Origin of the sequence: Klebsiella sp. RC2, from assembly GCF_014192815.1 — a bacterium.
In the GTDB taxonomy this organism is placed as follows: Bacteria; Pseudomonadota; Gammaproteobacteria; order Enterobacterales; family Enterobacteriaceae; genus Klebsiella; species Klebsiella variicola.
Genome location: NZ_JACHYL010000003.1, coordinates 56,872 through 169,473, shown reverse-complemented (window position 1 = coordinate 169,473; position 112,602 = coordinate 56,872). Strand labels below are relative to the sequence as shown.

Sequence of the window (112,602 nt, the reverse complement as noted above, 5' to 3'; positions counted from 1 at the left end):
GCCAGATGGGTGAACAGCTCGACGATTTCGGCCTGGCTCAGGCCATTTTGATAGCCGAGAGCGATATGCCACGGCAGCTGCTGGGTTTTACCCAGCGCCGTCAGGGCTGAAAGGGTGATCAGGCTCCGTTCGCGGGGCGACAGATCGCGGCGTGCCCAGATATCACCAAACAGTACCGTTTCGGTCAGTTCGGCCAGTTTTGGCGCAATGGCGGCCAGGGTGTTGCGATTAACAGCGCTATTTTCCACAGTGACTCCCGTTATTGGGTGTTGAGATGGCAATCACTGTCGCATGCCGGGAAAAAGGTTGAATATCGCAATGTTCAGGATATTTCGTCCTGATAAACAGGATGATTTTTCACCCTGTTCTCCTTATTCATTGCCACGCTTAAGCGCTCATTCCGGTTAGACGTCGATTTTTCGCGCCACGATAAACAACCTGGGGAATCGCAGGAGCACCTTTCCGTTACACTGTAACGGATAGTGTTCGGCCAGTAGTTCGACATAGCGTGTCAGAAATGCGTTTCTGGACTGCTCGTCCAGGCCGGCCAGATAGGGACGCAATCCGGTCCCCTGCAACCAGTCGCTTATCGCCTGATGGGAAGCGAGGGGATGAAAATAGGTGGTGCGCCAGATATCAACTTCACAACCCTGACGGGTTAGCATGTCATACCAGGCGTCCGGCGGGAGTAAGGGCTGGCGCCCGCGGTCCGGTAATCCCTGCTCGTCGGCGACCTGGCGCATCAGAGTATGCGAAGGTTCCTGCCAGTTATCCGGCATTTGCACGGCCAGCGTCCCGTTGACTGCCAGCTGCGCCACCAGATGTGGAAACAGCATCTCATGATCCGCCAGCCACTGCAGAGAGGCGTTCGCATAGATCACGTCTACCGGTTGCGCAGGCCGCCAGCGGGCAATATCGGCGTCGATGAACTCACAGTCGGGTAAGGCCTGTGCCGCCTGAGCCAGCATGGCCGGGGAGTTATCGATACCGGTGATTGCCGCCAGCGGCCAGGCGGCGCGCAGCAGGCGGGTGCTGTTTCCCGGCCCGCAGCCAAGGTCGACAACGTGCTCAACCTGCAGATGGGCAATACGCGAGAGCAGGTCGGCCGCGGGGCGGGTACGTTCAGCGTCAAATTGCAGATACAAAGAAGGGTTCCAGTCAGCCATAGCGCGGTCCAGTGTGAGGGAAGACTGGGCAAAGCATAGAACGCCACAGGCCGACTGTCAGCCGCCGAATGTTACCAGCGGTAACCCACTTCGTGACAGTGTCACTAAAAGAATAAACATCAGTGGGGTTTTCGCGTCTGGTCGGTACGCTCAGGGAGGCGGTGGGATGGACAGTCACTGCGCCCGTTGCGGGCGCAGTGACTTATTCGGCGTTCTTGAGCGCTTCAGCGCGGCTGGCGGTGGCGTAAACAAAATCCAGCATCGGTTCGAGATCGGTGTCGTAACCGGCCTGAATGATTTTACCTCGCAGCCATTCAATTTCGCTGGTGATATCGGGCGGGAAGATGTTGTTATCCTGCGCCCGGCGCAGCCATTTCAGCAGAAAGTTATTCTTTCCTCTGATACCGCCCGATTTTTTCGACTTTCCGTGCATCTTCAGCGCGACCAGGACGCAGTAATAGAAATGAACGCGCTGATTAAAACTTTGGTGCATGTCTGTGTTTCCCGCCAGAATCAGGAATTCACCGTGTGGGTCAGTGATTCGGATTGGACTACGGCGCCGGGCTGGATCGTTGTGCGATCTCTGTTGTTCTCCGCTACCGTCCTTGCATCTGTTGTCAGACGCTGAGGAGGATGTTGGCATGGAAGCCGAATCGTCGTCAATTGCCGATTCGTTTTTTGCCCGCGGCGATCCGCGGGCCAGGGCTGACTACGTTCCTGAGACGGCTCGCTGTTGTCGCTGGACGCGTAAAATGAGCAGGAAAGCGAACACCACGACAATCGCCGCCAACAGATATAGCGTGGCGAGGTCGTAGAAGCCGGCGACCCATCCGGCCAGCGGCCCGGTGAGTCCCAGCGCCAGGTCAAGAAACGCCGAGTAGGTGCCGAGGGCGGTCCCCTGGTTTTGCTCTTCCACCTGTTTGACTGCCTCGACCCCTAGCGCCGGGAAGACCAGGGAAAAACCCGAGCCGGTGAGAAAGGCGCCGACGCCGGCCACCCAGGCTGACGGCGCCAGCCAGATCAGCAGCAGGCCGAGACACTCGATCACAAAGCAGACCAGCGAGACCGGGACCCCGCCATAGCGGGTAATGGTATTTCCCAGCACCAGGCGGACGCAGATAAAGCCGACGCTGAACAGGGAGAGGGTAAACGCCGCGCCCTGCCAGCTGTGCGCCGCAAAATAGAGGGTGATGAAGGTGGCGATAACGCCGAAGCCAACGGTACCAAAGGCCAGCCCCAGGCCATAAGGCCAAATTTTTCGTACCACTGCGTGAAAGGGCGCTCTGACACCGGCAGTCACGCTGACATCCTGGCGGGTGCGGGCGAACAGCAGGCCGATGGCGGCCACCACCACCACCACCGTGGCAAATCCGCTAATGCCGAAATAGTGGTTAAGGGTGACCCCCAGCGGCGCCCCGATTGCCATGGCGATATAGGTCGCCACGCCATTCCAGGAGATCACCCGCGAGGTATGGATCGCGCCGACGGTTTTGATCCCCCAGAGCGTGGCGCCGGTCGCGGTAAAGCTCTCGCCGACACCAAGAAACACCCGGCCCGCCAGCAGCGCGGCGATGGCCAGCATCGGCGTCGCCTGCAAAAGCACCGCCAGCAGGGTGAATGCTCCGCTCAGCAGACAGCAGATGATCCCGAGACTGACCACTTTTTTCGGGCCCCAGATATCGGTATAGCGCCCGGCGTGCGGTCGACTGATCAGCGTTGAGATGTATTGCAGGCTGATCACAATCCCGGCGACAAAGGTGCTGTAGCCCAGCTGATAGTGAATGTATCCCGGCAGTACGGCCAGCGGCAGGCCGATGGAGAGATAGCAGATACAGGTGAAGACAACGATCGAAATGATGCGCAAATTGAGTTGCGTGGTGCTGACGGAAGTGCTCATAGGGATAAGTGATTAATACAAGGGATGTTTAGCATAGCGCGCCGCGAGGACGCTGGCGAGTCGCGAGGGCGTTTTATCTGTCACCGATGAAGTCGCCGTCTGTCCGAAGGGGCGCAACGGTCTGTACCGTCGATGATGTTGTGAATGCGCCCGCCATTAATCGGGTTTGCCGCTGGCGCCTGCGTACGGGCATGATGGCGTTATCTTACCGCCGCGTTCAGGAGAGAACATGTCCCACGATTTCGCTGATATTGACGTTTTGTTCATTGCGGGCTTCGGTCCCATCACCCGCAGCACGTCGCAAAGCCGTGACTTCTATTGTCAGGCGTTGGGTTTGCCGCTAAAGCCGATGACGGGTAACGAGGCGTATCTCCTCAGCGAGCAGGATGCCATCGGCGGGGTGAAACATTTCGCGCTGTGGCCGCTGGCGCAGGCGGCGCAGTCCTGTTTTGGTCAGGACCAGTGGCCGGAGACGGAGCCGGTGCCGCAGGCATGGATTGAGTTTGAGGTCCGCGACCTGGCTGCGGCGACGGCGCGGCTGCAGCAGCAAGGATACCGCCTGCTCGTCGCGGCGCGCGACGAACCGTGGGGACAGACGGTCACCCGATTGCTCAGTCCGGAAGGGCTGCTGGCCGGGCTCACGGTGACGCCGTGGCTGCGGGCGGAAGAGCCATAGCGCCCGCGCCGGACGCGGCGCAGGGCATATAGGGGAGGTTATTGATTCTCCTCTTGATGGGAAGCGCTTCGTACTTCTCCCCAGGCGCGGTTTTGCAACACGGTGCGATAGCCGTCGCGGTCGACGAAAGTGACGCCATTGACCTCCCAGTAAGGGTTAAACGCCGTGACCCGCAGAAACCCGGCGGCGTCCATGGCGGCGCACTGTGCTTGCCATTCCGCCTGCTGTGGGTAATACAGCACCAGCAAATCTTCATCTCCTGGCGAGGGAGTGACGGGATGGTGGCGACAGTGGGTGAATTCCAGATGCCAGCCCGCGTCGGGCGCGCCGAGCATAATCCCGCTGAATCCTTCATGATCGGTAAAGCTGCCGAGTTGTTGAAGCCCCAGCCCGGCGCAATACATGCTGGCGGTGGCGTCCAGTTCACTGACCGGTCTGGCAATACGCATATGGCTGAACAACATAATGGCTCCCGTAAGCAAAAGCTCAAGTTGATACTGTACCGGTAAATCGGCCCGGCGTGTGTTAAGACGTGCCCGGGCGCCATTTTCTCTCTGTCAATACCATAGCGGATTAACGTCCGCCTTGCGCCGACATTCTCTCTTAATCATAATAAAAAAAGAATTATAAAATACTATTGTTCTTAATGTGAGAATCATTGTGAGGTGGTGGATGAATAACAGATCGCGCCAGGCCATATGGCTGGCACTGGCTGGGTCGATAGTACTGATGATCGGCATGGGCTACGGGCGCTTTGCCTTCACCGGCGTGCTGCCGCTGATGCTTAATGAAGGTCTGTTGACCCTGCACCAGGGCAATCTCGCCGCGTCGGCCAATTACGCTGGTTATCTGGTCGGCGCGTTGCTGCTGGCGCGGGTACAGCCTGGGGCCGCCAGCCGACTGAGCATTATCTCCGCCGGGTTGACCATCGCCAGCCTGGCGCTGCTGGCCTGGGTGAGCTCGCCGTGGACCATTATTGCGCTGCGCGCCGTCGCCGGCGCGCTGAGCGCGATAACGCTGATTGCCGGTTCGCTGTGGCTGCTGGAACATATGGGCCATCATCACGGGGCGCCGTTGCTGTATGCCGGGGTGGGGCTGGGGATATTTATCTCTGCGGAGGGGATCGCCCTTGGACATGCCCTGAGCCTCACCAGCCAGCAGATCTGGCTGCTCTGCGCATTATGCGCCGGTCTGCTGCTGGCGCTGGCGATCCGTTGGCTGCTGACTCCGCCGGCTGCACTGGTGAGGGTTTCCCATGTTGAGACCTCCTTGCCTGAGACCGGGAGCGATACGCGTCGCGCGGCGTGGCGACTATTGATGGTTTACGGCCTGGCGGGCTTCGGCTATATCATCACCGCCACTTATCTGCCGTTGTTTCTGTCTGGTTCGCTGCAGAGCGTTGACCCGGTCCATCTGTGGGCGCTGTTTGGTCTGGCGGCCGCGCCGTCCTGCCTTATCTGGCATAAGCTGGTGCTAAAGTGGGGGTACCGGCAGGCGCTGACCCGCAACCTGATCGTCCAGGCGCTTGGCGTGATCCTTCCAGCCTGCAGCGCTTCACTGCTGTTTTGCGTGCTAAGCGCGCTATTGGTGGGCTTTACCTTTATGGGCACCGTCACCATTGCGCTACCGAAGGCGAAAAGTCTCAGCCATCAGGTGAGCTTCAATATGATTGCCGCGATGACTGCACTGTACGGCGTGGGACAGATTGCCGGGCCGCTTATCGCCGGCGCGCTGTATCAGATCGCGGCTTCATTTAACCCGGCGCTCTATGCTGCGGCGCTGGCGCTGCTGATTGCCGCAGGGCTGGTCTTTACCGAACGCCGGGCTTAGCCAATCGCCACGCTTTGCAGCAGCTTGCGCCACTCGCTCAGAGCGGGGGCGTTCAAGCCGCTGCGCCAGATAAGCTGGGTGGTCGCCTCGCACAGCGGTTCGCTAAGGCAGTTTTCGGGAAGCGTCATCTGCGACAGCACGCTCTGCGGCAGCAGGCAGGCGTAGCGTCCGGAAGCCACGCAGGCGAGCATGCTGTGATAGGAGTTGACCTCATGCACCTCGACGGCCGCCTGCTGCTCCGCCAGCCAGCGTTCGCCCAGCGCGCGGTAGCTGCAGCCGCTGGCGAATGCCGCGAACCGCAGCGGGCCCGGGGTCTGCGGACGGACCAGCATCAGCGTTTCATAAAACACCGGGGTGCATGCCAGCTCGGCGGGACAGGCCGGTTGACCATCGGCCCCAGGCGGCAGGCAGACCAGCGCGGCATCGAGGGCGGCGGTTAACACTCCCTCGGTTAACTGGCGGGTCGGTTGGGTGAGGAGGGTGATATCCACCTGCGGGCACCGTTGTTGAAAGCGGGTTAGCAGCGGCGGCAGCCGGCTGGCGGCGGTCGCCTCCATCGCGCCCAGACGCAGACTGCCGCCTGGGGTTGTCGGATGCAGAGCCTGCTTTGCCTCTTCCGCCAGGCTCAGGATCCGCCGGGCATAGCTGAGAAACTGTACGCCTGCCGGGGACAACACCATTTTTTTGTTGCCGCGAACGAAGAGCTCAACGGCAAGCTCCTCTTCCAGCTGCTGAATGCGGGTCGTGATATTGGACTGTGCGCGGCCCAGCCGTTTTGCTGCCTGGGTGACGCTCTGCGTTTCTGCCACCTGAATGAAGATCTCTAGTGTGCTGTGGTTCATATTTTTCTTCTCAATACGATAATGATGTTGATCTTACCATCTTTAAAGGAGATGGTAAGCCTCCGGCACCGCTAATGCATGAGGAAACCATGAGCAACCCGCTGCTTTCGCTTATTGATATTGATTATCCCCTGATTCAGGCCCCGATGGCGGGCGTCTCCACCCCCGCGCTGGCTGCCGCGGTAAGTCATGCCGGCGCGCTGGGCTCGCTGGGGCTGGGTGCTTCAACCGTTGCCCAGGCGGAAGCGATGATAGTCGCCACCCGCCAGCTGACGGACCGTCCGTTCAATGTCAATCTGTTCTGCCATGCGCCGCCCCGGCGCGACGCCCGGCGGGAAGCCGACTGGGCAACAACTTTACGACCCCATTTTGCCCGCTATGGCAGTACGCCACCGGATTCGTTAAGCGAGATCTACCAGACATTTATCGGTCATGCGCCGATGCTGGAGCTGCTTCTCGACCTGTCGCCGGCGGTGGTGAGTTTTCATTTTGGTCTTCCTGAACGTGAGACGATCCAGCGTCTGCGACAGCAGCGGATTGTCACCCTGGCGACGGCAACCTCGCTCCAGGAGGCGCTGCTGATTGAACAGCAGGGGATCGACGTAGTGGTCGCTCAGGGCTATGAGGCGGGCGGGCACCGGGGGATCTTTGCTCCGCAGGAGCCTGATGCCCAACTGAGCACCTTCACCCTGGTGCAACTTCTGCGGCGTCGGCTAACCATCCCGGTGGTAGCCGCCGGGGGCATCATGGACGGGGCGGGGATCACCAGCGTAATGCAGTTGGGGGCGCAGGGCGTTCAGCTCGGTACGGCGTTTTTACTGTGTCCGGAATCGGCCGCCGACGCCGGTTATCGCGCGGCGATCAACAACAGCATTGACGGACGTACGGTGCTGACCTCCGCGATATCCGGGCGTCCGGCACGCTGTCTGGCGAATGCCTTCTGTGCGCTGGGGGAAGCCTGTCCGGCGAGCGCCGTGCCGGATTATCCGCTGGCGTATGATATCGGCAAAGCGCTGGCCGCCGCCGCGAAAGCCCAGGGCGTTCATGAGTATGGCGCCCACTGGGCCGGGCAGGGTGTGGGGTTGATCCGCGAGTGTGACGCCGCCAGTCTGGTTCGTCAGCTGGCGGCAGAGTGCGGCTGGAACTAATGTCTGACGGTTAGCGACGGTGGGCCAGGCTGCGCACCAGCCGATCGCCGGCCATTTGCACGCCCTGGACCATCGCCACCAGGATCAGCACCGTGCCAAACATGACTTCATTATTAAACCGCTGATAGCCGTAGCGGATGGCGAGGTCGCCGAGTCCACCGCCGCCGATCACACCGGCCATGGAGGAGAAACCAATCAGCATCACGATGGTCAGCGTGATCCCGGCCAGCAGCGTTGGCAGGGCTTCCGGCAGCAGGGATTTAAAAATCACGTGCCAGACGTTACCGCCCATCGACAGAATGGCTTCGATTCTCCCGTAGTCCACCTCGTCGAGCGCGTTTTCCGTCAGACGGGCAAAGAACGGAAAGGCGCCGATGGTCACCGGCACGATGGCGGCGGTGCTGCCCAGCGTGGTGCCGACGATCAGGCGGGTAAAGGGGATCAGGGCGATCAGCAGCACGATAAACGGCAGCGACCTGCCGATGTTGATCACCGCGCCTAACAGCGCGTTCAGTTTCGGCATCGGCGCCAGCCCGTTGGCGCGGGAAATAAATAACAGCACGCCGGTGGGCAGCCCGATCAGCACGGTAAACAGGGCCGCCAGGCCCACCATATAAAGCGTATCCAGCGTGCCGTCGAGTAATAACGGCCACAAATCTTCCCAGCTCATGCTACTCCGCATAATGGCCTCCCCTGAACGCCGTGACGGGTAAGAAAATCTTGTTCAGCCTGCGGGTCGTGCAGCAGCGACTGGCGCAGCCGCGACCATGGAGTCACCAGCAGGTCGGCGAGTTTACCGCTCTCGACAATCTCGCCCTGTTCCAGCAGCGCCGCGTGGTCACAAATGGTTTTCACCACCTCCAGCTGGTGCGTAATCAACACGATGGTCAGATTGAGGCGCTGGTTAATATCCGCCAGCAGGGCCAGCACCGAGGCGGTGGTCTCGGGATCCAGCGCACTGGTCGCCTCATCGCACAGCAACACTTCCGGCCGGGCGGCCAGCGCCCGGGCGATGCCGACGCGCTGTTTTTGCCCACCGGAAAGCTGCGACGGGAAGGCGGCGGCCTTTTCGCTGAGATCCACCAGCTCCAGCAGTTCGCGCACCCTGGCCTCGCGAGCGGCCCTCGGCACTCCGGCAATCTCCAGCGGCACCGCGATGTTGTCAGCGACGGTGCGGGCATGCAGCAGATTGAAGTGCTGGAAAATCATCCCGGTGCGCAGGCGATAATCCCGCAGCGCCGCCTTGTTCAACTGGGTAATATCCTGTCCGTTCACCAGAATGCGGCCCGAGGTGGGCCGCTCCAGTAAATTGAGACAGCGGATGAGCGTACTTTTGCCGGCGCCACTGCGCCCGAGAATGCCGTATATTGCCCCTTTCGGTATCTGCAACGCGATATCGTTCAGCGCCGGTCGGCCGGTTCCGGCGTAGGTTTTGCTCAGCCCTTCGATGGTTATCATGACTGAGGGGCCACCGGGATCACCGAGCCGTTGTAGGTTTTACGGATAAACTCCGCCACCTGCGGTGACGTCAGATCTTTCGCCAGCGCCTTAATGCGCGGGTCATTCGCCAGGGCTGGGGTGGTCACCAGAATATTGGCGTACGGATTATGCTCGGCGCTTTCCAGCCCCAGGGCATCTTTCGCTGGCACCAGGCCGGCTTCCAGCGCGTAGTTACCGTTAATCACCGCCAGGTCGACATCGTCGAGGGAACGCGGGATCTGCGGTGATTCAATCTCCAGAATCTTCAGGTGTTTCGGGTTCTCGACAATATCCTTCGGCGTCGCCAGGGTGGTGGCCGGGTCGGTAAATTTGGGATCCAGCTTAATAAGCTTCTGCGCCTGCAGCAGGAACAGCGCCCGGCTCAGGTTGGTGGTGTTATTCGGCACCGCCACGGTGGCGTTTTCCGGCAGTGATGAGAAATCTTTATGCTTATGCGAGTAAATTCCCAGCGGCTCAATATGCACGGTGGCCGCGACGGCAAAGGTTTTACCCAGCGCTTTTTCCTGATCCTTCAGATAGGGAACATGCTGGAAGTAGTTGGCATCCACATCGCCACTGGCCAGCAGTTCATTGGCGTTGACCCCGCTGGTCAGCTCCACCACCTTCAGATCGAGGCTGGGATCGATTTTTTTGATGTAGTTGAGGATCTCCGCGTGGGGAACCGGGTCCGCGGCGACGCGCAGCGCGGCAGCCTGGGCAGACGTCCATGCCAGAGAAAGAGACAGTGCGACCCCTGCCAGTTTAAAAGCGGCATATTTCATGGTGTGTTCCTTTATTAGTTATGGTTAAACGATCAATTGCTCGGCGCGTTCGCGAAACACGTCCTGATAGTAGCGTTCCGCCACGTCCGGATGGGAACGCAGACGGCCCTTGAGATAATTCCAGCCGACATCGCGTAGCAGCGGATTGTGCGGGTCGCTGTCCGGACCTCGCGCTTCACGCGCCAGTTCGGGCGGCAGGGTGTAAACCGGCACCACCGCGTCAAGCTGGGCGCCGAGGAAGAAAGCGATGGAGAGGCGCTGCTGCTGCGCCGGCGGCGACACCACGCGATGGACGGTGGCGCGCAAATACCCGTTGGTCGCCAGCTCCAGCAGTTCGCCAATATTGACCACAAAGCTGCCGGCCAGCGGCACGGCGTCGATCCATTGTCCAGGCGCGACCTCTACCTGCAGTCCTTTCTGTTCGTCCTGCAGCAGGAAGCTGAGGAAACCGGAATCTTTATGGGCGCCGACGCCCTGGCTGCTTTGGGTCTCCTGCTGGCCGGGATAGCGGATCAGTTTGATATGCTCGTTGGGTTTCTCGCCGTAGAGCCGGTCAAAGGCATTCTCCGGGAGCTGCAGGGCTTCGGCAAAAGCGCGCAGCAGGCGGATGCCCACCTGGGTCATCTGCTGTTGCCAGTGAAGTAACACCGGTTTAAGCGACGGCAGGGCGGCAGGCCACAGATTCGGACCCTGCAGGCGCTGCCAGCGCGGGGCATCGTCGCTGAGGGTCAGCGCCGGGCGTTCGGCGCCGATATCAAACTGCTCTCGCCAGTCAGGCTGGCCGCGCGTCAGCTCTGAGGCCGCGCGGTTATAGCCGCGAAAATGGGGGGAGTGGATCATCGCTACCTGCTGTTTTTGCGCTTCATCGAGGGCAAAAAAGCGTTGGGACTGGCGCTGAACTTCATACTGAAGCGCGTCGTCCACACCGTGGTTGATCAAATAGAAGAAGCCGATGTCGCGGGCGGCGTGACGCAGGTCGGCCAGGAAGGCCGCTTTATCCGCGGGGTCCGCGTAGCGGGCCAGGTCGAGAATCGGCAGGGTGGTCGCGTTCATTGTGTTCTCCGAAAACGGGGTAATAAGTTATGGGTTGATTCAGGTTCAGGGTTCGGGCACAACAGCAGCGCATGGTGATTTCCTCTGTCCGGGGCTGAACACAGCTTGCCTCAAGGCCAAATAAGCAACCAATAACGTTATTTTCTAATTTATGACCGCGCGGGGTTCAGTGCTTTTGCGTTAAATAGATATAGGCGCAAAGCGCGTAATGAAGCCGGTTGCGCCCGTCGGTCAGAGCCAGTAAGGTAGGCGCACTTTTTTAATGCGGAACGGACGTATCGTAATGCACAGCTCGAAAGATCCCCTGCACGGCGTGACGCTGGAAGCGCTGCTCAATGCCCTGGTGGCGCGCTATGGCTGGGCGGAAATGGCCCGCCAGGTCAACATTAACTGCTTTAAAAGCGATCCCAGCATTAAGTCCAGCCTCAAATTTCTCCGCCGGACGCCGTGGGCGCGCAAAGAGGTTGAGGCCATGTATCTCGCCTCCCTTGATGATGACGCGCCGGTGGAGAAAGCGGATCCCTGGGCAAACTGGCAGAAAAAATAACCCTTACCACAGGACACCATCATGCAGAGCTGGAGCAGCAAAGATTTCATCGCCGACCGCCCGTGGGGCGCGCTGGATATCGCCAATTTTTCCGGGACCACCGTGCGTCTGCACTGGACCGACCAACCCTATATCTGGCACATCAACGATGGTCAGGAGGTGTTTGCCGTGATGGATGGTCAGGTGGCGATGCATGTGAAAGTCGACGGCGAGGAGCAAGTCATCATGCTGAACGCCGGCGATATCTTCTACGCCGAAGTGGGATGCGAGCATGTCGCCCATCCGCAGGGGGCGGCGCGTATTCTGGTGATCGAGAAAGAAGGGTCGGTCTGATCCCTCCGGCGGGCGGTTCTTAGCCCGCCGTTTCATCACCGGTTAGACTCAACATACCGCGTTGATATAAATCACTTATCCAGCTTTCGATATATTTAATTCTTGTTTGCCATTCCCTTCACCCCAGCACTATCTTTTGCCGCAGGCGCCTGAACAGGCACAATCGCGGGAGAGATCATGGCAACCTTGCAGTGGGACCACGCAGTACAGTTTGTGAATCAGCCGGAAGCGGCCATTCAGACCTTTGCCGACCAGCAGCTGCGGGCGGTGGCCGGAGGGCGACATCCGGGGTGGGGAACCCGCAATGCGCTGAGCTATTTTGGCCTGACCTATATCGAATTCCTCGCCATTTCCGACCCGGACGAACTGCGCGCCGCGACGGACAGGTTCCTGCTTTCGCGGGATGCCGAGCGGTTGCTGCCGGAGAACGAAGCGCTGTTTCGGGTGGCGCTGCGCAGCGACGACATCGAGGCCACTCATGACCAGTTGCGTCGCAAGGGGTTGGCGGTATCACCGATTGTCGATGGTCAGCGCAACGATCCGCAGGGCAATATCATCCGCTGGCGGATCTTCACCATCGATGGCGACACTGACGGGCTGGTCTATCCATTTGTGCTGCAGTGGGGAGAAGACGATACCACCCGGCTGGCGCGGCTGCGCGCTCAGGAACTGGACGTGCCGCACCCGCTGGGCGACATTGCGCTTGAGCAGGCGGTGTTCGAGGTGGTCAATCCGCAGGCGGTACGCGATCGCTGGCAGGCGCTGCTGGGCTTCCCGCCACAGGGGGAGCAGGGACTGGACGTGGGCGGCCAGTGGTTTACTTTCCGCGAAGGACCCGCTAACCAGCTGACCGAACTGGTGTTTCGCGTCGCCAACCCGGCGCTTAAGGGGCAGCGCTTTCGCGTCGGCAACGGCGTGTATCGCTTTACATAAAAGCTGAATCTAGCGTGCTGTGGCGCGCAGGGCCCCCGGCGGCTGGCCGGTGATGCGTTTGAAGGCCCGGCTGAAGGCCGCCAGCGATTGATACCCGAGGCTGAAGGCGACCGTTTCCAGCGCCTGGCCTTCGTGGGTGATGTACTGCACCGCCAGCCGCATACGCAGCTCGGTCAGATAGCGGGCGGGGGTGGTGTCTGTCGCGGCGAGAAAACGTTCCGCGAACAGCGAGCGTGAAAGCCCCGCCTCCCGCGCCAGATCTTCCACTTTCCAGTTGACCCCCGGGCGCTGATGCATGGCATAGATCGCTTTTGCCAGCCGGGGATCGCGCAGGACCTGTACCCAACCGGTGGCGTTGCCACATCCGCACTCTACCCAGCCGCGGACAATCAGCGCGGCCACCACGTCCGCCAGCCGGGCGAGGATCCCGGCATAGCCTACCTGGCGGGTGAGGGATTCCCGCTCCATCGCTACCAACAGCGGCTGGATCTCCGGCCAGGTGTTTAGCAGGCTGCTGACCCGCATCACCTCGGGCATGGCCTTCACCAGCGGCTGCATGCCGCCGAGCTCAAAATCCATACAACCGCTGAAAATGACGGCGCGCTCCGGGCAGTCCGGGCGGCCGCCGGCGTTGATACAGCTTACCGTGCTGCACACCGTTTCGCTGGGCAGCTGGGCCACATTGACCACCGTGGCCTGCGGATCAGAAAGCAGGGCGTGCCCGTCGCCGTTGGGAATAAACAGTGCATCGCCGCTCTCGAGGGTGAACTGTTCTCCGCTGGCCATGCGCAGCAGTACCGGCCCGCGGCTGATGAAATGGAACTGGGCTTTACCCGCCACGGCGCTAAAGCCGACGCCGAACGGGCGTGCGGTTTCGATGCGCCGGTAGTTAACGCCGGAGAGGCGCATCCCGCGCAACAGTTCGCTGGTCAGGTCGATGCCAGGCTGGCTCATGGTAATTCCGGACGAATAATCAATAACTGAAGAGTATGCATCATATATCGTCCAAAGGTAAGTCCCTAAGATGACCAGGATGTTAATAAAACTGGAGAGATGTATATGAGTTCCTGCATAGCTGCTGACGCGAGCCTGTCACCCGCCAAACCTGCCTGGCGCGCCGTCTATGCCCTGGCCCTCGGGGTGTTCGGCCTGATCGTGGCCGAGTTTCTGCCCGCCAGCCTGTTAACGCCGATGGCCAGCAGCCTCGGGGTCAGTGAAGGGATGGCCGGACAGGCGGTCACCGCGACGGCGCTGGTGGCGTTAGTCACCGGCCTGCTGATCGCCACCGCCACCCGCAATATCGATCGCCGCTGGGTGCTGATGTTCTTTTCCGTGCTGCAGATAGTCTCCAGCCTGATGGTCGCTTTTGCCGATTCGCTGGCGTTTCTCCTGCTGGGCCGTCTGCTGCTGGGGGTCGCCATCGGCGGCTTCTGGGCGATGTCCACTGCCACGGCGATGCGTCTGGTGCCGGCGGCCCATGTGCCGAAGGCGCTGGCGATCATCTTTTCCGCGGTGTCTGTCGCTACGGTGGTAGCCGCGCCGCTCGGCAGCTATCTTGGCGAGCTGATCGGCTGGCGCAACGTATTTATTCTCTGTGCGATACCCAGCCTGCTGGCGCTGCTCTGGCAACTGTGGGTGCTGCCCTCCATGCGTCCGGAGAGCGTCGGGACCTTCTCCACGCTGTTCAGGGTGCTGCGCCGTCCCGGTATGCTGGGCGGCATGCTGGCGACAATCCTGATTTTTAGCGGCCATTTCGCCTTCTTTACCTACCTGCGGCCGTTCCTTGAGACCGTTGCGCAGGCCAGTGTCGAAGGGGTCTCGCTGATATTGCTCGGCTTCGGTATCGCTAACTTTATCGGCACCTCGGTGGCGAGCTATCTGCTGAGCCGTAGCCTGCGCCTGACCCTGGCGCTGGTGCCGTTGATGATGAGCGTTCTGGCGCTGCTGATGGTGACGTTTGGCCATCTGACCATGCTGGACGGGCTGCTGGTCGCCCTGTGGGGATTTGCCTTCGGTCTGGTGCCGGTGGCCTGGTCCACCTGGCTTGCCACCACCGTGCCGGATGAAGCAGAAAGCGCGGGCGGTCTGCTGGTCGCCTCTATTCAGCTGGCCATCAGCGCCGGGGCCGCCGGCGGCGGGGCGGTGTTTGATTTGCACGGCGCCAGCGGCGTCTTCACCGGCAGCGGTCTGCTGCTGTTGAGCGCGATGGTGATTGTTTTCGCCGCCGTGCGGGTGAAACCGGTCGCCAGCGCTGACCAGCCGGAGACGGGCCGCTTATCCCGCGAGATCGATAACTAAATTGGCCGACAGGCTGCGGGAGCAGCACAGCGCAATATGCTGCTCTGCGGCCTGTTTTTCCGCCTCCGACTGCACGGTATCCCGGTGGTCGACGGTTCCCTCCCGCACCGGCGTCAGGCAGGCGCCGCAGATCCCCATCTCGCAGGAGAGCGGCACCGCGACGCCATGCTCCTGTAGCACCTGGGCGATGGTTTTGTTCCCCGGGACCGGCCAGCGTTCCCCGGTGGAGGCGAGGGTGATGGTGAAGGTTCCGTCCGCCGCCGACGCTGCCGTCGGGGCGGGCGGCTGGAACGCTTCGCTGTGCAATTGCGCCTCCTCCCATCCGGCCGCCCGCGCGGTATCGCGAACCCGGGCCATAAATCCGGGCGGACCGCAGAAGTAGACCCGGGTGTCGGCGTCCGGAGCCCCCAGATCCTGCGCCAGCCGCTGGCGCGGACTCTGCCCCTCGTCTGAGCAGTGGATCTGGCAGATTCCACCGGTTAGCTGGCGGGCGATCTCGGTGGCGAAGGCGGCCTCCTGCGCACGGCTAACGTAATAGTGCAGCGTAACGCTGGCGCCGGACGCCGCCCGGGCGTGGGCCATCGCCAGCAGTGGCGTAATGCCGATCCCGGCGGCGAGAAGCACCACATGGCCGCCCTCGTGCAGCGGAAAGTGGTTGCGCGGGGCAGAGATCATCAGCGGTTGTCCCGGGCGCAGGGTGTCGTGGACATAGCCTGAGCCACCGCGGGACTGCGCCTCGCGGGCGATGCAGAGCAGATAGTGATCCCGTTCGGCCGGGCTGCCGGTCAGGGAGTACTGGCGGATCAGCCCGCAGGGAAGATGGAGATCGATATGGGCGCCGGGTGTCCACGCCGGCAGCGGTTGCCCCTCGGCGCTCACCAGACGAACGGCCAGATTTTTCGCGCCCTGACGCCACAGGCCATCGACCACCACGGGGAATATGTCGCGCATATGACCTCCACTCATACCAGAAAGAAATCGCCAAAACCCATCTTCTTCAGCCCGCGCCGGTAGGCGATGGAGCTACGGTCTGCCGGAATATGCGCCTCAAGGGTCAGATCCAGCGGCAGCCGCTCCGGACGCTGGGTTTCTACCATCAGGCGGTCCTCTTCGAACACTCGCAGGTTGAACGCATGTACGTCTTCCACCGGCACGTGCAGGTCGAAATTGCGGGCAATAGGGGCAAACATCCGCGTCACCCGTGACGACACCGGCGAGGCGGCGTTCATGATCACCAGCCTGGCGTCGGCGGGAAAATGGATGGTCAGCGTAGCGGTGAACGGCAGATGCATTTCAAAGTGACGCAGCCACTGGAACCCTTCCGGCGCGCGGAAATCGGAGCTGGCCGGGTAATTGCCCACCGAGCTCCAGTAGTCGGCAACAAAGCCGAACGGCGTATCCTGCGGGGTGTAGTCCGGCACCTGCTGGTTGTCCGGATCGGCGAAGGTGTCGGTGTGGATCCACGCGAAGTGGGCGACATCGAGAAAGCCTTCGACCTGGCGGCCGGCAAATCCCTTCACCTCGAAGGCCGGGCAGTTGATTTGCTGAAATCCCGCGTCGTCCCAGTGCGGCATGGTCGGTAACGGCGGCGGATTGTCCGGATCGCAGGCCAGGCAGGTCCAGATCAGCCCGTAGCGCTCCTCCACGGCGAAGCTGGTGAGATGCAGTTTGGCCGGAATGAGTTGCCCCGGGCTGGAGGGGATACGGTTGCAGCGGCCATCCTCACCAAAGCGCAGGCCATGATAGGGGCAGACGATGCCTTCCTCTTCATGAAACCCCAGGGTCAGCGGCACCCCGCGGTGCGGGCAGACGTCGCGGGCGACCACCACCTGGCCTTTAATACGGTAGATAACCAGCTGTTCGTCCAGCAGGGTGGCTTTCACCGGGGCGCCGGTAATATCGCAGGCGCGGGCCACCGGGTGCCAGCAGCGGGCCAGCCGCAGCCAGTCCTCTGGATCAAAGGTGCAATGGGCGGGGGGCGTGGGGGTGATTGTCTTCATGATTTCTCTTCCTGCTCACATCGGTGATTGTTTTATTGTTGTGAGATTATTGTTGTCATATTAGGGTGTTCACATCCATCACCATTAATTCACTCTGCTGTTGCAAAAAAGAGTACAGGGGTGCCATGAGTCCTTTTTCCCGTTTCGCCCACTATTTTATCGCCGTGGCCCGCTGCGGCAGCTTGCGCCGGGCCGCCGAGCAGCTGCATATCTCCGCCTCGGCAATTAACCGCCAGATCCTGCAGGCCGAGGAGGCCTTCGGCACCCCGCTGTTCGAGCGCCTGCCGGAGGGACTGCGGATGACCACCGCCGGTGAACTGCTGTATGACAATCTGCTGCGCTGGCAAAAGGAGTTTCGCCAGACCCGGCAGAAATTTGATGAGCTGCAGGGGATGAAGCGCGGGAGCGTCAGCGTTGGGATGGTGCAGGCGCTGGCGGAAGGGGGCTTCGCCGCCGCGCTGGCGGAGATCATCGCCAGCTGGCCGTGGCTGGAACTGGATCTGCAGGTGGCCGACAGCCACACCGTCAGCCAGAAAGTGCGTCAGGCGGACCTGGACGTCGGCCTGATCCTCGATCCGCAGGGGCAGGCCGGACTCAGCGTGCTGGCCTTTGCCGAACTGGAGGTGGGGATTGTGATGCGCCCGGACCACCCCCTGGCGGGGGCGAAAGCGCTGTCATTGGGCGAGCTCAGCCTGGAGCGGCATATCGTGCCCGGCGCGCCGCTGATCGTCCATGAGCGGGTGGCGCTCCTCTATCGCCACCATGACTTTGCGCCGGAGAATACCATCAGCTGCAATGATATCCGGCTCATCAAGTCGCTGGTGCTGCGCGGCAGCGGCGTGACGCTCCTCAGCCTGCTCGACGTGCTGGACGAAGTCCAGCGCGGACAGCTGGCCTTTATCCCGCTGCGCAGTACGCTGCTGCGACCGCTGACCCTGGCGCTGTGCACCGCGCCCTCGCGTCAGCTTTCGCGGCCCGCGCAAATGGCCATTCAGACGCTGAGTGCGGTGATTGAATCCATGGCGACGGTCAGCCCAGCGGCCCGCTGAGGATGGTGTCGCACATGCCGTTGATAATGCGCTCCCCGGTCTCCTCACGCAGCTCCTGGTACCAGGCTTCGGTGAGCTGCATATCCTTCCCGTGGGTAATATCGCAGCGCTTGCGCGCCTTCAGCACCAGGTCACGAACCCGGTCGCAGCGCTGGGCCTCGTACTCGCGCAGGGCGGCCGCAATATCGTGGGTCTGGCGGAAAACGGCGCCCAGCACCACCGCATCTTCCATCGCCGCGCAGCCTCCCTGGCCAATATCCGGGGTGGTGCTATGTCCGGCGTCGCCGAGCAGCGCGACGCGGCCGCGCACCAGGCGGCTGAACGGCTCGATATCATGGATTTCAATACGGTTGGTGGTCTGCGGGTCGAGGGTGGCGATAAGCTGCTGCACCGGCGGCGCCCAGCCGGCAAAATAGCGGCTGAGGTCGGCGCGCAGAGTGTCGCGATCCTCCGCCAGACCCGCCGGCAGCGGCACATCAAAGAAAAAATAGAACCGGCCGGCGGAGACCGGCATCAGCGAGACGCGCTTGCCTTCGCCGACAAAGGTGGTCCACTGGTCGCCGGGCGCCAGCGCTTCATCTATTTCCACCAGACCGTTCCAGTTGACGTAGCCGGCGTAGCGGCGCTGCGGGGTAAAGCCCAGCACCCACGGACGCAGTGCGGAATGGCTGCCGTCGGCGGCAATCAGCAGATCGCCGCTGGCGCTGCTGCCATCGGTAAACCACACCGTCACGCCGTCGGCATCTTCCTCACAGCGGGTGACGCGTTTGCCGAACTGCACGCTTTCCCGTCCCCAGAAATCCAGCATTTCCCGCTGCAGCTCTGCCCGGGAGACCGGGCAGGGGCGGCTGCCGGTGCGTTCGATCAGCGGGGCGAGACTGAACTGGGTCATGTTCTCGCCGCTGCGGAAATCACGATACGCCATCCGGCGCAGCGGCCCGCCGAAGGTCTCCATGATGTCGCCCATGCCGAGGTGGGCCATGCACTTCACGCCGTTGGGCCACACGGAAATCGCCGCGCCGACCGGTTTGATCTCTTTCACCGCTTCATAGACGTCGCAGTCGATCCCCGACTGTTTGAGCGCCACTGCCGCACTTAAGCCGCCGATGCCGGCGCCAATCACGATTGCTTTCATTTTATTCTCCTTATCCAGATGTCGTGACTGACTCCAGCAATTTACGTACCAGTTCGCCGGAGGGAGGAAAACCGCCTGCTCAAAGCACAGCGATGGCTCACGGCGCACCGCATTGGTGCAATGTGACGTATTGGTTGCCTTTTTATGAATCAAAAGTTTCTTAATATTGCATCAGGAATCTATCGTTTCAGCGTGCTGATTTTGCAGCGGTGCGGGGGTATACGTTAACAGAGTAATGTAAGCTAATGATTTTTCAGCATTAATGAAATTTTCTGGTCGCTTTTGTCGTCTCTGGCCTGCTTTGTGCACTAGCCCATGCACTTCTCTTTGCTATGGGATTACACCATGTCTGACGAACATTACAGTGGCTTGCTTTACGGCCTTGAACAGCGGATCCCACCGCTTCCGGCCTTTTTCAGCGCTCTCCAGCATGTGCTGGCGGGCCTGGTGGGGATCATCACGCCGCCGCTGATCATCGGCGCTACCCTCGGGCTTGGCGACTGGCTGCCGTATCTCATCAGTATGTCGCTGCTGGCCTCGGGCATTGGCACCTTTCTGCAGTCCAATCGGGTATGGGGCGTTGGCGCCGGGATGATCTGCATGCAGGGCACCAGCTTCGCCTTCCTCGGCGTGACGGTGGCCGGAGGGATGTGGGTAAAAGCGCAGGGCGGCGGGCCGCAGGATATGATGGCGATGCTGTTTGGCGTTAACTTTGTCGCCGCTCTGGTGCCGGTGATTGTCAGCCGTTTTATTGAGCCGCTGAAAAAAATCTTTACCCCCATTATCACCGGCAGCGTGATTGCGCTGATCGGCATCAGTCTGATCAAAGTCAGCGTCATCAACTGGTGCGGTGGGGAAAAGGCCGAGGATTTCGCCAGCATGAGCAACATCGCACTCGGGGCGGGCACCCTCGGGGTTATCGTCCTGCTGAGCTGCGCCAAAAACCGCTGGCTGCGTCTCTCCTCGGTGGTGGTGGGCATTGCCGTGGGCTGCGTCGCGGCAGGGCTGAGCGGTCAGTTCCATCTTCACAGCCTGGGCGACACTCTGTTTCGCCTGCCGACGCTGTTTCCGTTCGGCTTTCAGTTTAACAGCGCGATATTTCTGCCGGTCGCCCTGGTGTCGCTGGTTTGTATTCTGGAGGCGGTGGGCGATCTGACGGCCAACTCGCTGATTTCGCAACAGTCTATTGATGATCACGCTTTTCGTAACCGGCTGAAGGGCGGTATCCTGGCGGACGGTGTCAGCTGTATGGTGGCCGCCATGCTCTGTGCTTTTCCGAACACCACCTTCGCGCAGAACAACGGCGTGATCCAGATGACCGGGGTGGCCAGCCGCTATGTCGGACGCTACATTGGCGTGATTCTGATCCTGCTTGGACTGTTTCCCCCGGTGGGCGAACTGCTGCGGCAGATCCCGGCGCCGGTGCTGGGGGGCGCCACGATGGTGATGTTTGGCTGTGTAGTGGCGGCCGGGATCCGGATTATTACCCAGACCCCGCTGAGCCGTCGCGATGTGCTGATTGTGGGGCTGGCGTTTGGTGCTGGCCTTGGCGTGGAGTCAGTGCCGGCGTTTCTCAGCCATTTTCCGCCGATGGTCGGCGATCTGTTCGGTTCGGCGGCCACCAGCGGTGGGCTGGTAGCGATAGCGCTGAACCTTATTCTGCCGCAGGAGCAGGCGGCGACGAAAACGATAAGGAGTCAGGATGATCGCGCTGAGTCAGTTTAACGGCCTGAGTAAAGATGAGGCAGTGGGGCTGCTGGCCCCCTGCGTGGCGATCCCGGCCTGGGGCGAGACGCTGGTGAACTTGCGACCTTTTGCCAGCCGTCATGCGCTACTGCAGACCGCCCGTGAGGCGATGGATTACTGGGGAGAGGACGAGCTGAACGCGGCGCTCAGCGCCCATCCGCGGATCGGTGAAAAGCCGACCGGCGGCCAGGCGCACGCGGCGCTGTCGCGCCAGGAGCAGTCGGCGGTGGACAGCGAGAATGAGCGGCTCGCGCAGGCCCTGCAGGAGGGCAATGCCCGCTACGAGGCCCGTTTTGGCCGGGTGTTTTTAATCCGCGCCAAAGGGCGCAGCGGCGAAGCGATTTTACAGGCGCTGACGCGCCGACTGCAGCATACCGCCGACGAAGAAGTGACTGAGGCGCTTGCCCAGCTGCGAGAGATTACGATGTTAAGACTGGAAGGAGTGATTGGCGAATGAGTACCCTGAGCACCCATATTCTGGATATTTCCACCGGCAGGCCGGCGGAAGGCGTGACGGTCAGCCTGAGTCGGGAGGGCGAGACGCTGGTGACCCTGGTGACCAACGCCCAGGGGCGTATCGCCACCTTTAGCGCCGCACCGCTGCCGGCGGGGAGCTATTGCTTAACGGCGGAAACCGGGGCGTGGTTTGCCCGCGCCGGGCGGGAGAGCGTCTTTACCCGGGCGCAGATTGATTTTGTTATCGGCGAGGCGGCAGATGACCATTTCCATCTGCCGTTTCTCATCGCCCCGGGCGGGTGGTCGACCTACCGCGGCAGCTAAACCCGGCTGCCCGATGCCGGGCGGCGCTGCGTTTGCCCGGCCTGGATCGTTACGGCGCGGGCAGAGACAGCTCGTAGGCCCGGTAAGGCGCAGCCGTCACCGGGCATGTAAAGGTGTCTCTGGCCACCATCCTTCCTGTTTTATCCCCACTCAAGGATAATCACCCACCTATCCCCACCAGGGTATAATCTTGACATTATCCCCTGCGGGGTATAAAACCAAATTTATCCCGATAGGGGGATAAATGATGGTGAGGAACAAGGCGATGAATTCCCCGCAGATATACAGTCCCGTGCAGCTGGCCAATTATCTGAAGCTGCTGCGCCAGCAGAACCACTGGACCCAGGATGCGCTGGCCAGGCGGATCGGCATTAAGCAGGCCACACTGTCCAATTTTGAAAATCACCCCGACAAAACCACCTTAACCACGCTGTTTAAGATCCTCCAGTCGCTAGGGGTGGTGATGACGCTGAACGCCAAAGCCACAGAGACGGCGCCGGCTCCCGATAACAACACGGACCTTGACTGGTAATGGCGACGCTTACCACCTGGATGAACAATGTGCGCGTGGGCACCTTAACCCGCCAGGCTAACGGGGCGCACAGTTTTCGCTATGACGAAGAGTGGCTGCGCAGCCCGCGCGCCAGACCGCTCTCCCTCTCGCTGCCGCTGCAGTATGGCAATATCACCGCCGACGCGGTGTATCACTATTTTGATAACCTGCTACCCGACAGCCCGCAGGTCCGCGATCGGATCGTCAGGCGCTATCAGGCGCGCTCGAAGCAGCCGTTCGATCTGCTGGCCGAAGTGGGACGGGATAGCGTAGGGGCGGTGACTCTGCTACCGCCGGGGGAAGAGGCGCACCTCGAGGGGTTGCGCTGGCAGACGCTGGACGAGGCGCAGCTCACCGCTTTGCTGACCGCCTACCAGTCGGATATCCCTCTCGGGATGATTACCGGCCAGGATGATTTCCGTATCTCGGTGGCCGGCGCCCAGGAGAAAACGGCGCTGCTGCGGATGGGCGGGCACTGGTGTATTCCGCAGGGCACCACGCCGACCACGCATATCATTAAACTGCCCATCGGCGAGATAAAGCAGCCTAATGCGACGCTGGATCTGCGTGAAAGCGTGGATAACGAGTTTCTGTGCCTGGCGCTGGCCAGGGAACTGGGCCTGGCGGTGCCGGAGGCAGAGATTATCACCACGCCGCGGATCCGCGCGCTGGCGGTGACCCGCTTTGACCGGCGCTGGGCGCAGGAGGGACGGGTGCTGCTGCGTCTGCCGCAGGAGGATCTGTGTCAGGCCTTTGGCATCCCGTCGTCGATGAAATATGAATCTGACGGCGGGCCGGGTATTGCGGCAATCATGGCCTTTCTGCTGGGCTCCAGTGAAGCCCTGAAAGATCGCGCAGACTTTATGAAATTCATGGTTTTTCAGTGGCTGGTTGGGGCAACGGACGGGCATGCGAAGAACTTCTCGCTCTTTTTGCTGCCCGGTGGCAGCTACCGTCTAACGCCGTTCTACGACATCATTTCGGCGTTTCCGGTGCTAGGAGGCACGGGACTGCATCTGCGCGACCTGAAGCTGTCGATGGGGCTCAATGCCACAAAAGGGCGGAAAACAGAGATTAACGCTATCTATCCGCGTCATTTTCTGGCAACCGCCAAAGCGGTGAACTTTCCTGGGGAGCAGATGCTGGCGATCCTCCAGGAGTTTGCCGGGCATGTGCCGCAGGCAATCGAAAGCGCTCGCCGGACGCTGCCGGCGGACTTTTCCACCCACGTCTGGCGGGCCATTACGGAAAATATGCTGAAGCTGCACGCCCGCCTGCAGCAAGGGCTGCAGGCGTTATAGCGAAGCCGGCTGGCGGTTAGCTCTGCGGTTGCCCCCAGCGGCTGCGCAGATAGTTGACCGCCTGCCGGGTTTGCGGCTGATTGAGGTTATTTTCGCGGAACAGGATCGTGCCCTGGATCTGCGGCAGAGTTTCATTGAGGTCGAGCTGCTTTTTCAGCTCCGGCACGCCGCCATCCACCGTCCAGTCAGGCTCATTTTTGGACGGCTCACCCACTTTGTACAGCGCCACGCCGATATACAGCCGGGTATGCGTCGGCTTAACCACCTCGGCCCACCAGTTGGCCAGCACATCATAGCGCGCGGCATCGCGGGCAAACGGCCAGTAGATCTGCGGCGCGATGTAGTCGAGCAGTCCCTGCTGCACCCAGCTGCGGGTATCGGCATAGGACTCATCATAGGCGGCCGCGCCACGGGTATCGGACCCCGCCGGATCGTGCGAGCGGTTGCGCCACACCCCGGCCGGGCTCACGCCAAACTCGACGTTCGGATTGAGCTTTTTGATAGTAGTGGAAACCTGGGCTATGAGCTGCTGGGTGTTATGCCGGCGCCAGTCGCCCTTCGAGGCGTAACCCTGTCCGTAACGGCGGAAGGTTTCATTGTCGTTAAGCGGGGAAGAGGTGGTTTCGGTGTAGAAATAGTCGTCGAACTGCACGCCGTCAATCGGGTAGTTCTGCACCACTTCAGCGACGATGCTAGTGATCCAGTCCCGTGCTTCGGGAATGCCCGGGTCGAGGACAAAGCGATCGCTGGCGGTGCGGATCCAGTTACGGTGCAGGACGAACACGCTGGCCGGCACCTGCGTGAGGGTGTTATTCAGCTCGGCAACGGTCGACGGTTTGGTGTTAACTGAGACACGATAGGGGTTAAACCATGCGTGAACCTTCATACCGCGCTTGTGCGCTTCATCCAGCATAAACTGCAGCGGATCGTAGCCGGGGTATTCGCCGATTTTGCCGGTCAGCATATCGGACCACGGCAGAATGTCCGACCGCCAGAGCGCCGTGCCGTCGGGTTTCACCTGGAAAAAGACGGTGTTGATACCCAGGCGCTGCAGGTTATCGAGTTTGGCGATCAGCGCCAGCTTCTGCTGCGTGATGCGGCTTTCCGGCGTGCTGGCGATAATCGACCCGACCGGCGGCCAGTCAAGGCGCGACACGGTGGTGAGCCACACGCCGCGTACCGGCTCCCGGTGCGTCTGGCTGGCTTTGACGGCGGTAGTGTTCGGTGTCGTGACAAGGGATTTAGGGGCCTTACTGGTGCAGCTGAACAGCATGCCCACGGCAATGACGGCCGCACCGGCCAGCGCCACTTTGCTGGCTAAGGGGAATCGACGAGAATGGCTGATGATGAACTCCCGTGTAATCAGATCGTCGCGTGTAGCGGCTATTCTCTTACGATTCGTGGGTCAGAGCAATTCCTTCATCCGTCGGTTCGCCATCGCCTAGTCATAATGTAAGGTATAGGTCGCGACGGCCGACACCTGACCGGCGGTGATCCGGGGACGGGTCTGGTAGTAGCGGGCCGTGAGCGGCAGGATAAACCGGCCCGCACTCGCGCTGCCCAGCGTCATCTCATGATTCAGGGAAACCGGCTGGCGATGGTAAAGCAGTTGCACACCAATACCCTGCGCCCGATCGTCCGTGGCGTCATTGCGCAGAACGCCATGCCCCCGGGCGGTGAGGGGCTCCGCGCCGTCAACACGCAGGGAAATAGTCACAGCGCTGTTGCAATCCAGTTGCAGCGCGAAAGGCGTGTCGCCGGTGGTTTTGCCGACGCCGCCGAAGTGGTCAAGCATCGCGGCGGGCAGCTTAATCAGCGCTGGCGTGGCGTCATTCACGGAACATCCCGCGGTGTTGACCCTGCCGCTTAAGTCTAACGCGGCCAGCGGGGTATGCTCTGCCATTAAAAAGTGCTCGCTGTGATACTCAAGCTCGCCCGGTGTCGCCGCGGGACCGGTTTTAATAAGCTCAATCGTCAGGCGGAAATAGCCCAGTTTCCACACCGCATCAGGCAATATGGCCGGATTGTTCACCCGTTGGCTAAACGGCGAGGGCGTCGGCCGGTCAGGAAAACCGCCATAGCCGCCGATAGCGCGCAGCGATACGCGAACGCCAATGCCGGCGAGATTGGTTTGATAAACCGTCGGTCGCGTCGCTCCCCCGGACAGCAAACTGTTCAGCTGTAGCGGCGACAGCCCATGCGGGTCGTCCGCGCAGCGGATCCACTGTTCGCCGCCGTCGCTAAGGTGGTTCCAGGCGAAACTTTTGTGATACAGCGGGGTGCCCGGTCTGGCGTCAGCCGGCACGGTGAGTTGCCCTACGTTCAGTCGAAGGGTGGTGGCCTGGCCGCGGACAAACACCGGCGTACAGGCCCATCCGCTGGCGGGGGGTAACAGGGCGAGTAACAGCGTCAGGGTGGCCCGACGCAGGAGAGTTAAAAAGGACATGTTAACGTCTGCTGTAAAATGAGTGGATGGGGTGTCTGCGCCAGCGTCGGGGTGAGATCGTAGCGGGCAGTACAGTGCTGCTGAGGGCCTGGCCCCCATTGTGCATACAGGGTGCCTTTCGGCGCCAGGCCGGCGAGGTACACCTGACCCTCGCTGGCAACGATGCTGCTGGTGTCTTTGGCGCGCACTTCGCTGCCAAAGGGCAGCGGTTGTCCCTGCGACTGCAGCGTAAACAGCGCCTTATAACCAACGTGGGTGTGAAAACGCGCCAGCACCACCGCGTCCTTAGTGGGCACCCGCGTCACGGTGCTGTTGGCCAGATCCACATTCTCCGGCAGCGAGTGGCTGTCGAGGGCGACGTCGTTGCGGTGATAGGCGGTAGCGAAGGGCAGCACGGCATATCCATCGCGATTGGTGGCGATGGTTCTCTGGTTGGCGAGGGTCACACCGCCTGCGCCACCGGCGTCAATCAGGACGACAGCGCCATTCATTTCCGGCGTAAAGACCACCCCGTGGCGGTGAATCAGGATACCCCCGCTGGCGCCGTAGTTCAGGCGAGTGGCCTGCGAGTCACGGCTGTAGCCGATATTCAGATCGCCTCTTCCACTGCTGTAGCCGGCCGTCAGGCTGCCGCTGTGCCCGTTTTGCTGATCGAGGGTTTGGCTGACGGCGTAGCTGAGCGCGTGATTATCCAGCATGGTGCCATTGAGACTGACCATCTGACTGTCGGCGCTGTGGCGGGAGGAGGTCAGGGTATAGCCGGCATAGCTCCCCGGTAGCAGGTGGTTCAGCGCTACTGAAAGTGACAATGTCACCACTTTATCGGAGTGCGGCTCGTCATTCTCCTCGTCACCGTCGCTACTGTGTGCATCGCTGTAGCTGAGCGACCACGCGATACCGTGAACCTGGCTGCTGATCCCCATATTGGCGGTACGCTGTGGGGCGCCCTCTGACCAGTAGCTGTCCTGGTCGAGGCTCAGATAGAGGGTGATATCGTACGGCAGGCTCTGGCTGGCAGTGATTTGCAGGGTCGTTTTTTTGTTGTCGTTATCCCGCGAGTCGGCGTCGGGATCCGGGCTGGAATACGCCTCGCTCAGCGTGGCATAGCGCTGATGCGAATAACGCCAGCCGGTGAAGGTGAACTGCGTGCCAAGACGATCAAAACCTTTGCTGTACTGGAGCTGCCAGGCCCGGCCATCGATCGGATCCTGCTGGTGCCGGTCGCGGGCGTTTAACAGCTGCAGCGAGAGCGCCCCGGCATCACCCAGCCCCTGTCCCACGCCGAGCGAGAGGTTGTGGTATTGCGCCGCGCTCTGCAGTCCGCCAAACAGTGTCAGGTTGTGGGCGAACCCGCGCATCAGCGACAACTGCATCATCAACGGCCGCTGGCTGGCATCGTCGCTATGATAGCGCCCGGCGACCAGGTTGTATTTCAGGCTGCCTTCGCGTTGCATGCTGGTGACCGATGCATACGGCTGGGTGAAGCGGCGGATTTCGCCATCCGACTCTTTGACGGCAACCTCAAGATTGCCGCTACTGGCGGTGGGATAAAGATCGTCAATCACGAACGCGCCAGGGGTGACGTAGGTTTGATACAGCACGTAGCCATTTTGCCGAACCGTGACCTGGGCGTTGGTTCTGGCTATCCCACGGATGGTCGGGGCAAAACCTTTCTGCGAGTCCGGGAGCATCGCATCACTGGAGGCGAGGGCAATTCCCTGAAACTGTACCGCGTCGAACACATCGCCCGACGTGAAGGTATCCCCGAGCGTCAGTTCACTCCGCCAGCGCGTCAGATCGCGCTCAAGCCAGGCGCCGCTGGTGGTCCAGTGGGGCTTATCGTCGCTGTTGGCGGTCAGGCTGTTGCTGGCGCGCAGGCGCCAGGCGCCGGCGTTCACGCCACTTTTCAACATCAGATAGTTATCGCGCTCAGTGTTGCCCTCGCGGGTACGCTGGCTGGCGCCTGAATAGCGGTAATTGCTCTGAAAGGCGCTGATACCTTCATCCCACAGCGCAGAAGGAACATTATCCCTCGCCTGGCGCGTCATCAGCGCCTGGGGAAGGGTCATTGCCAGCCGCTGATGGGCAAAATCGAAATTGACCGTACTGCCCGGCAACAGCGTGGCGAGTTCGGGACATGAGCGGGAGGTTGCGCCGGACGCCTGGGACAGCACGGCCGGATTAACACCGGCCTGCAGCAGATCTTCCGGCTTAAGGCAGGGCGTCAGCTGCCCGCGGTCATTCTGGCGAAACGTGATGATCTTACGGGCATCCAGGGTGACGCCGTTGACCTGCCAGCTGACCGGATAGTCGCCAGGCGGCTGGCTCGTTTGCTGATTGAAGCGCTGCAGATCCACCGCCGGCAAATGGTCGTTTTTTTCCAGCAGATCCATATTAAAGGTCGCCTGGGCGTGCAAGGGCGCGCTCTGTCCGCCCAGCAGGATGGAGAGGCTGACGACGGTAACGGTATGAGCCGGGCCGTGGCGCATCGCGACATCAGGCGCTTAGTGCGCCGAAACGGGAGCGCTAAACGTCTGCACAGCGCCAAAATCATCCAAAATGCGCCAGCTCACCTGGCGGGTGCAGGCCTCGCCGGGCAGGGCGTACTCTTCACGGCTGTGAGGGACAATCACGCTGTGCTCAAGCGGTGTTTTCTGGTTCTGGCCCGCGCAGGTGAGCGTGGTGATAGTCACATAATAGGGGGAGGTATTCTCCGCCTGCAGGTGGTTGCCACTGACGTGCCAGCGCAGGTGCTGCGCCGCGTCGAGCGCCGAGCCGGGGAGTCCTGCCGGGCGATAAATGAGCTTAAGTTGATTCTTAATAGCAAATTGCAGAATGTTCTCGCCAGCCGGCGCGGTATTGGCAGGAATCACTTTGATATTCAGGGTGAACAAACTTTCCCGATCGTTTGGCAGTTGCGCCGAGGTTAATAACACGCGCAGATCGTTGCTGTCTCCGGCGTCCAGACGGAACAATGGCGGGGTGACGATAAACGGTGATTTATTATTACCAGCCAGATCGTCTACCCAGCTCTGAATAAGTACCGGATCGTGAGGATTGGTGTTTTTTACCGTGATGTCGGCCTCATGACTTTGTTCATTATAAATGACACGCGTGCCGGCAATGGCAACCCCGGCAGCAGACGCCAGGAGCGGACAAAAGAGAAGGCTCAGGAAAAAAGCCATTTTATAACACTGCATAATTGTGGATCCGGTCACGAGGAATGAAAATAAGGGCAGGGGATGCTGCCCTCGGTAAAAGCGGCAATCAGCACATTCTATTCATATACAATATCAATATTGGCCGTGGCATTAATATTGCCGGCGGTGACATCCAGGGAGGAATCGCTCTTGAGATCGGCAATAAAATTAAAGGCAATATCACCGTTTTCGTCGGCTTGCGAAACCGCCGTTTTGCTCTGCTTGTCAAAGGTCAACTGAGTGCCTTCCGTTGAGCCGTCAGGGGAAGAGAAGACTTCAATGCCCACGCCTTTGGCGGTATCCGCGGCGTCGGAGAGCGCCAGCACGGCGGCGCTGGTGCCGTTAGCATTGGTGTCCGGGGTACCCTCCAGGCTAATACTGATATTCTGCGCCAGCGGGCAGCCGGTCAGGTTGATGGTAAACGGTGTTTCTGCGGTTTTCGCTTCATGTGATTTCAGCGCCGACATATCGACGTTGCCAAAATCGACATTCACATCGCCACCGTTGTTGGCGATCTGGCACGACTCGTTAATAATTTTACCGGTGAAATTCAGTGTGCCCGCCGCGCGGGCGGGGGTCACAGTAGCCAGACTGAAGGCCAGCAGTGAACCCACAACCAGCAGGGTGCCTTTTTCTTTCATACTCAAACCTTATTAAATAATCACAAGTTAATTAAATCGCTTAACATTTTTAAAGCATGTTTTTTATTTCTGTTCACAAAAAACGGTAAGCATCACTAATGTATACTGCCGTCGGGGGCGGGATTATACGGAGAACGTCGTAAAGGCCCATGGATAAGGTGTGTTAAGCTGTAACAATCTTTATTTTTTGGTGTAAGTATAATCTCATTTAATATTGTAATTGGATTCTATATACAGAATGTATTATTTCCCGGGGACGCCTGTTTTGGCAAAGTCCTGGCAAAAAGTTGCTGTTATTCCCGGCAGTTGACCGGAGAGGGCAGAATAATCGTTTACGCTGCCGCTATTTTGCCGTAGCGTGAAGATCGCGGCAGGAAGCCGCAGGTTGGATGGCACAGAACGATTCTGTGCCGCGCAGTGTCACTCGCTATCAAGGAAGATTGCTATGTCTCCGCTCCGTCTCGCTCTAATATGTCTGTGTCTGGCACCGCTGGCGTCGTCTGCTGCGCTCTCCGGTCAGGTTCATTTTTCGGGACGTGTCATCAATCCGGCCTGTCTTATCGCGCCGCAGCGCAATCGTATCGATGTTTCGTGCCAGCACCGTTCACCGGAACAGGTCGCCTTGACAGACAACCCCCCTCGCTATGCCATGCCGGATGATCGCGGTGAGGTCAGTCTCCACTGGCGAAATGCACAGCACAGTGAAGCGGATGTCATTATTCGCTATCGCTAAGGTAAGAAAAACGCGGTGAAGGGTAAGCGGATGCAGGACGTAAAGGGTAACGCGGTGGGCGGTTTCAGCGCGCGTCAGCAGTGACTACTGGGGTGACGCGCACGTAGAGTACATTTCATGAAAACAATCCTTGCCGTCGTCCGACAGCAGAGTATCGCCTCAGTCGGGTTCCCAGGCGAGGATATCACCGGGCTGACATTCCAGCGCCTCGCAGATGCGGGACAGGGTATCAAAACGGATGCCTTTGACTTTTCCCGACTTGAGCAGCGACAGGTTCTGTTCGGTAATGCCTACAAAGGCCGCCAGCGCCCTGGACGTCATCTTTTTTTCCACCAGCAGTTTGTCCAGATTCACCACCACAGCCATCGTTAAATAAACTCCTTATTCTCTTCTTCAGCACGGATCCCGTGGAGCATGGCGTGAAATGTCACAAACAGCAAGCTTCCTGTCAGAAGCAGCACCCCGTCGCTGAGCAGAAACACCACCTGATAATAAGGCTGCGGCCACCAGGCGAGCAGCGGGATCAGAAAGCGGCACACCGGCAACAGGATCCCCATGCCCACCATGGCCAGAGCGATGTAACGAACGCTGTGCGCCAGGGAGAGGCTGAGCACGCTGCGCTGGCGGACGCTACGGGTTACCTTCATGCCCTGCCAGATAGCGAACGCGAACAGCCCGGCCGGAAGATACAGCAGGGCCAGCAGCAGCAAACGTCTCGCCATCCCCGGCGCCTGGGCCGGGTTGTCGGTTAACGGCACTTCAGCAAAGTGCAGCAGGGTGGAAAGAAAATATCGTTCGCCGGTAAAGAAAATCCACAGCGGCACGATCAGGGCGAGCATAAAAAAGAGGGGCAGTATGCCGCTAATAATAGCCAGACTCAGCCGGGTTCTGGATTGCTTCACAATTTACCTTCCTGATTGATGAGAATAATTAAAGCACCAGCCGCGCCAAGCATGACATAAGGGCCACGGCGAAGACAACGCTCATCGCCCGGACGCCGCGACGACGGCTGGCAAACCACGGACGGGTCCAGACGCGGTAGAGGCTGAGGGTGATGACCGACGACTGGATGGTCCAGGTCAGCATCCGAAACAGGTAGCCCATTTTGCCGAGATTCTGCAGGGTCTGGAAAACCTCGGCGAGATAAATAACCCCGGTCGCCAGCAAAACATAATTGAGCAGGCGTATTTTTCGCTGCGCCAGCCAGTCGCCGGAAATAAACAGGATCACCGACAACAGCGTTAACAGCGCCCAGAGGATGTCAATTCCGTTCATTACGCGCCTCCTGTTCATCAGGGGTGGCAGCCAGTAAGAGCTTGATGGCAGGTCCGATCACCGGCCAGGCGGTATCGGAGAGGATCACTACCGCGGTCTGTCGCTGTCGGTCGAAGGCCATCATTGCCGCAAAGCCGCCACTCTGCCCGTCATGCCAGACGATCTCCCGTCCGCGGACGCGGGTAGTGAACCAGGCATAACCCACCCGGGAATCGGGATCATCGGTGGCGAACAGGGAGTGCATGCCTTCACTGCCCGCCAGGTTTCCTGCCAGCAGCGCCTGGGCATATTTCGCCATATCGACAATCGTGGCGCGGACGCCGCCGGCGGGGGCGAAGGCGTCCATCACCCATGGCTGCTGAGGGAAACCAGAGGCTGACCAGCCCATGGTAAACGTCGGCGAGGCTGGAGTATTGTGCCGGGCCACTTCCGCGCCCTGCATTCCGGTGGGGGCAAAGACCCGTTGCGCCATCAGTGTGGCAAAATCGCGATGGGACGCCCGCTCCAGCGCCAGTCCGAGCAGGGCAAACCCGGCGTTGGAATAATCAAACCATTTCGTCGGCTGCAGGGTGGCCTGGTTCATCATCGCGATCAGCGCGGGTCGATCGTAGCGCCAGGGATTCTGCCGCCGGGCAATATCGCTCAGAATAGCCAGCCGCTGCCCAACCGACGCGGTGAGCGGTGGCAGTCCTGAACGGTGAGAAACCAGTTGCTCCAGGGTAACATCCCGCACCGGGCTGACAATCTCCGGGACCAGCGCCGACACCGGCGTCTGCGCGGTGACTTCGCCGCGGCGAATAGCCTCCAGCAGCAGGCTGGCGGTCATGGTTTTGCTCAGGCTGGCGATCTCATACTGTGTCGTATACTCGCTCCCCCACAGACCGTAGCGCACCCCCTGAGGCGTAATCAGCGCTGCGGCGACCTGTCCGCGGGCGCCATTAAGCAGGGGCGTTAATATCGAGACCAGCTGTTTATCCCCCGTCGTCCGGGAGCTGGGGGGATGAAAGCCGGGCTGCAGGGCGATCCCCGCCGCCACGATGACGGTAAAAACCAGCACGGCGGCAATGATCTGTCTGTCCCGGCGATAGCGGTTCCAGCGCATGTTTTCTCCTTAACGCGGTACGACATCCAGGTGAGGGAATACCGCTTCTCCCTGGTGTTAAAGTGAGCGCAGGTTAGCCTGGTGTTTATCGTTTTACAATAAATATTTATCGTTTTATGATTAACTTTATGAGGAGTAAAGCAGACACTCCCGGCGCGGTGTGGAGAACGCGGGGGGCAATAGAGGCCAGGGAATAAAGTGCGCTGACGAAGAGAGGTACTCGCCAGCGAGAAATGTCGGCTATGCCGGGAGAAGAAAACTTAGCGGATCCGCGACTGCTCGTCGTCGCGTAGCGTCAGCACCTCAAATCCGTTGGCGGTGACGGCCACGGTGTGCTCCCATTGCGCGGAGAGTTTTTTATCGCGGGTGACGACAGTCCAGCCATCTTTTTTGGTTTTGATGCGGCTGTCGCCCTGGTTCACCATCGGCTCAATGGTGAACACCATTCCTTCGCGCAACACGGCGCCTTCCCCGGGGCGGCCGTAATGCAGCACCTGCGGTTCCTCATGCATTTCCTGGCCGACGCCGTGACCGCAATATTCTCTGACCACGCTGTAGCCATGGTCCTCGACCCAGCGCTGAATAGCGTGGCCAATATCGCCCAGCGTCGCGCCAGGTTTCACCACCTCAATGCCTTTCCACATCGCTTCATAGGTGGTCTTTACCAGCCGGCGGGCCAGCGGGGAGACGTCGCCTATCAGGTACATCTTGCTGGAGTCGGCAATCATGCCCGCTTTCTCCAGGGTGATATCGACGTTAACAATCATCCCGGCGCGCAGATGTTCGGTCGCTTTGGGGATCCCGTGGCACACCACATCGTTAATGGAGGTGTTCAACACATAGGGAAAATCGTATTGCCCCTTGCTGGCCGGGCGGGCATGCAGTTGGTTGACGATAAAATCTTCCACTCGATCGTTAATCGCCATCGTCGTTACGCCGGGAACGATAAAGGTATCCAGCATATCAAACACCGACGCCAGCAGCTGGCCGGCATGGCGCTGACGTGCGAGTTCATCGGCGGTTTTAATGATTATTGATGGCATTGATTACCTCCAGCAGACGGTCAGAGCCGGATTTCAGCATCAGCAGTTTGATCTGCTGGTGGTTAAGCTCGGGGTAGAGCTCGCTCATCATGCCCAGACGGATCCAGTATTCCGCCTGGGCATTGACGGAGCGGGACATAGCTTTGCTGGCATCACGAATATCATCGTGCAATAGATCGGAGATTTTGACGATTCCCATAGAGACAGTCCATATATGATTCGTATATGCATCGTATACAGACCGGCACGGGATGTCATGGGCATTTTGTGTCGTGACCGGGGGGGAGGCGAGAGGCCCACGCAAAAAAGCCCGACCAGCGGGCTTATTTTCAGCATTTTTTTCGGGTTAATCATTCGCGCCATTCACCATGGCGAAAATACCCATTAGATTATCGGTATGCAGAATGAAAATAACATGACGGCGGCGAAGCGCGGCGCATCAATATATTTAATGCAGGTGTTAATTTTGCGTATGAATATTCTCCCGTCAGGCCGGGAATCCGGGGGAGTTACAGCGCGTCAGTGAGTTTATCCACCACCACTTTACCCGCATTATCGAACTGCGTAATGCGAAAGCTGTCGCTCCAGGAGCGGCGGGTGGTGAAACGGTCGAACAGGGATACCCGACCTTTACGCTGACCATCTTTACTCAAAATAACCCATTCAGTCACCGCAGAATAATGCTGGCTATTGTCATGACGGCTCTGTTGTTCAACAAGCTGGTCTTCTTTTTCCACTTTTAAATAATCACGCAACATATTTAACCTCCATAGAAAGTATTATTAACATTACTCCTTTTATTTATTCTTTCAATCAAACTTTTTAATCAATAAAAGTAACTATTAGTGGGCGACCTAAGTGCAAAAATCGTCAGATTGTCATTACCCGGCGCAGTGGATTCCACTACGCTTAACAGAGCTGTCTGGTGCGCTATCTGCGGTTGCCAGGGCCAGAAAGGCGGCAACAAAACGTCTTAACCTTGTATTCATCATGGGCGTTGTTCTGCTATATCTAGTGCGTTTTGCCACGACCGAGCCACAGAGAGCGCTGTACCATGAGTAACGATCACCTGACGGATATCGCCTATCGTCACTTTATTGAAAGTGTTAAAGATTATGCCATATACATGCTGAGCACTGACGGTACGGTCATCAGCTGGAACGAAGGTGCCCGCCGGGCAAAAGGGTACCTGAGCGACGAGATCATCGGTTGCTACTTCGGTCTCTTCTATAGCGAAGCTGAGCAACTCTCCGGTGTACCGGCGAAAAACCTGGAAATCGCCCTGCGTAGCGGGCAGTTCGAAGGGGAAGGCTGGCGTTACCGCAAAGACGGCTCCCGATTCTGGGCGCATGTCATGATCGATACCATCCGCGATGAGCAGAACACCCTGCTGGGTTTTGCCAAAATCACCCGCGATATCAGTGAACAAAAAGCGATTAATGACCGCATCGCATGGATGGCGCGCTACGATGCGCTGACTGGTTTACCTAACCGGGTGGAGTTCTTTGAGCGGGTGGAAAAGCTGATCACCGGTAATGATGCCCGCCGCTTTGCCATTTTCACCATCGATTTAGACAAGTTTAAAGAGATTAATGACCTGCAGGGCCATCTGATTGGTGACCAGCTGCTGCAGCGTGTGGCAGGCGCCGTGCTGAAAACGCTGCAGAAGGAGGAGATGGTCGCGCGCTTTGGCGGCGATGAGTTTGTGGCCGTTAAACCTTTTGCCGATGAGGGTGAAGTGGATGCCTTTGCTGCGCGCCTCTGGCACTGCTTCAGCGGTAAGCAGACGTTTGCCGCGACGGAAGTGGTTCTCTCCGCCAGCATTGGCATCTCGGTCTACCCGGAGGACGGTACGGATATTAACACGGTACTGAGCAATTCCGATCTGGCCATGTATCGGGCAAAGAGCAGTCTCGACCACAAGATTTGCTGGTACGAACGTGAAATGGATGACAAGACGCGGCAGCGCAATATGATGGCCGCCGACATCCGGCGCGGTATTCACGCAGGAGAATTTTCGCTCCACTATCAGGCTATCCGCAACATCAAAGATCGCCGGATCACCGGTTACGAGGCGCTGCTGCGCTGGCAGCATCCGCAGCTGGGGCCGATCCCGCCTGACGTGTTTATTCCCATCGCCGAAGAGAGCGGCGCCATCGTGCCCTTAGGTTACTGGGTGCTCGAGCAGGTGTGTAACGAATCGCTGGAAAAGGGTCTCAACAGAAAAGTTTCGGTCAATATCTCGCCGGTGCAGTTGCGTCACCGCAGCTTTATTGAAAAAGTCCGCGAGATCCTGATGCGTACCGCCTATCCGGTCAGCCTGCTTGAGTTTGAAGTGACGGAGACGGCGTTCATCATCAATAAGCAGCTGGCCTTTAGCGTCCTGCATCATCTGCAAAAAATGGGGATCAGCATCGCACTCGATGACTTCGGTACCGGCTACTCCTCCCTGAGCATGCTGCGCGATTTCCATTTCGACGTGATTAAACTCGACCGAAGTTTTATGCTTGATGTGGAGAGTAATCCCCAGGTACGCTCATTCGTGCGGGCCATCATTTCGCTGGGAAATTCAATTAATACGCCGCTTATCGCCGAGGGTGTGGAAACCGCCGGGCAACTGCAGATCCTCGAAGAGGAAGGGTGTGACGAGATGCAAGGCTTTCTGTTCGGCGAGCCGGTGGATATTAAACACCTGCCTCCGTCGTCCTGATACGCCCACCGGCTGCGGGTGGGCGCTGCGTCATTACTGATGCGCCAGCGGAGCCTGCCCGGAAAGATGCAGCAGAGCCGACTGCAGCGAGACGTCAAACATCTGACCGTGCGTCATACCAGGGTAGCGCCAGAAAGCCACCGTCAGGCCTTTGTCGGCCAGCTGCTGCTGGGTTTGTCGCAAAACACTCAGGGAAGCCACGTGGCCGGTCGGTTCCCGGGCAGCTTTGCCATCACCTTCCAGCAGATACAGCGATTTCCCGATGAAGGCGGTGGCGCTTAAAGCTTCGCTGCCCTTCAGCGGAGATTCCTGCGCCTGGCCCAGCGACGGGCTGGCCGAATAATAGAGATGAAACAGCGAGGTCTTCCGCCACGCGTCGAGCACAAACAGCCCGCCGTAGGAGTGGCCCCAGATCGCGCGCTGGTGGGGATCTATTTTCAGGTGAGCTTCCGTTTGCGGCACCATTGTTTCGGTCAGCAACTGACGAAACAGGTCATTACCTCCGGTTTTTCGCGGCGGCAGCGCGGGTTTCCCGACTTGCGGTTTGAAGGCCTTTAGCGGAGGAGTGTAATCCCAGGCCCGGGCGGCGGTATCGAAGGGCAGCGTTGTCTGGTAACCGATAGCGACGATCACCGGCGGGGAGCCGGCGGAGAGCTGCTGCAGAAGGGCGTCGTTAAGCTTATCCATCACCGCGTTACCATCCAGCATATACAGCACAGGATAGCCGGCGGCGGGCGGGGCTTTGTCCGGCACGGCAGTCCACACCCGGTAGTGGCGTTCGCCATCGGCGGAGTCATACTGACGTTGCGTAAAATGATAGTACGCTGACCCTTTATCGGCGATGTTTGGCCCCAGCGGCTGAAGATCCGGTCGGGCGGTGCTACCGCTACTGTAGAAGAGCACGCCAACCGCCAGCGTCAGCAGCCCGCGCGCCCGGATGCTCCCTGAATTCCGCTTCACCTTGTCTAACCCCCTGTATTCTTTGAGCTGTCATTTTGTTGGGCTGACACGGTAACACAGCTTGTTTGATAATGGTTCTCATTTCTTTTGTGCGCTTTGGATCTGCGTGGGATACCGGACGGGGCTGGTGGGGGGGGGCGAAGCGAAAACGCAGGATACATGGCCGCCTGTCGGCGGCCATCAGGACACGGTCAGGGATCGCCGTTGATGCTACGCAACAGCCTTTTTACCAGCGGGATGAGCGCAATAAGCACCAGCGCAATAACCACGATCAGTAACAGCGTCAGCCCTTTATGATGACTGATAAGCACCCACAGCATCGCCAGCGTCATGAGATGATCCTTGCATTAACAGCGTTAACCACCGCCAAGGTGAATGAAATTTAACAGAATGGTGATGACCACCCAGGCCAGCAGCAGAAAGCGTCGTTTATCGCGTCGAGCTTCCAGCGCAGCGAAATAATTAGCGCTGTACCAGGTTGATATAATAATAGCCAGCGTGATGATGACCTGCCAGACCACTTCGCTAAAGCCCGTCACGATGCTTATCGCGCGAAAGCAAAGCACAATCGCGATGCCGTTAAGCGCGTTACACATCAACCATCCCCACAGGCTTGAGGGACGGCTAAAGAAATATCCAAGTCGTAAAACCAATGTCGTATACACCTTGCCAAAATAATCGCGCTGTAAAATGCAGTTTAATGCCCGACGAGGTATTGATATAAATCAAAATTAATGGAATAGCGCAGTAATCACTGGCATGCAGCGATCGCAGCATGGCAATGGAAAGGCGTAGAGAATGGTGGGTAAAAAAAACGAAATCACTTGTTTTTATAGGTGTTTTTTAAAATTTATTGTGGCAGTGAAATATTCTCCATGGCCCATTTAACAATATGACGGTAATTTCCATTGTTATTATTTTATGTGGCTCTATCACCAGCTAAATTAAAACCTATTCACTATTCACCGCTGGCCGCTTGCGGGAGTGGTCTGAAACAGCCGGAGCCAAGGCTCCGGCTGGCGTCATACCTAATGAGGCAAGGCATTATGTTGCAGAATTTTCAGGAAGTCATTTTTGTCTGAAATTAATGACAGCGCGTTAGCGATCAGTTCATCGCTAAATATCGAGGCAATTTCTTTGAGCACATCAATATGCTCTTTTTCTTTCGCGATGACGCCGATGGCAATAAACATCACGTTGCTGCGATCCCAGATAACGCCATCAGGGAACTGAAAGATCTCAATGCCGGTTTTGAGAATGATATCCGTCGCGGATTTCGGCAAATGTGGCAAGGTGATGCCATTCCCCAAAAAAGTGGAAACCTGATGTTCACGCTCCAGCAGAAAGTGAACGCACTCCTGATTCACATATCCTTTGGCTTTACACTCCGCGCCAATCATAGCGATCACTTCCGCTTTATTACTGGCCTTGCAGCCGATATGCAGATTATCCAGCGTGATGTTATCGATCATAGCCAACCTCCCTGGTGAGACGCGTAGATTTTTTACCCTCATGATTCGCTGACAGCTCTTCTTCTAACTGCTCGAGCGATTTATTGGAGGTCTCCGGTAGGGCGAAGACCACGAACAGAATCGCTAAGTAGTTGATGGCTGCGAAGATGAAGAAGACCGGCCCAAGGCCCAGTTTCGCCTGCAGCAGCGGGAACAGGTAGCTGACCACCGCGTTCATGATCCACATGAAAAATACCGAGATCCCCATCGACAGCCCGCGGAATTTCAACGGGAACAGCTCAGCTAATACCACCCAGGTAATAAAGCCCATGGAACCCTGCATCACACCGACGAACAGCGCGCCCAGCAGCCAGATGGCGGTGGCTTTCAGATCGCCCACCAGGGTGTAATCGACAGCGGCGATAATCAGGTGCAGCGTGGCCATAATGGCAAAGCCGTAGATAATGATCGTCTTACGTTTGAAACGGTCGACAAGGAACAGCACGCCAATGAGCATACCGCCGACGGAGAAGACACCGTTCAGCACGTTACAGATCAGCGAGGTACGTTCTGAGAAGCCGGCGGCACTCAGAATTTCCGTGCCGTAGTACATAATGACGTTAACCCCAGTAGTTTGCTGCAACGCGGCCCAGGTAATACCGACCAGCAAAATTTTGAGGATCCATGGCGTTTTGAGGATAGTCGTGAAGGTGCCCTGAGCGCTGTACTTATTGCCGGCTTCAATTTTGATCAGGGTGGAGATGTCGTCATACTCCTTCTGCGCGCGTTCCGCCGGGCGGATCTGTTTGAGAATATGCAGCGCTTCCTCGTGGCGATTTTTGCTGATCAGCCAGCGCGGGCTTTCCGGCGCGCGCCACATGCCAACAAACAGGCAGACAGCGGGAATGGCCTGTACCAGCAGCATATAGCGCCAGACGTCCGGCAGATGGCCCCAGATGATGCCAATGATCGCGTTGATGGCAAACGCCGCCAACTGGCCAATGACGATGGCGACTTCATTCAGGCCGGTCAGCTTACCGCGCATCTCGGTAGGCGCCACTTCCGAAATAAAAGTGGGGGCAGTGACCGACGCGCCGCCAACGGCGTAGCCCAGCAGGGCACGAGCAATCAGCAGGGTAGTGATATCGGGGGCTGCGGCGGAAAGCAGGGCGCCGATAAGAAAAATAAAGGAGAGGAAGAGTAAATATTTTCGCCGGCCGAAGAAGTCGGCAAACTTGCCGCCAAACACGCTGCCCAGCGCGGCGCCGATCAGCAGGACGCTCATCACCAGCCCTTCGGTAGTCGGGGTCAGCGCCATATACTGCTTCAGTGAGGAAAAGGCGCCGTTGATAACGCCGGTGTCGTAACCGAAAAGCAGGCCGCCGAAGGTGGCCACTAAGGTGATCTGATGAAGTCGTTTTCTCTGTTGCTGGTTCAGGTTTGTTATAAATGACATGGTAGTCCCTTTATTTTATTGAACGACACAAGATAAAAATACATCTCCCCAGTCAGGATTTATTACGCCTGTGTTGTCGTATCTAACTGAACTAAATGATTTTTCTTCTTTGTGTAATTGCTCAGCACATGGCAGGGTACGCTCAGCAATGGCGGTCAAAGAGGTTTACGGCTTGGTGTTGACATGGATGTAGTCGATATCCGTTCTCCTTTTCGGGTTAGCGGTCTTCAGTGCGTCGGCAGCGCCGACGTCTGCCGGTGGACAGCGCCCTGGTGTGGCACGTTGCTGTCGTTGCGGCGATTTATCGTGATAAGAATATGGCACAAAGAAATGGAATGAGCATGCTACAAGATCACATTATGAAAATTTAATTTCAAATTGGTGTTGCAGAATGGTAAATGCATGAAGCCAATCACAAAGGATGGAGGGAGCATATCCCCATGAAAACCAGGTTAAATTTACAGGCCGGTAATAATGATGTTGTTTTCAGTAGGTTAATGTAAATCAAAGAATACAACGCAGATCACATTTTTACGCCATAATATCCTGGAATAGAATTTATATTTCATTACTGTGATCAGGGTAAAACGAGGATGACGGCCTTCTGGCAACGGTCTGGAGGGGAAGAAAGCCCGTGGGGGAGGTTATAGGATGAATGTGTGGCCGGCGGGAACGCTGGGTAAAAATGCAGAGAAGGGGGATCCTCTGCATTTTACCCATCACGAAAAAGATCAGTGCAGTGCGGGCCAGTAGCCTTCGTTGGCGACGATCAGTTCATCGAGGATGGCTTTCGCCACCGCGGCGCTGGGCACCGTTTTCGATAGCGTGATGGCCTGCCACAGTTTCTGGTAACTACCCTCAACCCAGGCGTCAACCACCAGCTTTTCGACCGCCACCTGCTGCTCCATCAACCCTTTCTGGAACGACGGGATTTTCCCCATCGCCAGCGGCTCCGGGCCATTGACGCCCACCAGGCAGGGGACTTCCACCATCGCCGTCTCATCAAAGTTGGCGATCGCCCCGTTGTTCTCAACGATCAACAGCATCCGCTCCTGGGTGTTAAAAGCGATGGCGCAGGCGAGGTCGACGATAAAGGTGGCATGGGCCCCGGCATGAAAATGCGCGCCTTCCGCCGTGCCCCGACGGGTAATCTCCCGGGCCATATCGAAGACCTCTTTTTCACGTCCGGCCATCACCTCGTTCGCCCGCGTAAAGTCTGGATCGGCGTGCGCCACCTCATAGTCAGGATAGAGGTAGTATTTCAGATAGGTGTTAGGCAGTGTCGACGGATCGAGGGCAAACACATCCTTCACCTTTTTAAAGGTTTCGATCCAGCTTGGCGCTTTATGCTGAAAATCTTCTTTTGGACTGCTGTATCCCTGTTCCGCCACGTGACGCTTCAGCGCCGGCATCAGATCGTTACCGGCTTTATCGGTGATACGGGTCCACCAGCCGAAATGGTTCAGGCCATAGTAGCGGACGTTCAGCGCCTTGCGCGACGGCAGGCCGAGGATGTCGGCAAACAGCCCCTCGATAGCCACCGGCATATCGCAGATGTTGATGATGCGCGCGTCGGGTCGCAGGCGACGGGTGGCTTCCGCGACGATGGCCGCCGGATTGGAATAGTTGAGCATCCAGGCGTTCGGAGCGTATTGCTGCATATAATCGACCAGCTCCAGCACCCCGGCAATGGAGCGCATGCCGTAGGCAATCCCACCCGGACCGCAGGTCTCCTGTCCCGGCACGCCATATTTTAACGGGATCTTTTCATCCTTTTCCCGCATTTCATACAGACCGACGCGAATATGCGCCATCACAAAATCGACGTCAGTGAAGGCCGCCTGCGGATCGGTGGTATAGCTGAACTGCACCTGCGGGAAGCGTTCTGCCACCAGAATAGCGCAGGCGTCGCCGATCGTTTTCTGACGCTGGTGATGGTTGTCGTACAGACGGATCTCCCGCAGGGGAAAGCGCGACATATTTTCCAGCAACATCATCACAATCCCAGGGGTATAAGTACTGCCGCCGCCGGCAATCGTGACCACAAAGTTATCTTTCATTTACCACCTCGTTATTCAGTAACACCCAGACTGGCGTTGACCGCCGTTCGAATTTTGTTAACCCCCAGGCCATAGATCACCTGGACATGGTTGCCTTTAATCAGCACGCTGCTCCCGCCGCTCTCTTTCAACAGCGACTGCTGGATGAGGGCGGGGTCGCGCACATCGACCCGCAGACGGGTAAAACAGTTTTCCACTACGCAGACATTCTCTTTTCCGCCCAGTCCCGCAATCACCAGCGTACCTTTATCGGCAATCTCGCTTGCCTGGCCCGTCTGCTCGGAAGGCTCCGCATCGGCAGCCGCTTCACGGCCCGGGGTGAGCATCCGCAGACGGGTAATACAGAAGGTGCCGACCAGGTACATAGTGGCGGTCTCCAGCAGGCCGAGGGCGACAAATACCGGCCAGCGCGTCACGCTGGCGCCGGCGGGCAGGTTATAGACGACAAAATCGATAAGACCGTTGGTGGCGCAGACCCGCACGTGAAGCAGCCAGGCCAGCATCTGGAACAAACCGTCCAGCAGGGAGTAGATAAGCCACAGCAGCGGGGCGGTGAAGATAAAGAGAAACTCAAAAGGTTCGGTGATCCCCACCAGAACGGAGGTCACAATTAAGGGGATCAGCGTGACTTTAAGCCGCTGCTTATTCTCCGGTTTCGCCGTACGGTAGAAGGCGAGCGCCATGCCGGCGGTGCCGAAGATCTTCACCATCCCGTAGGTTAAAAACCGGGCGGAATCACTCAGCGCCCCGATGGGATGACGGGCGATTTCGGCAAGGAAAATAGGCTTGGCGCCAATAACCGTTTGACCATCAATCAGCAGCTGTCCGCCGATCGAGGTAAAGACAAACGGCGACCAGATAAGATGATGCAACCCGGTCGGGATCAGGAACCGGTTGAGAAAACCGTACAGGAAGACCCCGATGGCGCCAAAGGATTTCATAAAGCCGGTCAGCGCCGAAATGCCCAGCTCAACCACCGGCCAGAGATAGACGGTGGCGATAGCAAACAGGCCAACCAGCGGTAGCATCACGATCAGCACCAGCTTACTGTTGCCGTAGATCGACAGCGCGCCGCGAAACTCAATGCCGACCACGCGGTTGTGGACAAAGGCGACGGCGCAGCCAAGGATAATCCCAAGGAACACGCCCATATCAATGACCTGAAAGCCAAAGATAAAGGTTTGTCCACTGCCGTACAGTTGCGCGTTGGTGGCACCGGACGCCAGGCGATGGGTCAGGGTCAGCCAGCTATTGTTCGCCGCCAGATACACCAGCCAGGTCATCGCCGCCACGAAGGCCGCTTCGGCTTTGCGGGTTTTCGCCAGGCCGCTGGCCAGCCCAAGGCAGAACAGAAACCCGAGATGGTTCATCAGCGCCCAGAGCATGCTGGAGACGAATTTCCCCAACAGGTAGAGCGCGCTGCTTTCATCCACCCACAGCCGGTTGGTGGTCATGCTGAACAGGGCGATCAACAGGCCGATAGCCGGCAGATATAGCACCGGCCCGATCATTGCTTTGGAAAAGTCCTGAAGCTTTTTCACGCCAATCATGGTTGTCCTCTCGTCTTCGCAGACCTGATGAATAGGCTTATCAGACTAGGAGCAGACCACCGGGATCCCGAGCAGGAAAAGGGCCATCTGTGATGAAAGTCATATATATTGTTGCTGGACAGATATATAAATATGGCGAGATTTATAGATGAGTTAGTGTTGAAATTTTCGCTGAAATTTAAAAATAATCTTTTATTTACATTAAGTTATTCGCTTATTTGTTTGACGAGCGCCACCTTATCGAGACATCTAAAAGTGATTTATAAAAAGATTGCCATTGAACTGAGGACCCGCATCAACAGCGACGACTATGCCGTCGGCGATATGCTGCCCAGCGAAAAAGCGCTCGCTGCGGAGCTGCAGGTCTCGGTGATGACGCTGCGCAAAGCGCTGGCGCTACTGGAGGAGGAAAAGCTGATCGCGCGGCGGCACGGCAGTGGAACCTGCATTGTGCGTAAAAGTAACTATCACGGGGGAGAACTGGAGGGCTTTAACTACCAGATGCAGGTGGTAGGCGTCACCAACTACCGTAACAAAGTCATTGAATTCACGCTGCTTGATGCTCCTCCGGCCATCGCCCAGCAGTTAAAGATCCAGCCGGGGGAAAAAGTTTACTACGTCAGGCGGCTGCGGCTGATTGATGAGGTCCCGATCCTCGTGGAAAACAGCTATATTCCATTCGCCACCTTTCCCTGGCTCAGCGTGGGTAACCTCGAGCAGTCTAAATTCAACTATTTCAAAAAAGAGTGTCATATCACCATCATCGAGAGCCACCGCAGCTATACGCCGGTGCTGGCGACCCGCGAGCAGGCCGAGCTGCTGCAGGTAGCGCCAAACAGCCTCCTGCTGCGGGTGCAATCGGTGAGTTATGCGCAAAACCGGGCGATCGTCGATTTCTCAGAGATCTACCAGAACACCAGTAAGTACAACGTGAAGCACATTACTCGCCGCTAGCGGATTCAGGTCAGCCATCCCCTGGCGATCAGCTCCATTCCCAGCGCCAGCAGGAACAGCAGAAAGCCCTGACGAAAGCGTCGCGGGCTGAGACGCGAGCGGATCCACTGTCCCAGCCACATGCCGAGTAGCGCGGGCAACAGCGCCAGCCCCGACAGCAGCAGCGAATCAGCATGCCAGCCATCGTGCAGGGAGAGGCCGGCCGCCATCGCCAGGGTGGAGAGGGTGAACGACAACCCCAGAGCCTGCACCAGTTCGTCTCGACGAAAGCCCAGCGTCTGCAGCCAGGGAACGGCCGGAATAACAAATACCCCGGTCGCCCCGGTGATAACGCCGGTCAGACCGCCCATGAGCGGCGACAGCCACTTCTCCACGCGGGCGGAAACCTGCAACGCCGGGCCACAGAGCGCATACCCGGCATAGGCTATCAACACGGTGCCAAGCGCCAGCGCTGAGCACCGAGGATTGAGGCTGATCAGCAGTGACGACCCCGCCAGCGTTCCCATAATAATCCCGGTCATCATAAGCCAGAGGCGGCGCACAATCTGCGCCAGCGCGGGGCCAGCCAGCAACTGCCAGAGATTGGTTAACAGCGAGGGAAGTACCAGCAGCGCCGCTGCGGCCTGCGGCGGCATCAGCAGACCAAGCAGGCCCATCGCCACGGTGGGTAATCCCATGCCGGTCACCCCTTTGACCAGTCCGGCGGCGATAAAGATCAGCAGTAAATAAAAGATGTGGAGATCGAACATCACGGCTCACTTTTCAGGATAGAAAGGGACATTGAAACCACTGGTCGCTAAAGCCACAATGCGGTATGTTGCCCTAAGACTACGGGAAAACCGAAGGGTGGGGAGGGTGTGATGCGGATGGATCTGGCCGATCTGCGACTGTTTATCGCCATCGTGGATAGCGGCAGTATTACCGGTGGGGCCGCCATGGCCCATCTCGCCCTGGCCTCCGCCAGCGAAAGAGTGCGCAAGCTGGAGGCAGAGGTCGGTGTTCCCCTGTTGCAGCGTCATGCTCGCGGCGTGACGCTGACTGAGGCCGGGGAGGTACTGGCGCGCCATGCACGCCCGCTTCTTGCGCAGCAGCAGCGTCTGCGCCAGGCGATGAGCGCCTTCGCCCGCGGTCAGCAGGGGACGCTGCGGCTGTTCGCCAACACCTCGGCGATGTCGGCTTTTCTGCCGGGCAAGCTCGCCGCCTGGATGGCAGCGCATCCGGCGGTGCAGATCGACACCGAAGAGCGCACCAGCGCGGATATCGTCAGCAGCATTCTGGCGGGTGTGGCGCAGGCTGGAGTGGTGTCCGATGCGGTCGACCCCGGGCCGCTGCATCTGGATCCTGTCGCCGATGATCCCCTGGTGCTGATTGTGCCGCCGACTCACCCTCTGGCCGGCGCGAATGAAGTGGCGTTTGCGGCGGTCATCAACGAGCCGCTGGTCGCCCTCTACCAGACCAGCGCACTGCAGCAGCATATTGAACAACATGCCGCCGGGCTCGGCCAGGCGCTAAACGTCCGGGTCCGGATGAGCCATTTTGAAGGGCTTTGCGAGATGGTGGCTCACGGCGCCGGCGGGGCGATCCTGCCCCGCGTCATTGCCGAACGCTACCAGCAGCGCTACCGGTTTGCCGTCATCGCGCTGCAGGATCGCTGGGCACAGCGCCGCCTGTGTCTGTGTTATCAGGATGATGCCCGGCTGACGCCAGCGATGCGCCGTTTGCTGGCGTGGCTCCGACAGCCGTGAGACCATGAGTGACAGCGTCACTTTTTATGGCGGTTATTGCTACTGACATCCGTGTCAGAGATGCGATAGTAGACGTCCGACATTTATTAACACGCGAATCAGGACAGACAAGATGAGTACATTACCAAAGGTCGCGGTGCTGGGACTCGGCGCCATGGGACATGCTTTTGCCAGCAATCTGCTGAAGAAAGGCTTTACCGTCGCTGGCTGGAACCGTTCGCCAGCACGCGGCGAAGATTTACAGGCGCAGGGATTATCCCTGCATACCACGCCGCAGCAGGCGGTCGCTGATGCCGAGGTGATCATCAGTATGCTCGCCGACGGTCAGGCTACCCTCGAGGTACTGGCGCAAATAGCGCCTGCCTGTCAGCCGCAGGCGATCTATTGTCAGATGGGCACCATTGGCCTGCCGGAGACGCAGGAGGCTATCGCCTTGCTGCGGGCGCTTCAGCCGGCGATGACCTTCGTCGATGCCCCGGTTTCAGGGACCAAAGCCCCGGCGGAGAAGGCGCAGATCCTGGTGCTCGCCAGCGGAGATCGTGAAAAGTGTGCCGCTGCCGAACAGGTGTTTGCGGCTATCTCCCGCGGGACGCAGTGGTTTGGCGAGGCCGGCAACAGCCAGAAAATGAAGCTGGTCCTCAATGCCTGGCTGATTTCGATGATGCAGGGCATCGCGGAAAGCGCCCAGCTGGCGAAGACGCTGGGCTTTACCCCCGACCAGCTCTGGAGCGCTCTGGAAGGCGGCCCGCTGGCCGCACCGTATGTCAAAGTGAAACTGGATGCCATCGCCAGCGAGCAATTCGCGCCGCAGATGCAACTGGCGCATGCGCTGAAAGATGCCCGGCTGGCGCTATCCCTGGCCGAGCCGCACACCATGCCGGGGCTGGATAACATTGCCGAACTGTGGCAGCAGGCGGCGGACGCGGGATATGCCGGCCAGGATTTGTCAGCGGTGTATCAGTGGCTGTCGACGTCGTCAAAAGCGTAGTTTTTACGCACTCGTATGTGCAAAAAAGTGGCCATTACGGCCACTTATCCTGAGGAGCTACTTCCCGGAGACAGCCTGGCGAGTGTCGATCCCTTCGTCAATTCGTTTAATCATATAGGGAAAGAACGGATTGGAAGACTGACGCATCAGCGAGTCCAGACCCACAACCAGCACCGAACGCTCGCCGCGAGCAGCAAACGTGCCGAGGCTGATCCCATATTGATTCAGCGGATGGGGATAGCGCCCGTACAGCGAATCGCTTAACGGGAAGGGGAGCGCGACATGAGAAAGGGAGTATACGTCCGGCAGGTAGCGCATTCCCTGCAGCTTTTCCACTGTGGTGTCTGTTTTCCCGGCAGGTGTTGTGCGGATTTCCATATCGGTACTGGCTGAATTCGCGTTAGTGATGATCGTGGTCTGATAAGCGCGTGGCGGCGCGGTCAGCAACCGCGCCAGCGCGGTGTAAGACGTCCGGCGTAATAATGAATTAAACCTGACGGCATGATTCAAATCGAAGAGGACAATTTCACTGCCATTTTCCGGCAAACGGTTATACAGCGCCGTCACGATCGCCCGCGTACTGACCGTTGAATCCACAACGGACTGAAAGGTCAATACCGGCGGTAAGCTGTTAAGTCTGTGATTTCTCGAGTCAGTCACTATCTGCTTTTGCAGCGCTTTGGTCAGCAGGAAGGACTGCCGGGCGGCGTTCGTCGGGAAGGAGTTATATTTGAACGGATTAAACTCGGGCATGATGTTTAACCATGCGGCTTTCGAGAAGGCGGGAAGAAACGCGGGCCAGCCAGCGAGGCCGGAAAAACGCGCGAAGCTGGTAATACCGATCATCGGAGAAATCAGGATCACCCGCTGGGGTTTTGCCAGTTCGGCATTATCCAGCGCGTCCAGCGAATATTTCATTGCCAGCGCGCCGCCGTTGGAAAATCCGACGATATGCAGGGGCACATCATTACCCGTCAGTCGTTTCGCTTCTCTCACCGCAAGGCGCGTGGCGGCAAGCCAGTCCTGCCAGTCCACATCGGTCAGCCCGGCGGGAACCGTCCCATGGCCCGGTAATCTGATACCGATGGCGACATACCCCTGTTGCCGGTAATTTTCAGCGATATGCCGCAGGCTGTAGGGGGTATCTGTCAGACCATGCAGCAACACCACGGCGCCTTTCGGTTTGCCATCCGGCATCATGATATATGACCGATTCCAGTTGGTTGGAAACGAGTCCGGATAGATGGGGCTGTGACTATAGTAACGATTCAGTTCGGTTTGCTGCTCAGCGTCCAGCTTATCGGTAACCTGGCGTTTTACCTCACTGAAGAGCGCATTCTCTTTGTTGATGTAATCGTTCCAGTCAGCATTGTCGATTTCATCCGCGTCCATCTCATGCGGAACCCAGGTATGCCAGAGCTGCAGCTCGGGTCCGCGCTGAATGTCATAAAGGCGTAGTCCCAGAGCGCCAACGATCAACAGCAGCAGGGACAACACGATACGTTTTAACCAGGTTACCCATTTCAACGCGTAGCTTCCTTTCTTAATGACATGTTTTCTGAGTATAAATAAACATGGTCAGGGAGATTTACTTTTTTACGCAGGACGGGGCGTGAAGCGCGCTGAGCGGTTCTATGGCATTGGGTTTAGCGATGCAAGACCAGTGGACGGATCCATCAATGGCCAAAGGCGCTTACTGGCGATTGCTTCAACGGGCCACAGTCATATACAAAAAATACAAAAGTCGTCACGACAAAAGAAGAAACTTCCAATACTCGGAGGCTAATAGTCAACGATTATATTTAAATGAGTCGGTCTTTACCGGCATGCTATGCAAAATAGGCCTGTACCAACGTAACGACAAGTGGTCACTTGCCTCACGCTCTTTGGGTTACGGACTCGTGAACACAGTCAGGCAGGTCAGCTATCTGGCAAAGCGCAATGTATCGGCTATCTAGTGCATAATTATTAAAAGCCATACAAACTATGGCTTTTAATAATAAGGGTATTCGTTCCTGTTAATTATAAAAGAACAGCGTCAATGACTTTAAAATTATATTTAAGCAACAAAAAACAAAATGAAAACAATGCGATCTCTTCCCTGAGAACAGTGCCCGGCTAAACTGAAGTCTCCGGTCTTTCTTCCATCTCACAGAGAGACACATCGCCATGAAAAAGACCGGCTATACCGAAGCCAAAGAACCGATCGCATTTGTCCTGAAGCAGGCTTAGACATAATCAGGAGCAGACAGGGCAGCTCTATTCAGGATAATTGCAAATCTTATAGATTAACCGTCAACGCTGTGTTTACCGCCTCTACAACATGCTTAACGGACTGGTACGAAGCCAGTCCCCAGGGCCCAAGCTCCCGGCCAATACCGCTTCCCTTAGTTCCACCCCAGGATGTTTCAACAAACACAGATTGCATAGAATTAATCCAGACATGGCCGACCGCCAGAGCGTCAGCAACTCGCTGGGCGCGCATGCTATCTGCAGTGACAATGGTCGCAACTAATCCAAAATCGGAATTATTGGCCAGCCGAATAGCTTCAGCCTCATCTGTAAAGCGGTGACCGCACAGTACCGGTCCAAATATCTCTTCCTGCCAAAGTCTGCTGGATAACGGTACATCAGTATATAAAGTCGGGGTAACAAACCACCCTACAGAAGATAGCGACTGCCCTCCTGCCGGACATGAGAGCTGTTCATCACGAGCTACTGCAAAGTACGACTGAACTTTTTGCCATTGGGCTTCACTCGTCAGCGGCCCCATAGCGACTCCCGGCTCTCCGGGAGCACCAATCCTTATTTCCTGCATGGCAGTGGCTAACCGGGAGTAAAGCGCCTCCGCAATATTCTCCTGAACTAACAGGCGAGATGTGGCGGAACACATTTGTCCCGCATTCCAGGTAATGCCAGATATGACCCATTCAACCGCCCGGTCCAAATCACAGTCGTCAAATACAATGATGGGGGATTTTCCTCCTAGCTCCAGCGTTATCGGTAGACACCGTTTCGCCGCTGCCATCATGACCAGACTTCCAACTGCAGTACTTCCCGTAAAGGAAAGCTTGTCTATATCGGGGTGCTGACTCAATGTACGCCCACTTTCACTCTCGCCACTCAGAATATTTATTACGCCGGGAGGTAGACCCAGAACATCTGCAATCAATCCATATTCAAGCTCTGCAAGTGGGGTGATTTCTGAGGTTTTAAGGACAACAGTACAACCCGCCGCGAGGGCTGGCGCAATTTTCCATGCGCTGGTCACTAATGGAAAGTTCCAGGGAACAATCAGAGCAACAACCCCTAATGGATCATGATGCAAACGGGCAGAATATCCTGGGGAAGGTAATTCGACGTTGCTTCCCTGCAGGGCATCGAGTCGATCAGCCTGGTCTGCGTAATACAAAAATGTGGCTATCGCATCATTGAGGTCGACCTCGGCCTCGTGGCGAGGTTTTCCATTATTGCGGCTCTGTAGCTCCAGTATCTCTGCGCGGCGGCATTCCATCTGCTGAGCAAAGCCCCTGAGTAGGTTGGCGCGATCCTGCGATGAGGTATTACTCCATCCAGGAAACGCGGCGCGAGCAGCAGATACTGCGTCATCAATATCTTCCGCAGAAGCCGTAGATACGCATGCAAAAGGCTCTGCAGTCGAAGGGTCGAATACCATGATGGGCTTTCCTTTCCCTTGAACCCACTGACCATTGATATAGAGAGGTCTGATGCATGTAATTTCTTTTTCGTTCATTGAACACCGCCTTGTGTTTTTGCCGTGTATATCTTAGACGATGAGCCTGTCAAAACAGATTGCTCAGGGAATATACGCAACAACACGAGGTAGAGCAGGGCTGCCAACCCCAGGGTCGCCGGAAGGCTGACATCAATACCATCTGCCAATTCGCCTAGTGGACCAACAAACTGTCCTGGAATATTAACCAGGCAGAGGCCCGCTATTGCGCTGGGGATCCAGGCCCCCAGCCCCCGCCAGTTCCAGCCATGGTGAAACCAGTACCGTCCCCCTCGCTGACCGCGGGAAAACACGTGGAGATCATCACTATGGTAGGTTCCCCGACACGCAATCATTCCGATAATCATAATGACCATCCACGGTGATGTGCATGTCACAATCAGTACGGCAAAAGTCGATACACTTTGCACCAGGTTGAAAGCAAAACGCCCGATAAAGATAAAAGCAATCGCGATAATTCCAATCAGGAGCGTTGCTTGCACGCGACTAAGCAGGCGAGGAAATATACTGGACATATCCAGACCGGTACCGTAAAGCGCCGTGGTTCCCGTAGATAAACCGCCGACGATGGCAATCACGCATACCGGGAGAAAGAACCAGCCCGGTGTTACTGCCAATAATCCACCCACGTAGTTGTTGCTGGCGATATATTGAGATGCATGGGCCGCGACGATTGTTGCGGTGCATAAGCCAAAGACAAATGGTACTAGCGTCGCCACTTGAGCGGCAAATACAGCCCACATGATACGCAGGCGGGAGGTTTCTTTTGGAATATAACGCGACCAGTCGCCGAGGAAAGCGCCGAAGGAGATCGGGTTGCTCATGGTCAACAGCGTTGAGCCAACAAAGGCTCCCCAGAAGCCCGTCTGTCCCAGTTGTAAACTTCCGCGATAACCTGGATCAAACACACCGTAAAATGCAAAAATCCCCAGCAGAAACATGATGCTGGATGCAAAAACAGCGATTTTATTTATCCAGAGCATGAAACGAAAGCCATAGATGCAAACAACCAAAACCAGAACAGCGAAAAGACCGTAAGCAATACCTAAAACACCATCATTTTCCGAAAGTCCGAATAAATGATGCGTTCCGCCAATAAGCGCATCACCCGAACTCCACACGGAGAGAGAGAAAAAAGCGACTGCGGTGAGTAATGATAAAAAAGAGCCGACAATCCTTCCATGAACACCAAAATGCGCACCAGAGGATACTGAGTTATTGGTTCCATTTATGGCTCCAAAAAGCCCCATTGGCGCCAGTATTATCCCTCCGATAACAACCCCTGAAAGAATAGCCAGTAAACCCGCCTGGAAAGAAAGGCCAAAAAGCACCGGGAAACTCCCCAGCACAGCCGTGGCAAAAGTATTGGCCCCACCAAAAGTAAGACGGAAGAGATCCAATGCTGTCGCATCACGACCCTCATCCGGAATTTGCTCAATGCCGAAAGTTTCAATTTTGCTTTTTGACTGTGTCATAGTGACTCCAAAATGATGTCATAAACGCATTCACCGTGTTTCAAAGGCGTGCGGATAAATGCTCATGGCAAGCTAACCAGCCTTGCTGAGTTCGGCGAAAAATTATGGTTTCCCGTTCCGCGAGTCGACTCTGTTGCCCGTTACGCTGAACAAGCGTGTCAACATCATGAAAAAATACGGCCATATCGCCGTCGATCTGCACGTGCGCACGGCTTGAAATGCACTCAACGATGGAAAATCCTGCCTTCTGCCAGTCAGTCCATTGTGTAAACCAGGCATGGAGGGAGAGTAATGGTTGTTCCTGGTTGTAAAAAACAAAGGTGGCATCCTCCGTAAATGATGCAAAATAAGCCGATGCATTATTTCGAGAAAAAGCATCCACTAACCGATGCGCAGCTAACTGTACCTGGGCTATATCATTCATGATTGGACTCCCCGGAAAGCAATGCCGCCCAATTGGAATGCAGGTTGGTCCATTTTCAGCGCACTTTCCCTATCTTTCAGCTCCATTCCCCACGCCGGGTAAATCTGCTTTGCCATATTTCCCTCTATTAATGATGTGCATACCGTCTTTTTGTTATCAGAGGTAACGAGAGTGCGATAGAAAAAAAATGAGTAAAATAGCGTGCTACAAAAAATCACTTCACTAGATCAATAAGTAACTTTTTCTTATGACGCGTGTACGACTGCCGGGTCCCTGACATCCGGCGCAATGACCTGAAGGTGGAGGGGATCTCACTGGATGACATTAGCCGGGCAGCAGCACATCTTAGACACAGTCCGGATAAAGTATGAGAGCGATTTGGCGAAGAGTAAGTAAGGAGTATGACGCGGCGCAGGCCGTAATGGCGCTCCTGTGTCATGAAAAAAACCTCGGCAGGGACAAATCGTTCAGGGAGGTGCTGCACGTGTTTTATCTATCAGCTTTCATTGTCTCATCAGTCATCCGCTATTTCTTGCTTCAGTTTCGGGATAATCACAGCAACATGAAAAGAAGCGAGAAACTGAAGAATTACATACAAAAAGAAATTTCTGGTATCAAGGTGTCAGTGCGGACGGAAGGGGAGTGACTTGGTTATACCCTCCGGAATATTCAGGATGAAACTTTCGCCTACCGTGCCTCATACTCACCTGTACCAAACACTGCCAGTAATTATCACTTTTATGGAATAAAGTATTTCTTGCACAGGATGTTATTCACTTGATGGCCTTAGCCTTCATGTATCAAATTTGACACAAAGATGTGAGGGCGTGTCTTGCTGTTAAATAATATTTTTTTTATGTTGCTATTTACTTTAAAATCCACCAACACAAAAAAACTGTATAAAAATCAATGGCTAAATCAACAACATACAATTGAGTATGATTTTCATTTTCAATTGAAGGATTGTTTTTTTGTGATATCTTATCGCTCGCATTAATTAACAGGTCTGGCGCGATTTACGCTTAATAGCTCACCAGAAAACGTTGTTTTATATCCTTTACGGTTTGAGGATAGGTGACTATTTCTGCTTACCTGTTAATAACCACATCTTATTAACGTATAAAGATAAACGCGAAAAAATCATGGAAAAGAAGAAAAAATCTGTTTTTTTAATGAAAACACTGCCAGTCATGTTAGCAATGCTAATTTCCCATCAGGCTATTGCTGACTTACCCCAGCCCGCTAATGAACCCAATAGCCAGTCTCATGATGGCGGCAAAGAAAATCAGCATAAAAGGGCTCATCCGCCAAAGCCATATGAAGTCTTGCCTGATAACAGAGTGGTCTTTTCCATTCGCGCACCTGAAGCCAAAAAAGTAGAACTGCAGGGTGGCTGGCCAGGTGGCGTTAAAGGCGATACGCACCTATCTCTGACCAGGGGTAAGGATGGCAACTGGGCGACCACCGTGGGCCCACTGTCTTCTGGCATCTGGAATTATCAGTTTATTGTAGATGGTGTCAAAGCCATGCCTGAGTTTGGTCGTAAGGGGCCTCAAACGGGTCTGGCTGAGAATGAATTCGCCATACCGGGTGCAGTAACGAACGATTTCCTTCCGCAGTCCACTCCAAAAGGTAGCGTAACCTATACCTCTGTTCCTTTCATGCAGGGTGAAAAACGCTTCACTATTTATACCCCACCAGGCTACTTTAACTCATCTGAGCGTTATCCTGTGCTCTACCTGACGTTAGGTGGTGCGCATGATGGCTCCCGTGCTAATGAAGACAGCTTTATCTTCAATCTCATGAATAACATGATTGCGGATAAGCGCATCAAACCGATGATTGTTGTAGTGCTTGACCCTGACGCGCCAGGTGGCAGCTCACTTGGTAACTCCAGCTTCCACGGTGGTGGTAATGAAACTGCACCTAGTTATGTTGAAGCGGCACAAGCAATCGTTGATAACGTTGTACCTTTCGTCGATAAGTCGTTCAGGACTCTGGCGGATCGTGAGCACCGTGCAATTGGCGGCTTCTCATCCCCGGGCGCACAGGGCTTTATGGCTGGTGCCCGCAACACGAATGTTTTTGCTTCGATTGGTACGTTCAGCGGCGGTTTCCCAACCTGGCCTGGGGTGGGTGTGCAGATCGAGAGCAAATTGCATTACCCACGTTATACCGGTCCCGATCTGAACCGTGTGCCGGACATGAAAAAGCTGGGCGACTTTATTCCACAACTTAATGCTGAAGCAAATATGAAGTTAGTCTTCATGAGTGTGGGAAGTGATGAACCGCTGATCCAGACCTTTGAATTGATGAAAACTTTTCTGGAACAACGTGGCGTCAAGTATCAGGCAATTGTGGAACAGGGAGAAATCCACGATGGTCACAATATCCGTGTCTCTCTGCGTAATTTCTTACCGCTGTTATTTAAATAAGTTAACACCTTCAGTTATCTTCATTCAAAACAATGAGCCTGCGTAAGTGGGCTCCCTATTATAAATAATGGTTGCATTTGAGCTGATTATTAACAAGAAAGATAATGTGTTTTAATTACAGGCGAGTGTTTGTTATGCATATTAAATCTGCACAGGGATGGCCACGTCTTTCCACTCTGTCTCTGGCGTTATCAATTTGTTTTTTATCCGCAGCGGCACAGGCAGCTGATGAGCAACAAGACGCTTATTCCAGCCAGGCAGAAGGCGCAAACGAGGAGACAATGACGGTAACCGCATCCGGCTTTAATGAGGATGTGACAAATGCGGCCGCCTCGGTGACCGTGATAAGCAATAAGACCATCCATTCCCGCCCCTATTATACCGTGCTGGATGTGCTGAGAGATGTGCCCGGTGTGTACGTCACCGGCGGAGTCGGTTCAGAAGAAATTACGATGCGTGGTATGGCCAGCGACTACACGCTGCTGTTGGTGGATGGTAAGAAAGTTGATGTACGTGAAAGCCAGGCAGAAACCACCACAACCGGCTATCAGTTCTTACCAGGCATCGAGGCCATTGATCACATCGAAGTCATCCGCGGTCCCGCATCGTCTCTGTATGGTTCAGACGCCATTGGTGGCGTGATCAACATAATCACGAAGAGGGCCAACCGCCGCAACTGGCATGGCTCTGTCACGGCGGGAACAACCATTCAGGAGCACAGCCGTTCTGGTGATACTCACCAGGTTAGCACCCATGTCGCTGGTCCGTTAATTCCTGAAGTGCTCAGCATGAAAGCGGACGGCACCTTCCAGCAACGTAACGAAGATAACTACGATGGCGGAGCCGCAAAAAGTAAACTTGAGAATGGCTCAGTGGGGTTTAGCTGGACGCCTGATTTGGAAAACATCTTTGATTTCGATGTGTCGCGCGCGGTACAGGAAAAACTGGCCACAGAAAAAACCTCTGGGGGCATCACAAACCACACCTATACGCGTAATAACTATACCCTAAGCCATAAGGGTTATTATGGTATTCTTGAAACCAGTTCTTATGCGCAAATTGAATACTCAACCAATTCCAGCAGTAATATTACCGGACGAAATACCACACTGAATACCATTGAGAAGCTTTACCTTGGTGACAGACACACTTTCTCATTTGGTGGCTCGTTCCTCAATGAATCAATCAAAGACTCCAACAACGCCATTAAAGTTGATAGCGGCGATGCCGCCTCTAAACTCACCCGTAACAGCTGGGCACTCACTGCTGAAGATCGCTGGAATGTTGTCGATCCGTTTGATTTGATCCCATCTCTTCGCCTGGATGAAAATGAGAAGTATGGTTCTCATGTGACGCCGAAACTATATGGTGTATGGACGCTGAATCCGGAGTGGACCGTGAAAGGTGGCGTGTCTGGTGGTTATAAAAACCCAACGCTGCGTCAATCGGCATCAAACTGGGCTGATTCCGCAGGGTCAGGACATCGTGACGGTATCAGCATTGGTAATCCTGATCTGAAACCAGAAACCAGTACCAACTATGAGCTGTCACTCAACTGGCAAGGCACAGGCATGAAAGCTGGTGTCACTGGATTCTACAGTAAATTCAAAAACAAGATCGAACTTGAGACGTTATGTACCGGTGATGCAGGCTCTTATGCCTGTAGTTATAATGGTGAGCAGTACGACTTTGTTTCCTCCTATTACAACGTAAGCAAAGCCATGATGCGTGGCATTGAAACCACGTTTGCATGGGACATTCAGAAAAATCTGCATCTTAATACCTCTTACACTTACACCGAAACCAAGCAGCTTTCGGGTGAATATGCCGGGCATCCACTTAATCAGCAGCCTAAACATCTTATCAGTGCAAGACTGGATTACGATTATTCAGAAGATATCAGCCCGTGGCTGCGCGTGTATTATCGCGGTAAAACCTCTGAACACTATGCCGGTAACTCTGTTTCAATGATGACCGAGGGATATCCCGCCTACACACTGGTTGACTTTGGTGTGAATTTCAAGTTGAACAAGAAAGTTAACCTGAATACCAGTATCTCTAACTTGTTTGATAAATATATTGATAGCGATACCTATGGCAGTAATATCGATGGTCGACGCTATAACGTCAGCCTGACTTATAATTTCTGATTTTTATGGTTATCTTCTTTAAGAAAATAACTTTTCACTAATTATATGCGTGCATGCGAGCACGCATAATTTCGCTTTCCAAGAGGGTCCAAATGAGTAAACAAATCTATGGCCGTTTCCCGGTGAAATTATTACTGGCCACCCTGTTAATGAGTTCCGCCGCGAGCAGTTATGCTGATACGGATGTGTTAAGAAAACCCGTTGGCGTTGGGGCTTATGAATTGGTATTTAACGCCAGCCATCCGTCGCTACTGGTGGCCACCACGCAGAACAGAAATGATCAGGGCGGAGTGGTTTACGAGCTGGACGCAAAAACCCTTGCAGTCATGCACGCGATTAAAACCGGAAAGAAACCTTTCGGAGCCGCGATCAACAATCGCACCCATACCGCTTATTTTGGCGGGAGCATTGAGGGCTGCCTGATCGCTGTAGATACTGAAACCGGTCAGGTAAAAGGCATTCTGACGCTGGCATCGCAGTCGCATACGGCGGGTAAACCGGAAAACCAGGAAGGGAAGAAATCAGAAGGTAAAGAGCAGAAACCTGCAAATGGAAACCATAGAGGCAATGATAATCGTCCGCCTGCTCCCCGCGAGTTAACTGTCGATGAACAAACCAACACCGTATATGTGAGTGGCGTAAACCGTAATGACAGCCTGATTTGGGTCGTCGATGGCGCAACCCTCACGCTTAAAGATACCTTACACGGTTTTGGTATAATGAATACCGGATTAGCAATCGACAGTGAAAATCATCGCCTTTACACCAGTAATGCCAGCGGCGAATTTATCACGCTGGATACCGCATCGAATAAAATCGTCGCGCGTAAAACGATCACGACAGACGGGCAAGCGCATCTGTTGATGAATATTAGTCTGGACAGAAAAGGTCATCGCGCGTTTATTGCTGATAATAAGGCGGATACGATCCTCGTGGTTGATACTAACAGCAGCGATGTCATTGGCCGTATCAATGTACCCGAGTCATTGAGTGTTTTGTACAATCCACAGCGAAATGAAATTTATGCGGCGCACCGTAACAATGGCACTGTCAGCATTATCAACGGCACGACTTACGCGGTTGCAAAAACCATTAGACTACCTGTACATCCTAACAGTCTGGCCCTCAATCCTCAGGGCGACGCTTTATACGTCACCGTTAAGCAGGAGTCGAATCGTGATAACCCGACGACGGCACCTGATGATGTTGTGCGAATTGATTTGAAATAAGCCTGCAGCCCCTCGCCGCCCCATCAGGAGCGGCGGGTATTGAGTGATTTAGGCAATGAAATTTTCGCACTGAGGCCATGAGGAGCTCGATTGACCAGTTCAAAGGCACCACCGTGCAATGAAACTATCTCTCTGACTATGGATAATCCCAGACCCGCGCTGCCTTTACGTTCGTTACGCGCCGTATCCATCCGATAGAAGGGTTCCTGTACTCTTTCAAGCATCATTTCAGGGATCCCTGGTCCGTTATCATTCACCTCAATCAGGATTTCACAGTCGGTTTGAGATGCCCGGATGCTAACTATTTCAGCATGGGCAGCCGCGTTATCTATCAGGTTGGTCATCACCCGCTGAATGGCATCTGGCTTGCACAGCAATAGCATCGCGGCTGGGCCGCTATAGCTAATCGCGATACCCGCATCTTCATATTCATCACAGAGCGTTAACATTAACGCATCAAGATCAACCCATTCGCTTGTCTCCCCATCCGAGCCGGTGCGGATGAAAGTCAACGCGGAACCAATAAGCTTATTCATCAGGTCAATATCCCTGATTAATTTATCCCGGGTGGCTTCAGAGGGATTGCTCTCAAGGCTGAGCCGCATACGCGTCAGGGGTGAGCGCAAATCGTGGCTGATTGCGGCCAGCATCTGGCTGCGGCTTTTCATGTGCTGAGCAACACGTTCTTGCATGAGATTGAAAGTGGTGGCGACCCTGCGGATCTCAGAAGGACCGCCTTCTTTTACAGGCACTACGGTTACATCCCGGCTAAAAGCATCAGCCTTTTCAGCCAGCTCACGCAGTGGACTAATAATGCGTGAAATCGCCCAGAGAGACATGATGGCGATGCCCGTCAGCAGGAATAAAATGGCGCAAAAGGTTGGGAAAGTGAATCGCGTTGGCTCTCTACCGATATTGGCTACCCGCGCCTCCAGATATCGATTACCAATCCGAATCAGTACCTGAATATCTTTGCGATTTTCACTGGCGTTGCACGAGGCCACAGTGACCGGCATGGTATTACCCAGCTCGTACGTCAGGGTTTTCGTCAGGTCCCAGGTATTAAATGTTTTATGGCTACAGGGGGTTGGGGTGTCAATCAGTTTGTACTTCAACCCGCTGTCATATTGTGCGGAACGTAACACTATTTCCTGTAACCCTGGCCGCGTGGATTGTAATAACTTAATGGTACTGGCCAGACGGTAAGTTGTTTGCCATGGCCAGGGCGGGCCAGGAGGCCCCTTGGGAAAGAAAAGCAGAGTACTCAGGAGTAAAAATGTAAACAGCGTTGATCCGGTAATAATGACCAGGATTTGACCCAGCAAGGTTTTAAAAAACTGCCGCATCAGATTCTCCGGACTTCCGGTTTGAACATGTAACCGTTGTTTCTGAAGGTCTGAATGAATTCTACATTGTTAGCATCACTGATAAGCTTTCTGCGCAGGCGACTCACCAACAGATCAACTGAGCGGGTCGATGTCACATCGGAACGACTTCGCGTAAGTTCAAGCAGGTCTTCACGCGAGAGCACTTTATCAACGTGCTGGCAGAACACCATAAGCAAATCTGTTTCACCGGCAGTAAGCGGCTTGCGGATATCCGCTGGTGTACGCAAATAGCGACGCAGCGGGTAAAAGGTGAAATCGCCAAATGCCAGAACGGGCTCACCTGTGTGGATTTCAGGTTGGGTCCTGGTGCTGTTATAGCGTCTAATCACTGCGCGGATACGTGCTAATAACACATTCAGGTCAAAGGGTTTTGCCACATAATCATCCGCTCCCAACTCCAGTCCCACTATGTTATCTATCGGATCACCAAGTGCGGTCACCATTATCATGGGGGGGCCATCTGCTGCTCTTACCTTTTGGAAAAATTCCAGACCACTTTCCCCGGGTAACATCAGGTCCAGTAGAATGAGATCGGGTCTCTTTTTTTTCAACCACTGATGGGCTGCTTCGGCAGAGTCACACAAAGCGGTTTCATACCCTTTAGTGATTAAAAAGTTAGAGAGTGGTGAGCTGATATCGGCATCATCCTCAATGATTAAAATACAGGCTTCAGACATGTTGTTACCGTGATGAGAGTAGGATCATGAGTCGCTCGCTAAAATAACACGTATGAGAATGATTGTAATTATCATTTAAGGTCAGGGCTGTAATTCCTGTATCAGGTTGCCAGTCCATTCGTGCTTTCATGACTGAAAAGCAGCGCTATTGATGCAGTCAGGAAGCAACTCAAACTGAGCTGAAATACCGTTGACGGCATTATGACTTGCGCGGTGAAACGAGGTATTGCACGGATAAAAAGCTGTCAGCAGCCCGGCATATGAATGTGGGCGAGGTCGCCTTTAAAAAAGACATGGTTATATAATGGTGATCTTCGATCGTGGCAGGCGGGCGCAGGACTTAGCGGATGATCGACGTAAGGAAAGTCCGCCCGTTACCTGAAAATCCTGACTGTCGGGCAACTGGAACGCACAAATGAAGGTCGGCAGGACGCCAAATAGAGAGGGACAGGACTAAGCCGCAAGCGTTCGGTGAACAGGAAGAGCGAGTTAGAACTCTACCAGAAAGGCTCAGGAGCAACGGAAATTGCCTGGCTACTTAGTATTGCCCGCTCCACAATGTCTAACATACTGGAGGATGAGAAAGCCGCGTGATAGCAGCGTTCTCCACGGTTAAGACACCTTCAGTCAGCAACCGATACCGCGTAAGAATATAGCCAGTCGTTGCCGGATGTGCTCTGTTCGTTGTTCCCGCTCAGTATCTGTGTGTAACGCCCGTCGGGGTATCAGCGCACCAAAAACGATGTCCATTAACATCCCGGCATAAACCAACACATCACCTGACGGAAGTCTTCCTCGCGAGATTTCATACAGCAACCACTCAATCAGTGCTTCCCGGGAACGCAATATTTCCTTCTGGTACAGGTACTCAGACAGTTCTGGAAAAAGAACAGACTCCCGGGTGAGCAGACGAAGAATAGCTTCCCGTGCAGCCTGAGCGTCACTATCAATGTCCAGTCGAAAAATTTGAGTCAGCGTCTCAAGAACGGATAGTTCCTCAGCCTCAGGGCGAGGAAGATCGAGAAGCAGATGTCGGTGTTCATGAATGACAGCCGTGAACAACTCCGTCTTGTTGGAGAAAACGTCATAAATCGCTCGCTTCGAAATTCCCGCTCGCGCAGCGATGTCAGCCGTTGTGGTCCGGGCAAAACCATATTCGATAAATGCGTGATAAGCCGCATCAAGAACGGCCTGACGCCGTGTAGCGCTATCCTGAGTTCGGGGACGTCCAACCCGTTTTTCTGACTGATTATTGTCGTTCATGCTATCTCTCCTGCATAATTCCTTCATTATGGTACTGTATAAGTACCATAATGAATATTAGAACTCAGTCAGAGGAGCCCTGATGTATTCACGACGACATTTCATACTGACCGGTCTGGGGCTCGGCGCGGCAACCCTGCTTAACCCTGAGTTATCGTTCGCGAGCAATCCCGGCACTCTGCGGGCAGGATCAGGCCGTGCGCACGTTAAACTTTCGGGTCTGTATCCATTGGGCGATTTTGTGTCAGAGCACGACCCACTGTGTGTCCGTGTGCTGCTGATGGACAATGCGGTTCAGCGCCAGGCAATTGCCGTGGTTGACCTGACCTCACTTACTGAAGAAGTTATTGTGCGTATGAAAGTCATTTTGGCGGGTATTGCAAATGTCACCACCATGAATACCACAATCATCGCCAGCCACTCATTTTCCACGCCACATATTTCCATTGCTCCGGAACATGCTCAGGATAACACCACACAGACACTGGCGATATTAGTCGCGTTTGAGGATGCTTTACGCACTGCAAGCCGGCGGGCACTTGATACATTGCAGCCTGCCAGACTTGGTGCGGGAAGTGGCTACTGTCGGATCGGGGTTAATCGTAATATTGTCACGCCTCAGGGATGGTGGCTTGGTGCAGACGATTCTGGCTACAGCGACCCTCATGTGGGTGTTCTGCGCATTGACGGGCAGGACGGACGGCCACTGGCAGTACTGATGAACTACGCTGTGCAACCTGCGGTGATGGATGCCTCACAATGTGTCAGTGGAGGACGGTTAATCAGTGCAGACCTCGCTGGCTCGGCCACACACTGTGTAGAAACCCGGTACGGCGGCAACACTGTGGCATTTTATCTTGTCGGTTGTGCCGGGGATCAAGTCCCTTACCTCCAGGCCAGCCGCCACATTGTCCATCCCGATGGCAGCGTTGGACGCACTGACATTCATGAGCAGGGCTTTACACTGGTGGACTTGTTTGGGCGGCGACTTGGGGATGAAGTGGTTCGGGTTGCCGATGCGATTTCAACCTCTGAGATCTCCCCTTTGAAGCTGCAACGTACTGCTATCAGCCTGCCAAAACAGGCATTTTCACCCCGTCATCAGCCAACCGGACCGGTAAAAACGTTCACATGGCGAGAAATTGGTCCAGGCAAAATGCCCGTGATCCTGATGCAGTGGGGAAATACCGTGCTGATTGGTGTTCAGCCAGAGCTTTCTGCCAGTACCGGCGCATATATTCGTTCTGCCTCTCCCTTTCCCAACACATTTATTATGACGATGGTCGATGGTGCCGATAAATACTTACCGGACTCGTCAAACTATGATCATTTCACTTATGAGTCCCGGAGTTCCCCCTATGCCCCAGGAGCCGCTGAACAGGCAGCAGAAGCGATTATTGATCAATTAAAACAACTTAACAGAAATGCTTAACCCGGAAACAACGATGACTCCTATATCAAGACGTACATTTATGCTTGCCGGTACCACTCTGGCAGGGATGGTTTCCACCGGAATGATACCCGGAGCACACGCCTCAGGGGCGGGTGGTTTTACCGCCGCATCAGAGACCGGAGAGGCAGAAAATTTCATCACTGAGCGTCCAGGTATTCAGCGAATTTTTGCTCTGACCGAAGTGACGGGTGGAGGTGAAAAAGTCTATGGCATTGCCGTGGAATATGATGCTGATATCGATCCCCACAGCCTGACGCGACAAACCTATACTGCATGTGTGGTACCTGCGGCTAAAGGTTTCATTGCCGGTATGCCTGAGAGCCTGGATAAAAATGCCACTCAGGCTGAACCTCAGCAAAGGAGCGTCAGCGCCATTTATACCAATTCCGGACCTGCCCTGCGTCAGGACCAGACGGCGGAAACCGGTCGTTTTGTCATTGTGGAGTTCATTCACGACTCTGATTTGAGCCTGCCGACTCAGGATAGTGATAAAGTGTCGTTATCCCAGATTAAAAGCGTTAAAACCCTGAACGGCGCGATCTATTCGGCAAGTAAAACTGTGTGGAGTAATGCCGGAACACGGGGAAATAATGTGAAGATTCGCGGGATTGATGCCTGGGAGCAGCATCACTGGTGGTGGGATGACACCCGCTCTGCCTGGCTGGAGTACAGTATTCGTCTGCCTCAGTCTTTCCTGCAAGCCGGCGGTGAAGAAAAATTCTACCCACTGGTGCTGGCTATCACGCACTCAGGAACCAGCTATGACGGTACCTGCGCCCAGACACTGACAGAGCAGTGCATCGCTTCTATCTGGGGTCTGCCGGAAGAGCAGGCGCAGCGTGAATGTGTGGTGATCACCCCACGCTATGAGCGAACGACAATGAATGATTACTGGGAGCATACCAGTGATGTGGAAAATACCTGGAAACTGGTTCAGTCTTTGCTCAGCAATACGTGGAATTATGGCAACCCTAACCTTGAAGATCGTTGTGATAAAACCCTCAAAATAGATGCCAAGCGCGTTTACTGCACTGGCTGGTCAATGGGGGCGATGACGTCACTCTGGCTGATGGCGAAGCACCCGGAAACGTTCGCTGCGGGGCTGATCATCGCCGGACAACAACGTCCAAAAGATGTCGTCACGTTAAGTCACCAAAAGTTGCTCATAATCACTGGTAGTGAAGACAACAAAGCGACCCCCTGGAATGAGAAATGTGTACCGGTGTGGGAGCAGGCAGGGGCCCGGGTCACTCGGCCTGAAGCACTACTTGATCCATCGTTGATTTTCCCGGTCAACGACCAGAAAAAACTGAACAGTCAGGTTAATGGCTATCTGGCACAGGGAGGGAATATTACGTTCCTGACCTTTAAAGGCGTCGATCATATGGCCTCCGCCAGAAAATTTTTCTACATCAGAGCCGCCCGGGAGTGGCTTTTCAGGCAGCGAAAGGCAGATGTGTCTTCTGGGGCGTAACAACCCGTCAGTGGAGATTATTGATTCACTATTCCCGCAACCGGGTGACATTATAGTGGATAAGCTCTTTTACAGTGGTTTTCATAACACTGATCTTGATGCCATCTTGCGAATGAAGGATATAGATACCTTAATTGTCTGTGGGACAGTAACAAACGTTTGTTGCGAAACAACCATTCGGGATGGCGTTCATCGCGAATATAAGATGATTGCTCTGAGCGATGCGTGTGCTGCCATGCCTTATCCGGATATGGGATATGGAGAGGTAAGTGCCGAAGATGTTCAACGTATTTCCCTGACTGCGATGGCTTATGAGTTTGCTGAAGTGACAACGAGTGTCGATATCTTGGCGCGCATAAAGGAAACAATATAATCGGCGAAAACCAGGGGCTTAGTTTCCGGAAAGACGAAGATCTCTGATAGCCCATGCACCCATCATCATTGCAAGGGCCGGACTGAGTAGCGAATGAACAGTGTGTCACAGGCAAAAGGGAGTGTATTCAGCGCCACCGACATCGTGGCGCTGGCAATAATGTTAGCTAAATCTTTCCGGGCGGAAGGTCGCCAGCATCGGGTGTTTGACGCCGGTGAGTATCTCCTGCGTCAGTATCTCGCCGAGGATTAACGCCAGCGTGGCGCCGGAATGGGTGAAAACGACAAAACAGCCGGGAACGTTCTGCAACTCGCCGACCACTGGTTCGCCATCTCCTGGAATGGGCTTCAGACCAATTTTCCAACTGTTGGCTGTTAACGGCTCGCCGTCACCTATCAGGCTACCCGCTTCCGCCATCAATTGGTTAATGACAGATGTATCAATGCTGTACTGCCCGTCAGCCTGAGCGACGATATGCTCTTCATACCAGTCATGATCGACGGCGATAGTGTTGCCGGGGTTAGGGCGGACCGCAGCGCGTGGTGTATTCAAGACCACCTGGAGCGCGTGATCGCAGGGTTGGCTGGTCACCAGCATTGAGACCGGAGAGCTATTGGGTATCTTCACTCCGAGTGGGGCAACCACTTCCGGCGTCCACGGGCCACACGCCACCAGTACCTGATCGGCCTGCATCTCACCGAATTTTTCACTGCGAATACCGCTGGCCCGGCCGTCTTTGGTTATCACGCTGGCTTTACCAGCGTGCTCAACGACTTCTCCGCCCAGCGCACGAAATGCCTGCATCAGATGCTCAACCAGATGCGGCAAACTGACCCAGCCCTCACCCAGATTGGCAATCGCGACCTGACTCAGGCTGGCCGGATTCACCTGCGCATCGACATCACCGACCGTGGCGTGATTGATCAGCTTTGAGTCGTAGCCCTGCGCTTTTTCATAGTCATGACGCGCTTTGGTGCCCGCGACATCGTCTGCGGCCCAGTAAATAGCACCATCAAAACGCAGCCAGTCAAGCTGTGGATGGCGGGCAAATAGCGTGCGATAGCGGTCAATACCCGCCATCCGCAGCGCATGATAAGGCTGCGAACGCTCACCAGCAGAGTTGAGCCAGGAGAGGGAACGGCCGGTGGCGCCTGAGCAGAGCGCCGCTTCCGTCACCAGTGTGACTTGCGCGCCCGCCTGCGCCAGCTGCCAGGCGGTTGAGACGCCGAGAATGCCGCCACCCAGCACGATGACGGTTTTTGCCACGGTTTTGTCAGACATCATTTATTCCTTCTGTTAAAAAATGTTCGCCCTCAGGCAATACGTACGCGATGCTGCCGATGGAGTTGCTCAATAAGCTGTAGAACACTGAGCGCTTCACGTGCATCAACCGGCGGCGGCCCGCCGTGTAACAGCGCGTGGGCTAACAGCTGATAGAAAGCGGGGTAGTGGCCACGTTCAATGGGCACCGTTGTGGTTGCCCCGACCGTGCCGGCCCGGGCAAAATTACCTGCCGGCGTGACGCCGTACTGGCTATCGGTGGGCGACATGCCAGCCGCCAGCTGCGGCTCCTGATTATCCAGCCCCCAGTGGGTGAAAGCGCCTTTGCTGCCCAGCAGGTGGAAGCGCGGCGCATTCAATGCCGCCTGACCATTCATCCACAGCCGCGAACGCACCCCGTTGTGATGCAGCAATGAGACGAAACTGTCTTCGTCACTGTCCGGCTGAGGCCCGGAATGGCGTGCCAGCTCCGCCGTGGCGTGGACTACCGGGCCAAATAGCTGCATGGCCTGGTCAATCAAATGGCTTCCGAGATCCAGCAACAAACCGCCGCCCTGCGCAAGAGTGACGCTGTCACGCCAGTTGCCAAATCCCTGCGGTCGCCACCACTCGAAACGCGACTCAAAACTTCTTACGGTGCCAAAGGCTTCCTGTTGCACCAGGCGCTGTAATGTCAGAAAGTCACCGTCCCAGCGTCGGTTATGAAAAACGGTGAGCAAGGTATTAGCCTGCTGCGCTGCGGCAATCATCATTTCGGCCGCTTGTACATCCGCTGCAAACGGCTTATCCACCACCAGATGGATAGCACGCTGGCTGGCCTGCACAGCCTGCTCCGCATGTTGCGCCGGCGGTGTGGCCAGCACGATGAGATCGATGCTAATCTCGCCGCCATCAATTGCCTTAAGCAACGCCGGCCAGTCCGGCAGCACCCGCGCCTGTGGGTAACGTTGCTGCGCCGTCGCTACGCGTTGGGCATCGCCAGTGACGATGACGTCGAGACGATAGTCGGTGTTAGGGGTAATCAGCGGCGCATGAAACACGCTGCCGGCGATGCCAAAACCCACCAGAGCCGTGCGGATTGGGCCTCTAACCTGTTGATGTGGCATCACAGTACCTCCGACAGAAAACGCTGCAGGCGTGCAGATTGCGGGCGGTCAAAGATTTGTTCTGGTGTGCCGGCTTCTACAATCTCGCCTTCATCCATAAACACTACCTGGTCTGCCACGCGCCGGGCGAAGCCCATCTCATGCGTCACTACCACCATGGTCATGCCTCGCTGGCACAAATCAGCCATTAGCGTCAGAACACCTTTCACCAGCTCAGGATCGAGTGCCGAGGTTGCTTCATCGAACAGCATCACTTCCGGCTCCATCGCCAGCGCACGCGCTATCGCCACCCGCTGTTGCTGGCCACCCGAGAGGTCGCGCGGACGGTGATCGGCTCGCTGAGCAAGGCCAACTTCGGCCAGCCGCTGGCGGGCAATCTCCAGCGCCTCGGCTTTCGGGAGGCCTTTCACTTTCCACGGTGCCAGCGCCACGTTTTCCAGCGCGCTATGATCGGGAAAAAGGTTGAAATGCTGAAATACCATGCCAATCCTCAACCGTAGCGAATCGGGCTTATCCTTCAGGACAGATCGCCCGGCCAGTAATACATCCCCTTTCTTCGGCTCATGCAGGCGATTGATGCCACGCAGTAAGGTGGATTTTCCCGATCCCGAGGGACCGATGATGCAGGTGGTGGTGCCAGGTTCGATGCTCAGCGACACATTACGCAGCACCTCAATCGGGCCGTACGCCAGGGTCAGATTGCACAGCTCCAGGCTCGCGCCGTGAAACGCAGAAGGTATAGCCATATTAATGTCCTTGCTCGCTGGTAAGGGAGACCGAGACCGCCGGAACCACGTTGCGCTTTTGCTGCACTTCATCGAGCTCCTTCAGGCCGCTTTGTGGCGCAGTGGCGCGGCGCCGTCCGGTACGGTAGCGGATGTCGATATAGTTCACGGCGTGGGTGAGCGGCACGGTGATCACCAGATAGAACAGCCCGGCCAGCATCAGTGGAGACAGGTTGCCGCTCAGCACGGCAGCATCCTGGCCGACCCGGAACAGCTCACGCTGACCGGTCATCAGGCCCAGCAGATAAACCAGCGACGAGTCTTTGATGATGGCGATGAACTGATTGACAATCGCAGGTAATACGCGGCGGATGCCTTGCGGAATGATCACCAGGCGCATCGCCCGGCCATAGCTCATTCCCAGTGCCCGGCACGCTTCCATCTGCCCCTGTTCCACGCTCTGAATACCGGAGCGGAAAATTTCGCCCATGTAAGCGCTGGCAATCAGGCTCAGGGCAAAAATGCCCAGCGGATAAGGAGTAGGGCCAAACAGCTGATAGCTAAACCGCGCCAGGCCCTGACCGATCAACAAAATGGTGAGGATGGATGGCAAGCCCCGAAACAGGTCGGTATACAGCCGCGCGGGCACGCGCAGCCAGCGCGAGGGCGAGATGCCCATCAGCGCCAGTATAAGGCCGAATAGCGTGCCCAGCACGGTGGCTGCTACAGAGATAATGATGGTATTAACCAGTCCGGTTGCCAGCAGCTGAGGCAAGACGTCCATCATCGATGGAATATCAAAAAACGTACGGGAAAGAATAGTGATCAGGTCCATAGCCGATTCTCGGTTGCGGGTGACGGACTTGCGCCGTCAACGGATGCAGTCTCACGCATAATGATGCGCAGGGTTATTGGCCGCCGGGCAGATACTGTTGCGGCATTGGCGAACCTGGGAACCATTTCTGGTACAGCTGTTTCCAGGTTCCATCCTGCATCGCTGCTTTGATGGCTTTATCCAGCGCAGCTTTGAACTCAGGCTTGCCTTTGGCGATGGCGACGCCCGCAGGCGCGTCAAAAGAAGGGATGTTCGCCGCCGTGACCAGCCTGAAGCGGGTGGCATAATCTTTGGCCGCTTCGTAGTCGAGGAACATGGCATCGAGCGTGCCGTTGTTTAGCGCGGACACCGCTGCGTTGTTATCGGGGAAACGCACCAGATCGGACTGTTTGAAATGCTGCAGCGCATAGTTCTCCTGCAGTGTGCCCTGAATCACCCCAACTCGTTTATGCGCCAGGGTTTCAACGTTCTTCACGCCTGAATCACTGCGGGTCAGCACAGTTAAATAGCCCGCGAGATAGCCAGTAGAGAAGTCGACTGTTTTTTCACGTAGCGGCGTGATTCCAATGGCGGCGACACCGGCATCATACTGACCATTTGCCACAGCCGGCAGGATGGCGGAAAAATCCTGACCGATAAAGTCCACCTGTTCAATACCCATGCGATGTGCCACGTTTTTGAAGAATTCGACATCAAAACCAGTAAAATTGCCGTTTTTATCGGTGAAAGTGTAGGGCTTCGAGTCTCCCAGGCTGGCTACACGTAGATGACCGGGCTCGATCAAACCCCAGGGATTGCTGTCATTAGCGGCGTATGCACTCCAGCAGGCTGAAGCCAGCATAGCCGAGCCGAACAGAGCAGCGGTCAGATGATTGAAGCGTTTGTGCGATGTCATAAGGCTCTTCCGTCTTTGCAGGTGAAACTTCAGAGTTCGCCAAGCCGGTTTTTAATTGTTGAGACCGGTCTCAACGATGTGTAAAATAAGACAGATCCTGGTGTTGAGACCGGTCTCATTTGGATGTATTGATATTAAGCACACGCTGTCAGCAGCGTCAATAATGTTGTTATCAACTTGTGATTCTAAATAATTATGACCAATGAAAATGCTCGTTTACGAAGCCCAACCGTCGCCGACGTCGCCCGCGAAGCCAATGTTTCCAAGGCTCAGGCGGCACGTGCCTTGGGCGGATATGGTTCAGTGAGTGATGACGTGCAGACCCGGGTGAATCAGGCAGCTGAAGTGCTGGGATACAGGCCGAACGAGTTGGCCCGCAGTATGAACACCGGCCGATCTAATACCATTGGGGTAATTGTCGGCGACATTGAAAACCCGCATTTTGGCCTCGCGCTGCGCGGAATGGCGGACGTTGCGCGACAGGCGGGATTTCACTTGCTGCTGAGCAACAGCGATGAAACTCTGGACGAGGAGCGGGAGGCCGTGCGCGTGATGCTGGATAAGCGCGTCGATGGCATCATCGTCGCGCCGTGCAGCTCACTGTTTGAGGATAACGAACATCTTCGCCAGGTGCTGGCAGAAGGGCGTTCATTAATGATGTTTGACCGGGCAGTTCAAGGGATGGAGGTGGAGACCGTCCAGGCGAACTTTGTTACAGTGGCTAAACAGGCCACGGAGCTGTTACTGGCGGCCGGGCATCAACGTATTGCTTATATCTCCAGCATGCGCTGCGCTACACCTTATTCGCCGACCATCACGTTGGGCCCAACGCCGGTAGCGCAACGTGTTAGCGGAATGATTGACGCCTACCGGGCCGCGGGTAGGGAGCTGGATCCGGCGCTCATTCGGCTTAATGCACTCAGCGAAGCCACCATTGAGCAGATACTGACTGAACTACTTGCGCTCGCCGAGCCACCGAGCGCGCTGATTGCCTCGGACAACCTGATTGCGATAGGCATCCTGCGTGGTCTGACCAAACGTGGTCTGCGCGTACCCGAAGATATCTCTTTTCTGATGTACGATGATTTTCCCTGGACCGAGCTGATGTCACCGCCGCTGACTGTGGTCGCCCAGCCGGTATATGAAATGGGACGCGAAGCCGCGCGCCGATTGATTTGCCAAATCCGCAAACAATCCGCCGGCACCTTACCTACGTTTGACAGCTGGATGGTAGTGCGCGGCTCGGTAGGGGAAAATTCATCCGCTGGGTGATATTATGCCGATACGAGTTTGTGATAATTCGACGCTGCTCAGTTTTGTTCCTTGATGCGCACCATAGGAATAGTAAATATTAATATCCATAAGCGCTTGCACAGATAGCGCTTAGCTGGATGAGTTCGAACATGAGATCTTGAGTGCCCGCAAAATTACCGATACGGGGAAAGAAGGGTGAGCATCACATAGATAGGTTGTAGGTAAGTAGCTGGAAAATCTTTCCGCAACCGCGTTGTCATGGCAGTTACCGCGACGACTCATGCTGCCTTCCAGACCGTGTGATTTCAGGAACGACTGCCACTCATGGCTCGTGTACTGACTGCCCTGATAAGAGTGAACCAGTACCTGCTTTTGAGGATTACGCCTCCACACCGCCATAAGTAATGCGTTCAGGACAATCTCTTATGTCATGCGGGGTTGCATTGACCAGCCGATAACTTTTCGGGAGAACAGGTCAACCACCACGGCCAGATACAGCCAGCCTTCGTGGGTTCGGATGTAGATTATGTCCGTCACCCAACGCTCATCCGGTGAGTCCGGATTTGAGGTGTCTGTTAAACCCATGGCGATTCAGTACGACAGACCTAACGGAATAAAAGGGAGGTATCTCAAAATTCACAACATGCTGATTTCTGTGGTTGTACCAAAAAACCATGAAGTAAACTACCTATGGAGGTTATTTAACATAATATACATTATGCGCACTAATATAGTGGTGGCTAAGTTGTAAGGTCTGCTCCTGGATAAGTTACTCGTAGATTCAGCATCGATAGATTCTGATGACGGCTCATGCGGCGGAGTTTTTTGCTTTGGATAAAGTTAACCGACTCAAAGTTATTAGGACGTTATCGTTCGGCGTCTGACTACACTTGATGGCCACACAGCGCCTGAGCATATCTGACAGCCTGTGCCGATGCTTTCTGTCGCGTTACCGTGAATCTGGCCCGCTGGGTATGGCTAGCCGTCGTCGTTGAAAACCCAGCAATAACCAACGACCTGATGGTCTTGCCCGGTACGTACTCAATATTATCCGCTTGAGATATCTGACAGACACTGCCGACGGTTGTTGGAGCGCTATCGTGAACATGGGCCGCTTTCACTTGTTAACCGTCGTCGTAGCCAGCCTGGCAACCGGCAACTGAGAACGTGTACTGCGTACTATCCGCGAACATTACGCTGATTTTGGTCCGACAGTACGCCAGCTGATGACACCGACTGGTTTAGGGAACCCTGGCAAATTACGGCCGCGCGTACATCAATCTCGCCTGCGTCGGGCCTGTACCACAGAGCGCATCCAAATTGATGTCTGCGGGCATCACGGGTTCGAGTGATCGTAATACGCTTATCGCCCTCCTCCATTTGTCAATATGTGTGCTTTCTGTTGACCTAATTTGACAATTGGTGACCAGGCAGTAATTATCATGTTAATTACTGACCAGGCAGCTATCATGAATACCCCAATCGACTCTTCCCATAAAAACCTGCATCTGGGTTTGCTGTTCCATCTGGCAAACCAGTTTAAGGACCTGCTTATCGGCCATTACTTTGCCGACAGCGGCATTACCGCACCGCAATTTAAGGTATTGATTAATATATTTAAAGGTAACACCAGCCCGGCAGAAATCTGCAAGAGCCTGCAGATGGATACCGGGGCAATGAGCCGTATGGTTGCACGTATGGTGAAGAACGACCTGGTCGAGCGCCGCCCGAATCCGCACGACAAGCGCCAGGTGATCCTGGCCCTGACGGCAAAAGGTCAGACGCTGTGCAATACGTTTCAGAATGAAGCACTGAATACCATCCTCGCGGACTTAACGGCGCGTCTGACGCCCGAAGAATCCCGGCAGCTCGCAGATATTCTTATCAAAATGCTGCCCGATGAATTCACGGCCCCCCATCGCTAATTAAGGTCACCGGTTATGTCTATGGAAAATAACGCGCCTCCCTCTGACAAGCGCCCAGGCAAGCGTACAAGAAACTTCGCCATTTTATTACTGATCCTGATCCTCGCGGCAGGAGGCTGTCTGGCCTGGTATCTGCTTTACGCCCGCTATTACGAGAGCACCGACGATGCTTACGTCAACGGAAATCAGGTCACCCTGACACCGCAAATCACCGGTACCGTGACTCAGGTGACCGTGGATGAAGGCGATTATGTCGAAAAAGGCCAGCCCCTGGTTCTGCTGGACCCAAGCGATACCGCCATCGCCCTGCAGCAGGCTGAAGCCAATCTCGCCAGCACAGTGCGTCAGGTGCGTGGCCTCTACAGCACCGCCGACAACTACCGTGCACAAGTAGCTGCCAAAAAAGTAGCCCTGCAAACAGCGAAAAGTGACTATGTGCGCCGGGAAAAAATTGTCAGTTCCGGTGCCATTGCGGTGGAAGATCTGGCGCACTACCGTGATGCCGTGACCAGCGCGCAAAGCGATTTACTGGCTGCCGAGCAAGCGCTCAAAACCAATCAGGCGATGGTTGATGACACCGTGGTGGATAACCATCCTGAAGTCAAAACCGCCGTTGCGACGCTGCGCCAACGCTATCTCGATAACTCCCGCAGCACCATTGTTGCGCCCGTCAGTGGTTACGTCGCTAAACGTGCTGTGCAGCTCGGGATGCGTGTCACCTCCGGCACCACGCTGCTTGCCATCGTGCCGCTGAATGAAGTGTGGGTGGATGCCAACTTTAAAGAGAGCCAAATGCAGGACATGCGCATTGGGCAAAAAGTAGAGCTGAATGCGGATCTCTATGGCGATAACGTGAAATATCACGGCACCATCGAAAGTCTCGGCATTGGTACCGGTAGCGCATTCTCACTGTTGCCAGCCCAGAACGCCAGCGGCAACTGGATCAAAATCGTCCAACGCCTGCCGGTACGCATCAAGCTTGATCCACATGACATGCAGAAGCATCCGCTGCGTGTGGGTCTGTCGATGAACGCTGAGGTGGATATCCGCAATCAGGGTGGTCACCTTCTGCCACAAAAAACCGTCGAACAGCCGCGATTCCGTACCGATGTGTATGAAACGCCAATGGAAGCAGCCGATAAACTGGTGGCGAAAATCCTTCATGACAACACCAGCGCTGTAGCCCAGCGCTAAGAGAGAAGCTATGTCAGAGCCGAAGGCAGCCTTTACGCCCCCCAGCCTGTTCCTGGCGACGCTTGCCCTGTCGCTGGCGACCTTTATGCAGGTGCTGGACTCCACCATCGCCAACGTGGCGCTGCCGACTATCTCCGGCAACCTGGGCGTTAGCGCCGATCAGGGGACATGGGTTATCACCTCTTTTGCGGTGTGTAACGCTATTGCTCTACCGTTGACAGGCTGGTTTACCCGCCGATTCGGGCAGTTGCGGTTGTTTATCGCCTCGGTGATGTTCTTTACCCTGACGTCATTTCTGTGCGGCTTCGCCCACAGCATGACGGAGCTCATCATCTTCCGTGCGCTGCAGGGTTTTTTCGCCGGGCCGATGTTCCCGATGTGTCAGACGCTGTTGCTGGTTATCTTCCCGCCGATGAAACGCAGCATGGCGCTGGCGCTGCTGTCGATGGTGACCGTGGTGGCGCCTATCGTGGGACCCATCACCGGCGGCTGGCTTACCGATAACTACTCCTGGCCGTGGATCTTCTACATCAACGTGCCGATTGGGATTTTCGCCTCCATCGTGGTCTGGTCGCAGCTGCGCATGCGTGAAGAAACAACGCAGTCATCGCCTGTCGACTATATTGGCATCGCGCTGTTGGTGCTTGGCGTGGGCCTGCTGCAGGTGGTGCTGGATAAGGGCAACGACGAAGACTGGTTCTCTTCTACGCCCATTATCGTGATGTCTATTGTCTCGGCGATCAGCCTGATTTGCTTTGCGATATGGGAGCTGGACGAACGTCACCCGATTGTGAACCTGCGGCTGTTCAAAGACCGCAACTTCGCCATCGGCACGTTGGCGCTGATGCTGGGCTATGCCGCGTTCTTTGCCATCAACATTATTCTGCCGCAGTGGTTGCAGACCCAGATGGGCTACACGGCTATCTGGGCCGGTCTCGCCGCTGCGCCGATGGGCTTCTTACCACTGGTGCTGACGCCAGTCATCGGACGTTACGCCACCAAAGTGGATTTACGAATTTTATGCTCAGTGTCATTCCTGACAATGGGGGCATCCTGTCTGATGCGCGCGCAGTTCAATACTGACGTGGATTTCCGCACCATCGCCAGCGTGCAGATGTTTATGGGGATTGGCGTGGCCTTCTTCTTCATGCCGCTGACCACCATTGTGCTGTCGAATCTGCACGGTAACGAAGTGGCGGAAGGCTCAGGACTGGCCACGTTCTTTCGCGTACTCGGCGGCTCCTTTGCCTCATCGTTAACCACATGGATCTGGCAGCGACGTGAAGTTTTCCACCACGCGAATCTGACCGAGAGCGTGACACAGTACAACCCAGCGGCTATGGATTACGTAAATAAGATGGGTGGCCCGACGCAGCAGCATCTTGCGATGATTGACCAGGTGGTTACCCAGCAGGCCTACATGATGTCGACAATCGACTATTTCTGGGTGCTCGGCTGGGGCTTTATGGCGCTGATTATCATTATCTGGTTCACCCGCCCGCCGTTCGTGAAATCGGGTATGCCAGGCGCCCCCGCAACAGGTCACTAAACTGAAATTCACACAGGCAAACTTCGCTGAACGAGCACTGCGTACGGATGGCTCTATCGAGCGCCGGGCCAGTGGCTCTTCCCTGCCCTATATCACGCAAGACCGCCTGGAATGGGCTCTGGAGATGATAAGAGCGTTGAATAACATTGACCCCATTTCTGATAACGGTGTTTAACGTTTACTGCTCAGTTATATCGCAACGGCGTCTGCCCAACAGCTGATAACAATTGTCGAGTCCACGGGTGGCGTGGCGCCCGAAAAATTTGATCCACACTGCCGCTTTCGACTACCTCGCCGTCTTTCATCACTGCAATACGATGACTCATATGCTGCACCACGCCCAGATCATGAGAGATAAACAGCATTGACAGATGCAAACGGCGTTGCAGCGCTACCAGCAAATCCAACACTTGCGCCTGGGTGGTGACATCCAGCGCCGACACCGGCTCGTCGCAAATCAGAATATCCGGCTCGCAGGCCAGGGCCTGGGCGATGGCGATACGTTGCCGCTGCCCACCGGAAAGCGTGGCCGGACGTCGCGTCAGCAGATCGGGACTTAAACCAACCAGCGCCAGCAACGCCTGCGCACGTGACAACCGGTCCGCGGCTGTGAGCGTCGTATGCAGGCGCAGAGGCTGTTGCAGCAATTGCGCCACGTTATATTGCGGATTAAATGAACCCAGCGGATCCTGCACAATCGTCTGGATACGCGCCCGCAACGGCTGCCGCTGACGTTCTGTCAGCCTGCTCCATGGTTGCCCAGCGAGAAGGATCTCGCCCTGTTGCGGTGCCTGCAGCGCCAGCGCCAGTTTGCCTAGCGTGGTCTTGCCGCTACCGGATTCGCCCACAATGCCCAGCGTTTCGCCCTGCGCGACCTCTAACGTCACCTGATTGACGGCCTGCAAGCGACGGCCATCTGGCAGAACATACGCCAGTGATACGTTATCGGCAGCCAGCACGGGTGTGGTGCTGTCGGTACTGATGTTCTCCCGCACTACCGTTTGACCCAGCGGATCGTTTCCTGTTAACCACTTCCCACGCGTACCGGCAGAGGGAATGGCCGCCAGCAGACGGCGGGTATAAGGGTGTTGCGGCGCATGCAGCACCTGTCGCACCTTGCCGCTCTCCACCGCTTTGCCCTGCCGCATCACCACCACACGGTCGGCAATATCCGCCACCACCGACAAATCATGGGTGATCAGCAGCACGCCATGCCCGGCATCCGCCAGGGCCCTGAATACATTCAAAACTTGTTTTTGTACGGTGGCGTCCAGCGCGGTAGTAGGTTCATCGGCAATGAGTAATCGCGGCCCCGCCGCCAGCGCCGATGCGATGAGCGCACGTTGGCGCAGGCCACCGGAGAGTTCATGTGCATACTGCGCCATCCGGTTATGCGGATCGGGGATGCCGGTTTGCGTTAACAGCTCCGCCACGCGTTCGCGAACTGCCGTCCCCCGTTCCAGGCGGTGCGTCAACAACGGCTCCGCGACTTCCTGACCAATCCGGCGCAGCGGGTCAAGCGAGGTCAGTGCATCCTGCAAAACAAAACCAATTTCGCGCCCGCGTAGTTGCTGCCAACGGCGGGCATCGCACGCCAGTAAATTCTGCGACAGGCCATCGTGCCCCTGCAATATCAGGGACTCGGCGCGAACAGCCGCTCCGGCCCCCGCCAGCCCGACTAATGTCCGGGCCGTGACGGATTTACCCGAACCGGACTCGCCCACCAAAGCCAGGACTTCACCGGCATGCACGTCAAACGATAAGGCGTTAACCGCCTCAATCACCCCCTGCGACGAGGGGAAGCTGACGCTCAGTTGCGCCACCTGTAACAGCGGTTGCTGGAAGGTCTCTGTAGTCATGCGATCCCGCCTTTGGCAATAAGGGTTTGAACACGTCGGCCCAGCAGCGTAATGGCAATCACCGACAGCGCGACAACGCTGGCGGGCAGCAGGCTGACCCATGGGGCGCTATCGAGAAAATTACGTCCCTCAGAGAGCAATGCGCCCCACTCCGCCGTCGGCGGAGTCACCCCAAGTCCAAGGAAACTGAGGGCCGAGGCGGATAATATGGAATACCCTATCCCCACCGTTGCCAGTACCAGCAGCGGGCGCAGCGTATTGGGCACAATATGGCGCAAAATAATCACCATTGGCGGCTCTCCCAACGCCACCGCATGCTGCACATACCCCGATAACCTGACCTGCAACACTTGCGCGCGCACCAGCCTGGCATAGCCAGCAATGCCGGCCAGTCCGACCGCCAGCAGGGTATTCTCTGGCCCACGCCCCAACACCGTGATAGCCAGCAGCGCCAACAGCAAATCGGGGAACGCCAGCATAATGTCCAGTAGCCGTACGAGTAACTGCCGTACCGCCCTGGGCGCAAGACCTGCCAGTGTCCCCAGCACAATACCGCCCGCGCTGGCAATCAGGGTCGCGCCGACCCCAATGCTCAGCGACAGCGAGGTGCCATACACCACGCGGGTAAACACATCACGCCCCAACTGGTCAGTACCGAACCAGTGTCTGAGGTCCGGCGGCTGCAAAATCGCGCTGAAATCCATCTGTTCGGGGGTGTACGGCGTGAATAGCGATGGAAAAAACACCGCCACCACGAGCAGTAGCACCAGTAACAACGGAATGCTGGTACCCGGCGCCAGCCACGGGTTACGATAGCGCCCCCCGTCGCGGCGGGCCACCCGCAGTAAAAGATCACTCATCAGCATGCCCTCGCAGACGTAGACGGGGATCGATCAGTAAATAAAGGGTATCAATCAGCAGGTTAATCACCACAAACAACAGCGCGGAGAACATCACCACCCCCAGCACCAGGGGCATGTCTCGGTTCTCAATCGCACCGAGAGTGATTTGCCCCAGCCCCGCCCGGCCAAACACCGTTTCGGTCAGAATTGAGCCGCCTAATACGCTGGCCAGCAGCGTCCCCGTCAGCGTCGACACCGCCAGCGAGGCATGGCGCAACGCATGCCGTAAGCGCAGCGCAGTTTCACTCACCCCACGCGTACGCACGGTCATGGCGAACGGCTGCGAAAGCGCCTCCTCCAGCCCATCACGCAGCACCTGGCTGAGTGTCGCAGCCAGCGGCAGGCTGAGCGTCACCACCGGCAGCACAAGGGCGATCCAGCCATCGTTACCGGTCACCGGAAACCATTGCAGTTTGAAACTGAAGATGCTCAACAACACGATGCCGATCCAGTACACCGGTGTGCTAAGCAGCATCAGCTCCAACCCGGCAAGCAGAGACCGCAGACGCGGATGACGTCCGGCTGTCAGTAATGCGTTAAATACCGCCAGTACCAGCGCCAGCGCCAGGGCGCTGACGGCCAGCGGCACCGTCTCTTTCAACGCTGCGCTAATCACCTGCACAACAGGCTGGCGATACTGATAACTCACGCCAAGGTTGCCCGTCAGCGCCTCGCCACAGTAGCGCAAATATTGCCACCACAGTGGCTTATCCAGGCCGAACTGGCGGGTCAGTGTCTCGCGAAAACTATCATCCACAACGCTGTTGGCGCTGCCTATCAGAATTGCCACAGGATCGCCGGGGATCAGTTTTACCGCAACAAAGGTCAGCGTTGCCGCACCCCACAGCACGGCGAAAATGGTCAGCAGGCGCTTGCCTGCTGCCAGCAGCTTAGCGTTGGATCCAGACATCATAGAAATTCGGCTTCGCGTTCGTGGCCCAGCTAATGCCCTGCACCTGTTTGGCTTTCCCTAACTGATATGCCGGGATGTAAATTGGCACCGCCCAGGCCTGATCGATAATCTGGTGCTGGATGGCATAGTAGATGCGTTTACGCTCGGCTTCGCTGGCACCGACAGCGGTTTCCAGTTGGCTATCCAGCGCTTTAACGCGGCTGAAGTTGTTCCCCTTCGGCGGAATATAATTGGAATGGAAAACGGTACGCAGGATGTCCGGCTCCGGGCGAACAAAATAGTTCGAGATAATGTCGTACTGGTTAGCCGCCGTGCGGCTGCTGAGAATGCCTGAATCCACCGGATCGAGTTTCAGTTCAAAACCGGCTTGTTTTACCTGGTATTGAATTGCCTGGAACAGCGTCACGTCAGCGGCTTCGACATCGTTTGAAGAATAGGTAAATTGCACAGTAAGGCGTTTACCCTCCTTGACCCGGTAGCCTTCGCTATCGGTTTGCTGCCAGCCGGCTTCATCCAGAAGACGGCGGGCTTTTTGCAGATCAAACCCCCACTGGCTGGCAATGGCCGGATCGTAATCCAGCGTAGCGGGTCCAAGAATATTGTCGGCAGGTTTCAGGATGCCAAAGAACGCGGCTTTAACGGCAGTAGTGCGATCGATGGCGCTCTGGAAGGCCTGCCGCACTTTCAGGTCGCTGAAGATCCCTGTGTCGCTATTCAAATAAAGGACGCGCGGAACGCCGGGGTTTTCCCTGGTGATCACATCCAGCTTCGGGTTATTTTTTACCTGCGCATAATTCACCGGCGGAATGGCATCGATCACCTGTACCTGCCCGCTATTCAGCGCGCCAAGACGTACCGCTGACTCCGGCAGGTACTTAAATTCGATCTTATCCAGCCATGCCGGGCCTTTATGGGTGGCATAGCCCGGACCCCAGTTGTAATCGGCGCGCTTGCTGAGTTTACTCCCGCTGCCTTTGACAAACGATTCGAGGATAAAGGGACCGGAACCGACCACGGTATTGCTGGTATTCGCCGTTTTCTGCAGATAAGCCGGTGACTGAATACCGAGATACGGCAAGCTCATCCCCTGCAGCAGCGGTGCGAAAGGCGTTTTATAGCGGATCACCACGGTGTACTCATCTGGCGTAGTGATCGCGTCAATCGGCCCCAACAACGATTTGGAGTAACTGGAGGTGGTTTTCGGATCGAGTATGCGTTCAAAGTTATATTTTACCGCCGCAGCATCCAGTTTCGTGCCATCACTAAAAGTCACATCCTTGCGAAGATGGAAGGTGTATTCGCGGTTATTGTTTTTAATTTCCCAGCGTTCCGCCAGCCATGGTGTAAAGCTGTTATCTTCCGCCTGGCCGACCAAAGAATCCACCACGTTACGCGTAACCAGAGCGGTGACGGAATAAGCGGTAATAGAGGGGTCAATAATCGGGGTATCGCTGCCCAGAGCGACCGTCAGCACACCCCCCGCGACAGGTTTATCCTGTGCGTGAGTGGTGAAGCTGGCAGTAAGCGTTAGCGCGGAAAGCAGACTGATGCGCAATAAACTGTTCTGTGAATAAATGCTTCGTTTCATCCCTTTTCCTTGGCCTGGTTTTTGTTAAATATCTGGCAATTAAAGTCCATTGTAGGGGGAGAGCCGCCGTCGAGTAACGATGGATAATTTATATCTATTTCTGAAAATAGCTTTTTCTTCAGGTGGGAAGAAAAGAAAAAAGAGAGCCCCGAGCTACAGGCCCGAATAAAATAACATAAATGCTCGCCCTCTATAATTTCTCTCAAAAGAGTCAGAAGGCAGCTAAATTAACCCTCCGACTTTATTAAGATAAAAATGTGAAATAAGAATCGGCATTAACGGTAATGCTAAGTTTCGCCAACAAGACGCAGAACGTCGAGATATAACCCGTATTCAGGAGACGCCGCGTCCGGCGCCCCCTGTGATCCACCTCGCGGCTACTCCTCGTACGCCGCGTGATGGAAATCAATTTCCCACTGCAGCACCTCGCCGTAAAGCGCCGATAACGCCTGCTTTTCGTCTTCACTCAGCGCCATGGCGCAGCGGTCGAGTTCGTTTTTTAGCCAGAGAGCCTGCTGATAAAATTCGTCCTCCGCGTGCATTTCCACCCAGCGTCGTAAATCAGCATCGCTCTGATAATGTTCGCTCGCCCGTCGGCACCAGAAATAGTACATCCATTCCGCACCGAACATCAGGGTCACAATCTGCTCATAGCTGCCCTCGTGGGCGGTCCGCAGCATACCGTCGCGAAAGCGCCGTACCCCGGGCAAATCATCCGGGTACTCAGCGGGATCGATCTGCCGCGCTGACAACACCTGTTCAAACCACGCGATCTGTATATCAACCAGGGCATTCAGCACGCCAATCAGCCAGCGCTGCTGTTGAATACCCGGCGCTTTGCTGACCCCGAGGGCAAAAATCGCGATCGCCGTCGCGACAAAGTTGCCCTCAAACACCAGATAGCGGTTGAAGACGACTGTCGGCAGACGATCCTGTTCGATATCAGTCACAAACGGGTGCTGCTGCATCGCCTGCCACGCCGGTTGATGTTCGCGCAGCAGGCGTTCGCTAAACGCTTCCATTAAGCTTCCTCCAGCGCGGCCTGCGCGACCGACATAAAATGTTTCACCCGGGCCAGCTCAACATCGTTCCACCAGACGCCATCGACCTTCATTGTACTGGCCACAATGACCCCCTGAGTCCGCCCGAGGATCTGCATCACGTTAGCCGGTGTCACCCCGGAGCCCACCAGGAGCGGTAGTTCCGTCGCCGCGCGGATCTCGTCAATTTCCGCCATCGTGGCGCTATCGCCCGTACGCTGGCCGGTGGCGATCACCGCGTCAGCCTCGAAGAAATCGACATCGCGCGTCAGTTCCTGAATCGAACGATCGGCGACAATGGCATGGCTACCGTGCTTAACGTGGCTATCGGCAAAAACGCGAATATGTTCAGCGCGCAGCATACTGCGGTAGCGCAGCGCCTTAGCGGCCGCCCCTTCTATAAATCCTTCGTTGGCGATATAGGCGTTGGCCCACTGGTTTACGCGGACGAAATCGGCGCCTCCCGCCAGGGCGATCGCCATTGCCGGGATCGCCGCGTTAGCCAGAACGTTAATGCCCAGCGGCACAGCAAAACGTTCACGAACTTTCTCGGTAATGACCGCCATCAGCGCTGAGGTTTCATGGCCGATATCCTCAGGTTTAGAGAAAGGAATATCGCCATGGTTTTCAATAATCAGACCATGAACACCGCCTGAAATATAATTTTCAGCATCGCGAAGCGCACGCTCAACAATATCTGATACTGATTTTCCTCGATATTTTGGCGCACCAGGAAATGGGTCGCAATGAATAACGCCAATAACAGCCTTGCTTCGTGAAAAAATAGCTTGTATTGCATTCGTTTTTTCTGCTGAGATAGCAACCATCTTATCCATCCTGTTAAGGGAACACTATGCGTGTTTACGTTACTGGTAATATTACCGTAGATGAAACCTGGTCCATTCCGGATATACCGAAAAAAGGGGCTTCCATTCACGGCGTTAAAGTGTCGCAGGATATCGGCGGTAAAGGCGCGAACCAGGCGATTATATTATCCCGCTGCGGAATAGAGACGCGTTTAATTGCCGCCACGGGAAATGACAGCAACGGCGCGTGGATCCGCCAGCAGATAAAAAATGAACCACTGACGCTACTACCCAACGGCCATTTCAATCAACATAGCGATACCTCGATTATTTTAAATAGCGCTGATGGCGACAACGCCATCATTACCACTACGGCGGCGGCCGATACATTCAGCCTGGATGAAATTATTCCGCATATGGCGGATGCCGTCGCTGGCGATATTCTGCTACAGCAGGGCAATTTCTCCCTCGATAAAACGCGGGCGCTGTTCCAGTACGCCAGAAGCCGCGGCATGACGACGGTATTCAACCCCTCACCTGTCAATCCTGACTTTTGCCATCTGTGGCCGCTCATCGACATCGCGGTGGTCAATGAATCCGAGGCCGAGCTGCTCCAGCCATACGGGGTGAAAACCTTAGTGATTACCCAGGGGGCCGCAGGCGCCTGGCTGGTCCAGGAGGGCCAGCGTCAGTTTTGTCCCGCCGTGCCCGCCGAGGCGCTTGATACTACCGGCGCGGGCGACACGTTCCTCGCCGTCATGTTGGCTTCCGCCCTGCTGCGCGGCGTCGCGCCGGATGCGCTGGCGCTGGCGCACGCCAGTCGCGCTGCCGCCATTACCGTTAGCCGCCGGGGGACGCTCAGCGCGTTTCCCGGCAGCCGTGAGCTCGCCGCCCTGTTAACCACGGACGGGGCGCGCTGACCTACTTAAACAGCGGACGGTATGAATCGACGTTCGCTTTGGTTACCACCGTCGCCGGAACCAGAATGGTTTTCGGCACGGTTTTACCCGACGTGATGCTGTTCAGCGCATTCAGGGCTTCGGCGCCCATCTTTTCCGGGTCCTGCTGCAGTACGGCGGTGACGTAGCCGCCGTCAATACCGGAAATCGCCTTCGCCGTCAGATCCCAGCCAAAGACTTTAATATCTTTCTGCCGCCCCTGGTTTTCTACGGCGGCGATAGCGCCGAGCAGCGCGGGTTCGCCGGTGGCATAAATCGCTGTCAGATCCGGGTTACCGGTGATCAGGTTTTCCGCCGCGGTCATCGCTTTATCCTGCACATTCTGCCCGTCGACCACGTTAGCGATAGTAATCTTCGGATTGCTTTTCAGCGTCTCTTCGAACCCTTTCTGCCGCTGGTTCTGAATGGCCGAATTCAGCGCGCCGACAATACCCAGTCGCGCCTGGCCGCCCATCTCTTTCTGCACGTAGTCCACGAAGTATTGACCAATAATTCTGCCGCCTTCAATATTATCAACGCCGACCTGAGCTGCCTGTGGTCCGGCCGGTAATACGGCATCAATCGCAATCACCGGAATGTTTGCGGCGGCGGCTTCTTTAACCGCTGGCATGATCCCGTTAACGTCGATAGCAGCAACCAGAATGCCTTTAACGCCTTGCTGAATATAGTTTTCTATCGCGTCGTTTTGCGCCACGGGATTATCGTTAGAGTTAAAAATAACTAAATCCTTGCCACTGGCTTTGGCCGCATCCTGTGCGCCTTTATTCATCAGATTAAAGAACAGCGCCTGTTGGTTGATTTGTACCAGCGCATAAGTCGGACCGGCAGCGCTGGCGGCAGAAATAAAACTCATTGATGCCAGCATGGTCGTGGCGACAGCAAGTAAACGCAGTTTTCCGGTGTGAAATAACATCATCAGTATCCTCGTCGGGAATAGTTGATAGCCAGCAGAGTTCCGCGCCGCATGCGAACGCAGAAGGATTATTTTTTTGGCGGGCAAATATCGTCTATATCGCCAGAACAATCATTGAACGTTCGGCGGATACCTGCTTAATGTCATCCCGGCAACCGGTCCGTGTCGGTGCGCGACTGGAATAACTTAAACGGGGTTGGGAATGACTTCCCGGATGATGCGGTAAACTGCCTATACAATTCTCTGCTGATTAAAATTTGTCAAGCATTTATTTTTGGTGATTGTTCGCAGAGAAATTGCTGTATCCACCGCGCTTAACTATGTTACAGATAGCCGATTCTGGCAGAAATGGCGCAGGAAATGAGTATAAAACGCGTATTGTTATCCGATGTGGCAAAGCTGGCGGGGCTGTCGAAGGCGACCCTGTCGCGCTATATGAACAACAGTATTGTGCTGCCGCAGGACACCATCGACCGCATCGAAACCGCCATTCGCGAACTGGACTATCGCGGCAATAGCCTGGCACGTCGTCTTAGCAAAGGCGGCAGCGAAACGCTTGGCCTGGTGCTTCCCGATATTACCAACCCCTTCTTTGCCGAACTGGCCGACGCTGCCGAAGAGGCTGCTTCTGCCAGCGGCTACAGCCTGGTGCTGTGTATCACCCGCAACAACCCGGAAAAAGAGTGCCAGTTCATTCGCTGGCTGGATACCTGCCAGGTCGACGGTCTGCTGTTCACCACCAACCGCCCCGATAACGGCCTGCTGCGCAAGGAGGTCCAGCGTCACGAACGCATTGTCCTGCTGGATGAAGATATTCCCGGCAGTAAGGTACCGAAAGTGTTTGCTGATAACGTCCAGGGCGGGCGGATCGCCACCGAAAAACTGATCGCCGCCGGGCATCGCCATATCGCTTTCGTCGGTGGCCCGGACAAGCTGATGAGCGTCCGCGAGCGCTATCAGGGCTTTTGCACCGCGATGGAGCAGGCGGGCCTGAGCTGGCCGCCCGAATGGGTGATGTATGGCGACTACCAGCGCGAGTTTGGCCAGCAGGCGCTGCGGTACCTGTTCAGCCAACCGGTTCGCCCTACCGCCGTCTTCGCCGCCAGCGACTATCTGGTGCTCGGTCTGCTCGACGGCTTGCGCGCCAGCGGGCTCCAGGCGCCGGAGGCGCTTTCGTTAGTCGGCTTCGATGACGCCAACTACGCCGATTTTACCCAGCCGCGGATCTCCACTATCCGTCAGCCCGCCCGCGAACTGGGCCGTACCGCGGTGAACATCATGATGCGCCTGCTAAACGACGATCCGGACATCCCTGCGGAAACCCGCCTGCCGGTTGAATGGATTGGCCGCGACTCGATCAAGATCTGTTAAGCCCGTCCCAAAATGGCGCAAAAGCGCCCGCTTTTGGCGCAAAAAACGATCAATTAACAATTTATTCACTATAATCAGTAAACCGGTTTACCGGATTTTATTCAATTAAATGTATTGAATACATAAGGTTAAGTTACAGGGCTGCTGTGTGGTTCCTGCCCTGGCACGGATGCTGCAACGTTCTTACTGGCGAACAAATATCTTACATAGCGTTTGTCCTGACTGCCCTGGCGAGTGCTCTATTCCGCAGGTAAACCGGTTTACTAGATTGTAAACCGTGTCGGATAGAGTCCCTCCCGCAGGATGGCGAACATTTTCCCGGCCACAGCGATGGGAGTTATCAGATGCAGCAGCCACAAACTACCCCGCCAAGGGTAGAGATGATCAATATCACCAAGACCTACGGGTCGATACGCTCATTGCGCGGAGTCAACCTTGAGCTGGCCCCGGGCGAAGTGCTGGGCTTAGTGGGCGATAACGGTGCGGGGAAATCCACCCTGACCAAAGTGCTCTCTGGCGCGGTGATCCCCTCCAGCGGCACGATTCGTATCGACGGTGAACAGCAACAGTTTACGAATCCGGCCGATTCGCGCCGTTGCCATATCGAGATGGTCTACCAGGATCTGTCGCTCTGCGACACGGTCGACGTCGCGGGCAATCTGTTTATGGGCCGTGAGCCGATGAAATCGGTCCTCGGCATCCCCTTTCTCGACGAGGCCAAAATGCACGCCGATGCCAGAGAGATGCTTAAAGGGCTCGGGATCTCCATTCCGGATACTCGCCTGCTGGTGCGAAATCTCTCCGGCGGCCAGCGCCAGGCTATAGCCATCGCCCGCGCCGCGGCCTTTGACCCGAAAGTGCTGATTATGGATGAACCCACCGCCGCGCTGGCCGTCGCGGAAGTTGAAGCGGTTCTGGAGCTCATTCGCCGCGTTTCCGCTCGCGGGGTGAGCGTGATTCTGATTACCCACCGCCTGCAGGACCTGTTCCTGGTCTGCGACCGGATCATGGTGATGTATGAGGGTACTAACGTCGCCGACAGACGGGTGTCCGACACCAGCCTGAGCGATATCGTTAACCTGATTGTGGGCGAAAAATTCACCGCCCGCTCTGCGGCAGCACATTGAGGTAACAGGATGAGTATCATGAACTTAAGCAGCTCCCGCATGATCCAGCATTCGCTGCCGCGCCGCCTGCTGCATAACCACTCAGGCGTGGTCAGCATCGCGCTCTTTTTCGTCTTCTGCTGCGTGGTGTTTTCGCTGATCACCAGCAACTTTCTCACCGGCACCAACTGGCTCAACATTATCCGTCAGAGCGCCCCGCTGCTGATCGTCGCGACGGCAATGACCCTGGTCATTACCACCGGCGGTATCGATCTGTCGGTGGGCTCCACCCTGGCGCTGGTCGGCGCACTCTCCGCTATCGCCCTGAATAGCTGGGGTCTGCCGTGGCCGGTGGTACTCCTTGGCGGCCTGCTGCTCGGCGGATTCGTTGGCGCCATCAACGGCTTCTTTATTGCCTATGAAGGCATTCCGGCGTTCATCGTCACGCTCGCCACCCTGGCCGTAGTTCGCGGCATCGCGCTGCTGGTCACCCAGGGCTACTCGATTCCGGTACCGGCTGACAGCCTGTTTACCTTTATCGGACGCGCGTGGGTAGTTGGTATCCCCATGCCCGCGCTGATCGGCATGATGATACTGGTGATCGGGCATATCGTTCTCAACCATATGCGCTTTGGCCGCTACGTGACCGCTATCGGCGCCAACGCCGAAGGCGCGCGGCGCAGCGGCATTAACACCAAAGCGGTCACCATGAAGGTCTATATCATCAGCGGAATGGCCGCCGCGCTGGCGGGGATGATCATTACCGCACGCCTCGGCAGCGGCTCTTCCAACCAGGGCGAAGGCTTTGAACTGCAGGTCATTGCTGCCGTTGTGCTAGGCAGCACCAGTCTGTTTGGGGGCTTCGGGACTATTATTGGCACGCTGCTGGGCGCGCTGTCGATTGCGGTCATTCAGAACGGGCTGATCCTGTCGCATATTTCGCCGTTTTACACCCAGATAGCCACCGGCACCATTATCCTGCTGGCTATCTGGCTGAACACCCGCATTCTCAACCCGACGCGCTCCGCGGCAAAAGGATAGCTGATGAAAGGATCAATTTTTCGCCATCCCTCCCCGCTGCCGGTCGGCGTCAGCAGCGGTTACGTGATGACTGTGCTTGGCCCGCTGCCGATTAACGAAATGGGCGTTACCCTGATGCATGAGCATATTCTGCTGGATGCCTCCGGCAAATGGGTGCCGCCCTGCTGCTGTAGCGATCGCCATCTTGCCGAAATGCCGGTGAAAATGGAAAACCTTGGCGAACTGTCGCTCAACCCGCTGATGAGCCGCGATAACTGTCAGCTGTTTGATGTCGACGTTGCGATTGACGAGCTGACTAAATTTCGCGCCCTTGGCGGAGAGACTGTGGTCGACCCGACCAATATCGGCATTGGCCGCGATCCGAAAGCGCTGGCGCGCATTGCGCGTCTGACCGGTCTGAACATCATTATGGGGACCGGGCTCTATCTGGAGCCTTCGCACCCCGAGTGGGTAAAAATCAGCAGCGTCGAACAACTGACCGAACGGCTGATTTACGATCTTGGCGGCGCGGAGGAGAAACCGGAGGTGCTCGCCGGACTCATCGGCGAAATCGGTATCTCCAGCCGCTTTACGCCGGATGAGGAGAAATCCCTGCGCGCTGCGGGTCGGGCCAGCGCCGCGACCGGCGTGCCGATCGAGGTCCATCTGCCCGGCTGGGAGCGGCTGGGCCATCGGGTGCTGGATATTCTCGAGCAGGAAGGCGCCGATTTACGCCATACCGTGCTGTGCCATATGAATCCCAGCTTTGCCGATAAGCGCTACCAGCGCGAACTGGCGCAGCGCGGGGCGTTTCTCGAATACGACATGATTGGCATGAGCTATTACTACGCCGACGAGTCGGCGCAGTCGCCCTCCGACGAGGAGAACGCCCGCGCGATCCGCGAGCTGATTGACGACGGCTACATCCAGCAAATTCTGCTGTCGCAGGACGTCTTCCTGAAAACCATGCTCACCCGCTACGGCGGCCACGGTTATGGCTACATACTCAAGCATTTTGTTCCCCGTCTGCGGCGCCACGGCGTCAGCGGCGAACAACTTGAAACCTTAATGATTGGAAACCCCCAGCGGGTCTTTGGCGGATAAAAGGAAACGTCATCATGCAGAAAAAAATCTTACTGGTCGGTGAGTCCTGGACCAGCACGTCAACGCACGTTAAAGGCTTCGACCAGTTTGCCACCGCCACCTGGCACACCGGCGCAACGGACTTTCTGGCCGCGCTCGCCGACAGTCCCTATGCCATTACCTATATGCCCGCCCACGCGGCGGCGACCGACTTTCCGCTGACGCTGGAAGCGCTGCAGGAGTGGGATGCGATTATTCTCTCGGACATTGGCGCCAATACGCTGCTGCTGCATCCGGACACCTGGCTGAAGAGCCGCCGAACCGCCAACCGTTTAACGCTCCTGCATGATTACGTGGCCGGCGGGGGGGCGCTGATGATGATCGGCGGCTATTACAGCTTCCAGGGAATCAACGGCGGCGCGCGCTACCGCCATACCGCGGTGGAGAAAGTGCTGCCGGTACGCTGCCTGGCCTGGGACGACCGCATTGAAACCCCGGAAGGCTGCTATGCCGAAGTGACGGAGTCTCACCCCCTGTTTAACGATATTCCGGGCGAATGGCCGTGGCTGCTGGGCTATAACGAAGTTGAAATGCACCCGGAAGGCAAACTGCTGGCGACCGTGGCCGGTACCGGTCATCCGCTACTGGCTGTTCGCGAATATCAGCAGGGTCGTTCGCTGGTGTGGACCAGCGACATGTCGGCGCACTGGCTGCCGGAAGAGTTTGCCAAATGGCCCGGCTATCGCCAGCTATGGATTAACTGCCTCGACTGGCTGACGGAACGCCGCTGATGACCACGCCCCTTGAGCTCGCCCGGCAGCTGCTGGGCTTTAACACCATTAACCCGCCGGGCAGCGAAGCTGACTGCATGCGGTTCTTCGCCGACTGGCTTGACGATAGCGGTTTTGAGGTTTCGCTGTCGTCGTTCGGCGAGGGACGCTGCAATCTTATCGCCAGCCTTCCCGGGGCGAAGAGCGGTAAACCGCTGGCCTTTACCGGACATCTGGATACCGTCCCGCTGGGAAATGCCCGCTGGCAGTACGATCCTTTTGGCTCGCAGATGGAAGACGGGCGTCTTTATGGCCGCGGATCCAGCGATATGAAAGCGGCGATAGCGGCGTTTGCCGTCGCCTGCGTTCATCAGCGGGAAGCGATCCTCGCCGGACGCGGCGCGGTATTGCTGATAACCGGCGGAGAAGAGACCGGCTGCGACGGCGCGCGGGCGCTGATCGCCTCCGCAACGTTGCCGGAGGTGGGCGCGCTGATCGTCGGTGAACCCACCGCCAACTATCCGGTTATCGGCCATAAAGGCGCGCTCTGGCTGCGCTGCGAAACGCGGGGGAAAACCGCTCACGGCGCGATGCCGGAGCTGGGGATCAATGCTATCTATCTTGCGGCGGATGCGTTGGGTAAGATTCAGCATTTTTCGCCAGGCGCGCCGCATCCGCTAATGAAGCAACCCACCCTCAACGTCGGACGCATAGAAGGCGGACTCAATATTAATTCCGTACCGGACCGCACGCGTTTTGATGTCGATATCCGCAGCGCGCCCAATTTACAGCACGCCACTATCCGGGAGCGCTTGACGACGCTGCTTGGCGAAAGCGTCACCGTCTCCACGCTGGTCGACCTGCCCGCCGTCCTCAGCCGGGAGGATCACGCGTGGATTAAGCAGGTTTACCAACGCTGTCAGCCGCTGCACGCTGAGCCGATTGCGCCGCGCGTGGTGCCCTACTTTACCGACGCCTCGCTGCTGCTGCCTGCATTGGGCGATCCGCCCTGTATTATTCTCGGCCCCGGCGAGCCGTCGATGGCGCATCAAACCGACGAGTACTGCCTGCTCAGCCGACTGGCGGAGGCAGAACAGCTATACGGTGACATTATTCGCGACTGGATGGCATCACCGCCCGCGACGAAAGTAAAAAATGAGTGACACTGTCACTGAAAGCGCGTGCCATGCATTCAGCGTTTGAATAATTTCGCGGAATAACAGAGGATAACCGCCTCGTACACGACGGTATCCCCACCAGCAAGGAGGCTTAGCATGTCCGTGAAAACCAACGCTGTGCTCGTTTGCACCCTCTCTTTACTTCTTTCCGCCTGCTCGGGTGGTGCTTCTGCGCCGGACAGCGCCGAAGACGCTAAAATATCGGCTGAAGTGGATAAGATACTTCGCGATTATCAAACGGGTTCCGATACTTCACCCCAGGCCAATGCCTCACGCTATCTGGCGCGGATCCAGGCGGCTATCTTCGCTAACATAGACCAGCCGGCCTCCTGGCAAGGGCAAAAATGCTCGGTGCGCTTTACGCTACAGCGTGACGGGACAGTGCAGGATCCGACGGTCGAGAGCGGCGATCGGCCATTCTGCGCGCAGGTGATGTCCGCGCTGAAAAAAGCCAACATCCCGCCCGCGCCGGACGAAAAAACCTATCAAACCTTCAGTCATGTCGTGCTGGACGTGAAGCCCTGAGCTTGCCCGCAGAAATGGCCCCGGCCATCACCAGGGCCATTTCGAACAAGATAAGCTGACAGCCCTGCTTAACAGACGCTTTTTGGCGATCAGCGAGGAATGATTCAATAGTAACAGGCTGGCGCAAGCCTGTTTTTTTTCCATTCTTCAGGATCGTGGCCGGGTATGAATACCGCATGATATCGCTCGGTAAGCTGACGCAGCTTTCGCACTGACTGAGCGACATCAGTAGCTGACGTCATTAGCCCCGGGAGCGCCTTCTCATGGTAATGATCTAAGGTGTAAGCCGCATCAATCGCTAGCGTAAAATTTGTACCACCGGGTAAGCGGATAAGAAAAGATTGATGGCCCGGTGAATGCCCTGGGGTGAAAATACACTGCAGCGTGCCATCACCGTAAAGGTCATAGTGATCATCGGACAACCCGTTCAGAAAAAGCCAGTTAAGTTGGGGACGATCGAAATCGCGTCGGCAATAGGCTCCTGACGTAAACCAGTCAGGGGCAAAGGCATATTCATACTCTTGCCTCTGGACAACATGCGTAGCATGGGGGAAGCGACCAATTGCTCCCGTATGATCAGAGTGCAAATGGGACAGGACCACATAGCGGATATCCTCAGGAGCAATGCCAATCCTCTTAAGTTGTTCCACACAGCCCTGTTCTTCTGACATCACCGGTTTAAACTGCTCTACAGCACTTCCCCAATAACCACTGGGATCTTTCAATCCTTCGACAGCCAGACCGCCGTCAATCAGCGTAAACCCATCCGGATGGGTCAGCAGAAACCAGGGAACAGGGATCTCATAATGCTCTCCCACGCCCTGATTCATCCGGATATGCTGATATCGACAATGCTGTGTTCCTGACTGGAACATGAAAAGCTTTATCTCTGGCATCATTATTTTCCACTAATAAATCAATTAAATAGATTGAAATTTAGCCTGACTCAGGCCTTGAGTCTGGATTTTTCATCATTTCGCAGGAAAGCAGTAGATGCCTGTCCCCACTTACATTTATCGGTAAAGCCAATATAATTGGTGAATGGATCTCTTCTCAGCAATGCGCATATTTATCAGGGTGGTTGAACGGGGCAGCATGTCGGCTGCAGCCCGCGATCTCGGCATTGGCCAGCCCGCCGTGAGTGAAAGAATAGAAAAACTGGAAGCACATCTTGGGACACGTTTGCTTAGGCGCAACACGCGTAACATGTCTCTAACGCACAGCGGTAACGTGTTTTATGAGCGAAGCAAAACGGCCGTTCAGGCGGCAGAGCATGCTCTTTCTGTGAATGAGGAAAATCAGGGGCTGCAAGGCAAAATCCGTATTGCCGCGCCCTATTCCGCCGGAGAAAGCCTGCTGATGCCTGCATTGTTGCAGCTTCAGAACGAGCATCCGGAGCTGCAGGTCGATGTCATTTTTAACGACCGCGTCATCGATCCCGTCACCGAGGGGGTCGATTTATCACTGAGGTTAGGTGATGTCTCCGAAGGCTTTTTTGTCGCACGTCCGCTTGGCGCCGTGCGCAGAGTGCTAGTGGCCTCTCCGGCTCTGCTGGCGAAAATGGGTCATCCTGACACGCCGGAAGCGCTGACAGATTATCCATTTGCTGCTGTTTCCGGTGTATTCGCCAGTAATCGCATTCAATTGATCGCTTCCGAAGATCAACTCATTAATGTTCCCGTCAATATTCAATTTCAATCCACGCACTGGCGGAGTGTCCTCTCCTGGTTATTAGCGGGACATGCCATTGGTGTTTTGCAAAGTCCGGTTTGCAGAAAAGAAATGGCAGACGGCGCGCTCATCCCCCTCTTAAGCCACTATCCGATCCCGCCATTTAGTGCCTGGTTGCTCCATCCACCAGCTGGGATGATGTCGTATGAAACGCGAATTTGTGCCTCCCTGCTGGAGGGCTATCTCAGAGATTTGTTGCTTGAGCCGGCCGGCTGAATAAAACAGCGCCGCCCTGGCGCGCTGAAGATGGCCTCTTGTTAATGACTCAATCTCTGATGCATGAAATCAATAAGCGCTCTTGTTTTTGCCGGCAAGTAACGCCGATCTGAATACAGAGCGAACAATTGCAAGGGGGCTGCCGATTGTTCAAATTCAATCTCGATTAACCGCCCATCATCAATATAGGGTTGGCAGGCTTGTTTCGACAGGATGGCAAAACCGACACCTGAGATGGCCGCCCGCCCTGCCATCTCTCCGCTGTTGACCCGATAACGACCGTTAACCTTGATCGTCTCGAATCCGCCCTTTTTATTCACAAACTGCCAGGGAGCGCCTTTAAGCGCATTCACCGTTGTAATACAGGGTAACTCTTCAAATTGCTGTATTCGAGAAGGCGTGCCATAACGCTGGATGACGGAGGGGGCCGCAACGATGGTGCAAGGGATCGTCACCAGATGACGGGCGATGTAGTCACTGTCATCCATCTGACCACGGCTAACAATGACAGCTAAATCCAGATCATCTCGCAGGGATTCATAACCCGACAAATTTGTGACGCAACTTATCTCCAGGTCCGGATGCTGACAGGCGAAATCAGCAACAACAGAGCCCAGCAATACAGGACCGATTTCATTGGGAATACAGATACGTAATGGCCCCTTGAATTGCATTTGTCGCAACGTTAATTCGGTTTCAGTTTGCTCAAGTGCTTCCAGTAATGGCTTCGCCCGGGTATAGAGTAGATGCCCCGCCTGTGTGAGTTTCATATGTCGGGTACTGCGCTCAATGAGCTGAAGGTTCAGTTTGTCTTCTAACTGAGAAATGCAACGGCTCACATTTGATGTCGGCATTTCCAGGGCTTTCGATGCCCCGACAAAACTGTCTCGTTCCACCACAGCAATGAAGATTTTCAGCGCATTAAAGTCAAGAACTGGCCGCATCAACTATCCCACATATGATAATAATGAGTGCCATTTTTACCACCTAATCGACATGTTTGATAGCAGTTAAGCTAGGATATCTTTGATCCACAGGTCGCTTGCTATGCCACTGGTCGCCACAACATTTAATCAAAAGACGCTCATTCGGATTGCTATGGTAATCGCTTTTGTCCAGTTTACTAATGCGCTGGAATATATGATGTTCAGCCCTGTTTTTACATTTATGGCTGCAGATTTCGCTGTTCCCGTCACCTTCTCAGGCTATGTATCCGGTATGTACACATCTGGAGCCGTCCTGTCGGGAATTATCGCCTTTTACTGGGTTGACCGTTGCAATAAGAAACGTTTTTTAATTGCCAATATGGTACTGCTAGCCATGGCGACACTGTTGACGACATTGACCACCAGTTTTCCTCTTCTTCTTACATTGCGCTTTTTCGCAGGACTGGTTGGCGGTACGACAATGGGGGTGGGGATCACTATTTTGATAAACCACACGCCGGCTGACTTGCGCGGAAAAATGTTGGCGACGGTGATTGCGTCATTTTCGATGGTCAGCATCGTGGGGATGCCCGCTGTATTATTTTTGTGTACTCATTACGGTTGGCATGTCGCGTTGTGGTTAATCTGTACACTGTGTTGGTTGGCATTGCCACTGATCGTCTCCATCATCCCTCAGGATCCCGTCACTTTCGACACGTCCCACGCGCTGCCCCTCGATGTAGATACTTTACTGTTTGCTTCCGGTAATGCGCTGGTACAGTTTAGTCCAATGCTGATCATTCCTGTCCTGGCGCCATTAATGACGCAGCTGTTGGGGGCTTCTCAAGGTCTGCTGCCCTGGTTGTTCTTCGGCGGGGGCCTGGCGGGGTATCTGTCTACCAGAATGACAGGCGCATTAACCTCTCGTGTTTCTGCTTTGAGTTTGGCGACCGGGTCGACCCTCGTTTTTATCCTGAGCTTACTGATACCCCTGATGGGCTATCCGCATCCAGCGCTATTTATTACGTTATTTCTCGGCGCAGCTTACAGTCGTCTGGTGTCATCGTCGGCGGTGACGATTCAGTTTCCTGATAACAAGCAACGAGCGGGATTCTCTTCATTACAGACATCCATGATGTATCTGATGACAACTGCCGCATTTTTCCTGTCTGCTTTTTTGTTACCCGACCATCGCATGGCGCTACAAAATATGGACATGCTGTTGGCGGTATGTGCAATTACCGCATCAGGAACCCCAATTATTGTCATCGTTTTGCAAAAGAAACTGGCTAAACGTACGTTCGAGCCCGATCGTTTCACCACTGAGTAGAACAGGGCGCGCCCTGCCCTGGACATTTAAAACCCAGGTGTGGTCGCTAAATTGAGATGAGGGGCGTTATTTAGTACCTGGCGGGAAGCTTATGGATTTTGATGAGTCTTCCCTCCTCCATTTCGATAAAACCACCCGTTTTTAAATCCGCAAGAATACGCATGACACCGCTGCGAGACAGATGGGTTTTCTCGCGTATGTAGAGTTCTGCTGTGACTGCCGCGCGATAACTCTCATCTTCTTCTATGAGATTGAGCAACTGCTGGCGGATCATTTCATACGCGGTAGGAGCGCCCTGCGGCATCACGTTGTTGTATAGTCGGCCATACACAAACATCAGTTGCTTTGAGAGCAGTCCCCATAACGATTTTTCTTTAATAATGTCATTAACACGAGCGGTGGAGATCTCGCCAATCAGGCAGGGGTTTATGGTTTTGATATAGTCATCGAAGTAAATATCCGTCAGATTGGCAAGACCAAACACGGCGGGACTGCGTGCAGTGGACAGCATCATGTTATCGTTTCGGCGATAAACCGCTACGGTTCCCTCGAGGATCAAGTAACACACCCCCTGGCCGTTCACCTTGAAATCCAGTTGCTCCCCTCTTTCAGTTTTACGTGGTGTGCAATACGGCTGTAAGTGAGTAATCAGCTCTTGCGCGTAGGGTGAACCTTTGTGAGATCTTTCTGAAGAGGACATAACCGATAACCTTAATATTGACCTGTCTGATTATAGCGTGGCTTCCAGTCGCGGGTATCCTCATCGTCAGTATTTTCGAGGCAAGTGGTTGATATCAAGCAGTATACCCCGTTCCATGGTGATGTACTTCCCGGTTCGTAGCTCGGCCAAAATTCGCATAATCCCGCTCCGTGAAAGATAGGTTCGGCTCTTAATATAGGCTGCAGCCGTAATTTTTTGCCGTATCGCATCCGGCTCTTGCATGAGTTCAACAAGCTGAAAGCGGATGATGTCATAAGCTGACATCTGGGAGATTTGTGCGCAATGCTCATACACCCGGGAGGCCGTGTAAATGAGGAGTTTCGAAAAATGCTCCCACAGATCCAGTTGTGCCACGATGTGATTAAAACAATCCAGTGGCACACGGGCGATCTCTGACGTCTCCAGCGCTCTCACATAAAGATGCTCTGAGGAAAACTGACTACTGACGCCCAGAATAAACGGTGCTGATTCAGAATTTAAAACAATGCCATCGCCGCGACGGTGCAGCGCAACGCTACCTTGCAATAGCAAAAAGCACTGCCGGATATCATCTTTATAATAATGCACGACGTCACCTCTGCCGATCACGACTCTTTCTGCTGCTGGCAACACATGTTTTATCAATGCCTCAATGTGCCGGAATGGTTTTAATTCCAGAGCAAGTGATTTGTCATGGTTTTCCGGGGGGGTTAAGCGCGTGTTCATAAGCAGCCTCAATTCCTCAACTGTGATCGCTTTTTGTATCGTCCTGAAGAATTATCTTAAAAATTAAGAATCCACGGAATATTGAGTTGCAGTCTAAAAGTAGACCCGCCCAAAGACGCTCTCTAAGTTATTGATTTTTTAATCCATGAGGTGTCGGTCTAAAAATAGACTGAGCATTAACAATGCCAATAAATAAGCAATAAATGTTGAATATTCGTTAAATGAAAGTCTACAGGTAGACCCAGAAAATAATTGAGTTTAAGAAAATGATTAGATAAATTTTAGCCAGTCAGCAGAACAGTTCAGGGTTTTACCGTAATGAATTATGGCTGCCATGCTGCACAGTAAAATAAAGGCACCGGTATATAAAGAGTGTATACACTCCTCGGCACCCTATTGCCTGAATACGAGTGGTATACAAAGTTAATAAGGAAACAGAGTAATGAAAAAAAGTCTTATTTTAGTTGCATTGACCGCAACTGCAGCGCTGTCAACATCTCACGCTTTTGCTGCCGCTGGCACCGTAAATTTCGTTGGGAACATTCTGGATACTGCCTGTGAAGTCGACGTGGCATCGCAAAACCAGCAGGTTAACCTCGGTAATTTTTATAAAAGTGAATTTCCGAACAGTGGCACAAAAGCGGCTGCAAAAGATTTTAATATTGTGCTTAAAAACTGTCCAACCACGGTGACTTCAACAAAAGTACGCTTTGATGGCACCCCCGATCTGACCAACCCTAACCTGCTGGCTATTGATACCTCAGCCTCCAGTGCGGCGTCAGGGGTGGCGATTAACCTGATGACTGCCGATAAAGTCGATCTGCCTTTGCACGGTGAGAACAGCTATAACTACGTGCTTAGCAGCACCCAGGACAATACGCTGAAATTCTATGCGCAATATATCTCCACCACGGCATCAGTAACGCCGGGTACGGCCAACTCCGTTGCTAACTTCTCCATTGTATATAACTGATTTTCTGTTCAGAAAACCTGATGGGGTCGATACGGCCCCATGTTTTAGAGGTCTAAAATGAATGTTCTTCGCAGTATCTTGCTCACCACCACGATAATGAGTATTGGCTTATCTTTTGCTCAGGCGGGTGTCGTTATTGGTGGCACGCGCGTCATTTTTGATGGTAATAAAAAAGAAGCTTCTATTAGCATAAACAACCCGGATAACACCCCCTATCTTATCCAGTCATGGATTGAAACGCCGGGTGATGGGGTCGGGAAGGCACCTTTTATTATTACCCCACCGTTATATCGACTGAATAATGGGCAACAAAACGTCGAGCGCATTGTTGCCACCGGCACATTACCTCAGGATAAAGAGAGTCTGTTTTGGCTTAATATAAAAGCTATACCCTCCGCATCTCAAGTTGACAATACGCTGCAAATTGCCATTAAAACCCGAATTAAACTCATCTACCGGCCGGCGACGATGAAAGGCGCCGCCCCTGAAGAACAGGCCGATAAATTACGCTGGCAACGCGTAGGGAATAAAATACAGGTAAACAATCCGACTCAGCATGTCATGAATTTTAATGAAATCTCGCTTGCAGGTAAAAGAGTGCCTGATGTCAGTTATGTATTACCCGGCAGTACGGCGATGTTTGATTTACCCTCCGGCGTAACGGGCGGGCCAGTGACATTCAAAATTATCAATGACTATGGCAGTCCCGGGGCAGAACACAAAGCCAGTCTGTAGGCTGGCGAAAAGACACTGAGTGGGATTTATGATGATGGCAATGGATTATATAAAAGTACGATCTCCACGGTTGGCATTGTTGATAACCATCGCGCTCTTCGGTAATACACAAAATAGCTATAGTCGCGATTTTTTTAACCCAGAGCTGGTTGAACTGGATAATCCAGGGACAGAAAGAGTCGATCTTTCAGGTTTTGAATCTGGTGCGCAAGCCCCCGGGAATTATCATGTTGATGTCGTCCTGGACGATCAGTTAGTCGATACTCGCGATATCATGTTTGTTTTGCTGAAAGAACCTGGCGGTGATGAAAAATTAGTCCCCTGTTTATCCATTGAGCAATTAGCAAGCTGGGGAGTCAAGACTGGACTTTTTCCTGCGTTAAAGGGAGAAACCTCCTGTGCGAACCTGTCCGCCATTCCTCAGGCCAGTACAGATTTCCAGTTTGCCATGCAGCGTCTGGTATTGAGCATTCCGCAAGCGGCAATCTCAGCGCAAGCTCGTGGATCGGTGCCACCGGATCGCTGGGATGAAGGGATTAACGCCGCCCTGCTTAACTACAGTCTGAGTGGGGCGAATAACTGGGCCAAAAATAACAACAGCAGCAACAGTGATAGCCAGTATGCCAACCTGCGTCCGGGAGTAAACATCGGCCCCTGGAGGTTAAGAAATTACACCACCTGGTCGCGAGATTCACAGGGCCAGGATGCCTGGGACACGGTTTATACCTATGCACAACGTACGATAATCCCGTTAAAGTCGCAGCTCACACTGGGTGACAGTTCTGCCCCGGCAGATGTTTTCGACAGTATGCCTTTCCGGGGAGGACAACTTGCTTCCGATGATGACATGCTGCCCGACTCCCTTAAGGGCTATGCCCCTGTGGTGCGTGGTATCGCCCGGACCAATGCCCAGGTGATCATCCGCCAGAATGGCTATCAGATTTACCAGAGCTTTGTGGCGCCGGGCGCGTTTGAAATTACGGACATGTATCCTACCGGCGGCGCCGGCGATCTTGATGTCACGATTAAAGAGGCTGATGGTAGTGAGCAGCACTTTAGCGTGCCATTTGCCTCACTTCCCGTATTACAGCGTGAAGGCCGAATAAAATATGCGTTAACGGGCGGCCAATATCGTTCGTACAACGTCAGCGTGGATAAGACACCCTTTGGCCAGATGAGCGTTATTCTCGGCTTGCCCTACGGGTTCACGTTTTACGGTGGATTGCAGGAGTCGAGTAAATATCAGTCGCTTGCCGCGGGCGTGGGTAAAAACATGGGTGACTTTGGCGCTATCTCCAGCGACATCACCCAGGGCTGGTCCACGCCGTACAATATGCCGAAATCCAACGGTCAATCCTGGCGGGCTCGATACAGTAAAAACTTTGCTTCAACGGGCACTAACTTTGCGATTGCCGGCTACCGCTATTCGACCAGCGGCTACTATGGCATGCAGGAGGTCCTTGATTCTTATGGTGACAGTAATGCGCTCCAGGATAGACGCCGAAACCGTGCGGAGCTGACGTTGAGCCAGGGGTTGGGAGATAATCTGGGATCGTTGATGCTGAACGCCTCGCATGAAGATTACTGGAATTCAGGTAAGGCGATGGAATCCTGGAGCGTTGGGTATAACAACTACTGGCACAGTATCAGTTACGGTCTGACATGGACCCTGAGCAGGAATGGTAGTACGGGATCGTACAGCGCTCACCAGAGCGACGGTAAAAACCAGATGCTGGCGCTAAATATCAGCATCCCGCTGGAAAAACTCTTGCCGCAGACATGGGCAAACTATGGCATGAATGCCAGCAAGCATAACGGTACGACACACAGTGTTGGGTTGAATGGCGTTGCGATGCCGAATAATGCGCTTAACTGGAATATTCAACAGGGTTACGGCACTCACGACGTGGCCTATACCGGCAATATGAATGGTGATTATCGAGGCACCTATGGCGAACTGACGGCCGGGTACAGCTATGACAAAAATACCGACCGTCTGAATTATGGGATTCAGGGAGGCGTGGTTGCGCATGCCAATGGCGTGACGTTCTCTCAGCCACTGGGTGAAACCAACGTGCTGATTGCTGCCCCCGGGGCTGCCGGTGTAGGAATCCAGAATATGACCGGCGCGACAACCGATTATCGCGGATACACGCTTGCCTCTAACTTAATGCCTTATCGCAAAAATGATGTGTCATTAATCACTGAAACATTGCCGGCTAACGTTGAGTTAGAACAAACGGTCAAAACCGTGGTCCCGACGCGTGGCGCGATTGTCAGGGCGAACTATCTGGCAAGCGTAGGCGTTCGCATGTTGATGACCTTGACCCAGCAAAACGGCCAGTGGGTACCGTTTGGTGCAATTGCCAGCATTGAAGGTGCAGAACGCAGCAGCTTTATCGTTGGCGAAAGCGGTCAGGTGTATTTGACGGGCCTGGATCCCCAGGTCAACCTGACCGTGAAATGGGGAAATCAATCCGCAAACACCTGCAGGGTGCATTACTCGATTAATATGGCGAAGCTGAATAACGATGTAATTATCGATACTGCTGCTTGCCGTTAACGTTGAACTGAATTTTTAAATCAGGTGCATAGATATGCGACTTTTCCGTTGTGCATTATTAATGCTGGCTTTGTTGTTTCCCTTGAGTGGCATCTGCTGTAACTATAATTTTATCGGCTCTCCCTATACTGTGGATTATGGCAATATTATCGTTCAGCGCGATGTCCCCGTTGGGCAAGCAATCAGCAATGAGATATATGGCTCCTTAGCACATGCTTATTCCTGCATTACAACCGGCAATGAAGGGTCAAGCTCAGGGATGAAAAGCGGGGTTTTACCCTATGCCGCGACGTACGGGGCGCGGCGCGTTTATAAAACCAATGTGCCTGGGGTGGGTATTTCTTTCGGCTTTTATATGAATTCCAAAGCAGGTGTATCGACTTATAGCGGCACCGATTATATTGACCGAGGTAACGCTTCATTGTCCAGTTGGTCATCAAACCCTGGAGAGTTAGTTAGCCATGACTATCAGCCGGTTATACAATTCTGGAAGATTGGTGATATTACATCCGGCTCAGTGACGGGACAACTTGCATCGTTTGTCGCCTTCACAATGCAATATCTCGGCGGAGAACAAGCGCCTGAGATACCTGTGAATGCGGGGGCCGGATCTATTACCCAGGTGGCATGTGCGGTAAAAACATCGAATATTTTATTTGAACTGGGGGACGTCTTGGTTAGTGAATTCGGCTCTGCGGTAGGCACAACGCCCGCTAATGCGCAGAAGACGCAGAATCTCATTCTGGACTGCGATGCCGGAGCCAATATTAACGTCATGCTCACCGGGCCACAAAATCCCGACGTCAGCGATAATACCGTGCTGGCATTAACCGGTCAGGGCAGCGCAGGCGTCGCCCGTGGGGTTGGCGTGCAGCTGGTTTATAACAATACTCCCCTCACCCTTGGCAATAATCTGGTTTTGAAGAGAACCACGGGTGGCCAGGAGATGTTCCCGTTAACAGCACGCTATTATCAGACCAATACAACGGTAACCACCGGCATCGCAAACGCATCCGCAACGCTGAGCCTTACCTATCAATAAGGGCTGTTAAATGAAAATGAATATACTAGTCTTGCTGATGGCATGCGCAACAGCATTACCTGCGCTGTCGGCAGACAATGTAGATATTAAAGTCACAGGCCGTATTATCGCAGCACCCTGCGTTTTTAACGGTGGAAATTCAAATATGAATATCGATCTTGGTAATATCCAGGCAACAAATATGTTCACACCTGGATCTTCGTCCGATCCGGTTTCTTTTAACCTGCTATTTACCAGCTGTCCGCCGGGTACGCTGAGTGTGACGACCCGTTTTAGCGGAACGCCTGACCCGGAAGCGGGCATGAATTATTACCAAAACAGCGGCACGGCCACCCGCGTGGCGATTGCTATGTCTGATGCCACTACGGGTGTGTTAATGGGCAATGGATCCAGCATCACCCAAAATATTGCCGCAGACAGAACGGCGAAGATGCCGATGAAAGCGATGGTCACTTCTGTGGCAGGAAGACCGACACCAGGTTCCATTCGCGCCGTCGTCGTTTTGACAATGCAGTACAACTGACTGGCCGCTGGCTATAGAGGATCCTATGCGCGCTAGTCGTTTTCCTCTTCAGGGAACTAACCGGGTGATAGTACATACTGCATCTATTACCCACATTCAGGAGAGCTATTATGTTTCGGTATGGTAAATGGTTAATATTGTAATAAAAGAGCCGGATACCCTCTTTCAGCGTGGACTGACCTTTTTATTTAGTGATTTCTTTTCCCAACACAATACCAAAGTTGATTTCAATTTTAACTTTACGTCGGAAAGTGTGAAGGTAGCGGACGTCATTGTGCTGGCATTATGTCCAGGAGAGTGTTTTATTTGCTGTCCTGAACTGCAGGAGCGAAAAAAAGGGATTGTGATTGGCGTTGTTGATGATGATATGCGTGTTACGGCTTTACCCTCTTGTTTTCAGGATATTATCTTTATTTCTCGTCGGGATTCCGTCACGCGGTTACGTACAGCATTGCACGGTGCCTGGCACCGGCTACAGCAGACAAATACGCGACAGTCATCCATGTCCTGTTGTGATTGCCAGCCCACCAGGCTGTCTCCACAGCAGATCCGCATCATGACCTGTTTATATGAGGGGATGTCGGTCATGCAAATTGCAGACGAACTCATGATTAGTGAGAAAACGGTCTATGCGCATAAATATATGGTCATGAGAAAATTTAACTTACGCAACGATTATGAGCTAATGCTCCTGCTCAATAAACTGACCAAAAATTGCGCCTGGCCAGGTGGCTTTATAAATATATAACTCAATGATAGCAAAGGTGATAAAAACAACTGATACAGGGGCATACGCCCCTGCGTGACTACCGGCGGCTCATGGCCAGCTTCGCGGCAAATAGCAGAAACAGGCAGCCGGTTGTCCGGTCCATCCATTTCACCACGGCTGGTTTTTTCAGGATGCCGGCGGCATAGCGAGTGGCGGTAATCAGCGTTAATGACCACAGCGTCCCAATCAATACATGGATGGTGACCAGGAGAAAGGTCCAGCTGACGGGTGAATGCCCGGCAGGGATAAACTGGGGCAAAAACGAAACGTAGAAGACGCCCATTTTGGGGTTAAGCACATTCCCCAGCATCCCACGCAGGAACCAGTTACTCGTGGAATCTGATTCGGTCGGGTTGGGGTTAAATTGCTGGCGTGGGCGCAGGAGCAACTGGATGCCCAGCCAGCAAAGGTATCCTGCTCCGCACCATTTCAATAAGGTATAAGCCAACTCAGAAACCGCCAGTAGCGCACCTAAACCAAAGGCCACCAGCGCGCCCCAGATAAAGCATCCGAGATCAATGCCTAACGCGGCATGCAAGGCTTTGCGTCCCCCTTCAGCGGTCGCCGTGCGGAGGATAAGAGCAGTATCAAGACCTGGCGTCAGGGTAAGCAGTGTGGCAGCGAGGGTGTAAGCAAGAAGTGAATCAGTGACGAGCATTTCCTGTCTCCGAAAGAGATAAGGCTACTGAAGCATTCACATTTTTGCAACAACAATGTTCACCCTGCTCCACTTTTACCCAGCCGTCTACCTGACGCAACTCAGCCCATAACTAAGGACCCCTCGGTTATGGGCTGAGTTGCAGGACTAGCTCAACGCCATTGATAAAATAATACAGGGGTAAGTTAGCTCACTTTAATATCATTAAGGTCGATATCCTCTTCTTCGTGATCATGAGTAACCAGCACATCACGCGGAATATCTTTTTTGATGACAGCATAAACCGTGGCGGTAACAACAATATTCACCAGCAGGGCCATAATGCCAGCCATCGGGTGTGACATGGTGGGGATCATCAGTACCCCACCAAAAGGCACCGTGGCATCCGCACCATACACCATGGTGACTGCGCCACCGCACGCGCCACCGATGGCCGCGGCGGCGATACCGCGGACGATATCGTTCATGACGATCGGGATAGAGCCTTCAACGATATTAACAATCCCCATTGGAACCGCCGATTTTAAGGTTTCCACTTCTTCACTGTTATAGATGTTCTTACGCAGAAGCTTAGCAATGAAGAAAGCCAGGCCGAAACCAATAGGCGTTGCGGTGTTAACTAACTGAAGCGCGGTAATCGGCTCATTTATTCCCTGCGCCTGCAGCGTGAGAACGAAGGCAAAGCATGTCTTATTAAGCGGGCCGCCAAAGTCAACAATACACAGAGCGCCTATCACTGCGCCCAACACAAGATTCGATGACGTGCCCATACTTCTCAGGAAAGATGTCAGCGCTTCCGTAAAGATACCGATAGGCGTACCAATGATATAGACCATAATCAGGCAGCTGATAATGGAGGCAAAAAAAGGCACGATCAACGTTGGCATCAAACCGCGAGCCCAGTCAGGCACCTTGACGTTTTTAATGATCGCCAGCGCGATATAGCCGGCAATGTAGCCACCGATCATCCCGCCGATAAAGCCTGCGCTGATGGTGTTCGCCGCCAGCCCGACGACAAATCCTGGTGCGATGCCCGGCTTGCCAGCAATCGAGCCGGAAATACCCACCGCAATGACCACCGGCAACAGCCCAAGCGCCTTAGCGCCCAGAGTGGCCATCGCCTGCCATAAATCAAATTGCCCCGGCGTTAACGTGTCCTGCACCGTTCCACCAAGCCCCATGCCGATGGCAATAATAAACCCAGCACCACAGACAATGGGGATCAGAAATGAGATAGCGGTCAGCAGATGTCCTTTAGGATTTGCTGCTTGCCATATTTGTTTTAGAGACATAAATTACGCCCTTAAGTATAGAGTCAGCAGGCCGAAATAAAATTATGAATTGACTATTTCACTGAGTTTTTCAATCAGTTTATTGGGGGATTTCACTGCCGTTTCCGTGGCGACTTTGACCACTTTCTTACCCGCAAACCGTTCTTCTCCCGTCACTTTAACATCCGCGGCAAGCAGAACAATATCTGCCATGGCAATCTCATCAGCGGTTAACTGATTCTCAATGCCGATGGTCCCTTGGGTCTCGATTTTAACGTTATGACCGGCTTTTTTGGCGGCTGTTTCAATTTTCTTTTGAGCAATATAGGTGTGTGCAATCCCCACCGTACAGGCGGTAACTCCGACAATATTCATCACGATTCTCCGTTAATTCATTTAATAAGATATAAAAGAATGTTAACAACTACATATTACGCTTCGGTGCTTTCAGTTTCTGAATTGAAAAGCGCAATGATTTTATATGGATCAGATTCAACCAGTAATTTAGCGATAATGTCTTCGTCGGCCAGTGACCCGGATACTTGCGCTAACAGGCGAATATGAGTGGCATTTTGATCCACCAGGCAAACCGCAAATAAAATAATACAGCGAACATCGCTGCCATCCATGGTCTCCCAGGGAATGGTATGTTGCGTGCGTCCGATGGCTAATGCGGTACGGGAAACACCGGAAGATTTGCCATGCGGGATCGCAATATGATTTTCAAAACCGGTAGAGCCTTGCTCCTCACGTAACCAGACATCACGAATAAAGTCCTCCTTATTAGTCACCGCACCATCCTGTACTAGTAAATCGGTGAGTTCTTCTATCACCTCTTCTTTCGTTCTGGCGGTCATATTTAACTTGATGTTTTTAACATTAAGCACTGTCGAAATATCCATAATTCACCCGCATTCATATAGAGTGGTCGTTGAATAACAGAGCAGGCATCGCTGGCGTGATGCAGGTCTTTTAATTTTTTTTAAATATATGCTGTGGTTCGTAAAAAAATTAATTAGGCAGCGACGGTTTCACGCTGGAAAATCTCGATCATTCTGTCCCATGCCTGGCTGACATCCTCATGGAGAGAAAACAGACCCGATGTCCCTACGATAAAGACATCCACACCGGATTCGGCAATCTGGCCAAACGTTTTTGCATTGCAGGAGCCATCAATTTCTGTCAGATAGTGATAGCCATTATTTTTGCGCATACTGATGAGCTTTCTTATCTTGTTCAGCGATTCAGGAATAAACTTTTGTCCGGCATAGCCCGGATCAACTGACATGACCGTCACTTTATCCAACAGGTGCGCATATTCAGCAATACTTTCAGCCGGTGTCGCCGGGTTCAACACCACCCCGCATTGCTTGCCTGCATCCTTGATCTGATTCAGCAGGCGGAAAATTTTGTTATTCGCCGTCTCGGGATGAAAGCTAATGATATCGGCGCCGGCCTCGAGACACATGGGAATAATATCTTCCGGATGGTTCACCATCAGATGGACATCGATGGGAACGGTAGTGATTTTTTTCAGGTTCTCAATAAAAAAGGGAGACAGTGTGATATTGCGGACGTAATTACCATCCATTATATCAACGTGATAAAAATCCGCTTTTTTATTCATTGCCGTGATCTGTTCTTTGAACTGCGTTAAATCCATGCACATCAGTGAGGGTGAAAATTTCGCGCTCATAAACCATCTCCGATAATAAACAGTTAGTTAAACATTGCGATAATATGCCCCAGAACGATGCCGACAACGCCAAAGTCTGCATCGCCAAAGGTTGTAGAACCCAGGCCCATATCTCCCATCATTGGCAAAAGGATGGCCGGCAGGAACGAAATGAGCAGGCCGTGGGCAAATGCCCCCACCACTGCCCCGCGACGTCCGCCAGTGATGTTGCCGTAAACGCCAGCCGTTGCCCCGCAGAAGAAATGTGGCACCAGCCCCGGGACGATGACGCTCAAGCCGAACAGCGGGCAGAGGAACATGCTGACCAGGCCTGCAACAAAGCTTGCGAGAAACCCGACGATGACGGCATTTGGAGCAAAGGGAAACACCGTCGGGCAGTCGAGCGCCGGCTTCGCATCTTTCACTAATTTGTCTGCAATACCTTTAAACGCTGGCACAATTTCGGCAATCACCATCCGCACACCGGCGAGGATGATATAAACCCCCGCAGCAAAAGTGAGGGACTGAATAATGGCGAAGATAATAAAATTCTGACCGGCACTCAGTGTCTCCTCGACAAAGGTTTTGCCCGCGACGACCACCAACACCAGGAACAGAATCATCATGGTGAGAGAGATGGCCACCGACGAGTCGCGAAGAAAATTGAGTGACTTAGGCACTTTAATTTCTTCAATCGAGGGGCTACCTTTCCCGACGACTTTGCCCACCAGCGCGGAAAGCAGATAACCAATAGAGCCAAAATGGCCGAGAGCCAGATCGTCGGTATTGGTAATTTTACGGGTAAACGGCTGCAAGATCGCCGGAGAGATCACCATCATCGCGCCGAGAATCACCGCCCCGATGGCCACCACCCACCCCCCCGACAATCCCCCGACTGACAAGATCACCGCCAGCATCGCTGCCATATAGAGCGTGTGGTGGCCCGTTAAAAAGATGTACTTTAATGGCGTCAGACGCGCCAGGGCGATATTGATCAACATGCCCAACACCATGATTGTGGCGGTTTCCGTGCCATAATTCTTCTGCGCCAGCGCGGCCATCGCGTCGGTGTTAGGGACCACCCCCTGAATATGAAATGAATGTTCAAACAGCTGGCTAAAAATGGTTAATGTATAGGCAATGATACCGGCGCCTGCCGTTAAAATAACAAAGCCCATGATGGTTTTCAGTGTTCCTGAAATAACATCTGAAATTCCTTTTTTTTGCAACAGCAGACCGATCAGAGAAAACAATCCAACCAGAATTGCCGGTGTCCCTAACACATCATAAATAAGGAAATGAAGCATATTAAACTCCACGGTTCAGAAAGCCGTTGCTTAAATGTGTTCTGCTAAAATCTCTTTGATTTTATTGTTGTCGAGTAAATTACTTAATCCAACAACCTTTGCGGAATGACCAACTAAATGTTCGGCAATATCGTTGGCGCTCAGAATAAGGTCCGCCGTTTCGCTTTTCGCTGACGTCAGGTCGGTATGCGCGACTTCAGCCTCTTTATTCATTTCGGCAAGAATTTTTTTGACATTCATTTCAACGATAAAGCTGCTGCCTAAACCATTGCCGCAGACGATGAGTACTTTTTTCATTCTCTTTTCCTTCAGTCAATAACAGCCTGAATTGCCTTAATATCATCGGCTTTTAACAATCGTTCTAGCTTTTGCTGATCGCTAAAGAGTTCTGCCAGTTCACCGATCATCGTGATATGTTCATTCCCGGAACGAGCGCATAGCATAATAATCACGTATACCGGGTCGTTCTCCGTTGAGCCAAATGATATGCCCTCTTTAATATGAAGGAGCGATAATCCATTCCTCAATGCACCTTGTTCAGGGCGGGCATGGGGCATTGCTAATCCCGGGGCTAATAGATAATAAGGCCCAAGTTCTTCATGGCTTTTCAAAATCGCCTCAATATAGTGCTCTGCCATATACCCCTGCGCCAGCAAAGGTTCTGCTGAGAGTCGAACGGCATTTTTCCAGTTATCTATTGAGTTAATGACATTAATTTTATCCGGGGTTAACCAGTCTCTAATCATATGCACTCCCGAGGGGTCCCATGTGCTGAACTATAAACAGCTAAATAAAATGCAACTGTGATACACCTCCCAAAGTTAGCGCTAACAAGCAAAAATGTTAAAAAATGAGTTACCGCTAACACTGGTTATAATGTGCTTTCCCCCTCGCTGTGGTAAGTTATAATGTGTATCAACGATTTACTTTTGTTACTTTTTATTTTTCAAACGGTTGGTGATCCTGGTGAAGAGTCTAGACGCAGACAATAGCCCGAAAGAAAAACGTCGTAAGGGAACTGGGAAGATAACCCTGACCGAAGTGGCTGAGTTTGTCGGCGTGAGCGCCATGACCGTCTCGCGTGCGCTGAGAATGCCTGAAAAAGTCAACCCTGACCTTCGCGACCGTATTGATGCGGCAGTAAGCCAACTCGGCTATGTCCCCAATCTCCAGGCGCGTAATCTGGCGTCGGTCCATTCCGATCTCATTCTGGCCGTCGTCCCCACCTTCTCTTCGCCAGGTTTTTTGCCGGTGTCGGAGGCGTTACAAAAGATCCTGACTGAACGCGGCTATACCATGATGTTTATGGAATCCGGTCATGACGGCCAAAGCGAACAAAAAACGTTTGAAAAAATGCTCGCCTATAACCCGGCAGCGATTATTCAGTTTAATATCGACACCATTGAGAGCTGTACCCAGCTGCTGGCCAACGTAGATGTGCCTATCCTGGAAATTGGCGCGTTAAATACGCAGTCTGTTGGCATGTGCATCGGTGTGGATTACGGTAAGGCTGTGAAACAGATCGTGACCCACCTGGCGGACGCCTCATTAAAAAATATCGCGTTACTGTGTACCCCGGCCAACAATACAATGTTTCGCCAGCTCCTGAGCGGCTGGAATACGGCGATGCTGGCCCTTAACCGTTCTCCGCATCGGGTAGTGACCACTCATTTGCCTTCCACCATTGCCACAGGGGTGAATATTTTCAAGGATATGATGATCACCTGGGGCGATCTGGATGCGCTAATTTGCACATCGGATGAAATGGCGTGTGGATGCATGATGGCCTGCCACAGCGCCGGGATCAAAGTGCCCAATACCGTAGCCATTGCGAGTTTAGGCGGCGGGGTATTATCGACAGTCTGTTCCCCTGCCCTGACAACCGTTGAATTTCACTGGCATGACATTGGGGTGAAGGCCGGGAAAGCGCTTCTCGACCTGCTCAACGATAAACCTTGTGAAAAGTTTATTGAAATTCCGTCAGTACTCAAAGTCCGGGCCAGTACCGCGGTATAACCGCCATCCGTGGCTTGCTCTATCGGCACCCCCCGCTTATCGCTTCAACTCGTCCTGCCACAGCGGGGATGACGCCAGCTGCTGGCATACCGCGTCGATAAATACCCGGGTCTTGGCGGGAACCAGCGTGCCGGGCGGCATCAGGGCATAAACGCTAACCCGCGCCGCGCTGCGCCAGTCGGGCAGCACGCGGACCAGTTCCCCGCACTGCACCGCCTGATTAACCATCCATCCCGGCAGCAGTGCGATCCCGGTTGCGCGAATGACCGCCGTCAGCAGCGCTTCACTGATATTGGTGGTGAGGGGGCCAGCTGGCGTCACCTGGATATGCTCCCGACCATTCTCGAGGATCCAGTAGGGCCAGTCCGGATGGTGGGTAAAGCCGAGACACCGATGGGCAGCCAGTTGCTCAGGATGAGTCGGTTCACCGTAGCGTTGCAGATAGGCCGGCGAAGCAATCAACTGGCTGCGAAATGCCCCCAGCTCGCGCCCGGTTAAGGTACTGTCCCGCACGTTTCCCAGGCGGATCACCGCATCAAACCCCTCCGCGACAATATCGACCCGTCGATCGAGAAAATGGGCATCAAGACGAATATCCGGATACGCCTGCAGGAAATCAGGAAACATCGGGGCAATCAGCTCCCGGCCAAAGGTCACCGGCAGTGAGACCCGCAACGTTCCCTGCGG

At 55.1% G+C, this 112,602-nt stretch carries 112 protein-coding genes and 3 pseudogenes (2 of these 115 cut by a window edge); 48 read left to right on the top strand and 67 right to left on the bottom strand.

What is annotated here, in order from left to right:
* The 4 genes from FHW76_RS10400 to FHW76_RS10385 form a co-directional block, all read right to left on the bottom strand.
* A protein-coding gene (locus FHW76_RS10400; protein WP_008804942.1) for a carboxymuconolactone decarboxylase family protein crosses the window boundary here: on the bottom strand, window positions 1-248 show its 5' portion. Its footprint begins 73 nt before the window's first position; the window shows 248 of its 321 coding nt (coding positions 1-248); the start codon lies at window positions 246-248; its stop codon lies beyond the left edge, outside the window.
* Between the two features lie 156 nt (window positions 249-404).
* Window positions 405-1,166 (bottom strand): trans-aconitate 2-methyltransferase, encoded by a 762-nt coding sequence (tam, locus tag FHW76_RS10395; RefSeq protein ID WP_023322595.1) that lies wholly within the window; start codon window positions 1,164-1,166, stop codon window positions 405-407.
* A 202-nt stretch (window positions 1,167-1,368) separates the two neighbouring features.
* A complete protein-coding gene (locus tag FHW76_RS10390; RefSeq protein ID WP_008804940.1) occupies window positions 1,369-1,659 on the bottom strand; it encodes a hypothetical protein in 291 nt (96 codons plus the stop codon).
* Between the two features lie 216 nt (window positions 1,660-1,875).
* Window positions 1,876-3,063: an MFS transporter gene (locus FHW76_RS10385; RefSeq protein WP_064170217.1), complete on the bottom strand. Its 1,188-nt coding sequence runs from the start codon at window positions 3,061-3,063 to the stop codon at window positions 1,876-1,878.
* 229 nt (window positions 3,064-3,292) lie between these two features.
* On the opposite strand from FHW76_RS10385, the gene FHW76_RS10380 reads away from it, so the two are divergent.
* Window positions 3,293-3,739 (top strand): VOC family protein, encoded by a 447-nt coding sequence (locus tag FHW76_RS10380; protein WP_183476637.1) that lies wholly within the window; start codon window positions 3,293-3,295, stop codon window positions 3,737-3,739.
* A gap of 38 nt (window positions 3,740-3,777) precedes the next feature.
* On the opposite strand, the gene FHW76_RS10375 is transcribed toward FHW76_RS10380, so the two are convergent.
* On the bottom strand, window positions 3,778-4,203 hold the full coding sequence (locus FHW76_RS10375) for a VOC family protein (RefSeq protein WP_044613000.1): 426 nt from the start codon (window positions 4,201-4,203) through the stop codon (window positions 3,778-3,780).
* A gap of 208 nt (window positions 4,204-4,411) precedes the next feature.
* Between FHW76_RS10375 and FHW76_RS10370 the strand changes: the two genes are divergently transcribed.
* Window positions 4,412-5,569 (top strand): YbfB/YjiJ family MFS transporter, encoded by a 1,158-nt coding sequence (locus tag FHW76_RS10370; RefSeq protein WP_183476635.1) that lies wholly within the window; start codon window positions 4,412-4,414, stop codon window positions 5,567-5,569.
* On the opposite strand, the gene FHW76_RS10365 is transcribed toward FHW76_RS10370, so the two are convergent.
* Window positions 5,566-6,411: a LysR substrate-binding domain-containing protein gene (locus FHW76_RS10365; RefSeq protein WP_183476633.1), complete on the bottom strand. Its 846-nt coding sequence runs from the start codon at window positions 6,409-6,411 to the stop codon at window positions 5,566-5,568. The genes FHW76_RS10370 and FHW76_RS10365 overlap by 4 nt on opposite strands.
* Window positions 6,412-6,500: 89 nt before the next feature.
* On the opposite strand from FHW76_RS10365, the gene FHW76_RS10360 reads away from it, so the two are divergent.
* Complete coding sequence (locus tag FHW76_RS10360) at window positions 6,501-7,559, top strand: nitronate monooxygenase family protein (RefSeq protein ID WP_012968253.1); 1,059 nt, start codon at window positions 6,501-6,503, stop codon at window positions 7,557-7,559.
* A gap of 10 nt (window positions 7,560-7,569) precedes the next feature.
* Here the strand turns inward: FHW76_RS10360 and FHW76_RS10355 are convergent, their stop codons facing one another.
* The 4 genes from FHW76_RS10355 to FHW76_RS10340 are packed head-to-tail and all read right to left on the bottom strand — an operon-like array spanning window position 7,570 to window position 10,873.
* The gene (locus FHW76_RS10355) at window positions 7,570-8,229 is read right to left on the bottom strand and encodes a methionine ABC transporter permease (RefSeq protein WP_004217626.1); all 660 of its coding nucleotides are present in this window, start codon (window positions 8,227-8,229) and stop codon (window positions 7,570-7,572) included.
* Complete coding sequence (locus FHW76_RS10350; RefSeq protein WP_008804932.1) at window positions 8,226-9,017, bottom strand: methionine ABC transporter ATP-binding protein; 792 nt, start codon at window positions 9,015-9,017, stop codon at window positions 8,226-8,228. The genes FHW76_RS10355 and FHW76_RS10350 overlap by 4 nt, the downstream gene beginning before the upstream one ends.
* Window positions 9,014-9,820: a MetQ/NlpA family ABC transporter substrate-binding protein gene (locus FHW76_RS10345; protein WP_002904638.1), complete on the bottom strand. Its 807-nt coding sequence runs from the start codon at window positions 9,818-9,820 to the stop codon at window positions 9,014-9,016. Before FHW76_RS10345 ends, FHW76_RS10350 begins: the two co-directional genes overlap by 4 nt.
* 24 nt (window positions 9,821-9,844) lie before the next feature.
* On the bottom strand, window positions 9,845-10,873 hold the full coding sequence (locus FHW76_RS10340) for an isopenicillin N synthase family oxygenase (protein ID WP_008804931.1): 1,029 nt from the start codon (window positions 10,871-10,873) through the stop codon (window positions 9,845-9,847).
* Between the two features lie 283 nt (window positions 10,874-11,156).
* Here FHW76_RS10340 and FHW76_RS10335 point away from each other — a divergent pair, with 283 nt between their 5' ends.
* From FHW76_RS10335 to FHW76_RS10325, 3 genes are all read left to right on the top strand, one after another.
* Window positions 11,157-11,420: a VF530 family DNA-binding protein gene (locus FHW76_RS10335; protein WP_002904643.1), complete on the top strand. Its 264-nt coding sequence runs from the start codon at window positions 11,157-11,159 to the stop codon at window positions 11,418-11,420.
* A gap of 21 nt (window positions 11,421-11,441) precedes the next feature.
* Window positions 11,442-11,753, top strand: a complete 312-nt coding sequence (locus FHW76_RS10330; protein WP_049155226.1) for a cupin domain-containing protein — start codon at window positions 11,442-11,444, stop codon at window positions 11,751-11,753.
* Between the two features lie 177 nt (window positions 11,754-11,930).
* Complete coding sequence (locus FHW76_RS10325) at window positions 11,931-12,686, top strand: VOC family protein (RefSeq protein WP_023297599.1); 756 nt, start codon at window positions 11,931-11,933, stop codon at window positions 12,684-12,686.
* Window positions 12,687-12,695: 9 nt separating this feature from the next.
* On the opposite strand, the gene FHW76_RS10320 is transcribed toward FHW76_RS10325, so the two are convergent.
* Window positions 12,696-13,640: an AraC family transcriptional regulator gene (locus tag FHW76_RS10320; RefSeq protein ID WP_008804928.1), complete on the bottom strand. Its 945-nt coding sequence runs from the start codon at window positions 13,638-13,640 to the stop codon at window positions 12,696-12,698.
* Between the two features lie 105 nt (window positions 13,641-13,745).
* Here FHW76_RS10320 and FHW76_RS10315 point away from each other — a divergent pair, with 105 nt between their 5' ends.
* The gene (locus FHW76_RS10315) at window positions 13,746-14,984 is read left to right on the top strand and encodes an MFS transporter (RefSeq protein WP_022066161.1); all 1,239 of its coding nucleotides are present in this window, start codon (window positions 13,746-13,748) and stop codon (window positions 14,982-14,984) included.
* On the opposite strand, the gene hpxE is transcribed toward FHW76_RS10315, so the two are convergent.
* Window positions 14,961-15,935 (bottom strand): molybdenum cofactor-independent xanthine hydroxylase subunit HpxE, encoded by a 975-nt coding sequence (gene hpxE / locus FHW76_RS10310; RefSeq protein WP_183476631.1) that lies wholly within the window; start codon window positions 15,933-15,935, stop codon window positions 14,961-14,963. The genes FHW76_RS10315 and hpxE overlap by 24 nt on opposite strands.
* 11 nt (window positions 15,936-15,946) lie before the next feature.
* Entirely contained in the window at window positions 15,947-16,984 is a 1,038-nt protein-coding gene (gene hpxD / locus FHW76_RS10305) for a molybdenum cofactor-independent xanthine hydroxylase subunit HpxD (RefSeq protein WP_183476629.1), read from the bottom strand.
* A 125-nt stretch (window positions 16,985-17,109) separates the two neighbouring features.
* Between hpxD and hpxR the strand changes: the two genes are divergently transcribed.
* Window positions 17,110-18,033 (top strand): LysR family hpxDE operon transcriptional regulator HpxR, encoded by a 924-nt coding sequence (gene hpxR / locus FHW76_RS10300; RefSeq protein ID WP_008804925.1) that lies wholly within the window; start codon window positions 17,110-17,112, stop codon window positions 18,031-18,033.
* On the opposite strand, the gene hpxO is transcribed toward hpxR, so the two are convergent.
* The gene (gene hpxO / locus FHW76_RS10295) at window positions 18,014-19,168 is read right to left on the bottom strand and encodes an FAD-dependent urate hydroxylase HpxO (RefSeq protein ID WP_008804924.1); all 1,155 of its coding nucleotides are present in this window, start codon (window positions 19,166-19,168) and stop codon (window positions 18,014-18,016) included. The genes hpxR and hpxO overlap by 20 nt on opposite strands.
* Before the next feature lie 345 nt (window positions 19,169-19,513).
* Here hpxO and FHW76_RS10290 point away from each other — a divergent pair, with 345 nt between their 5' ends.
* The 5 genes from FHW76_RS10290 (at window position 19,514) to FHW76_RS10270 (ending at window position 23,548) form a co-directional block, all read left to right on the top strand.
* Complete coding sequence (locus FHW76_RS10290; RefSeq protein WP_049155219.1) at window positions 19,514-20,893, top strand: nucleobase:cation symporter-2 family protein; 1,380 nt, start codon at window positions 19,514-19,516, stop codon at window positions 20,891-20,893.
* Window positions 20,871-21,371 (top strand): 2-oxo-4-hydroxy-4-carboxy-5-ureidoimidazoline decarboxylase, encoded by a 501-nt coding sequence (gene uraD, locus FHW76_RS10285; RefSeq protein WP_008804922.1) that lies wholly within the window; start codon window positions 20,871-20,873, stop codon window positions 21,369-21,371. Before FHW76_RS10290 ends, uraD begins: the two co-directional genes overlap by 23 nt.
* Window positions 21,368-21,694 (top strand): hydroxyisourate hydrolase, encoded by a 327-nt coding sequence (gene uraH / locus FHW76_RS10280; RefSeq protein WP_008804921.1) that lies wholly within the window; start codon window positions 21,368-21,370, stop codon window positions 21,692-21,694. Before uraD ends, uraH begins: the two co-directional genes overlap by 4 nt.
* Before the next feature lie 265 nt (window positions 21,695-21,959).
* Complete coding sequence (gene hipB, locus FHW76_RS10275) at window positions 21,960-22,226, top strand: type II toxin-antitoxin system antitoxin HipB (protein ID WP_008804920.1); 267 nt, start codon at window positions 21,960-21,962, stop codon at window positions 22,224-22,226.
* Window positions 22,226-23,548, top strand: coding sequence for a type II toxin-antitoxin system HipA family toxin (locus tag FHW76_RS10270; RefSeq protein ID WP_008804919.1), 1,323 nt, complete (start codon window positions 22,226-22,228; stop codon window positions 23,546-23,548). Before hipB ends, FHW76_RS10270 begins: the two co-directional genes overlap by 1 nt.
* A gap of 16 nt (window positions 23,549-23,564) precedes the next feature.
* Here FHW76_RS10270 and FHW76_RS10265 read toward each other — a convergent pair whose 3' ends face one another.
* From FHW76_RS10265 to FHW76_RS10245, 5 genes are all read right to left on the bottom strand, one after another.
* On the bottom strand, window positions 23,565-24,857 hold the full coding sequence (locus tag FHW76_RS10265; protein ID WP_012541751.1) for a glycoside hydrolase family 10 protein: 1,293 nt from the start codon (window positions 24,855-24,857) through the stop codon (window positions 23,565-23,567).
* Window positions 24,858-24,989: 132 nt separating this feature from the next.
* The gene (locus tag FHW76_RS10260) at window positions 24,990-25,994 is read right to left on the bottom strand and encodes a fimbrial protein (protein WP_039103406.1); all 1,005 of its coding nucleotides are present in this window, start codon (window positions 25,992-25,994) and stop codon (window positions 24,990-24,992) included.
* Window positions 25,982-28,483 carry a fimbria/pilus outer membrane usher protein gene (locus tag FHW76_RS10255; RefSeq protein WP_183476627.1) on the bottom strand — a complete coding sequence of 834 codons (2,502 nt, stop codon included), beginning with the start codon at window positions 28,481-28,483 and terminating at the stop codon, window positions 25,982-25,984. Before FHW76_RS10255 ends, FHW76_RS10260 begins: the two co-directional genes overlap by 13 nt.
* Window positions 28,484-28,498: 15 nt before the next feature.
* The gene (locus FHW76_RS10250) at window positions 28,499-29,194 is read right to left on the bottom strand and encodes a molecular chaperone (protein WP_183476625.1); all 696 of its coding nucleotides are present in this window, start codon (window positions 29,192-29,194) and stop codon (window positions 28,499-28,501) included.
* Window positions 29,195-29,271: 77 nt separating this feature from the next.
* The gene (locus tag FHW76_RS10245) at window positions 29,272-29,835 is read right to left on the bottom strand and encodes a fimbrial protein (RefSeq protein ID WP_012968240.1); all 564 of its coding nucleotides are present in this window, start codon (window positions 29,833-29,835) and stop codon (window positions 29,272-29,274) included.
* Between the two features lie 445 nt (window positions 29,836-30,280).
* On the opposite strand from FHW76_RS10245, the gene FHW76_RS10240 reads away from it, so the two are divergent.
* Window positions 30,281-30,568: a type 1 fimbrial protein gene (locus FHW76_RS10240; protein ID WP_008804913.1), complete on the top strand. Its 288-nt coding sequence runs from the start codon at window positions 30,281-30,283 to the stop codon at window positions 30,566-30,568.
* Window positions 30,569-30,727: 159 nt separating this feature from the next.
* Here FHW76_RS10240 and FHW76_RS10235 read toward each other — a convergent pair whose 3' ends face one another.
* The 7 genes from FHW76_RS10235 to FHW76_RS10205 form a co-directional block, all read right to left on the bottom strand.
* Complete coding sequence (locus FHW76_RS10235; protein WP_004205917.1) at window positions 30,728-30,934, bottom strand: helix-turn-helix transcriptional regulator; 207 nt, start codon at window positions 30,932-30,934, stop codon at window positions 30,728-30,730.
* A gap of 2 nt (window positions 30,935-30,936) precedes the next feature.
* Complete coding sequence (locus tag FHW76_RS10230; RefSeq protein ID WP_004205916.1) at window positions 30,937-31,470, bottom strand: DUF2975 domain-containing protein; 534 nt, start codon at window positions 31,468-31,470, stop codon at window positions 30,937-30,939.
* Between the two features lie 28 nt (window positions 31,471-31,498).
* Window positions 31,499-31,843 (bottom strand): hypothetical protein, encoded by a 345-nt coding sequence (locus tag FHW76_RS10225; protein ID WP_032730349.1) that lies wholly within the window; start codon window positions 31,841-31,843, stop codon window positions 31,499-31,501.
* Window positions 31,830-32,945 carry a serine hydrolase gene (locus FHW76_RS10220; RefSeq protein WP_064170228.1) on the bottom strand — a complete coding sequence of 372 codons (1,116 nt, stop codon included), beginning with the start codon at window positions 32,943-32,945 and terminating at the stop codon, window positions 31,830-31,832. Before FHW76_RS10220 ends, FHW76_RS10225 begins: the two co-directional genes overlap by 14 nt.
* Before the next feature lie 260 nt (window positions 32,946-33,205).
* Window positions 33,206-33,988, bottom strand: a complete 783-nt coding sequence (gene map / locus FHW76_RS10215) for a type I methionyl aminopeptidase (protein ID WP_008804909.1) — start codon at window positions 33,986-33,988, stop codon at window positions 33,206-33,208.
* On the bottom strand, window positions 33,969-34,187 hold the full coding sequence (locus FHW76_RS10210) for a ParD-like family protein (protein WP_002904808.1): 219 nt from the start codon (window positions 34,185-34,187) through the stop codon (window positions 33,969-33,971). The genes map and FHW76_RS10210 overlap by 20 nt, the downstream gene beginning before the upstream one ends.
* 310 nt (window positions 34,188-34,497) lie before the next feature.
* Window positions 34,498-34,746, bottom strand: a complete 249-nt coding sequence (locus FHW76_RS10205) for a hypothetical protein (RefSeq protein ID WP_008804908.1) — start codon at window positions 34,744-34,746, stop codon at window positions 34,498-34,500.
* Between the two features lie 296 nt (window positions 34,747-35,042).
* On the opposite strand from FHW76_RS10205, the gene FHW76_RS10200 reads away from it, so the two are divergent.
* Window positions 35,043-36,698, top strand: a complete 1,656-nt coding sequence (locus FHW76_RS10200) for a bifunctional diguanylate cyclase/phosphodiesterase (protein ID WP_008804907.1) — start codon at window positions 35,043-35,045, stop codon at window positions 36,696-36,698.
* Window positions 36,699-36,731: 33 nt separating this feature from the next.
* Here FHW76_RS10200 and FHW76_RS10195 read toward each other — a convergent pair whose 3' ends face one another.
* From FHW76_RS10195 to FHW76_RS10165, 7 genes are all read right to left on the bottom strand, one after another.
* Window positions 36,732-37,658: an alpha/beta hydrolase gene (locus tag FHW76_RS10195; RefSeq protein WP_012968235.1), complete on the bottom strand. Its 927-nt coding sequence runs from the start codon at window positions 37,656-37,658 to the stop codon at window positions 36,732-36,734.
* A gap of 191 nt (window positions 37,659-37,849) precedes the next feature.
* The gene (locus FHW76_RS10190) at window positions 37,850-37,990 is read right to left on the bottom strand and encodes a hypothetical protein (RefSeq protein ID WP_012541739.1); all 141 of its coding nucleotides are present in this window, start codon (window positions 37,988-37,990) and stop codon (window positions 37,850-37,852) included.
* Between the two features lie 24 nt (window positions 37,991-38,014).
* Window positions 38,015-38,254, bottom strand: a complete 240-nt coding sequence (locus tag FHW76_RS10185; protein ID WP_008804905.1) for a hypothetical protein — start codon at window positions 38,252-38,254, stop codon at window positions 38,015-38,017.
* 432 nt (window positions 38,255-38,686) lie between these two features.
* The gene (locus tag FHW76_RS10180) at window positions 38,687-39,130 is read right to left on the bottom strand and encodes a PTS sugar transporter subunit IIA (RefSeq protein WP_008804904.1); all 444 of its coding nucleotides are present in this window, start codon (window positions 39,128-39,130) and stop codon (window positions 38,687-38,689) included.
* A complete protein-coding gene (locus FHW76_RS10175) occupies window positions 39,120-40,565 on the bottom strand; it encodes a sugar porter family MFS transporter (RefSeq protein ID WP_022066173.1) in 1,446 nt (481 codons plus the stop codon). The genes FHW76_RS10180 and FHW76_RS10175 overlap by 11 nt, the downstream gene beginning before the upstream one ends.
* A 731-nt stretch (window positions 40,566-41,296) precedes the next feature.
* Window positions 41,297-42,625, bottom strand: a complete 1,329-nt coding sequence (locus FHW76_RS10170) for a 6-phospho-alpha-glucosidase (RefSeq protein ID WP_032739908.1) — start codon at window positions 42,623-42,625, stop codon at window positions 41,297-41,299.
* A gap of 11 nt (window positions 42,626-42,636) precedes the next feature.
* A complete protein-coding gene (locus FHW76_RS10165) occupies window positions 42,637-44,175 on the bottom strand; it encodes a PTS transporter subunit EIIC (RefSeq protein WP_016161017.1) in 1,539 nt (512 codons plus the stop codon).
* A gap of 255 nt (window positions 44,176-44,430) precedes the next feature.
* On the opposite strand from FHW76_RS10165, the gene FHW76_RS10160 reads away from it, so the two are divergent.
* The gene (locus FHW76_RS10160) at window positions 44,431-45,129 is read left to right on the top strand and encodes a GntR family transcriptional regulator (protein ID WP_032738855.1); all 699 of its coding nucleotides are present in this window, start codon (window positions 44,431-44,433) and stop codon (window positions 45,127-45,129) included.
* A 5-nt stretch (window positions 45,130-45,134) separates the two neighbouring features.
* On the opposite strand, the gene FHW76_RS10155 is transcribed toward FHW76_RS10160, so the two are convergent.
* Window positions 45,135-45,878: a sulfite exporter TauE/SafE family protein gene (locus FHW76_RS10155; protein ID WP_012541734.1), complete on the bottom strand. Its 744-nt coding sequence runs from the start codon at window positions 45,876-45,878 to the stop codon at window positions 45,135-45,137.
* A gap of 111 nt (window positions 45,879-45,989) precedes the next feature.
* Here FHW76_RS10155 and FHW76_RS10150 point away from each other — a divergent pair, with 111 nt between their 5' ends.
* Both FHW76_RS10150 and FHW76_RS10145 read left to right on the top strand, forming a co-directional pair.
* The gene (locus FHW76_RS10150) at window positions 45,990-46,874 is read left to right on the top strand and encodes a LysR family transcriptional regulator (RefSeq protein ID WP_012541733.1); all 885 of its coding nucleotides are present in this window, start codon (window positions 45,990-45,992) and stop codon (window positions 46,872-46,874) included.
* Between the two features lie 112 nt (window positions 46,875-46,986).
* The gene (locus FHW76_RS10145) at window positions 46,987-47,862 is read left to right on the top strand and encodes an NAD(P)-dependent oxidoreductase (protein WP_094954990.1); all 876 of its coding nucleotides are present in this window, start codon (window positions 46,987-46,989) and stop codon (window positions 47,860-47,862) included.
* Between the two features lie 57 nt (window positions 47,863-47,919).
* Here FHW76_RS10145 and FHW76_RS10140 read toward each other — a convergent pair whose 3' ends face one another.
* The 4 genes from FHW76_RS10140 to FHW76_RS10125 form a co-directional block, all read right to left on the bottom strand.
* Complete coding sequence (locus FHW76_RS10140; RefSeq protein ID WP_064180804.1) at window positions 47,920-49,389, bottom strand: carboxylesterase; 1,470 nt, start codon at window positions 49,387-49,389, stop codon at window positions 47,920-47,922.
* A gap of 754 nt (window positions 49,390-50,143) precedes the next feature.
* Window positions 50,144-51,616 (bottom strand): aldehyde dehydrogenase family protein, encoded by a 1,473-nt coding sequence (locus FHW76_RS10135; RefSeq protein ID WP_110209275.1) that lies wholly within the window; start codon window positions 51,614-51,616, stop codon window positions 50,144-50,146.
* On the bottom strand, window positions 51,613-53,091 hold the full coding sequence (locus FHW76_RS10130; RefSeq protein WP_110209276.1) for a cytosine permease: 1,479 nt from the start codon (window positions 53,089-53,091) through the stop codon (window positions 51,613-51,615). The genes FHW76_RS10135 and FHW76_RS10130 overlap by 4 nt, the downstream gene beginning before the upstream one ends.
* 40 nt (window positions 53,092-53,131) lie before the next feature.
* Window positions 53,132-53,515: a nuclear transport factor 2 family protein gene (locus tag FHW76_RS10125; protein WP_110209277.1), complete on the bottom strand. Its 384-nt coding sequence runs from the start codon at window positions 53,513-53,515 to the stop codon at window positions 53,132-53,134.
* A gap of 367 nt (window positions 53,516-53,882) precedes the next feature.
* On the opposite strand from FHW76_RS10125, the gene FHW76_RS26420 reads away from it, so the two are divergent.
* The 4 genes from FHW76_RS26420 (at window position 53,883) to FHW76_RS10105 (ending at window position 59,329) form a co-directional block, all read left to right on the top strand.
* On the top strand, window positions 53,883-54,161 hold the full coding sequence (locus FHW76_RS26420) for a hypothetical protein (protein ID WP_233433200.1): 279 nt from the start codon (window positions 53,883-53,885) through the stop codon (window positions 54,159-54,161).
* 496 nt (window positions 54,162-54,657) lie between these two features.
* The gene (locus FHW76_RS10115) at window positions 54,658-55,950 is read left to right on the top strand and encodes an alpha/beta hydrolase-fold protein (RefSeq protein ID WP_227543776.1); all 1,293 of its coding nucleotides are present in this window, start codon (window positions 54,658-54,660) and stop codon (window positions 55,948-55,950) included.
* Between the two features lie 134 nt (window positions 55,951-56,084).
* Window positions 56,085-58,100, top strand: coding sequence for a TonB-dependent receptor domain-containing protein (locus FHW76_RS10110; RefSeq protein WP_110209278.1), 2,016 nt, complete (start codon window positions 56,085-56,087; stop codon window positions 58,098-58,100).
* 92 nt (window positions 58,101-58,192) lie between these two features.
* Entirely contained in the window at window positions 58,193-59,329 is a 1,137-nt protein-coding gene (locus FHW76_RS10105) for a YncE family protein (RefSeq protein WP_110209279.1), read from the top strand.
* A 23-nt stretch (window positions 59,330-59,352) separates the two neighbouring features.
* Here the strand turns inward: FHW76_RS10105 and FHW76_RS10100 are convergent, their stop codons facing one another.
* Window positions 59,353-60,675, bottom strand: coding sequence for an ATP-binding protein (locus FHW76_RS10100; protein ID WP_110209280.1), 1,323 nt, complete (start codon window positions 60,673-60,675; stop codon window positions 59,353-59,355).
* Window positions 60,675-61,394 carry a response regulator gene (locus tag FHW76_RS10095; RefSeq protein ID WP_110209281.1) on the bottom strand — a complete coding sequence of 240 codons (720 nt, stop codon included), beginning with the start codon at window positions 61,392-61,394 and terminating at the stop codon, window positions 60,675-60,677. Before FHW76_RS10095 ends, FHW76_RS10100 begins: the two co-directional genes overlap by 1 nt.
* A 402-nt stretch (window positions 61,395-61,796) precedes the next feature.
* On the opposite strand from FHW76_RS10095, the pseudogene FHW76_RS26415 reads away from it, so the two are divergent.
* Window positions 61,797-61,988 (top strand): annotated as a pseudogene (locus FHW76_RS26415) (recombinase family protein); the annotation flags it as partial.
* Between the two features lie 33 nt (window positions 61,989-62,021).
* Here FHW76_RS26415 and FHW76_RS10090 read toward each other — a convergent pair.
* A complete protein-coding gene (locus FHW76_RS10090) occupies window positions 62,022-62,657 on the bottom strand; it encodes a TetR/AcrR family transcriptional regulator (RefSeq protein WP_110209282.1) in 636 nt (211 codons plus the stop codon).
* Between the two features lie 82 nt (window positions 62,658-62,739).
* On the opposite strand from FHW76_RS10090, the gene FHW76_RS10085 reads away from it, so the two are divergent.
* The 3 genes from FHW76_RS10085 to FHW76_RS10075 are packed head-to-tail and all read left to right on the top strand — an operon-like array spanning window position 62,740 to window position 65,957.
* Entirely contained in the window at window positions 62,740-64,089 is a 1,350-nt protein-coding gene (locus FHW76_RS10085; protein ID WP_110209283.1) for a hypothetical protein, read from the top strand.
* A gap of 40 nt (window positions 64,090-64,129) precedes the next feature.
* Entirely contained in the window at window positions 64,130-65,584 is a 1,455-nt protein-coding gene (locus FHW76_RS10080; protein ID WP_233433201.1) for a prolyl oligopeptidase family serine peptidase, read from the top strand.
* On the top strand, window positions 65,565-65,957 hold the full coding sequence (locus FHW76_RS10075; RefSeq protein ID WP_110209285.1) for a cysteine hydrolase family protein: 393 nt from the start codon (window positions 65,565-65,567) through the stop codon (window positions 65,955-65,957). Before FHW76_RS10080 ends, FHW76_RS10075 begins: the two co-directional genes overlap by 20 nt.
* Before the next feature lie 162 nt (window positions 65,958-66,119).
* Here FHW76_RS10075 and FHW76_RS10070 read toward each other — a convergent pair whose 3' ends face one another.
* From FHW76_RS10070 to FHW76_RS10050, 5 genes are all read right to left on the bottom strand, one after another.
* On the bottom strand, window positions 66,120-67,238 hold the full coding sequence (locus tag FHW76_RS10070) for an FAD-binding oxidoreductase (protein WP_110209286.1): 1,119 nt from the start codon (window positions 67,236-67,238) through the stop codon (window positions 66,120-66,122).
* A 32-nt stretch (window positions 67,239-67,270) separates the two neighbouring features.
* Window positions 67,271-68,344 carry a Gfo/Idh/MocA family oxidoreductase gene (locus FHW76_RS10065; protein WP_110209287.1) on the bottom strand — a complete coding sequence of 358 codons (1,074 nt, stop codon included), beginning with the start codon at window positions 68,342-68,344 and terminating at the stop codon, window positions 67,271-67,273.
* The gene (locus tag FHW76_RS10060) at window positions 68,344-69,090 is read right to left on the bottom strand and encodes an amino acid ABC transporter ATP-binding protein (RefSeq protein ID WP_032693911.1); all 747 of its coding nucleotides are present in this window, start codon (window positions 69,088-69,090) and stop codon (window positions 68,344-68,346) included. Before FHW76_RS10060 ends, FHW76_RS10065 begins: the two co-directional genes overlap by 1 nt.
* Before the next feature lies 1 nt (window position 69,091).
* Window positions 69,092-69,904, bottom strand: a complete 813-nt coding sequence (locus FHW76_RS10055; protein ID WP_032693912.1) for an amino acid ABC transporter permease — start codon at window positions 69,902-69,904, stop codon at window positions 69,092-69,094.
* Between the two features lie 73 nt (window positions 69,905-69,977).
* Window positions 69,978-70,799 (bottom strand): ABC transporter substrate-binding protein, encoded by an 822-nt coding sequence (locus tag FHW76_RS10050; RefSeq protein ID WP_023292122.1) that lies wholly within the window; start codon window positions 70,797-70,799, stop codon window positions 69,978-69,980.
* A gap of 195 nt (window positions 70,800-70,994) precedes the next feature.
* On the opposite strand from FHW76_RS10050, the gene FHW76_RS10045 reads away from it, so the two are divergent.
* Entirely contained in the window at window positions 70,995-72,071 is a 1,077-nt protein-coding gene (locus FHW76_RS10045) for a LacI family DNA-binding transcriptional regulator (RefSeq protein WP_110209288.1), read from the top strand.
* A gap of 204 nt (window positions 72,072-72,275) precedes the next feature.
* On the opposite strand, the pseudogene FHW76_RS10040 reads toward FHW76_RS10045, so the two are convergent.
* Window positions 72,276-72,608: pseudogene (locus FHW76_RS10040) on the bottom strand (IS3 family transposase); the annotation flags it as partial.
* Between the two features lie 245 nt (window positions 72,609-72,853).
* Here FHW76_RS10040 and FHW76_RS26655 point away from each other — a divergent pair.
* From FHW76_RS26655 to FHW76_RS10025, 4 genes and pseudogenes are all read left to right on the top strand, one after another.
* Window positions 72,854-73,117: pseudogene (locus tag FHW76_RS26655) on the top strand (ISNCY family transposase); the annotation flags it as partial.
* A 405-nt stretch (window positions 73,118-73,522) separates the two neighbouring features.
* Window positions 73,523-73,978, top strand: a complete 456-nt coding sequence (locus FHW76_RS10035; protein WP_008804876.1) for a MarR family winged helix-turn-helix transcriptional regulator — start codon at window positions 73,523-73,525, stop codon at window positions 73,976-73,978.
* A 15-nt stretch (window positions 73,979-73,993) separates the two neighbouring features.
* Window positions 73,994-75,172, top strand: coding sequence for an efflux RND transporter periplasmic adaptor subunit (locus tag FHW76_RS10030; protein WP_177330479.1), 1,179 nt, complete (start codon window positions 73,994-73,996; stop codon window positions 75,170-75,172).
* 10 nt (window positions 75,173-75,182) lie between these two features.
* Window positions 75,183-76,721 (top strand): DHA2 family efflux MFS transporter permease subunit, encoded by a 1,539-nt coding sequence (locus tag FHW76_RS10025; RefSeq protein WP_183476623.1) that lies wholly within the window; start codon window positions 75,183-75,185, stop codon window positions 76,719-76,721.
* 185 nt (window positions 76,722-76,906) lie between these two features.
* On the opposite strand, the gene FHW76_RS10020 is transcribed toward FHW76_RS10025, so the two are convergent.
* From FHW76_RS10020 to FHW76_RS09995, 6 genes are all read right to left on the bottom strand, one after another.
* On the bottom strand, window positions 76,907-78,580 hold the full coding sequence (locus tag FHW76_RS10020) for an ABC transporter ATP-binding protein (RefSeq protein ID WP_047666572.1): 1,674 nt from the start codon (window positions 78,578-78,580) through the stop codon (window positions 76,907-76,909).
* Complete coding sequence (locus tag FHW76_RS10015; RefSeq protein ID WP_012968221.1) at window positions 78,577-79,440, bottom strand: ABC transporter permease; 864 nt, start codon at window positions 79,438-79,440, stop codon at window positions 78,577-78,579. Before FHW76_RS10015 ends, FHW76_RS10020 begins: the two co-directional genes overlap by 4 nt.
* Window positions 79,433-80,395, bottom strand: coding sequence for an ABC transporter permease (locus FHW76_RS10010; RefSeq protein ID WP_008804871.1), 963 nt, complete (start codon window positions 80,393-80,395; stop codon window positions 79,433-79,435). The genes FHW76_RS10015 and FHW76_RS10010 overlap by 8 nt, the downstream gene beginning before the upstream one ends.
* Window positions 80,373-81,983 (bottom strand): ABC transporter substrate-binding protein, encoded by a 1,611-nt coding sequence (locus tag FHW76_RS10005; protein WP_183476621.1) that lies wholly within the window; start codon window positions 81,981-81,983, stop codon window positions 80,373-80,375. Before FHW76_RS10005 ends, FHW76_RS10010 begins: the two co-directional genes overlap by 23 nt.
* Before the next feature lie 377 nt (window positions 81,984-82,360).
* Window positions 82,361-83,005, bottom strand: coding sequence for a TenA family protein (locus tag FHW76_RS10000; protein ID WP_002904912.1), 645 nt, complete (start codon window positions 83,003-83,005; stop codon window positions 82,361-82,363).
* Entirely contained in the window at window positions 83,005-83,850 is an 846-nt protein-coding gene (locus FHW76_RS09995) for a BtpA/SgcQ family protein (protein WP_012968220.1), read from the bottom strand. Before FHW76_RS09995 ends, FHW76_RS10000 begins: the two co-directional genes overlap by 1 nt.
* A gap of 26 nt (window positions 83,851-83,876) precedes the next feature.
* On the opposite strand from FHW76_RS09995, the gene FHW76_RS09990 reads away from it, so the two are divergent.
* On the top strand, window positions 83,877-84,749 hold the full coding sequence (locus FHW76_RS09990) for a PfkB family carbohydrate kinase (protein ID WP_012968219.1): 873 nt from the start codon (window positions 83,877-83,879) through the stop codon (window positions 84,747-84,749).
* 1 nt (window position 84,750) lies between these two features.
* Here FHW76_RS09990 and FHW76_RS09985 read toward each other — a convergent pair whose 3' ends face one another.
* Window positions 84,751-85,704 carry a substrate-binding domain-containing protein gene (locus tag FHW76_RS09985; RefSeq protein WP_004151648.1) on the bottom strand — a complete coding sequence of 318 codons (954 nt, stop codon included), beginning with the start codon at window positions 85,702-85,704 and terminating at the stop codon, window positions 84,751-84,753.
* A 345-nt stretch (window positions 85,705-86,049) separates the two neighbouring features.
* On the opposite strand from FHW76_RS09985, the gene FHW76_RS09980 reads away from it, so the two are divergent.
* The 7 genes from FHW76_RS09980 to tolA all read left to right on the top strand — a co-directional run bounded on the left by FHW76_RS09980 (window position 86,050) and on the right by tolA (window position 92,754).
* Entirely contained in the window at window positions 86,050-87,072 is a 1,023-nt protein-coding gene (locus tag FHW76_RS09980) for a LacI family DNA-binding transcriptional regulator (RefSeq protein ID WP_004190069.1), read from the top strand.
* Between the two features lie 380 nt (window positions 87,073-87,452).
* Window positions 87,453-88,199, top strand: a complete 747-nt coding sequence (locus FHW76_RS09975) for an ATP-binding cassette domain-containing protein (RefSeq protein ID WP_004198552.1) — start codon at window positions 87,453-87,455, stop codon at window positions 88,197-88,199.
* Between the two features lie 18 nt (window positions 88,200-88,217).
* Window positions 88,218-89,219 (top strand): ABC transporter permease, encoded by a 1,002-nt coding sequence (locus FHW76_RS09970; protein WP_008804867.1) that lies wholly within the window; start codon window positions 88,218-88,220, stop codon window positions 89,217-89,219.
* A gap of 3 nt (window positions 89,220-89,222) precedes the next feature.
* Window positions 89,223-90,302, top strand: coding sequence for a phosphotriesterase (locus FHW76_RS09965; RefSeq protein WP_012541711.1), 1,080 nt, complete (start codon window positions 89,223-89,225; stop codon window positions 90,300-90,302).
* 14 nt (window positions 90,303-90,316) lie between these two features.
* Complete coding sequence (locus FHW76_RS09960) at window positions 90,317-91,072, top strand: glutamine amidotransferase (RefSeq protein ID WP_008804865.1); 756 nt, start codon at window positions 90,317-90,319, stop codon at window positions 91,070-91,072.
* Window positions 91,072-92,214 (top strand): M20 family metallopeptidase, encoded by a 1,143-nt coding sequence (locus tag FHW76_RS09955; protein WP_055323196.1) that lies wholly within the window; start codon window positions 91,072-91,074, stop codon window positions 92,212-92,214. The genes FHW76_RS09960 and FHW76_RS09955 overlap by 1 nt, the downstream gene beginning before the upstream one ends.
* A gap of 111 nt (window positions 92,215-92,325) precedes the next feature.
* A complete protein-coding gene (tolA, locus tag FHW76_RS09950) occupies window positions 92,326-92,754 on the top strand; it encodes a cell envelope integrity protein TolA (RefSeq protein WP_008804864.1) in 429 nt (142 codons plus the stop codon).
* 104 nt (window positions 92,755-92,858) lie between these two features.
* Here tolA and attM read toward each other — a convergent pair whose 3' ends face one another.
* The gene (gene attM / locus FHW76_RS09945; protein ID WP_004218740.1) at window positions 92,859-93,653 is read right to left on the bottom strand and encodes an N-acyl homoserine lactonase AttM; all 795 of its coding nucleotides are present in this window, start codon (window positions 93,651-93,653) and stop codon (window positions 92,859-92,861) included.
* 160 nt (window positions 93,654-93,813) lie between these two features.
* Between attM and FHW76_RS09940 the strand changes: the two genes are divergently transcribed.
* Window positions 93,814-94,701 carry a LysR family transcriptional regulator gene (locus FHW76_RS09940; RefSeq protein WP_043875263.1) on the top strand — a complete coding sequence of 296 codons (888 nt, stop codon included), beginning with the start codon at window positions 93,814-93,816 and terminating at the stop codon, window positions 94,699-94,701.
* Window positions 94,702-94,742: 41 nt separating this feature from the next.
* Here FHW76_RS09940 and FHW76_RS09935 read toward each other — a convergent pair whose 3' ends face one another.
* On the bottom strand, window positions 94,743-95,645 hold the full coding sequence (locus FHW76_RS09935) for a LysR family transcriptional regulator (protein WP_004190055.1): 903 nt from the start codon (window positions 95,643-95,645) through the stop codon (window positions 94,743-94,745).
* Between the two features lie 103 nt (window positions 95,646-95,748).
* Here FHW76_RS09935 and FHW76_RS09930 point away from each other — a divergent pair, with 103 nt between their 5' ends.
* A complete protein-coding gene (locus tag FHW76_RS09930) occupies window positions 95,749-96,957 on the top strand; it encodes an MFS transporter (protein WP_048964360.1) in 1,209 nt (402 codons plus the stop codon).
* Window positions 96,958-97,027: 70 nt separating this feature from the next.
* On the opposite strand, the gene FHW76_RS09925 is transcribed toward FHW76_RS09930, so the two are convergent.
* Window positions 97,028-97,657 carry a helix-turn-helix domain-containing protein gene (locus FHW76_RS09925; RefSeq protein ID WP_022065814.1) on the bottom strand — a complete coding sequence of 210 codons (630 nt, stop codon included), beginning with the start codon at window positions 97,655-97,657 and terminating at the stop codon, window positions 97,028-97,030.
* 66 nt (window positions 97,658-97,723) lie between these two features.
* Window positions 97,724-98,383 (bottom strand): winged helix-turn-helix transcriptional regulator, encoded by a 660-nt coding sequence (locus FHW76_RS09920; RefSeq protein ID WP_022065813.1) that lies wholly within the window; start codon window positions 98,381-98,383, stop codon window positions 97,724-97,726.
* A gap of 442 nt (window positions 98,384-98,825) precedes the next feature.
* Between FHW76_RS09920 and FHW76_RS09915 the strand changes: the two genes are divergently transcribed.
* The 6 genes from FHW76_RS09915 to FHW76_RS09890 all read left to right on the top strand — a co-directional run bounded on the left by FHW76_RS09915 (window position 98,826) and on the right by FHW76_RS09890 (window position 104,967).
* Entirely contained in the window at window positions 98,826-99,356 is a 531-nt protein-coding gene (locus tag FHW76_RS09915; protein WP_008804859.1) for a fimbrial protein, read from the top strand.
* Window positions 99,357-99,413: 57 nt separating this feature from the next.
* Window positions 99,414-100,091 carry a molecular chaperone gene (locus FHW76_RS09910; RefSeq protein WP_012968212.1) on the top strand — a complete coding sequence of 226 codons (678 nt, stop codon included), beginning with the start codon at window positions 99,414-99,416 and terminating at the stop codon, window positions 100,089-100,091.
* Between the two features lie 28 nt (window positions 100,092-100,119).
* Window positions 100,120-102,654 carry a fimbria/pilus outer membrane usher protein gene (locus FHW76_RS09905; RefSeq protein ID WP_183476619.1) on the top strand — a complete coding sequence of 845 codons (2,535 nt, stop codon included), beginning with the start codon at window positions 100,120-100,122 and terminating at the stop codon, window positions 102,652-102,654.
* A 34-nt stretch (window positions 102,655-102,688) separates the two neighbouring features.
* Entirely contained in the window at window positions 102,689-103,696 is a 1,008-nt protein-coding gene (locus FHW76_RS09900) for a fimbrial protein (RefSeq protein WP_022065810.1), read from the top strand.
* 10 nt (window positions 103,697-103,706) lie between these two features.
* A complete protein-coding gene (locus tag FHW76_RS09895) occupies window positions 103,707-104,219 on the top strand; it encodes a fimbrial protein (protein WP_022065809.1) in 513 nt (170 codons plus the stop codon).
* 127 nt (window positions 104,220-104,346) lie between these two features.
* Complete coding sequence (locus FHW76_RS09890) at window positions 104,347-104,967, top strand: LuxR C-terminal-related transcriptional regulator (RefSeq protein ID WP_008804854.1); 621 nt, start codon at window positions 104,347-104,349, stop codon at window positions 104,965-104,967.
* A 58-nt stretch (window positions 104,968-105,025) separates the two neighbouring features.
* Here the strand turns inward: FHW76_RS09890 and FHW76_RS09885 are convergent, their stop codons facing one another.
* The 8 genes from FHW76_RS09885 to FHW76_RS09850 form a co-directional block, all read right to left on the bottom strand.
* Window positions 105,026-105,646 (bottom strand): LysE family translocator, encoded by a 621-nt coding sequence (locus FHW76_RS09885; protein ID WP_082228229.1) that lies wholly within the window; start codon window positions 105,644-105,646, stop codon window positions 105,026-105,028.
* Window positions 105,647-105,831: 185 nt separating this feature from the next.
* Entirely contained in the window at window positions 105,832-106,938 is a 1,107-nt protein-coding gene (locus FHW76_RS09880) for a PTS fructose transporter subunit IIC (protein ID WP_012968207.1), read from the bottom strand.
* 42 nt (window positions 106,939-106,980) lie between these two features.
* A complete protein-coding gene (locus tag FHW76_RS09875; RefSeq protein WP_004179922.1) occupies window positions 106,981-107,292 on the bottom strand; it encodes a PTS fructose transporter subunit IIB in 312 nt (103 codons plus the stop codon).
* 56 nt (window positions 107,293-107,348) lie between these two features.
* Entirely contained in the window at window positions 107,349-107,819 is a 471-nt protein-coding gene (locus tag FHW76_RS09870) for a PTS sugar transporter subunit IIA (protein WP_012968206.1), read from the bottom strand.
* Between the two features lie 113 nt (window positions 107,820-107,932).
* Window positions 107,933-108,613 carry a D-allulose 6-phosphate 3-epimerase gene (gene alsE / locus FHW76_RS09865; protein WP_012968205.1) on the bottom strand — a complete coding sequence of 227 codons (681 nt, stop codon included), beginning with the start codon at window positions 108,611-108,613 and terminating at the stop codon, window positions 107,933-107,935.
* A gap of 23 nt (window positions 108,614-108,636) precedes the next feature.
* Entirely contained in the window at window positions 108,637-109,899 is a 1,263-nt protein-coding gene (locus FHW76_RS09860) for a PTS ascorbate transporter subunit IIC (protein WP_012968204.1), read from the bottom strand.
* Window positions 109,900-109,929: 30 nt separating this feature from the next.
* Window positions 109,930-110,196, bottom strand: a complete 267-nt coding sequence (locus tag FHW76_RS09855) for a PTS sugar transporter subunit IIB (RefSeq protein WP_012968203.1) — start codon at window positions 110,194-110,196, stop codon at window positions 109,930-109,932.
* Between the two features lie 11 nt (window positions 110,197-110,207).
* Window positions 110,208-110,645 (bottom strand): PTS sugar transporter subunit IIA, encoded by a 438-nt coding sequence (locus FHW76_RS09850; RefSeq protein ID WP_023322630.1) that lies wholly within the window; start codon window positions 110,643-110,645, stop codon window positions 110,208-110,210.
* A 217-nt stretch (window positions 110,646-110,862) separates the two neighbouring features.
* On the opposite strand from FHW76_RS09850, the gene FHW76_RS09845 reads away from it, so the two are divergent.
* On the top strand, window positions 110,863-111,915 hold the full coding sequence (locus FHW76_RS09845) for a LacI family DNA-binding transcriptional regulator (RefSeq protein ID WP_032691394.1): 1,053 nt from the start codon (window positions 110,863-110,865) through the stop codon (window positions 111,913-111,915).
* A 36-nt stretch (window positions 111,916-111,951) separates the two neighbouring features.
* Here the strand turns inward: FHW76_RS09845 and FHW76_RS09840 are convergent, their stop codons facing one another.
* Window positions 111,952-112,602, bottom strand: the 3' portion of a protein-coding gene (locus FHW76_RS09840; RefSeq protein WP_082228231.1) for a LysR family transcriptional regulator. It continues 270 nt past the right edge of the window; only the last 651 of its 921 coding nucleotides appear in the window; its start codon lies off the right edge, out of view; its stop codon occupies window positions 111,952-111,954.

Excerpts from the sequence above, each read along its gene's own strand:
- FHW76_RS10080 (WP_233433201.1), top strand. The coding sequence starts at position 64,130 with ATGCTTGCCGGTACCACTCTGGCAGGGATGGTTTCCACCGGAATGATA.
- FHW76_RS09980 (WP_004190069.1), top strand. The coding sequence starts at position 86,050 with ATGGCGCAGGAAATGAGTATAAAACGCGTATTGTTATCCGATGTGGCA.
- FHW76_RS10325 (WP_023297599.1), top strand. The coding sequence starts at position 11,931 with ATGGCAACCTTGCAGTGGGACCACGCAGTACAGTTTGTGAATCAGCCG.
- FHW76_RS09885 (WP_082228229.1), bottom strand. The coding sequence starts at position 105,646 with ATGCTCGTCACTGATTCACTTCTTGCTTACACCCTCGCTGCCACACTG.
- FHW76_RS09995 (WP_012968220.1), bottom strand. The coding sequence starts at position 83,850 with ATGGTTGCTATCTCAGCAGAAAAAACGAATGCAATACAAGCTATTTTT.
- FHW76_RS10090 (WP_110209282.1), bottom strand. The coding sequence starts at position 62,657 with ATGAACGACAATAATCAGTCAGAAAAACGGGTTGGACGTCCCCGAACT.
- FHW76_RS10020 (WP_047666572.1), bottom strand. The coding sequence starts at position 78,580 with ATGACTACAGAGACCTTCCAGCAACCGCTGTTACAGGTGGCGCAACTG.
- FHW76_RS09970 (WP_008804867.1), top strand. The coding sequence starts at position 88,218 with ATGAACTTAAGCAGCTCCCGCATGATCCAGCATTCGCTGCCGCGCCGC.
- FHW76_RS10155 (WP_012541734.1), bottom strand. The coding sequence starts at position 45,878 with ATGTTCGATCTCCACATCTTTTATTTACTGCTGATCTTTATCGCCGCC.
- FHW76_RS10170 (WP_032739908.1), bottom strand. The coding sequence starts at position 42,625 with ATGAAAGATAACTTTGTGGTCACGATTGCCGGCGGCGGCAGTACTTAT.
- FHW76_RS09940 (WP_043875263.1), top strand. The coding sequence starts at position 93,814 with ATGCGCATATTTATCAGGGTGGTTGAACGGGGCAGCATGTCGGCTGCA.
- FHW76_RS10075 (WP_110209285.1), top strand. The coding sequence starts at position 65,565 with ATGTGTCTTCTGGGGCGTAACAACCCGTCAGTGGAGATTATTGATTCA.
- FHW76_RS10180 (WP_008804904.1), bottom strand. The coding sequence starts at position 39,130 with ATGATCGATAACATCACGCTGGATAATCTGCATATCGGCTGCAAGGCC.
- FHW76_RS10380 (WP_183476637.1), top strand. The coding sequence starts at position 3,293 with ATGTCCCACGATTTCGCTGATATTGACGTTTTGTTCATTGCGGGCTTC.
- FHW76_RS10190 (WP_012541739.1), bottom strand. The coding sequence starts at position 37,990 with ATGACGCTGGCGATGCTGTGGGTGCTTATCAGTCATCATAAAGGGCTG.
- FHW76_RS09850 (WP_023322630.1), bottom strand. The coding sequence starts at position 110,645 with ATGATTAGAGACTGGTTAACCCCGGATAAAATTAATGTCATTAACTCA.
- FHW76_RS10255 (WP_183476627.1), bottom strand. The coding sequence starts at position 28,483 with ATGCGCCACGGCCCGGCTCATACCGTTACCGTCGTCAGCCTCTCCATC.
- FHW76_RS10270 (WP_008804919.1), top strand. The coding sequence starts at position 22,226 with ATGGCGACGCTTACCACCTGGATGAACAATGTGCGCGTGGGCACCTTA.
- FHW76_RS10360 (WP_012968253.1), top strand. The coding sequence starts at position 6,501 with ATGAGCAACCCGCTGCTTTCGCTTATTGATATTGATTATCCCCTGATT.
- FHW76_RS09860 (WP_012968204.1), bottom strand. The coding sequence starts at position 109,899 with ATGCTTCATTTCCTTATTTATGATGTGTTAGGGACACCGGCAATTCTG.
- FHW76_RS10050 (WP_023292122.1), bottom strand. The coding sequence starts at position 70,799 with ATGACATCGCACAAACGCTTCAATCATCTGACCGCTGCTCTGTTCGGC.
- alsE (WP_012968205.1), bottom strand. The coding sequence starts at position 108,613 with ATGAGCGCGAAATTTTCACCCTCACTGATGTGCATGGATTTAACGCAG.
- FHW76_RS10355 (WP_004217626.1), bottom strand. The coding sequence starts at position 8,229 with ATGAGCTGGGAAGATTTGTGGCCGTTATTACTCGACGGCACGCTGGAT.
- FHW76_RS10320 (WP_008804928.1), bottom strand. The coding sequence starts at position 13,640 with ATGAGCCAGCCTGGCATCGACCTGACCAGCGAACTGTTGCGCGGGATG.
- uraD (WP_008804922.1), top strand. The coding sequence starts at position 20,871 with ATGATCGCGCTGAGTCAGTTTAACGGCCTGAGTAAAGATGAGGCAGTG.
- FHW76_RS10390 (WP_008804940.1), bottom strand. The coding sequence starts at position 1,659 with ATGCACCAAAGTTTTAATCAGCGCGTTCATTTCTATTACTGCGTCCTG.
- hpxE (WP_183476631.1), bottom strand. The coding sequence starts at position 15,935 with ATGCGCGACATATTCCCCGTGGTGGTCGATGGCCTGTGGCGTCAGGGC.
- FHW76_RS10345 (WP_002904638.1), bottom strand. The coding sequence starts at position 9,820 with ATGAAATATGCCGCTTTTAAACTGGCAGGGGTCGCACTGTCTCTTTCT.
- FHW76_RS10185 (WP_008804905.1), bottom strand. The coding sequence starts at position 38,254 with ATGTGTAACGCGCTTAACGGCATCGCGATTGTGCTTTGCTTTCGCGCG.
- FHW76_RS10015 (WP_012968221.1), bottom strand. The coding sequence starts at position 79,440 with ATGAGTGATCTTTTACTGCGGGTGGCCCGCCGCGACGGGGGGCGCTAT.
- FHW76_RS10025 (WP_183476623.1), top strand. The coding sequence starts at position 75,183 with ATGTCAGAGCCGAAGGCAGCCTTTACGCCCCCCAGCCTGTTCCTGGCG.
- FHW76_RS26420 (WP_233433200.1), top strand. The coding sequence starts at position 53,883 with ATGAGAGCGATTTGGCGAAGAGTAAGTAAGGAGTATGACGCGGCGCAG.
- FHW76_RS09925 (WP_022065814.1), bottom strand. The coding sequence starts at position 97,657 with ATGTCCTCTTCAGAAAGATCTCACAAAGGTTCACCCTACGCGCAAGAG.
- FHW76_RS10205 (WP_008804908.1), bottom strand. The coding sequence starts at position 34,746 with ATGTTGCGTGATTATTTAAAAGTGGAAAAAGAAGACCAGCTTGTTGAA.
- FHW76_RS09915 (WP_008804859.1), top strand. The coding sequence starts at position 98,826 with ATGAAAAAAAGTCTTATTTTAGTTGCATTGACCGCAACTGCAGCGCTG.
- FHW76_RS10150 (WP_012541733.1), top strand. The coding sequence starts at position 45,990 with ATGCGGATGGATCTGGCCGATCTGCGACTGTTTATCGCCATCGTGGAT.
- FHW76_RS10085 (WP_110209283.1), top strand. The coding sequence starts at position 62,740 with ATGTATTCACGACGACATTTCATACTGACCGGTCTGGGGCTCGGCGCG.
- FHW76_RS09920 (WP_022065813.1), bottom strand. The coding sequence starts at position 98,383 with ATGAACACGCGCTTAACCCCCCCGGAAAACCATGACAAATCACTTGCT.
- FHW76_RS10340 (WP_008804931.1), bottom strand. The coding sequence starts at position 10,873 with ATGAACGCGACCACCCTGCCGATTCTCGACCTGGCCCGCTACGCGGAC.
- FHW76_RS09960 (WP_008804865.1), top strand. The coding sequence starts at position 90,317 with ATGCAGAAAAAAATCTTACTGGTCGGTGAGTCCTGGACCAGCACGTCA.
- FHW76_RS09985 (WP_004151648.1), bottom strand. The coding sequence starts at position 85,704 with ATGATGTTATTTCACACCGGAAAACTGCGTTTACTTGCTGTCGCCACG.
- FHW76_RS10070 (WP_110209286.1), bottom strand. The coding sequence starts at position 67,238 with ATGTCTGACAAAACCGTGGCAAAAACCGTCATCGTGCTGGGTGGCGGC.
- FHW76_RS10350 (WP_008804932.1), bottom strand. The coding sequence starts at position 9,017 with ATGATAACCATCGAAGGGCTGAGCAAAACCTACGCCGGAACCGGCCGA.
- FHW76_RS10110 (WP_110209278.1), top strand. The coding sequence starts at position 56,085 with ATGCATATTAAATCTGCACAGGGATGGCCACGTCTTTCCACTCTGTCT.
- map (WP_008804909.1), bottom strand. The coding sequence starts at position 33,988 with ATGCCATCAATAATCATTAAAACCGCCGATGAACTCGCACGTCAGCGC.
- FHW76_RS10290 (WP_049155219.1), top strand. The coding sequence starts at position 19,514 with ATGTCTGACGAACATTACAGTGGCTTGCTTTACGGCCTTGAACAGCGG.
- FHW76_RS10235 (WP_004205917.1), bottom strand. The coding sequence starts at position 30,934 with ATGGCTGTGGTGGTGAATCTGGACAAACTGCTGGTGGAAAAAAAGATG.
- FHW76_RS10335 (WP_002904643.1), top strand. The coding sequence starts at position 11,157 with ATGCACAGCTCGAAAGATCCCCTGCACGGCGTGACGCTGGAAGCGCTG.
- FHW76_RS10060 (WP_032693911.1), bottom strand. The coding sequence starts at position 69,090 with ATGGCTATACCTTCTGCGTTTCACGGCGCGAGCCTGGAGCTGTGCAAT.
- FHW76_RS10065 (WP_110209287.1), bottom strand. The coding sequence starts at position 68,344 with ATGCCACATCAACAGGTTAGAGGCCCAATCCGCACGGCTCTGGTGGGT.
- FHW76_RS09900 (WP_022065810.1), top strand. The coding sequence starts at position 102,689 with ATGCGACTTTTCCGTTGTGCATTATTAATGCTGGCTTTGTTGTTTCCC.
- hpxD (WP_183476629.1), bottom strand. The coding sequence starts at position 16,984 with ATGAAGACAATCACCCCCACGCCCCCCGCCCATTGCACCTTTGATCCA.
- hipB (WP_008804920.1), top strand. The coding sequence starts at position 21,960 with ATGAATTCCCCGCAGATATACAGTCCCGTGCAGCTGGCCAATTATCTG.
- FHW76_RS10095 (WP_110209281.1), bottom strand. The coding sequence starts at position 61,394 with ATGTCTGAAGCCTGTATTTTAATCATTGAGGATGATGCCGATATCAGC.
- FHW76_RS10220 (WP_064170228.1), bottom strand. The coding sequence starts at position 32,945 with ATGCGCTGGAACCGCTATCGCCGGGACAGACAGATCATTGCCGCCGTG.
- FHW76_RS10370 (WP_183476635.1), top strand. The coding sequence starts at position 4,412 with ATGAATAACAGATCGCGCCAGGCCATATGGCTGGCACTGGCTGGGTCG.
- FHW76_RS09875 (WP_004179922.1), bottom strand. The coding sequence starts at position 107,292 with ATGAATATTGTCGGAGTTACCGCCTGTACGGTGGGGATTGCACACACC.
- FHW76_RS10385 (WP_064170217.1), bottom strand. The coding sequence starts at position 3,063 with ATGAGCACTTCCGTCAGCACCACGCAACTCAATTTGCGCATCATTTCG.
- FHW76_RS10375 (WP_044613000.1), bottom strand. The coding sequence starts at position 4,203 with ATGTTGTTCAGCCATATGCGTATTGCCAGACCGGTCAGTGAACTGGAC.
- tam (WP_023322595.1), bottom strand. The coding sequence starts at position 1,166 with ATGGCTGACTGGAACCCTTCTTTGTATCTGCAATTTGACGCTGAACGT.
- FHW76_RS10240 (WP_008804913.1), top strand. The coding sequence starts at position 30,281 with ATGTCTCCGCTCCGTCTCGCTCTAATATGTCTGTGTCTGGCACCGCTG.
- FHW76_RS09955 (WP_055323196.1), top strand. The coding sequence starts at position 91,072 with ATGACCACGCCCCTTGAGCTCGCCCGGCAGCTGCTGGGCTTTAACACC.
- FHW76_RS09870 (WP_012968206.1), bottom strand. The coding sequence starts at position 107,819 with ATGGATATTTCGACAGTGCTTAATGTTAAAAACATCAAGTTAAATATG.
- attM (WP_004218740.1), bottom strand. The coding sequence starts at position 93,653 with ATGATGCCAGAGATAAAGCTTTTCATGTTCCAGTCAGGAACACAGCAT.
- FHW76_RS10105 (WP_110209279.1), top strand. The coding sequence starts at position 58,193 with ATGAGTAAACAAATCTATGGCCGTTTCCCGGTGAAATTATTACTGGCC.
- FHW76_RS09895 (WP_022065809.1), top strand. The coding sequence starts at position 103,707 with ATGAAAATGAATATACTAGTCTTGCTGATGGCATGCGCAACAGCATTA.
- FHW76_RS09905 (WP_183476619.1), top strand. The coding sequence starts at position 100,120 with ATGATGATGGCAATGGATTATATAAAAGTACGATCTCCACGGTTGGCA.
- FHW76_RS10100 (WP_110209280.1), bottom strand. The coding sequence starts at position 60,675 with ATGCGGCAGTTTTTTAAAACCTTGCTGGGTCAAATCCTGGTCATTATT.
- FHW76_RS09935 (WP_004190055.1), bottom strand. The coding sequence starts at position 95,645 with ATGCGGCCAGTTCTTGACTTTAATGCGCTGAAAATCTTCATTGCTGTG.
- uraH (WP_008804921.1), top strand. The coding sequence starts at position 21,368 with ATGAGTACCCTGAGCACCCATATTCTGGATATTTCCACCGGCAGGCCG.
- FHW76_RS10010 (WP_008804871.1), bottom strand. The coding sequence starts at position 80,395 with ATGATGTCTGGATCCAACGCTAAGCTGCTGGCAGCAGGCAAGCGCCTG.
- tolA (WP_008804864.1), top strand. The coding sequence starts at position 92,326 with ATGTCCGTGAAAACCAACGCTGTGCTCGTTTGCACCCTCTCTTTACTT.
- FHW76_RS10035 (WP_008804876.1), top strand. The coding sequence starts at position 73,523 with ATGAATACCCCAATCGACTCTTCCCATAAAAACCTGCATCTGGGTTTG.
- FHW76_RS10055 (WP_032693912.1), bottom strand. The coding sequence starts at position 69,904 with ATGGACCTGATCACTATTCTTTCCCGTACGTTTTTTGATATTCCATCG.
- FHW76_RS10365 (WP_183476633.1), bottom strand. The coding sequence starts at position 6,411 with ATGAACCACAGCACACTAGAGATCTTCATTCAGGTGGCAGAAACGCAG.
- FHW76_RS10210 (WP_002904808.1), bottom strand. The coding sequence starts at position 34,187 with ATGGGAATCGTCAAAATCTCCGATCTATTGCACGATGATATTCGTGAT.
- FHW76_RS10030 (WP_177330479.1), top strand. The coding sequence starts at position 73,994 with ATGTCTATGGAAAATAACGCGCCTCCCTCTGACAAGCGCCCAGGCAAG.
- FHW76_RS10315 (WP_022066161.1), top strand. The coding sequence starts at position 13,746 with ATGAGTTCCTGCATAGCTGCTGACGCGAGCCTGTCACCCGCCAAACCT.
- FHW76_RS10245 (WP_012968240.1), bottom strand. The coding sequence starts at position 29,835 with ATGAAAGAAAAAGGCACCCTGCTGGTTGTGGGTTCACTGCTGGCCTTC.
- FHW76_RS10225 (WP_032730349.1), bottom strand. The coding sequence starts at position 31,843 with ATGAACGGAATTGACATCCTCTGGGCGCTGTTAACGCTGTTGTCGGTG.
- FHW76_RS10130 (WP_110209276.1), bottom strand. The coding sequence starts at position 53,091 with ATGACACAGTCAAAAAGCAAAATTGAAACTTTCGGCATTGAGCAAATT.
- FHW76_RS09890 (WP_008804854.1), top strand. The coding sequence starts at position 104,347 with ATGGTTAATATTGTAATAAAAGAGCCGGATACCCTCTTTCAGCGTGGA.
- FHW76_RS10260 (WP_039103406.1), bottom strand. The coding sequence starts at position 25,994 with ATGTCCTTTTTAACTCTCCTGCGTCGGGCCACCCTGACGCTGTTACTC.
- hpxR (WP_008804925.1), top strand. The coding sequence starts at position 17,110 with ATGAGTCCTTTTTCCCGTTTCGCCCACTATTTTATCGCCGTGGCCCGC.
- FHW76_RS10330 (WP_049155226.1), top strand. The coding sequence starts at position 11,442 with ATGCAGAGCTGGAGCAGCAAAGATTTCATCGCCGACCGCCCGTGGGGC.
- FHW76_RS10145 (WP_094954990.1), top strand. The coding sequence starts at position 46,987 with ATGAGTACATTACCAAAGGTCGCGGTGCTGGGACTCGGCGCCATGGGA.
- FHW76_RS10115 (WP_227543776.1), top strand. The coding sequence starts at position 54,658 with ATGGAAAAGAAGAAAAAATCTGTTTTTTTAATGAAAACACTGCCAGTC.
- FHW76_RS10125 (WP_110209277.1), bottom strand. The coding sequence starts at position 53,515 with ATGAATGATATAGCCCAGGTACAGTTAGCTGCGCATCGGTTAGTGGAT.
- FHW76_RS09965 (WP_012541711.1), top strand. The coding sequence starts at position 89,223 with ATGAAAGGATCAATTTTTCGCCATCCCTCCCCGCTGCCGGTCGGCGTC.
- hpxO (WP_008804924.1), bottom strand. The coding sequence starts at position 19,168 with ATGAAAGCAATCGTGATTGGCGCCGGCATCGGCGGCTTAAGTGCGGCA.
- FHW76_RS10045 (WP_110209288.1), top strand. The coding sequence starts at position 70,995 with ATGACCAATGAAAATGCTCGTTTACGAAGCCCAACCGTCGCCGACGTC.
- FHW76_RS09855 (WP_012968203.1), bottom strand. The coding sequence starts at position 110,196 with ATGAAAAAAGTACTCATCGTCTGCGGCAATGGTTTAGGCAGCAGCTTT.
- FHW76_RS10200 (WP_008804907.1), top strand. The coding sequence starts at position 35,043 with ATGAGTAACGATCACCTGACGGATATCGCCTATCGTCACTTTATTGAA.
- FHW76_RS10165 (WP_016161017.1), bottom strand. The coding sequence starts at position 44,175 with ATGATTGGCGTGAAAAAGCTTCAGGACTTTTCCAAAGCAATGATCGGG.
- FHW76_RS09990 (WP_012968219.1), top strand. The coding sequence starts at position 83,877 with ATGCGTGTTTACGTTACTGGTAATATTACCGTAGATGAAACCTGGTCC.
- FHW76_RS09975 (WP_004198552.1), top strand. The coding sequence starts at position 87,453 with ATGATCAATATCACCAAGACCTACGGGTCGATACGCTCATTGCGCGGA.
- FHW76_RS10250 (WP_183476625.1), bottom strand. The coding sequence starts at position 29,194 with ATGCAGTGTTATAAAATGGCTTTTTTCCTGAGCCTTCTCTTTTGTCCG.
- FHW76_RS09910 (WP_012968212.1), top strand. The coding sequence starts at position 99,414 with ATGAATGTTCTTCGCAGTATCTTGCTCACCACCACGATAATGAGTATT.
- FHW76_RS10000 (WP_002904912.1), bottom strand. The coding sequence starts at position 83,005 with ATGGAAGCGTTTAGCGAACGCCTGCTGCGCGAACATCAACCGGCGTGG.
- FHW76_RS10135 (WP_110209275.1), bottom strand. The coding sequence starts at position 51,616 with ATGAACGAAAAAGAAATTACATGCATCAGACCTCTCTATATCAATGGT.
- FHW76_RS10005 (WP_183476621.1), bottom strand. The coding sequence starts at position 81,983 with ATGAAACGAAGCATTTATTCACAGAACAGTTTATTGCGCATCAGTCTG.
- FHW76_RS10175 (WP_022066173.1), bottom strand. The coding sequence starts at position 40,565 with ATGTCATTTATAACAAACCTGAACCAGCAACAGAGAAAACGACTTCAT.
- FHW76_RS09930 (WP_048964360.1), top strand. The coding sequence starts at position 95,749 with ATGCCACTGGTCGCCACAACATTTAATCAAAAGACGCTCATTCGGATT.
- FHW76_RS09880 (WP_012968207.1), bottom strand. The coding sequence starts at position 106,938 with ATGTCTCTAAAACAAATATGGCAAGCAGCAAATCCTAAAGGACATCTG.